The 112,652-nt window shown below is 52.9% G+C and carries 114 protein-coding genes (1 of these 114 running past the window's edge); 74 read left to right on the top strand and 40 right to left on the bottom strand.

All coding sequences use genetic code 11. The features are described from left to right. Positions 1 to 367: 367 nt before the first annotated feature. The 6 genes from ACUN8H_RS12535 to rho all read left to right on the top strand — a co-directional run bounded on the left by ACUN8H_RS12535 (position 368) and on the right by rho (position 3,994). On the top strand, positions 368 to 1,000 hold the full coding sequence (locus ACUN8H_RS12535; RefSeq protein WP_445532421.1) for a hypothetical protein: 633 nt from the start codon (positions 368 to 370) through the stop codon (positions 998 to 1,000). A 21-nt stretch (positions 1,001 to 1,021) separates the two neighbouring features. Beyond that, a complete protein-coding gene (locus tag ACUN8H_RS12540; RefSeq protein ID WP_445532422.1) occupies positions 1,022 to 1,582 on the top strand; it encodes a hypothetical protein in 561 nt (186 codons plus the stop codon). 96 nt (positions 1,583 to 1,678) lie between these two features. After that, entirely contained in the window at positions 1,679 to 2,077 is a 399-nt protein-coding gene (locus tag ACUN8H_RS12545) for a hypothetical protein (RefSeq protein ID WP_445532423.1), read from the top strand. A gap of 78 nt (positions 2,078 to 2,155) precedes the next feature. After that, positions 2,156 to 2,650 (top strand): hypothetical protein, encoded by a 495-nt coding sequence (locus tag ACUN8H_RS12550; protein WP_445532424.1) that lies wholly within the window; start codon positions 2,156 to 2,158, stop codon positions 2,648 to 2,650. Positions 2,651 to 2,809: 159 nt separating this feature from the next. Continuing rightward, positions 2,810 to 2,989, top strand: a complete 180-nt coding sequence (locus ACUN8H_RS12555; RefSeq protein WP_445532425.1) for a transposase — start codon at positions 2,810 to 2,812, stop codon at positions 2,987 to 2,989. A 48-nt stretch (positions 2,990 to 3,037) separates the two neighbouring features. Continuing rightward, entirely contained in the window at positions 3,038 to 3,994 is a 957-nt protein-coding gene (rho, locus tag ACUN8H_RS12560; RefSeq protein ID WP_445532426.1) for a transcription termination factor Rho, read from the top strand. A 55-nt stretch (positions 3,995 to 4,049) separates the two neighbouring features. Here the strand turns inward: rho and ACUN8H_RS12565 are convergent, their stop codons facing one another. Together ACUN8H_RS12565 and soxR are read right to left on the bottom strand one after the other, a co-directional pair. Next, complete coding sequence (locus ACUN8H_RS12565; protein WP_445532427.1) at positions 4,050 to 5,246, bottom strand: DEAD/DEAH box helicase; 1,197 nt, start codon at positions 5,244 to 5,246, stop codon at positions 4,050 to 4,052. Positions 5,247 to 5,369: 123 nt separating this feature from the next. Then, positions 5,370 to 5,834, bottom strand: coding sequence for a redox-sensitive transcriptional activator SoxR (gene soxR / locus ACUN8H_RS12570; protein ID WP_445532428.1), 465 nt, complete (start codon positions 5,832 to 5,834; stop codon positions 5,370 to 5,372). A gap of 100 nt (positions 5,835 to 5,934) precedes the next feature. On the opposite strand from soxR, the gene ACUN8H_RS12575 reads away from it, so the two are divergent. From ACUN8H_RS12575 to ACUN8H_RS12615, 9 genes are all read left to right on the top strand, one after another. Beyond that, positions 5,935 to 6,360 carry a VOC family protein gene (locus tag ACUN8H_RS12575; RefSeq protein ID WP_445532429.1) on the top strand — a complete coding sequence of 142 codons (426 nt, stop codon included), beginning with the start codon at positions 5,935 to 5,937 and terminating at the stop codon, positions 6,358 to 6,360. A 284-nt stretch (positions 6,361 to 6,644) separates the two neighbouring features. Next, entirely contained in the window at positions 6,645 to 7,070 is a 426-nt protein-coding gene (locus ACUN8H_RS12580) for an N-acetyltransferase (protein ID WP_445532430.1), read from the top strand. Between the two features lie 63 nt (positions 7,071 to 7,133). Then, positions 7,134 to 7,607 (top strand): GFA family protein, encoded by a 474-nt coding sequence (locus ACUN8H_RS12585; protein ID WP_445532431.1) that lies wholly within the window; start codon positions 7,134 to 7,136, stop codon positions 7,605 to 7,607. Positions 7,608 to 7,735: 128 nt separating this feature from the next. Beyond that, positions 7,736 to 8,158, top strand: a complete 423-nt coding sequence (locus ACUN8H_RS12590; RefSeq protein WP_445532432.1) for a tetratricopeptide repeat protein — start codon at positions 7,736 to 7,738, stop codon at positions 8,156 to 8,158. A gap of 94 nt (positions 8,159 to 8,252) precedes the next feature. Further along, positions 8,253 to 8,744, top strand: coding sequence for a YehS family protein (locus ACUN8H_RS12595; protein ID WP_445532433.1), 492 nt, complete (start codon positions 8,253 to 8,255; stop codon positions 8,742 to 8,744). 193 nt (positions 8,745 to 8,937) lie between these two features. Next, a complete protein-coding gene (locus tag ACUN8H_RS12600; RefSeq protein WP_445532616.1) occupies positions 8,938 to 9,312 on the top strand; it encodes a GFA family protein in 375 nt (124 codons plus the stop codon). A gap of 85 nt (positions 9,313 to 9,397) precedes the next feature. Further along, the gene (locus tag ACUN8H_RS12605) at positions 9,398 to 9,976 is read left to right on the top strand and encodes a nucleotidyltransferase family protein (protein ID WP_445532434.1); all 579 of its coding nucleotides are present in this window, start codon (positions 9,398 to 9,400) and stop codon (positions 9,974 to 9,976) included. 32 nt (positions 9,977 to 10,008) lie between these two features. Further along, on the top strand, positions 10,009 to 10,563 hold the full coding sequence (locus ACUN8H_RS12610; RefSeq protein WP_445532435.1) for a GNAT family N-acetyltransferase: 555 nt from the start codon (positions 10,009 to 10,011) through the stop codon (positions 10,561 to 10,563). 24 nt (positions 10,564 to 10,587) lie between these two features. Further along, on the top strand, positions 10,588 to 10,857 hold the full coding sequence (locus tag ACUN8H_RS12615; protein ID WP_445532436.1) for a putative quinol monooxygenase: 270 nt from the start codon (positions 10,588 to 10,590) through the stop codon (positions 10,855 to 10,857). A gap of 53 nt (positions 10,858 to 10,910) precedes the next feature. Here the strand turns inward: ACUN8H_RS12615 and ACUN8H_RS12620 are convergent, their stop codons facing one another. The 7 genes from ACUN8H_RS12620 to ACUN8H_RS12650 all read right to left on the bottom strand — a co-directional run bounded on the left by ACUN8H_RS12620 (position 10,911) and on the right by ACUN8H_RS12650 (position 15,155). Continuing rightward, positions 10,911 to 11,117 carry a YrhK family protein gene (locus ACUN8H_RS12620; protein WP_445532437.1) on the bottom strand — a complete coding sequence of 69 codons (207 nt, stop codon included), beginning with the start codon at positions 11,115 to 11,117 and terminating at the stop codon, positions 10,911 to 10,913. Positions 11,118 to 11,162: 45 nt separating this feature from the next. Then, positions 11,163 to 11,618, bottom strand: coding sequence for a carboxymuconolactone decarboxylase family protein (locus ACUN8H_RS12625; RefSeq protein WP_445532438.1), 456 nt, complete (start codon positions 11,616 to 11,618; stop codon positions 11,163 to 11,165). Between the two features lie 52 nt (positions 11,619 to 11,670). Continuing rightward, positions 11,671 to 12,474, bottom strand: a complete 804-nt coding sequence (locus ACUN8H_RS12630; RefSeq protein WP_445532439.1) for a helix-turn-helix domain-containing protein — start codon at positions 12,472 to 12,474, stop codon at positions 11,671 to 11,673. A gap of 45 nt (positions 12,475 to 12,519) precedes the next feature. Next, complete coding sequence (locus ACUN8H_RS12635; RefSeq protein ID WP_445532440.1) at positions 12,520 to 13,176, bottom strand: GlxA family transcriptional regulator; 657 nt, start codon at positions 13,174 to 13,176, stop codon at positions 12,520 to 12,522. Positions 13,177 to 13,240: 64 nt separating this feature from the next. Then, positions 13,241 to 13,534, bottom strand: a complete 294-nt coding sequence (locus ACUN8H_RS12640; RefSeq protein WP_445532441.1) for a hypothetical protein — start codon at positions 13,532 to 13,534, stop codon at positions 13,241 to 13,243. Next, positions 13,527 to 14,093 (bottom strand): isochorismatase family protein, encoded by a 567-nt coding sequence (locus ACUN8H_RS12645; protein WP_445532442.1) that lies wholly within the window; start codon positions 14,091 to 14,093, stop codon positions 13,527 to 13,529. The genes ACUN8H_RS12640 and ACUN8H_RS12645 overlap by 8 nt, the downstream gene beginning before the upstream one ends. Before the next feature lie 318 nt (positions 14,094 to 14,411). Then, the gene (locus ACUN8H_RS12650) at positions 14,412 to 15,155 is read right to left on the bottom strand and encodes a class I SAM-dependent DNA methyltransferase (protein ID WP_445532443.1); all 744 of its coding nucleotides are present in this window, start codon (positions 15,153 to 15,155) and stop codon (positions 14,412 to 14,414) included. A gap of 164 nt (positions 15,156 to 15,319) precedes the next feature. Here ACUN8H_RS12650 and ACUN8H_RS12655 point away from each other — a divergent pair, with 164 nt between their 5' ends. Together ACUN8H_RS12655 and ACUN8H_RS12660 are read left to right on the top strand one after the other, a co-directional pair. Beyond that, positions 15,320 to 15,727 (top strand): DUF4019 domain-containing protein, encoded by a 408-nt coding sequence (locus ACUN8H_RS12655; protein WP_445532444.1) that lies wholly within the window; start codon positions 15,320 to 15,322, stop codon positions 15,725 to 15,727. 214 nt (positions 15,728 to 15,941) lie between these two features. Next, positions 15,942 to 16,259, top strand: a complete 318-nt coding sequence (locus ACUN8H_RS12660; RefSeq protein WP_445532445.1) for an antibiotic biosynthesis monooxygenase family protein — start codon at positions 15,942 to 15,944, stop codon at positions 16,257 to 16,259. Between the two features lie 35 nt (positions 16,260 to 16,294). Here ACUN8H_RS12660 and ACUN8H_RS12665 read toward each other — a convergent pair whose 3' ends face one another. The 3 genes from ACUN8H_RS12665 to ACUN8H_RS12675 all read right to left on the bottom strand — a co-directional run bounded on the left by ACUN8H_RS12665 (position 16,295) and on the right by ACUN8H_RS12675 (position 18,789). After that, positions 16,295 to 16,897 carry a YqaA family protein gene (locus ACUN8H_RS12665; RefSeq protein ID WP_445532446.1) on the bottom strand — a complete coding sequence of 201 codons (603 nt, stop codon included), beginning with the start codon at positions 16,895 to 16,897 and terminating at the stop codon, positions 16,295 to 16,297. Between the two features lie 7 nt (positions 16,898 to 16,904). Beyond that, complete coding sequence (locus tag ACUN8H_RS12670; protein ID WP_445532447.1) at positions 16,905 to 17,723, bottom strand: DUF1206 domain-containing protein; 819 nt, start codon at positions 17,721 to 17,723, stop codon at positions 16,905 to 16,907. Positions 17,724 to 17,868: 145 nt separating this feature from the next. Next, complete coding sequence (locus tag ACUN8H_RS12675; RefSeq protein ID WP_445532448.1) at positions 17,869 to 18,789, bottom strand: glutaminase; 921 nt, start codon at positions 18,787 to 18,789, stop codon at positions 17,869 to 17,871. A 213-nt stretch (positions 18,790 to 19,002) separates the two neighbouring features. Between ACUN8H_RS12675 and ACUN8H_RS12680 the strand changes: the two genes are divergently transcribed. Together ACUN8H_RS12680 and ACUN8H_RS12685 are read left to right on the top strand one after the other, a co-directional pair. Further along, positions 19,003 to 19,878, top strand: a complete 876-nt coding sequence (locus ACUN8H_RS12680) for a bifunctional transcriptional activator/DNA repair enzyme AdaA (protein WP_445532449.1) — start codon at positions 19,003 to 19,005, stop codon at positions 19,876 to 19,878. 30 nt (positions 19,879 to 19,908) lie between these two features. Further along, entirely contained in the window at positions 19,909 to 20,421 is a 513-nt protein-coding gene (locus tag ACUN8H_RS12685) for an O-acetyl-ADP-ribose deacetylase (RefSeq protein WP_445532450.1), read from the top strand. Here the strand turns inward: ACUN8H_RS12685 and ACUN8H_RS12690 are convergent. Further along, positions 20,402 to 21,013: an ABC transporter substrate-binding protein gene (locus ACUN8H_RS12690; RefSeq protein ID WP_445532617.1), complete on the bottom strand. Its 612-nt coding sequence runs from the start codon at positions 21,011 to 21,013 to the stop codon at positions 20,402 to 20,404. The genes ACUN8H_RS12685 and ACUN8H_RS12690 overlap by 20 nt on opposite strands. Next, positions 20,998 to 21,492, bottom strand: coding sequence for a substrate-binding domain-containing protein (locus tag ACUN8H_RS12695; protein WP_445532451.1), 495 nt, complete (start codon positions 21,490 to 21,492; stop codon positions 20,998 to 21,000). The genes ACUN8H_RS12690 and ACUN8H_RS12695 overlap by 16 nt, the downstream gene beginning before the upstream one ends. Before the next feature lie 502 nt (positions 21,493 to 21,994). On the opposite strand from ACUN8H_RS12695, the gene ACUN8H_RS12700 reads away from it, so the two are divergent. Together ACUN8H_RS12700 and ACUN8H_RS12705 are read left to right on the top strand one after the other, a co-directional pair. Continuing rightward, the gene (locus tag ACUN8H_RS12700; protein WP_445532452.1) at positions 21,995 to 24,166 is read left to right on the top strand and encodes a S8 family peptidase; all 2,172 of its coding nucleotides are present in this window, start codon (positions 21,995 to 21,997) and stop codon (positions 24,164 to 24,166) included. A gap of 118 nt (positions 24,167 to 24,284) precedes the next feature. After that, positions 24,285 to 25,751 (top strand): cobyric acid synthase, encoded by a 1,467-nt coding sequence (locus ACUN8H_RS12705; protein ID WP_445532453.1) that lies wholly within the window; start codon positions 24,285 to 24,287, stop codon positions 25,749 to 25,751. Here the strand turns inward: ACUN8H_RS12705 and ACUN8H_RS12710 are convergent. Next, positions 25,711 to 26,109 (bottom strand): RidA family protein, encoded by a 399-nt coding sequence (locus tag ACUN8H_RS12710; RefSeq protein ID WP_445532454.1) that lies wholly within the window; start codon positions 26,107 to 26,109, stop codon positions 25,711 to 25,713. The genes ACUN8H_RS12705 and ACUN8H_RS12710 overlap by 41 nt on opposite strands. Before the next feature lie 171 nt (positions 26,110 to 26,280). Between ACUN8H_RS12710 and ACUN8H_RS12715 the strand changes: the two genes are divergently transcribed. Together ACUN8H_RS12715 and ACUN8H_RS12720 are read left to right on the top strand one after the other, a co-directional pair. Next, entirely contained in the window at positions 26,281 to 26,844 is a 564-nt protein-coding gene (locus ACUN8H_RS12715) for a hypothetical protein (protein WP_445532618.1), read from the top strand. Positions 26,845 to 26,963: 119 nt separating this feature from the next. Beyond that, the gene (locus tag ACUN8H_RS12720; protein ID WP_445532455.1) at positions 26,964 to 27,497 is read left to right on the top strand and encodes a cytochrome b; all 534 of its coding nucleotides are present in this window, start codon (positions 26,964 to 26,966) and stop codon (positions 27,495 to 27,497) included. Positions 27,498 to 27,502: 5 nt separating this feature from the next. Here the strand turns inward: ACUN8H_RS12720 and ACUN8H_RS12725 are convergent, their stop codons facing one another. Continuing rightward, positions 27,503 to 28,684, bottom strand: a complete 1,182-nt coding sequence (locus ACUN8H_RS12725) for a vWA domain-containing protein (RefSeq protein ID WP_445532456.1) — start codon at positions 28,682 to 28,684, stop codon at positions 27,503 to 27,505. Between the two features lie 3 nt (positions 28,685 to 28,687). Beyond that, complete coding sequence (locus tag ACUN8H_RS12730; RefSeq protein WP_445532457.1) at positions 28,688 to 29,542, bottom strand: AAA family ATPase; 855 nt, start codon at positions 29,540 to 29,542, stop codon at positions 28,688 to 28,690. A 418-nt stretch (positions 29,543 to 29,960) separates the two neighbouring features. Between ACUN8H_RS12730 and ACUN8H_RS12735 the strand changes: the two genes are divergently transcribed. Next, complete coding sequence (locus tag ACUN8H_RS12735; RefSeq protein WP_445532458.1) at positions 29,961 to 30,245, top strand: hypothetical protein; 285 nt, start codon at positions 29,961 to 29,963, stop codon at positions 30,243 to 30,245. 424 nt (positions 30,246 to 30,669) lie between these two features. Further along, a complete protein-coding gene (locus ACUN8H_RS12740; RefSeq protein ID WP_445532459.1) occupies positions 30,670 to 31,278 on the top strand; it encodes an OmpW/AlkL family protein in 609 nt (202 codons plus the stop codon). Positions 31,279 to 31,369: 91 nt separating this feature from the next. Here ACUN8H_RS12740 and pepQ read toward each other — a convergent pair whose 3' ends face one another. From pepQ to ACUN8H_RS12775, 7 genes are all read right to left on the bottom strand, one after another. Continuing rightward, a complete protein-coding gene (gene pepQ / locus ACUN8H_RS12745; protein ID WP_445532460.1) occupies positions 31,370 to 32,668 on the bottom strand; it encodes a Xaa-Pro dipeptidase in 1,299 nt (432 codons plus the stop codon). Positions 32,669 to 32,709: 41 nt separating this feature from the next. Beyond that, on the bottom strand, positions 32,710 to 33,621 hold the full coding sequence (locus ACUN8H_RS12750) for a LysR family transcriptional regulator (protein ID WP_445532461.1): 912 nt from the start codon (positions 33,619 to 33,621) through the stop codon (positions 32,710 to 32,712). 49 nt (positions 33,622 to 33,670) lie between these two features. Continuing rightward, positions 33,671 to 34,723, bottom strand: coding sequence for an ABC transporter ATP-binding protein (locus tag ACUN8H_RS12755; RefSeq protein WP_445532619.1), 1,053 nt, complete (start codon positions 34,721 to 34,723; stop codon positions 33,671 to 33,673). Between the two features lie 17 nt (positions 34,724 to 34,740). Further along, positions 34,741 to 35,757, bottom strand: a complete 1,017-nt coding sequence (locus ACUN8H_RS12760; protein WP_445532462.1) for an ABC transporter ATP-binding protein — start codon at positions 35,755 to 35,757, stop codon at positions 34,741 to 34,743. A 7-nt stretch (positions 35,758 to 35,764) separates the two neighbouring features. Beyond that, the gene (locus ACUN8H_RS12765) at positions 35,765 to 36,721 is read right to left on the bottom strand and encodes an ABC transporter permease (RefSeq protein ID WP_445532463.1); all 957 of its coding nucleotides are present in this window, start codon (positions 36,719 to 36,721) and stop codon (positions 35,765 to 35,767) included. Next, positions 36,718 to 37,767, bottom strand: a complete 1,050-nt coding sequence (locus ACUN8H_RS12770) for an ABC transporter permease (protein ID WP_445532464.1) — start codon at positions 37,765 to 37,767, stop codon at positions 36,718 to 36,720. The genes ACUN8H_RS12765 and ACUN8H_RS12770 overlap by 4 nt, the downstream gene beginning before the upstream one ends. A 186-nt stretch (positions 37,768 to 37,953) precedes the next feature. Next, positions 37,954 to 39,534 carry an ABC transporter substrate-binding protein gene (locus ACUN8H_RS12775; protein ID WP_445532465.1) on the bottom strand — a complete coding sequence of 527 codons (1,581 nt, stop codon included), beginning with the start codon at positions 39,532 to 39,534 and terminating at the stop codon, positions 37,954 to 37,956. A 272-nt stretch (positions 39,535 to 39,806) separates the two neighbouring features. Between ACUN8H_RS12775 and ACUN8H_RS12780 the strand changes: the two genes are divergently transcribed. Next, positions 39,807 to 40,367, top strand: a complete 561-nt coding sequence (locus ACUN8H_RS12780; RefSeq protein WP_445532466.1) for a hypothetical protein — start codon at positions 39,807 to 39,809, stop codon at positions 40,365 to 40,367. A 59-nt stretch (positions 40,368 to 40,426) separates the two neighbouring features. Here the strand turns inward: ACUN8H_RS12780 and ACUN8H_RS12785 are convergent, their stop codons facing one another. Then, positions 40,427 to 40,813 (bottom strand): glutaredoxin family protein, encoded by a 387-nt coding sequence (locus tag ACUN8H_RS12785; protein WP_445532467.1) that lies wholly within the window; start codon positions 40,811 to 40,813, stop codon positions 40,427 to 40,429. A gap of 114 nt (positions 40,814 to 40,927) precedes the next feature. On the opposite strand from ACUN8H_RS12785, the gene ACUN8H_RS12790 reads away from it, so the two are divergent. The 4 genes from ACUN8H_RS12790 to ACUN8H_RS12805 are packed head-to-tail and all read left to right on the top strand — an operon-like array spanning position 40,928 to position 43,774. After that, positions 40,928 to 41,059 carry a hypothetical protein gene (locus ACUN8H_RS12790; protein ID WP_445532468.1) on the top strand — a complete coding sequence of 44 codons (132 nt, stop codon included), beginning with the start codon at positions 40,928 to 40,930 and terminating at the stop codon, positions 41,057 to 41,059. 13 nt (positions 41,060 to 41,072) lie between these two features. Then, positions 41,073 to 42,488: a UDP-N-acetylmuramate:L-alanyl-gamma-D-glutamyl-meso-diaminopimelate ligase gene (gene mpl / locus ACUN8H_RS12795; RefSeq protein ID WP_445532469.1), complete on the top strand. Its 1,416-nt coding sequence runs from the start codon at positions 41,073 to 41,075 to the stop codon at positions 42,486 to 42,488. Continuing rightward, entirely contained in the window at positions 42,485 to 43,150 is a 666-nt protein-coding gene (locus ACUN8H_RS12800; RefSeq protein ID WP_445532470.1) for a flavin prenyltransferase UbiX, read from the top strand. The genes mpl and ACUN8H_RS12800 overlap by 4 nt, the downstream gene beginning before the upstream one ends. Positions 43,151 to 43,153: 3 nt before the next feature. Further along, complete coding sequence (locus ACUN8H_RS12805) at positions 43,154 to 43,774, top strand: LysE family translocator (protein ID WP_445532471.1); 621 nt, start codon at positions 43,154 to 43,156, stop codon at positions 43,772 to 43,774. A gap of 36 nt (positions 43,775 to 43,810) precedes the next feature. Here the strand turns inward: ACUN8H_RS12805 and ACUN8H_RS12810 are convergent, their stop codons facing one another. The 3 genes from ACUN8H_RS12810 to ACUN8H_RS12820 are packed head-to-tail and all read right to left on the bottom strand — an operon-like array spanning position 43,811 to position 47,033. Further along, the gene (locus tag ACUN8H_RS12810; protein WP_445532472.1) at positions 43,811 to 45,208 is read right to left on the bottom strand and encodes a bifunctional DedA family/phosphatase PAP2 family protein; all 1,398 of its coding nucleotides are present in this window, start codon (positions 45,206 to 45,208) and stop codon (positions 43,811 to 43,813) included. A 41-nt stretch (positions 45,209 to 45,249) separates the two neighbouring features. Next, a complete protein-coding gene (locus ACUN8H_RS12815) occupies positions 45,250 to 46,182 on the bottom strand; it encodes a diguanylate cyclase domain-containing protein (RefSeq protein WP_445532473.1) in 933 nt (310 codons plus the stop codon). Then, positions 46,179 to 47,033: a hypothetical protein gene (locus ACUN8H_RS12820; RefSeq protein ID WP_445532474.1), complete on the bottom strand. Its 855-nt coding sequence runs from the start codon at positions 47,031 to 47,033 to the stop codon at positions 46,179 to 46,181. Before ACUN8H_RS12820 ends, ACUN8H_RS12815 begins: the two co-directional genes overlap by 4 nt. A 267-nt stretch (positions 47,034 to 47,300) precedes the next feature. On the opposite strand from ACUN8H_RS12820, the gene ACUN8H_RS12825 reads away from it, so the two are divergent. The 11 genes from ACUN8H_RS12825 (at position 47,301) to lipB (ending at position 57,849) form a co-directional block, all read left to right on the top strand. After that, positions 47,301 to 48,608 carry a glutamate-5-semialdehyde dehydrogenase gene (locus tag ACUN8H_RS12825; protein ID WP_445532475.1) on the top strand — a complete coding sequence of 436 codons (1,308 nt, stop codon included), beginning with the start codon at positions 47,301 to 47,303 and terminating at the stop codon, positions 48,606 to 48,608. A 9-nt stretch (positions 48,609 to 48,617) separates the two neighbouring features. After that, a complete protein-coding gene (gene nadD, locus ACUN8H_RS12830) occupies positions 48,618 to 49,277 on the top strand; it encodes a nicotinate-nucleotide adenylyltransferase (RefSeq protein WP_445532476.1) in 660 nt (219 codons plus the stop codon). A gap of 78 nt (positions 49,278 to 49,355) precedes the next feature. Next, positions 49,356 to 49,742 carry a ribosome silencing factor gene (gene rsfS, locus ACUN8H_RS12835; protein WP_290697723.1) on the top strand — a complete coding sequence of 129 codons (387 nt, stop codon included), beginning with the start codon at positions 49,356 to 49,358 and terminating at the stop codon, positions 49,740 to 49,742. After that, a complete protein-coding gene (gene rlmH, locus ACUN8H_RS12840; protein WP_445532477.1) occupies positions 49,739 to 50,206 on the top strand; it encodes a 23S rRNA (pseudouridine(1915)-N(3))-methyltransferase RlmH in 468 nt (155 codons plus the stop codon). Before rsfS ends, rlmH begins: the two co-directional genes overlap by 4 nt. 70 nt (positions 50,207 to 50,276) lie before the next feature. Next, on the top strand, positions 50,277 to 52,184 hold the full coding sequence (gene mrdA / locus ACUN8H_RS12845) for a penicillin-binding protein 2 (protein WP_445532478.1): 1,908 nt from the start codon (positions 50,277 to 50,279) through the stop codon (positions 52,182 to 52,184). A 3-nt stretch (positions 52,185 to 52,187) separates the two neighbouring features. Continuing rightward, positions 52,188 to 53,348 (top strand): rod shape-determining protein RodA, encoded by a 1,161-nt coding sequence (gene rodA, locus ACUN8H_RS12850; RefSeq protein ID WP_445532479.1) that lies wholly within the window; start codon positions 52,188 to 52,190, stop codon positions 53,346 to 53,348. 108 nt (positions 53,349 to 53,456) lie between these two features. Further along, entirely contained in the window at positions 53,457 to 54,545 is a 1,089-nt protein-coding gene (gene mltB, locus ACUN8H_RS12855; protein WP_445532480.1) for a lytic murein transglycosylase B, read from the top strand. Further along, entirely contained in the window at positions 54,542 to 55,522 is a 981-nt protein-coding gene (locus ACUN8H_RS12860) for a septal ring lytic transglycosylase RlpA family protein (RefSeq protein WP_445532481.1), read from the top strand. The genes mltB and ACUN8H_RS12860 overlap by 4 nt, the downstream gene beginning before the upstream one ends. Positions 55,523 to 55,619: 97 nt before the next feature. Beyond that, positions 55,620 to 56,819 (top strand): D-alanyl-D-alanine carboxypeptidase family protein, encoded by a 1,200-nt coding sequence (locus ACUN8H_RS12865; protein WP_290697741.1) that lies wholly within the window; start codon positions 55,620 to 55,622, stop codon positions 56,817 to 56,819. Between the two features lie 52 nt (positions 56,820 to 56,871). Then, positions 56,872 to 57,183, top strand: a complete 312-nt coding sequence (locus tag ACUN8H_RS12870; protein ID WP_445532482.1) for an HP0495 family protein — start codon at positions 56,872 to 56,874, stop codon at positions 57,181 to 57,183. Positions 57,184 to 57,186: 3 nt separating this feature from the next. After that, the gene (gene lipB, locus ACUN8H_RS12875) at positions 57,187 to 57,849 is read left to right on the top strand and encodes a lipoyl(octanoyl) transferase LipB (RefSeq protein ID WP_445532483.1); all 663 of its coding nucleotides are present in this window, start codon (positions 57,187 to 57,189) and stop codon (positions 57,847 to 57,849) included. A 49-nt stretch (positions 57,850 to 57,898) separates the two neighbouring features. Here the strand turns inward: lipB and lipA are convergent, their stop codons facing one another. Beyond that, entirely contained in the window at positions 57,899 to 58,957 is a 1,059-nt protein-coding gene (gene lipA, locus ACUN8H_RS12880) for a lipoyl synthase (RefSeq protein WP_445532484.1), read from the bottom strand. A gap of 307 nt (positions 58,958 to 59,264) precedes the next feature. Here lipA and ACUN8H_RS12885 point away from each other — a divergent pair, with 307 nt between their 5' ends. From ACUN8H_RS12885 to ACUN8H_RS12910, 6 genes are all read left to right on the top strand, one after another. Continuing rightward, entirely contained in the window at positions 59,265 to 62,006 is a 2,742-nt protein-coding gene (locus ACUN8H_RS12885) for a DUF3141 domain-containing protein (RefSeq protein ID WP_445532485.1), read from the top strand. Between the two features lie 314 nt (positions 62,007 to 62,320). Continuing rightward, positions 62,321 to 64,948 (top strand): type I DNA topoisomerase, encoded by a 2,628-nt coding sequence (gene topA / locus ACUN8H_RS12890; RefSeq protein ID WP_445532486.1) that lies wholly within the window; start codon positions 62,321 to 62,323, stop codon positions 64,946 to 64,948. Further along, a complete protein-coding gene (locus ACUN8H_RS12895; protein WP_445532487.1) occupies positions 64,945 to 65,406 on the top strand; it encodes a DUF6586 family protein in 462 nt (153 codons plus the stop codon). The genes topA and ACUN8H_RS12895 overlap by 4 nt, the downstream gene beginning before the upstream one ends. 52 nt (positions 65,407 to 65,458) lie before the next feature. Then, positions 65,459 to 65,923, top strand: a complete 465-nt coding sequence (locus ACUN8H_RS12900) for a 2-hydroxyacyl-CoA dehydratase (RefSeq protein WP_445532488.1) — start codon at positions 65,459 to 65,461, stop codon at positions 65,921 to 65,923. Positions 65,924 to 66,070: 147 nt separating this feature from the next. After that, entirely contained in the window at positions 66,071 to 66,700 is a 630-nt protein-coding gene (locus tag ACUN8H_RS12905; protein ID WP_445532489.1) for a L,D-transpeptidase family protein, read from the top strand. 230 nt (positions 66,701 to 66,930) lie between these two features. Continuing rightward, positions 66,931 to 67,194, top strand: coding sequence for an Lpp/OprI family alanine-zipper lipoprotein (locus ACUN8H_RS12910; RefSeq protein ID WP_022523170.1), 264 nt, complete (start codon positions 66,931 to 66,933; stop codon positions 67,192 to 67,194). Positions 67,195 to 67,354: 160 nt separating this feature from the next. Here the strand turns inward: ACUN8H_RS12910 and ACUN8H_RS12915 are convergent, their stop codons facing one another. Together ACUN8H_RS12915 and mfd are read right to left on the bottom strand one after the other, a co-directional pair. Next, positions 67,355 to 68,497: a L,D-transpeptidase family protein gene (locus ACUN8H_RS12915; RefSeq protein ID WP_445532490.1), complete on the bottom strand. Its 1,143-nt coding sequence runs from the start codon at positions 68,495 to 68,497 to the stop codon at positions 67,355 to 67,357. A gap of 108 nt (positions 68,498 to 68,605) precedes the next feature. Beyond that, complete coding sequence (gene mfd, locus ACUN8H_RS12920) at positions 68,606 to 72,055, bottom strand: transcription-repair coupling factor (protein ID WP_445532491.1); 3,450 nt, start codon at positions 72,053 to 72,055, stop codon at positions 68,606 to 68,608. Between the two features lie 233 nt (positions 72,056 to 72,288). On the opposite strand from mfd, the gene ACUN8H_RS12925 reads away from it, so the two are divergent. The 9 genes from ACUN8H_RS12925 (at position 72,289) to sthA (ending at position 82,104) form a co-directional block, all read left to right on the top strand. Then, positions 72,289 to 73,743 (top strand): glyceraldehyde-3-phosphate dehydrogenase, encoded by a 1,455-nt coding sequence (locus tag ACUN8H_RS12925; RefSeq protein WP_445532492.1) that lies wholly within the window; start codon positions 72,289 to 72,291, stop codon positions 73,741 to 73,743. A 309-nt stretch (positions 73,744 to 74,052) separates the two neighbouring features. Beyond that, entirely contained in the window at positions 74,053 to 75,417 is a 1,365-nt protein-coding gene (locus tag ACUN8H_RS12930) for a Na(+)-translocating NADH-quinone reductase subunit A (RefSeq protein ID WP_445532493.1), read from the top strand. Continuing rightward, complete coding sequence (locus ACUN8H_RS12935; RefSeq protein ID WP_445532494.1) at positions 75,417 to 76,643, top strand: NADH:ubiquinone reductase (Na(+)-transporting) subunit B; 1,227 nt, start codon at positions 75,417 to 75,419, stop codon at positions 76,641 to 76,643. The genes ACUN8H_RS12930 and ACUN8H_RS12935 overlap by 1 nt, the downstream gene beginning before the upstream one ends. Continuing rightward, positions 76,643 to 77,464, top strand: a complete 822-nt coding sequence (locus tag ACUN8H_RS12940) for a Na(+)-translocating NADH-quinone reductase subunit C (protein WP_445532495.1) — start codon at positions 76,643 to 76,645, stop codon at positions 77,462 to 77,464. The genes ACUN8H_RS12935 and ACUN8H_RS12940 overlap by 1 nt, the downstream gene beginning before the upstream one ends. Before the next feature lie 2 nt (positions 77,465 to 77,466). Further along, positions 77,467 to 78,135, top strand: a complete 669-nt coding sequence (locus tag ACUN8H_RS12945) for an NADH:ubiquinone reductase (Na(+)-transporting) subunit D (RefSeq protein ID WP_445532496.1) — start codon at positions 77,467 to 77,469, stop codon at positions 78,133 to 78,135. A gap of 1 nt (position 78,136) precedes the next feature. Further along, the gene (gene nqrE / locus ACUN8H_RS12950; RefSeq protein ID WP_240719763.1) at positions 78,137 to 78,754 is read left to right on the top strand and encodes an NADH:ubiquinone reductase (Na(+)-transporting) subunit E; all 618 of its coding nucleotides are present in this window, start codon (positions 78,137 to 78,139) and stop codon (positions 78,752 to 78,754) included. Positions 78,755 to 78,826: 72 nt separating this feature from the next. Further along, positions 78,827 to 80,059: an NADH:ubiquinone reductase (Na(+)-transporting) subunit F gene (gene nqrF / locus ACUN8H_RS12955; RefSeq protein ID WP_445532497.1), complete on the top strand. Its 1,233-nt coding sequence runs from the start codon at positions 78,827 to 78,829 to the stop codon at positions 80,057 to 80,059. Between the two features lie 264 nt (positions 80,060 to 80,323). After that, entirely contained in the window at positions 80,324 to 80,578 is a 255-nt protein-coding gene (gene nqrM / locus ACUN8H_RS12960; protein ID WP_113269614.1) for a (Na+)-NQR maturation NqrM, read from the top strand. Positions 80,579 to 80,712: 134 nt separating this feature from the next. Beyond that, positions 80,713 to 82,104, top strand: coding sequence for a Si-specific NAD(P)(+) transhydrogenase (gene sthA, locus ACUN8H_RS12965; RefSeq protein ID WP_445532498.1), 1,392 nt, complete (start codon positions 80,713 to 80,715; stop codon positions 82,102 to 82,104). 8 nt (positions 82,105 to 82,112) lie between these two features. On the opposite strand, the gene ACUN8H_RS12970 is transcribed toward sthA, so the two are convergent. From ACUN8H_RS12970 to leuS, 6 genes are all read right to left on the bottom strand, one after another. Next, positions 82,113 to 83,366: a GGDEF domain-containing protein gene (locus ACUN8H_RS12970; protein ID WP_445532499.1), complete on the bottom strand. Its 1,254-nt coding sequence runs from the start codon at positions 83,364 to 83,366 to the stop codon at positions 82,113 to 82,115. Positions 83,367 to 83,596: 230 nt separating this feature from the next. Beyond that, on the bottom strand, positions 83,597 to 84,565 hold the full coding sequence (locus ACUN8H_RS12975) for a PA2778 family cysteine peptidase (protein ID WP_445532500.1): 969 nt from the start codon (positions 84,563 to 84,565) through the stop codon (positions 83,597 to 83,599). 12 nt (positions 84,566 to 84,577) lie between these two features. Then, complete coding sequence (locus ACUN8H_RS12980; protein ID WP_445532501.1) at positions 84,578 to 84,976, bottom strand: PA2779 family protein; 399 nt, start codon at positions 84,974 to 84,976, stop codon at positions 84,578 to 84,580. A gap of 131 nt (positions 84,977 to 85,107) precedes the next feature. Then, positions 85,108 to 86,175 (bottom strand): DNA polymerase III subunit delta, encoded by a 1,068-nt coding sequence (holA, locus tag ACUN8H_RS12985; protein ID WP_445532502.1) that lies wholly within the window; start codon positions 86,173 to 86,175, stop codon positions 85,108 to 85,110. Then, positions 86,172 to 86,666, bottom strand: coding sequence for an LPS-assembly lipoprotein LptE (locus tag ACUN8H_RS12990; protein ID WP_445532503.1), 495 nt, complete (start codon positions 86,664 to 86,666; stop codon positions 86,172 to 86,174). The genes holA and ACUN8H_RS12990 overlap by 4 nt, the downstream gene beginning before the upstream one ends. After that, the gene (gene leuS / locus ACUN8H_RS12995) at positions 86,663 to 89,248 is read right to left on the bottom strand and encodes a leucine--tRNA ligase (RefSeq protein ID WP_445532504.1); all 2,586 of its coding nucleotides are present in this window, start codon (positions 89,246 to 89,248) and stop codon (positions 86,663 to 86,665) included. Before leuS ends, ACUN8H_RS12990 begins: the two co-directional genes overlap by 4 nt. Before the next feature lie 161 nt (positions 89,249 to 89,409). Here leuS and ACUN8H_RS13000 point away from each other — a divergent pair, with 161 nt between their 5' ends. Further along, positions 89,410 to 89,931: a zinc ribbon-containing protein gene (locus ACUN8H_RS13000; protein WP_445532505.1), complete on the top strand. Its 522-nt coding sequence runs from the start codon at positions 89,410 to 89,412 to the stop codon at positions 89,929 to 89,931. A gap of 4 nt (positions 89,932 to 89,935) precedes the next feature. On the opposite strand, the gene ACUN8H_RS13005 is transcribed toward ACUN8H_RS13000, so the two are convergent. Beyond that, the gene (locus tag ACUN8H_RS13005) at positions 89,936 to 91,249 is read right to left on the bottom strand and encodes a hypothetical protein (protein WP_445532506.1); all 1,314 of its coding nucleotides are present in this window, start codon (positions 91,247 to 91,249) and stop codon (positions 89,936 to 89,938) included. Positions 91,250 to 91,662: 413 nt separating this feature from the next. On the opposite strand from ACUN8H_RS13005, the gene ACUN8H_RS13010 reads away from it, so the two are divergent. Continuing rightward, positions 91,663 to 92,433, top strand: coding sequence for a carbon-nitrogen hydrolase family protein (locus tag ACUN8H_RS13010; RefSeq protein ID WP_445532507.1), 771 nt, complete (start codon positions 91,663 to 91,665; stop codon positions 92,431 to 92,433). Positions 92,434 to 92,663: 230 nt separating this feature from the next. Continuing rightward, positions 92,664 to 93,083, top strand: coding sequence for a GFA family protein (locus ACUN8H_RS13015; protein WP_445532508.1), 420 nt, complete (start codon positions 92,664 to 92,666; stop codon positions 93,081 to 93,083). 184 nt (positions 93,084 to 93,267) lie between these two features. Here the strand turns inward: ACUN8H_RS13015 and ACUN8H_RS13020 are convergent, their stop codons facing one another. After that, the gene (locus ACUN8H_RS13020) at positions 93,268 to 94,182 is read right to left on the bottom strand and encodes a LysR family transcriptional regulator (protein ID WP_445532509.1); all 915 of its coding nucleotides are present in this window, start codon (positions 94,180 to 94,182) and stop codon (positions 93,268 to 93,270) included. A gap of 157 nt (positions 94,183 to 94,339) precedes the next feature. On the opposite strand from ACUN8H_RS13020, the gene leuC reads away from it, so the two are divergent. From leuC to ACUN8H_RS13095, 15 genes are all read left to right on the top strand, one after another. Next, positions 94,340 to 95,791 carry a 3-isopropylmalate dehydratase large subunit gene (leuC, locus tag ACUN8H_RS13025; RefSeq protein ID WP_445532510.1) on the top strand — a complete coding sequence of 484 codons (1,452 nt, stop codon included), beginning with the start codon at positions 94,340 to 94,342 and terminating at the stop codon, positions 95,789 to 95,791. Positions 95,792 to 95,794: 3 nt separating this feature from the next. Next, positions 95,795 to 96,442 (top strand): 3-isopropylmalate dehydratase small subunit, encoded by a 648-nt coding sequence (gene leuD / locus ACUN8H_RS13030; protein ID WP_445532511.1) that lies wholly within the window; start codon positions 95,795 to 95,797, stop codon positions 96,440 to 96,442. Between the two features lie 35 nt (positions 96,443 to 96,477). After that, a complete protein-coding gene (gene leuB, locus ACUN8H_RS13035) occupies positions 96,478 to 97,557 on the top strand; it encodes a 3-isopropylmalate dehydrogenase (RefSeq protein WP_445532512.1) in 1,080 nt (359 codons plus the stop codon). Positions 97,558 to 97,688: 131 nt separating this feature from the next. Beyond that, on the top strand, positions 97,689 to 98,801 hold the full coding sequence (gene asd / locus ACUN8H_RS13040; RefSeq protein ID WP_445532513.1) for an aspartate-semialdehyde dehydrogenase: 1,113 nt from the start codon (positions 97,689 to 97,691) through the stop codon (positions 98,799 to 98,801). Between the two features lie 197 nt (positions 98,802 to 98,998). Beyond that, the gene (locus tag ACUN8H_RS13045; protein ID WP_445532514.1) at positions 98,999 to 101,164 is read left to right on the top strand and encodes a type IV pilus assembly protein FimV; all 2,166 of its coding nucleotides are present in this window, start codon (positions 98,999 to 99,001) and stop codon (positions 101,162 to 101,164) included. Between the two features lie 9 nt (positions 101,165 to 101,173). Then, the gene (truA, locus tag ACUN8H_RS13050) at positions 101,174 to 102,112 is read left to right on the top strand and encodes a tRNA pseudouridine(38-40) synthase TruA (RefSeq protein WP_445532515.1); all 939 of its coding nucleotides are present in this window, start codon (positions 101,174 to 101,176) and stop codon (positions 102,110 to 102,112) included. Continuing rightward, entirely contained in the window at positions 102,109 to 102,747 is a 639-nt protein-coding gene (locus tag ACUN8H_RS13055; RefSeq protein WP_445532516.1) for a phosphoribosylanthranilate isomerase, read from the top strand. The genes truA and ACUN8H_RS13055 overlap by 4 nt, the downstream gene beginning before the upstream one ends. A gap of 147 nt (positions 102,748 to 102,894) precedes the next feature. Further along, complete coding sequence (gene trpB / locus ACUN8H_RS13060; RefSeq protein ID WP_445532620.1) at positions 102,895 to 104,082, top strand: tryptophan synthase subunit beta; 1,188 nt, start codon at positions 102,895 to 102,897, stop codon at positions 104,080 to 104,082. Positions 104,083 to 104,105: 23 nt separating this feature from the next. Further along, a complete protein-coding gene (gene trpA, locus ACUN8H_RS13065) occupies positions 104,106 to 104,909 on the top strand; it encodes a tryptophan synthase subunit alpha (protein WP_445532517.1) in 804 nt (267 codons plus the stop codon). Positions 104,910 to 105,001: 92 nt separating this feature from the next. Further along, on the top strand, positions 105,002 to 106,021 hold the full coding sequence (gene accD / locus ACUN8H_RS13070; RefSeq protein ID WP_445532518.1) for an acetyl-CoA carboxylase, carboxyltransferase subunit beta: 1,020 nt from the start codon (positions 105,002 to 105,004) through the stop codon (positions 106,019 to 106,021). After that, complete coding sequence (gene folC / locus ACUN8H_RS13075; protein WP_445532519.1) at positions 106,014 to 107,357, top strand: bifunctional tetrahydrofolate synthase/dihydrofolate synthase; 1,344 nt, start codon at positions 106,014 to 106,016, stop codon at positions 107,355 to 107,357. The genes accD and folC overlap by 8 nt, the downstream gene beginning before the upstream one ends. After that, a complete protein-coding gene (locus ACUN8H_RS13080) occupies positions 107,344 to 108,045 on the top strand; it encodes an SPOR domain-containing protein (protein ID WP_445532520.1) in 702 nt (233 codons plus the stop codon). Before folC ends, ACUN8H_RS13080 begins: the two co-directional genes overlap by 14 nt. A 3-nt stretch (positions 108,046 to 108,048) precedes the next feature. After that, positions 108,049 to 108,624 (top strand): CvpA family protein, encoded by a 576-nt coding sequence (locus ACUN8H_RS13085; protein ID WP_445532521.1) that lies wholly within the window; start codon positions 108,049 to 108,051, stop codon positions 108,622 to 108,624. Positions 108,625 to 108,706: 82 nt separating this feature from the next. Continuing rightward, the gene (gene purF / locus ACUN8H_RS13090) at positions 108,707 to 110,227 is read left to right on the top strand and encodes an amidophosphoribosyltransferase (protein WP_290697881.1); all 1,521 of its coding nucleotides are present in this window, start codon (positions 108,707 to 108,709) and stop codon (positions 110,225 to 110,227) included. A gap of 12 nt (positions 110,228 to 110,239) precedes the next feature. Further along, positions 110,240 to 111,439, top strand: a complete 1,200-nt coding sequence (locus ACUN8H_RS13095) for an O-succinylhomoserine sulfhydrylase (protein WP_445532522.1) — start codon at positions 110,240 to 110,242, stop codon at positions 111,437 to 111,439. Positions 111,440 to 111,582: 143 nt separating this feature from the next. On the opposite strand, the gene betA is transcribed toward ACUN8H_RS13095, so the two are convergent. Further along, positions 111,583 to 112,652, bottom strand: partial view of a choline dehydrogenase gene (gene betA, locus ACUN8H_RS13100; protein WP_445532523.1) — the 3' portion only. Its footprint extends 604 nt past the window's final position; 1,070 of the gene's 1,674 nt are visible here — the last part of the coding sequence; its start codon lies off the right edge, out of view; the stop codon is at positions 111,583 to 111,585.

A 112,652-nucleotide genomic window follows, 5' to 3' on the forward strand; every position in this document is an offset into this window, starting at 1 on the left:
GAAGAAAGACCGAAGAAAAGTCTTGGTGGGCTGACACCTTCAGCCTATGCCGAGCAACTGGTGATAAAACACGATAAAGTTACTTCTGACTCTAAACCTAGCTGCTACTGAAGATGGGGTGACGTCGAGAGTACCTTACCAAACTACTTGATTTTGTAATTTCAAAATCTGCAGAGGAAAGGAGTAATAAGATTGCAGCAGTTGGTCCTTGGGTGACAGCCATTGCATCATTAGTTGTAGCTGGGCTGGCAATTACATTCAAAAGCAGTTAACAAGCGGCAGCAGTCGGAGGCATTTAAATCCGGCTTCGCTTCGCTCCACCGAATTAAAATACGCTGCTGTGCCGAGCGTTAGCTGGGAGGTCCATGTGCTAGATGAGTTTCGAGTGTGGGTCCCGCTAGTTAAGGACTCCACGTTAGCGCTGGCAGCCGTCGCAACGGCATTCGTTGCCATCTCCGGTTTGCGCACCTGGAAGCGGGAGTTGGCTGGCAAAGAACACTTCACCGCTGCGAAGGAACTGGTCAGGTCTAGTCATCGTATTTGGCGAGAATGTGGCCGCCTTAGGTCGCCGCTATCCCCACGGGAGCAGAAAGTATTTTCGGCTGAAGATATACGGAACACCACGGCTGCCGAACGTTGGCGAATTGCGGATTGGGAAGCTTACTATAAGCGTCTTGATGACTTCGAGAAGGTATCCGACGAATACCTTGCAGCGCTCCTGTCGGCACGAGTTCTTCTCGGATCGAAAGTCTATAAGGCATTTCTGCCGTTCAACTACCTGACAATCGATCTGATCAACCTTGTTAACGAGTACCTTGATCTGCTTCAGCCCAAGGATGGAGCGCCGCTTCCTGACGACCCAGAGGTTATTGAAGCAAAAAAGCGTATTTCCTTGCCGCCGGGCAAAGATGACGAACTCTCCAGAAAAATCGCGGATGCAAGAGAGGATGGAGAGAAGGCCCTGCTTCCGTACCTTGCCCGCTCAAGCATTCGCGGCTGAGCTTTCACGTTAGGCAACACCATGATAAAACACCCTAAATTTGCTACCCACTACTATTTAACTGAGATTGGTCCGTTTCGGAGACTCTCCGAACTTCCGGCGGGCTCTGAAGATCCCGTCTTCCTAGATCTTCTGACGCGCCATCAGCGTGAATCTGGCTATCGACGGCGCTACGGCAGCAACTATATTGAAGTCCGAAGAGAGGTCGAAGCTAGGTTGCGTGAACTCTTCGTTGCACGAGGGGGTAAACCACCCCGGCGACACCCCTTTTATCTGGTGCTTGGGGAATCTCCTTGGTTTCGTGATCTGAATGCTAACCAAAGTGGGCTAAAAATACTCCTGTCGGAGCTTGACCTTGAAACAACGTCTTTAACCTACCCGGATAGCTTTATTGCGTTATCCCGAGACGACAAGCCTTACTTTAATCATGTGTTTTTGCTCAGTGAGATTAATGAGCTTGTTACGCGATTTGGAATTCCTGAGAATGATTATGTGGTTCCTTATGAGCGCTATTGGGAAACAGATTTTGAGCTCTATATTGAGGTGCAGCTTTGGGATATTCCACCTGGATTCAAAGCCTAACCAGGCCAGTCATGCGACGTCTACTACACTGCGGCTTCGCCTTTCATTTCGTAGCCGCGCATGCTGAGCGGCGTTAGATTTCTAAGGAGATACTGTATGGGATCCCAGGATGAGCATCATGTTGTAGATTGGATTCCTGGTAATAAATTACGAGATACTACTCCAGACCTCCTCATTATTTTTGTACTTTTCGTGACTATTGCCGCATCGATTTTTCTTCAGTTTGCTCACCCGGAAACCAACTGGTTCATGCGTTCAGGGGCGCTCATGGTCTTAACAGGAGCGATACTTGAGTATCGTAACAGCGCTCTTATGCGCAGGTTGGACATCACTTCAACGAAGTGGGCAAGTTGTATTGGTTCACCGGCAATATTCGAGCCGCGCCCGTTAAAAAAGAAGATCGTATTCGCTGCACATGCATTTGTCGTCTTTGGCACATTAATAGCTGCTTATGGCGATCTTATCTTCACCTTCGCCATGAAGTTAAGCATCTAAAAAATGTGCTGAAATTGCTGTCTTAATTCACTGGGACGGGCTAAAGCCCGCCCTTATCTTAATCGTTAGGGGGTCAGAGTGAACTATCAGTTCGCAAGGCTTGAATATCAGCATAGGAAGCTCAGGAAGATTAAAGAAGGTATTTACCCTGAGTTTGGTGGAAACGTCGAGTTTGAACTGTTTTCTTTTTTCGAGATTTGTTATCACTTAAAAGACTGGATTAAAGAAAGCGCAGAATATGAGCAGGCTTCTGATGTTGAGAAATATATAAAAAATAGTCAAGCCTTAAGAATTTCTGCGGATATATGTAACCGCCTGAAACATAAGGTGCTACGCGACAGCAAGAAGAAATATGAGGTCACTCACAAAAGGAGCAATGCCCCGCTTGGCCCGTTCGATCTCCATTTGATTGTTGACGTAGGACCAAATGATAGAGATGCGAAGGCCACTTTAGCCAAAGCCACTATTAAGACCGAGCGAGGAGAAGAATGCTGCTTTCAGCTTGCGCAGGAATGTATGGAAGAGTGGGACAGGTATTTTAATGGCGGGCGAAGCAATGACCAACACACTTAACATTGCAATTATGTGCGCTACGGCAAGCTGTGGACGATCATTAGTTACGGCACTGCGCGCCTTCACTCCGGCCGCATATTGCGGGCGTTGATTCTGCAGAAAAAAACCGCTTACGCCTAAGTTTTGGTAGATCGAGAAACCAGGCTAGGAGTGGCCAGGATGCCACGCTTCAAGCCTGATAATCACAATCAGATCCCCATGGTGGTGATCCACTACTATAATCTGCTCCAACCCAGTACCTTTGAGCACGCGGTGTGTTATCTGATTGAGCATAAGTCAAACTTATCCGTTTTCCATGCCAAGTGCCGCAACGATGCGCCCAGTCGGCTGGCCGTATGATGCAGTTATTCTTTTAATTCAGTTTATTCAAGGCGATCCATCAATATTATGACGAGAAAAACACTAGGTTTGAAGGTGAAAAGAGAGACAGATGCCAAGCCCGCCGACGAAGTTGAAGATCAGTTTTCAAATGATCCCGAAAAACGTTTTTTAAATGGCGTCGCTATTCATCCTTCCCCACGAATTTATTTAGAGCCTGGTTCTCAGCAGCGAACTGTGCGAGCGCTGGATTTAATTACGCCCATTGGGATGGGGCAGCGTGGGTTAATTGTGGCGCCGCCAGGCTCTGGCAAAACGACGATGTTGAAACATATCTGTCAGGCCGTGGCAGAAGCGCATCCTGAAATAAAGCTGTATGCCTTGCTGATTGATGAGCGCCCTGAAGAAGTCACCGATTTTAAGCGCAGTGTATCGGCAGAAGTCCATGCATCGTCTTCAGACGAAAGCTACACACACCATGTACGTATGGCCGATAAGCTGCTTGCGACGGCGCGTAAGCAAGCTGGCGAAGGTCATAATGTGATGATTGTGATCGATTCTTTGACGAGGCTCTCGCGCGTTCATAATGCCGAGCAGCGTGGCAATGGCCGTACGATGTCGGGCGGGCTGGACAGCCGCGCGATGGAAATCCCCCGAAAGCTGTTTGGCGCTGCGCGAAAGATCGAAAACGGCGGCTCGCTCACGATTCTGGCCACCGTACTGGTGGATACGGGAAGCCGTATGGATCAGGTGATTTTCGAGGAGTTCAAAGGCACGGGCAATATGGAACTCGTGTTATCCCGGGATGTGGCCAATCAACGGCTTTTCCCGGCAATCGATATTACCAAAAGCAGTACCCGTCGCGAAGAGCTGTTGATTGATGCCAAAGATATTGAAAAAGTTAGGACACTGCGTAGAGGTTTGACTACGCTTAAGCCAGTAGAGGGCGCGCAGAAGCTGCTTGCGTTATTGGATAAATATCCCACTAATGCCAAACTATTGGATGCGTTTTTACCGGATTCGTGAAATATCGTTAATAAAGAAGCCCACCTTTTTTAAGAGATGAGCTTCTTGGTACGTATTAACGATTGCTTTGTTTGCTGAAATTCAAGTTTGATTCAGGTACTGCTTTTCGAACTGGAAAACCTGCAACCTCTTTGCGCTCAATAATACTTCTTAAGCGTCTTTCAATGGCACAAAGGTTTTTAAAGTCGCTCATGTCGACCAAAGAGATGGCTTCGCCTGAGGCACCCGCTCGGCCGGTTCGGCCAATGCGGTGGATGTACTCTTCTGGCTTAAAGGGTAAATCGTAATTCACTACGCGGCTTAGTTCACCAATATCCAAACCCCGCGCGGCAACCCCCGTGGCAACCAAGTACTTTAGCTCACCAGATTTGAACTGAGCCAAAATCTTTTCGCGCATTGCTTGGCTTCTATCGCCATGAATGGAATCCGCTGTGATGCCGCGTTTTTCCAGTTGAGCAACGAGCTTGGCCGCATTGTGTTTTTTCTCGGTAAAAATAAGCGCCTGATCCCACTGTTGTTCGTTGATCAAGTGGCTCAACAAGGCGGATTTCGTGTCTTTATCGACGGTGATTAGCCATTGTTTGACATTAGCGGCGGCGCGGATGTTGGGAGTAATCGATATTTCAGCCGCGAGATCGGTCATCTTGCTATCGGAGAAATCGTAGGCCAGCGCCCGTACGTCGTCTGTGATGGTGGCCGAAAACAGTAGGTTCTGACGGTGTTCAGGCAGGCGATCGATGATTTTCTTGATATCGTCGACAAACCCCATGTCGACCATTCTGTCCGCTTCGTCCAATACCATGGCTTTCAGTTCATCAAAGTGCAGCGCACGCTGATGAGCCAAATCAAGCAATCTGCCCGGCGTGGCGACCAGAATATCCACCCCTTCGATTAGGCGCTCTTTTTGCGCTGCGGTATCCACCCCGCCATACATCGCCATTGAGGTTAACTGCGTGTGCTTAGCGTATTGCGCCACACTGGCTTCGACCTGAACCGCTAACTCACGGGTCGGCACGAGAATCAGCGCACGTATGCGTTTGCCGCGTAACGTGCCCGCGTTGCTGAACCGTTCTAACAGCGGCAGCACAAAAGCAGCGGTTTTGCCTGTGCCTGTTTGTGCGGTAGCGATTAAGTCGTTACCCGAAAGGATGGCAGGAATCGCTTGTTCCTGGATGGGCGTTGGCGTTTGGTAACCTAGTTCAGTAATCGCTTGAACAAGAGGAGGGGATAATCCTAGTTTTGCAAATGGCATAAGCCGCCCTGACAGAGTGTCGTAAGGTTTTTCGAAAATAAAAGATGAGGCAGTATAAAGTAAAAGCAGTCGGCCGCCGATGCGGAGGCTGATTAAGGCGATAGAATCCCATCCTTAAACAGTCTATCGATCCACCTTGGCCCGGTGCTCGGCCTGATCCAGCAAGACAGGGCCGCTGCCTAATGCCGCCAGCTTGTCATCCGGGTTATAGAGCGGGCAATTGGTCATGCTCAGGCAACCACAGCCGATACAGCCTGTCAGGTTATCGCGTAGCTTTTGCAGATAAGCAATCCGGCCATCAAGCATCTGTTGCCAATTTTTTGAAAGCTGTTGCCAGTCTTCCACCGTCGGCGTGCGGTTATCGGGCAACGATTCAAAAGCTCGTTTGATCTCTTCCAAGCTAACGCCCACTTTCTGCGCGGCCTTGATCACCGAAATACGCCTGAGCACTTCTGGCTTGTAGCGACGCTGGTTTCCCGCATTGCGCCAGCTTTGAATCAGACCTTGCTGCTCGTAAAAGTGCAGGGTGCTGACGTTGATGCCGCAGCGCTTGGCCACCTTGCCAACACTCCAAACTGCTTCTGCCATCACGCTCTCCTGAATCGTTGTGTTTTTTTTCCAAAATAGCTTTACCTCAAGTTAAGTTGAGGTTTTATCCTGCTATTTCACTTAATGCAAGGAGACACTGATGTACTTAGAACACGTGAATCTAGTCGTTGACGATATAGCTGCCATGTTAGATTTTTATCGCGCCGTATTCCCGCACTGGCGGGTGCGCGATGAAGGCCATGGCGAGTGGTATGGCAAACCTCGAAAATGGGTGCATTTTGGTGACGATGAGCATTACTTGGCGTTAAGCGATCACGGCGAAGGGGCCAACCGCGATCTGAAAGGTCACAGCGTTGGGCTGGCCCATTTTGCTTATGTGACCGATAACCTGGATGCCGTGGTTGCCCGGTTAAATAACGCGGGCTATGCCATCACCAAACCCGGCGCGACGGAGCCGTTTCGCAAAAATGTCTATTTTGTCGATCCAGCAGGTTTTGAAGTGGAGTTTGTCGAGTACCTGAGCGACATCCCGGCCGAGCGGAATTTAAATCAAGATAGCCAGTGAGACGCAGGTCAGCCCCCAGCGGGGGCTGGCCTGCCATACATTTAGATTTTCCGCACTTCAAAATATTTTTGAATAATCTGTTAATATCCCGTTTTTATTTCGGTAGGCGTTGAAAGCAGCCACTTCACCTGCTGGAAGCAACAGATTAACCCTACGGAAGGCAATGCATTACCGCCTTATTTGATGAAGCTGCCTAGCCCTGGTGCCAGTGCAAATCTATTCCAGGGCCAGACAGCTTTTCAGTAACGCCTTTGGCGCCGATGACCCTCATTAGGAACATCTAGATGATTCGAGAATATCGAGAGGCGGATATTGAACACATTTTGGATATCTGGCTTTCAGCATCGATTAAAGCTCACTTTTTTGTTGGATCAGATTATTGGCAGTCAAAAGTTAGCGAAATGCGCGAACTGTATATCCCCGCATCGGAGACCTTTGTTTATGAAGTTGATGAGCAAATAGCAGGGTTTTACTGCCTCTATGGCAGTACGTTGGCGGCCGTTTTTGTGTCGCCAAGCTTGCAGGGGAAAGGAATAGGGTCAGCGTTGATTGATGATGCCAAGAGCCGACGGACGTGTTTGCAGCTCAGCGTTTACAGTCAGAATACCCCCAGCATCAGTTTTTATAAGAAGCATGGCTTCATTTCATTAAATGAGCAGATTGACGAACAAACTGGCCAGCCTGAGTTCATCATGGAGCATTACTGTTAAGCATGCATAGCGGTAAAGTGTTTGTTTGTTGGACGCTTATATTACTGACCAAAGGAGCGTTCGATGAAAGGTGAATGTCTTTGCGGAGAAGTGGCGTTTGAAATTGAGGGTGAGCTACCAAACATCTATCAATGCCATTGTTCCCTGTGTCGCAAAGCGACTGGGTCTACTGCTAACGCTGCCACGTTTGTGGAGGTACAGACTTTTCGTTGGTTGTTTGGCCAGTCCAACATCCGCTCTTTTCAAAAGCCAACAGGCTATCGAAGTGACTTTTGCTTGGTATGCGGTAGCCCGGTGCCCAATAAACTGAGAGACACTGATTTGATATGGATTCCAGCAGGTTTACTTGATGAAGCGACGGCATCTCAAGTGACTGTTCATCTTCTTTTATCTTCATCGGCTTCATGGGCGCAAGAGTCTGATAGTTGTGTTCGGTTGGATGGTGGCCCTGATGATTTGGAATCATTTAACCAAGCACTGCAGCATTGCCGCTCCAATTTAATCTTATTAACGTCCTACTCAAAAACCGAAAAATGAACGCCCGTAGCACCATCCGCAAAGGGTATAATGCTCACGGCTACGATGGAGTGGCTGCTTTGCGAACGTTCATGGTTAGCAGGTTTTTTGCTTGTGACAGGTTTTACTAAAGAAAAGGGTAGTCGTTCATGATTAACACTAAAATATACAAAGCGGTTTACGAACTCGCTGAAAAACTCATGAAGGCTGCCGACAAAGAGGATAGAGAGGCTTTCGATGCGCTTTATGCGCAGTTGGAAGCGATCTGCACCGAAAACGAGAACAGCGATAAGGATCATCCAGAACAGTGGGAAACGCTGGCTGACTTTACGGAAGAGCTCGATGAGGCGCTGGCCGTTTACGAAAAAACCTTTGAAAAAGCCGTGGCAGTGAACTCGAAAGACCACATGTCATCCATCGCCTTTTCCATGGCGAAGCTGCAGATTGAGCTGGGCCAGACCGACGCGGCGATCAACAATCTTAAAAAGGCCCAAGTCACTGCCAATAAGATTGAAGACGGCGAGCTTAAAATGGAAATCGATGAACTGCTTGAGAAGCTGACGAACGGTTAGTGTTCAAACTACTGATCTTAATGATCAATTAAAACTACATACACGCACATAACGCCTGATTGTGCTGGGTTTGCCTAAGACTAGGGATACGATTTTGACGAATAACGATATTTTCCGCCGCATACGTTACGCCTTCGATTTGAAAGACAGCTCTATCGTGGATATTTTCGCCTTGGCAGAGGTGAGTGTGGCTCAAGAGCAAGTCACGGCATGGCTAAAAAAAGATGAAGACGACGCCTTTGTCACCATGAAAAACAAAGAGCTAGCGGCGTTTTTGAACGGCTTCATTAGTTACAAGCGTGGCAAGCGCGAAGGCCCGCCGCCTGCGCCAGAAGCGCAGCTGAACAACAATATGGTTTTCCAGAAGCTGCGCATCGCGCTCAATTTAAAAGCTGACGATATTTTGGCAGCGTTTGAGCTGGCTGGCTTCCGCATTAGCAATCATGAGTTAAGCGCCTTTTTCCGCAAGCCGAGCCATAAGAATTATCGCGAGTGCAAAGATCAGGTGCTGCGCAATTTTTTGCTCGGTATCCAGCTTCAATTGCGGCCAAATCAGGATGCTTCTAGCTCAAGCACTGAGTCCTGAGTTCATAACTTAGGCTTCAACGAGATCAAAAGAATTGGAGCCATCGTTGAATTTTCAGCTTCTTCGCCACACTTGATCTTTTCATTGAACTGCACCCACATCTGGTAGCTGCTTTTATAAAACGTTGAGGCCGATAAGGGCCCAGCGAGGATCGGCAAAGGAGAAAAGGCTTGTGAGCAGGCAAGTAGGCAGGGTGAAAATTCAACCTAAGCACAGGGCGGCGTGTCACTGCGGCATAGTGGAGCTCGAACTTGATTTGCCTGAAGGGCTTATCGACCCGAAACGGTGTAACTGCTCTATTTGCAGGCGCAAAGGCGCTGTTATGGCCTATGTGCCGTTGAGCGGCCTGCGCGTTCTCCGCGGCGCTGAGCATTTAAAGCTATACCAGTTCAATTCGGGCGTCGCAAAGCACTACTTCTGCTCGAACTGCGGTATCTACACCCATCATCAAACGCGCTCGAACCCTGATGTGTATGGATTCAATGTCGGGTGTTTGGAAGATGTTAACCCCTTTGACTTGGACGATTTGCCGGTTAGCGACGGTATCAACCATGAATCTGATCAATAGCAGTGGATAAGGAAGGCGTAATTATGGTTTGGTTGGTTCTCCGCAGCTTCATAGCTAAAGACAGCCATACGAGTAAGGCATTCAGATGGATCATGAAGCAGTGATCAAACTTTGGGTGAAGAACGATCCGGTGCGGATGGAGGCGCTTACTATAGCGGCTGCTCAGGAACTGCCGGATTGGTGTCTCGTCGCTGGATTCGTTAGGAATTTGGTGTGGGACAAGCTACATGACTTCTCATCGAGTACGCCGCTAAACGACATTGATTTAATTTACTTCGATCAACAAGATATGAACGATTCTCGTGATCGGGAAATTGAAGGCGAGTTAAGGGACGCTTCGAAGCTCCCGTGGTCGGTAAAGAACCAGGCAAGAATGCACGAGAGGAATATGGACTGTCCGTATACTTCAACTGAAGATGCCATGAGTTTCTGGGTTGAAGTAGAGACTGCCGTAGGCGCTTCGTTGGCTGATGATGGAGAAGTCATTATTGTGGCTCCCTTTGGTGTTAAGCCACTGTTTGACTATACCATCACATTAAATCCCAAAAGGCCAAAGCGAGCAGATTTTGAGGCCCGCATATATAGCAAACGGTGGCTGCAAACCTGGCCTAGATCGATTGTCAATAAGGTAATTCCCCCGACAATCGATTGTGTTCGGGGCTAGCGCTTACCGAGAGCATCATCAGCAAGGAGGAAATGGTGCAAATTTGCGAAACGGAAAGGCTATTTATACGGACATTATCCCTAGATGATGTGCCTGAGTTGACCACTATCCTCAGCGATCCTGAGGTGATGGAATACTCGATCCGAGGCGTTTGCGATGAAGCGGCGACGCGGCGGTTTATTGAATGGTGCTTGGAGAACTATGCAACTCACCGTATCGGGCCGTGGGCTTTAGTAGAGAAGGGTTCCGGCAAGCTTGTCGGCTTTTGTGGTGTTAGTCCCGAAGAGGTAAATGGTATTGAGGAGATTGGTCTAGGCTACCGGCTGGCCAAACGGTACTGGAACAAAGGACTTGCGTCTGAGGCAGTGCACGCGGTACTCCATGATGCATTTAATCAAAAACAGCTATCGTCGGTAGTGGTTATTATTGAGCCTGAGAATATTGGGTCACTGAAGGTCGCAGAGAAGGCAGGGGGTTCTACTTTCGACACCCTTGAATTTCATGGCCGCCCAGGGAGGCTGTACCGGTTAACGTCACAGCAGTGGAGTGCATCACAAAACGATACTGTGAACGCGAAAAGTGTTTAATAGTTATGCACCGAGGAAGGTTTAGTGCCAAAGGTCATACTGAAAGGGTTTATTATCGTCCCTGAACAGGATCTGGACGCCGTTAAAACGGAGCTCATTAACCATAAGCGCTTAACCCTGGCGGAGCTAGGCTGCCTCTTTTTTGAGGTTGTTCAATGCGCTACAAATCCTTATCGATTCGATGTGTATGAGGCGTTTGTTGACCGAGAATCTTTTGCGTTTCATCAGGCTAGAGTGAAAGCTTCCGCTTGGGGGAAGGTCTCAGCCAATGTTGAAAGACATTACAGCCAGTAAGCCGCTAGGTAGCTAAACCCCAGCGGCTATATCAACGTGCAGTGTTGAATCAATTAAGCCCTCTTCTCACCACTACTTTTCATGCTTATTACGTAAATAATAAACATGATCAGCGAGCCCATGACAAAGCACCATACGCCTACGGTTGCATAGCTTGCAAAAGCGGGAAGAAATAAAAGACTGCCAAAGAAGAAAAATAAGCTTGATAAGAGACCAAGTAGGTTGGGTAGTTGTTGACACTGCGTTGTCTCACTGTTCATTTTATTTCCTTATCTGCAATATTAATTTCAATTGCTTCACTGGGCTTAAATAGTGATGTCCGGTGAAAACTGAAAGCCTACCGATATCCGATTCCAGCTGTTGATTTGAACAATGATGGCAGTGAGATCAATTAGCCCCTGCTCGCCAAACGCATCTAGTGCGCTTTGATAGTCGCTGTCACTCACAGCTTGCTGGCTGATAAGGGTTAGTGCTTCTGCCCAGGCGAGCGCGGCGCGCTCTTGTGTGCTGAAGCAGGGAGCTTCACGCCAAGCAGGCAACACGTCCAGGCGCACCTGGTGCTCGCCGTCGTCTCTAGCCTCTTGCGAATGCATGTGCTGACAAAAGCAGCAGTGATTAATTTGCGAAACACGCAGGTTGACTAAGTGAATGATCGAGCGATTAACCGGTGAGCCTGAAGCTACATTGCCTAAGGCAGTCAGGTGTTTAGCTAGGCGTGGGACAAGGCGATACACTGACTGTTGCGAAATACGAGTAGACATGTGGGTGACCTCGATGAGTAAGTTGAGGGCTCAGCTTAACGTCGAGGTTTTTTTACGCCTTGTAAATTTGCGACAGTTTGCGTTTTCGATAGGCGGCGGGCGTTTCATAGGCAAGGGATTGGAAGGCGTGGGTGAAGTGAGCTTGGTCATAGTAGCCGCATTGTAGCGCTATTTCCGCTAGAGGCAGTGTGGTTGCAAGCAGCCCGTGGCGGGCACGGTTTAGCCGGGCATAGGCGACTAATTGCCCTGGGGTAACGCCCACCTCGCGTTTTAATTTGCGCTCCAGGGTACGTCTGGTAAACCCTAGCGTGGTACCTAACTGTTGAGGTGGAAGCTGTAGCTCTCCAATGGCTTGAACAATCGTCGTGATACGGCTGGTGGTAGGAAGCTGGCTCTTTAGTCGATCTAACAACCATGTTTCCAGCAGGCGTAACCCCTGTTGTGAGTCCAACTGGTAGAGGCGCTCTGCCACGGGCATTAATCCTTGCAATCCTAGTGGTTCAAGCTCGTTCTCCAAACGGTAGTGTGTATCTGTGAATGCTTCGGGTAGCAAACCCAGCAAGCAGTGGGCGCCGGCTGCCTTAAAACGAATGCCCAGACAGGGTGCGGTGGTGTCGAGTGTCTCTATCAACGTGGTTTTGTTGAAACAGAGCGTGATGACGGGGCGGGAGCTGGTGAGCTTGATGCTGAGGCTAGCACCCGCATCTGGGTAGAACTTTTCGGTTCGGGGATCGGTGAGATGCCCTGAGCCACCCATTGACCAAAGGCACTGAATCCATGGGGCTAAGCGTTTATCAGGCAGACGATGCCGAAAATTAAGATCGTTAGCGTTGCTTGGAAAGATGAATTCGGTCATGGCGTCAACCAATGGTATGTTTTTTTAATGATGGCTCACATTAACTCAATTTCGCAGCGTCTGGGAGCTGGACCGCCGCCATGCACTAGGCGGCGCTTTTTCCTGGCGAGCCCAGTTGCGCCTTAGCTGCCGCTCATCGCCGAATCCGGACGCTTCGGCGATGCGTGCTAGCATCCATGTCGTTTCGGTCATTAACGCTTTGGCTCGCTGCAGGCGTAACCCCATAATGTAGTCGCCCACCAGCATGCCTGTGAGATTTTTGAATTGGCGCCGAAAATGACGCTCGCTCATGGCTGCCTGAGTCGCCAATGTTTCGACACGCCAGGTTTGCGAAGGGGCGGCACATATTGCATCTTGAACGCGATGCAGCCGTTCATCCACATGATTGCGGCCCTCAAGCCAGGCTCCCAGTTGAGGCTCCTGACCACTGCGACGAAGATACAGCACCATCTCGCGCGCTACCGCCAAGGCCAGTGAATGGCCACAAGCACGGGTAAGCCAGTACAGCATGGTATCAATGCCGGTTGAAATCCCTGCGCTGGTTAAATAGCGCCCGTCCTCGGTAAAGATACAATCACTTTGTACTTTTGCTTGTGGGGCTTTGGCTTGTAACTGCTCGATTAGCGCGTAGTGGGTGGTACAGCGCCGCCCCTCTAACAGGCCAGCGTCCGCCAGTAATAACGTGCCCGAGCAAACAGTCATTAGCGTATCCGCACAGTGGGCATTCGCCTTGAGCCAAGCAACACACTCTTGCTGCGCTAATGGCTCAAGGTTCAAGGCTATTGCGGTATTGGCCAGGGATCAGCAGTAAATCTTGAGTAGGAAGCTGTTCAGGTAAGGGATCAATGCCGCTAAGGGTTAGCGGCCCTAGCCACTGCATGGCCATTTTGGGGCCGATATAGCGCACCTGAACATCTATCGAAAGCCTATCTGCACACTGCAAGACCTGTAGCGGGCCAATCAAATCAAGTGGCACCTGGCCGGGCATCATCAATACCGCCACCCGCAAAGTGGTGGCTCTTGTGGATGGCGGTTGGCTATTGTGTTGCTCTTCACTCACGTGGGTTTTGCCATTCGTTGATCATGTCTTGTGTGCTGATAATACGCGCAAAGCGGTCTTCAAGTACCAGTTCGGTGCGCGTCTTAATATCATCTGCTGACCAGGTGATGCCGTGGCGTGTCATGGGAAACGTTAGGGTAGCATCGCTGATAAAGTCGACGCTAAACCCTAAATCCGACGCCACGCGTGCGGTGGTTTCGCAGCATTGCTCGGTACGAATACCGCTAATCGCCAGCCGTTCAATGCCTCGTTCCTGTAACCAGCTTTCTAGTGAGGTATCGCTGAACGCGTTATGCGCACGTTTATGGAAGGTCTCCGCTACTTCATCGTTAAAGTCATCAAGCGGACGAATGAGGCCACCATCAGGGTCGAAAGCCCCTTGGCTGCCAGGTGCTTCATGCAGAATTCGCACAACCGGTATATCGTTGGACTGGGCTGCGTTTAGCACCGCACGCTGCTTGGGGCGCCACGCCTGAGCCAGTGACTCTACCCAGTAATCACGGGCTGGAAAGGAGGCTTGAACATCAATTAATAACAATGCGGTTTTAGGCTGGTTCATGGCTAATCTCATTGTGTTGAAGTGAGGTTACAGATTAGCTATTACGCATTCTGCCAACGACGCGTTGACCGGTCATAAAGGGGGCAATTTCGGCCATGTGTGGCCAATGTATTCTAGGCTTTGTCTGAAAAGTCGGAGAGCGAAGGCCAGACAAGGCAAAAATCGGCGAAAAGACGGAGTTTACGTGTTGTAAATGAGTACTTTGATCGGACTCGCGCACGAGCCGATTTTTAACGCCGTATGGTCGAGCGCAGCCAGTTTTCAGACAGAGCCTAACGGGCAGCACGGCGGAGGGTGATTTGCATGAGCAAGTAGGGTTTATTTCTTCACACAGACAAAAATAGCGTTTCCTGAGGTGTTATCCCATGGAATGATTGTCTCGTAGTTATGTTCAAACACATGAACCTCGAAGTAAGGCGTCAGTAGGGTGTTTAGTTTTGCAAAGCTCACCGCTACCATGGGGTGTTCGTCGCTCCATAGCTGTGTTCCTTCCGCGTTGGCTTTTTCAATGCTTAGCCTAAGCGACTGCTTTTCACCCTGCCCACTGTAGTGCCAGCCCGAGCGGAACGTGAATGTATCGTCTGCTTGTTTGGCGCTGTGTTTAACCGATAAGCCGTTATCGATTTTGTCTTTATCAACCGCGTTAAAACAGAAAATTCCGCCAGACTTGAGCGCGCGATGCGCGCTTGACATACACCCATCTAGCTTCTCAATCCCGTCGCTGTAATGAATCGAGTATAAAAAACAGGTGATTAAATCCAGCGGCTCGCTGACTTCAAAGCTGCTCATATCCTGCAACGAAAAGTGTGCCTCTGGGCAGCGCGTCGCGGCGATATCCAGCATCGGCTGGTTGATATCCAGCCCGGCACTGGCGTAGCCAAAATCAATAAAGTGGCGCACGTGGGGGCCGGTACCGCAGGCGAGATCCAAATGAGTGGTGCCGTCGTTACCGAAAAGCTGATGAAAACGACGAATGGCGTTGCTTTGCGCTTGATAGTCGATATCGACACACATCAAGTCGTAGTAGCCTGAAAGGTCGGTATAGAGTGCGTTGACGGACATAGTTGCCTAAAGGTGGGGCTGGAGAGATTGGGTGGCGCATAGTAAACGAGCGGCATAAGTTTGAGAAGCGTTGGCCATGGGCAGGATTAACGCTAAAGAAAAAGCGCGCGCGTCCGATAATTAATTAAGACGCACGAATGCCTTGAACTGCCTAAGAGTTAGCCATGCCAAAATTAATGCCGCTTATTGCTGCTATCCTGCTGTACTTTTTCTCTGCTAGCGCGCATTCACAGACCGATGAAGCTGAAGCAGCGGTGCTGGCGTGGCTGGAAGCCATCGATAGCGGCCAGTTTGAGCAAGCTTGGGAAACCTCTTCCAGCATACTGCAGGTGCCCCTTTCCTCCAGTATGCTGGCCCGTACGGTCAATGCTGCCCGGCGTGACTTTGGAGCGGTTGAGTCGCGGCGGCGAGTCCGCGTCATTCTTGAGACGTCCATGCCTGGGGCACCTATTGGTGACTATGCGGTGTTTACGTTCCAGACCCAGTTTGAAAACAAGCCACAAATTACTGAAACCATCACGCCGCATTTAGAAGAGGGCGCTTGGCGGGTAAGCGGCTACTACATCAATTAACGCACATCCTTCAAACGTCAGCCTAAAGCCTGATAAAGCATCATGCAGGCTTTAAAGTTTTAAGCGTTAGCCAACCATCGGATGACGCCATAATTCGGTGTTTAACCGCTGAAAGTAAGACGCTCAGCGATCTTTGGCAGTTTGTGCGCTGAATACATTTTTTATTTCATGGGATATGCTTTACAGCACACTGACCTAAGAATTCAGAGACGCCATGTCCCTTATCGCCGCTACCCCTGAGCCGCCTTACTACGCAGTTATTTTTACCTCATTACGCACCGATGTAGACGATGGCTACGACGCCATGGCTGCCAGGATGGTCGAACTTGCTGCCCAGCAACCTGGGTTTTTAGGCGTCGAGTCAGCCCGTAATGAGGTCGGCGTAACGGTGTCCTATTGGTCCGACCTTGCCGCCATCAAAGCATGGAAAGCCCACGCGGAACATCTGCACGCCCAGCGTTTAGGCCACAAGCAGTGGTACCAGCACTTCAAGACCCGCATTGCTAAGGTGGAGCGAGATTACGGTATCTAGGCTTGTGTTAGCTTACCTCATTGCTATTACGCTCATTAAACAATCAGCGTCGCCAAGGCCTGCATTCCCAGCGCTAACATTAATACAAACACCCCGGCTACCAAGCTGGTGACCAAGGCGTGTCGTTTCCAGAGCACCAATACCCGATGGCCAAAGCGGTGAACGAGCCAAGCAAGGCCAAAATAACGCACACCGCGTGCCATTAACGCTGCTAGCACGAAGAGCAAAATAGGGTAGCCTGAGAGCCCTGCGGTAATCATCGCGACTTGAAACGGGATAGGCAGTATCCCGATACAGAGGATGGCAATAAAACCATACTGCTCAAAAAAAGTCTGGAACGCTTGGTAGCTGTTTTGCATCCCCATAAACTCGATAAACCAAGTGCCAATCGACTGAAAAAGCAGCATGCCCACGCCGTAGCCGACCAGCGATGCAATAAGGCAGCCTGCTGTCGTCACTGTCGCCAGTAGCCAGATACGCTGTTTATTGGCAGCCATCAACGGGATCAACACCAATTCGATCGGAATGGGTAAAATGATGGTTTCAAGAAACGAGAGGGTGCCGAGTAACCACAGCATATTTTTAGAGCCATTGATACGCTCAAACCACACTCTGGTTCGCTTGGTTGTGATGGCCATTGGTTCGCTACATTTTAGGATTAATGCGGCGATAAACAGCCGCTAGCAGGCTGTAAAGGCCAAACGCGAATAGGCCGATAGCAACAATTGCCAGCAGCCACTGGCCATAAACTTGGTTTCGCAGTGTGCTAAAGACTTCACCCGTACCACCTGCTTGGTCCGGATTAAAATGGTAGGCCGCAATTAGAAAGAGGCACCCTAAAATGACAAAGACAACGCCACGAATCACTAACCCAAAACGGCAGACGGGGTAAGCCCATTTTTGCGTATGGGCTGGCATGGCGAAGTGTTTATGAAACTTGGCCTTATAACCTTTAACCGCATGAGCGATACCGGCGCCAATCATGGCTAAGCCGACACCGCCTACCAGCCAACGCCCGAAAGGCTGTTGCATCAACCAGCCGATCATGCTCTGTGAATCACCGCCGGAACCACCCGAAGAACCGCCAAACTGGAAAATAAGGCTAGCGGCAAAAAAGGCCAACAGAATATGCGTAATGGCGCTGACCAATAAACCTGCACGAATGGCGATACCTTTAACGTCCGTGCCATGGTGATCAGCATCTTTAACTGCCTGAATGGTTCGCCAAATCGAGTAACCGATCAAGCCAATAGCGATGATGCCTAAGAGTACTTTCCCAAAAGGTGCTACGAGGACTCTTTCTAATGCCCCTCGGCTGCCTTCGGTTTGACCGCCTTGCCCAAAGACTGCCAGTGCCGCAAGGCCGCCCACCAATACATACACAATGCCTCGGGAGGCGTATCCCATGCGGGCTAAAACGGTAATGGCATCGCGATGGTCGGGGTTTTTCATAGTGTTGGCCATGGTGTCCTCCTGACGAATGGTGGCGTTGCGAATCCCTATGCAAGTTAGCTGATGCAGAGCGCATCGGCGGCCCATACTGTGCGTGTGCTGTGCTATTGTCCAGTGTCATGGGCTTAAAAGGGCATTGAGTACAAAGTCGTATGCGTTAGTGCCCAAATACCGACCATCCGGTGCGCTGAACAAACATTTCAAGCGCCTGGGTACCCAGTAAACTGTTGCCGTAGGCATCCAGGCCCGGCGACCAAACCGCGATGGCACCGTGGCCTGGGGCGATGGCGAGTATGCCGCCGCCTACGCCGCTTTTGCCGGGTAGGCCTACGCGAAAGGCGAACTCGCCAGAGGCGTCGTAGTGCCCACACATCATCATCAATGAATTGATACGCCTGGCCCGCTGGGGAGCCACTACGCGAATGCCGCTGGGTTTGTTGACGCCATCCGAGGCCAAAAAAAGTCCCGCATGGGCGAGCTGTTCGCAGCTCATGGCAATGGCGCACTGATGGAAATAAGTGCCCAACACCTTATCGACATCGTGACGAAGATGGCCAAACGCTTTCATGAAATGCGCCAGTGACGCGTTGCGATCGCGATGCGCCATTTCGGAAGCGGCCACCGCATGGTCAAAGCAGATACTGTCGTCATCAGCGACATAGCGCACAAAGCGCAGAATTTCGCCCAGCGTCTCTTTGGGCTCGTGGCCCATCATGATCGCATCCACCACCGCAATGGCGCCTGCATTGATAAAGGGGTTTCGCGGTTTGCCACTTTCGTGTTCGAGCTGCACGATAGAGTTAAAAGGGTCGCCAGACGGTTCGCGCCCCACTTTTCGCCACAGGGAGTCGCCCATCTGGCCTAGCGCTATGGTCAACGTAAAGACTTTTGAAATACTCTGAATCGAGAAAGGGGTGGTGGCGCAACCCGCTGAGTACCTCTTGCCATCGACGGTGGCTAGCGAAATGGCAAACTGCTGGGGATCCACGTGACCGAGCTCTGGAATATAGTCGGCGACTTTGCCTCGCGCTTCGGCCTTTGCCATGGTGGTCGCAATGTCATTGATTAAATCTTGCATACGCTTGCCGTGTACCGTCGATGGTGGCGGGGCCTCACCCTAGCGGAAAATAGACGGCGTGTCTTTTTGCAGTAGCTATTAATCAGCTTAAAACAGCCAGCACCGGTTCACTAGGCATTGCGCAAGATTCGGGTCGGCAGTGATGCCTTAAGCGCTTAGGCTAATGAATAATCCCCTGAAATAGTCTCCAACTCGGCGCTAAGAGAGAGAAGAATGAGCGATTATGAGCGCATTGAAAAAGCCATGGCTTTTATGGTCGCCCAGGCGGCCGAGCAGCCTACGTTAGAAAAGGTAGCGGCACACGTTCATTTGAGTGCCTTTCACTTCCAGCGACTTTTTGCTCGTTATGTGGGCATTAGTCCCAAGCGGTTTTTGCAAGTGCTGACATTAGAGCGAGGCAAACAGTTGATGCACGCCTCTGTCTCGCTGCTGGATATTGCCCATACCTTAGGGCTCAGTGGTGGCTCGCGGCTTTATGATCACTTTGTTCAGTTAGAGGCTGTCACGCCCGGCGAGTATAAGCGCCATGGCGAAGGGGTAAACATTCAGTACGCTGTTCACGAAACGCCTTTGGGTCGTATGTTTGTGGCGGCCACACCTCGCGGAATCTGCCGCATGGGCTTTGTCGATACCACCAGTTCAGAAGCACTGCAGGAGCGGCTTGCCATTGAGTGGCCACGCAGCACGTTGCAGCATGCGCCAGAGGTCACCCGTTACGCGGTGGATGCGTTATTTGCAAAGGCTGAAGTGGGGGCGTCCGCTTTGTCTTTGCATGTGACCGGTACTAACTTTCAAATTGCAGTATGGCGGGCGCTGTTAACGATTCCGGAAGGTCAACTGGCCAGCTACGCTCATATCGCGAGGGCACTGGGCGCGCCAAAATCTTCCCGTGCGGTTGGTAATGCTGTCGGCGCTAACCCGATTGCACTGTGGATACCCTGCCACCGGGTGATACAGCAAAGCGGCGCATTGGGGGGGTATCGGTGGGGAGTTGAGAAAAAGCAGATGGTGCAAGCCTGGGAGCTGGCCCAATTGAGTGCTGTGATGTCAGAGGGTGCTACAGCGTCAAAGAAAGGGATCGCTCATTAACGCCATAACCTAGTGAACAAAGAGGTTTTTATGCACATTGAGGCAATTCAAGCGGATATTACTTGCCTAGAGGTCGATGCCATCGTTAATGCTGCCAACACTTCATTGCTCGGCGGTGGTGGTGTCGATGGCGCGATTCATCGTGCCGCAGGGCCTGAGCTGCTGGCGGCGTGCCGGCGATTGGGCGGCTGTGCAACAGGTAGTGCCAAGCTAACGGAAGGTTTTAAGTTGCCAGCCCGCTACGTGATTCATACGGTGGGCCCGGTTTGGCAGGGTGGGGGCCGAGATGAGGAGGCACTGCTGGCCTCCTGTTATCGGCAGTCGTTAGCGTTAGCCGCTAGCGTCAATGCTGGCACAGTGGCTTTCCCAAGCATTAGCACCGGTGTGTACCGTTTTCCCATTCATCAAGCCGCGGCGATAGCTGTCGCCACGGTTAAAGCGGAGCTGAGTAAGCACACCAGCGTTGAGTCGGTCACCTTCTGCTGTTTTTCGGCTGATGATTTGGCGGTGTATCAAGCGTGCCTTAGTCAATCAACCCATTAGCGTCGTAAAAGGGGAAAGAGCCGGGGTAGTGGTCGATAAGCCCTTGGTGAGTGATCATGCCATTCGCCTTCGACCACTGATGCAGCAAATAGCCGGGTGGCTCAAGTTGAAAGCGGGAGGGGCCATTCCGGGTCAAATCCAGGCTAACCTGATGGGAAACGCCAGGGCAGCTAATGGCTAATGTGTTAGCAAAGCGGGCTTGAACCGAACGGTGCAGGTGGCCACAGAGCACGCGCTCTACCTGGGCGTGTTTGCTTATTACCTCAGCAAAAGCGTTTGGATTTATCAGCGGCTGGCTATCCATATGGTCGATACCGCTAATAAACGGATGGTGGTGCACCATTACCAAGGTCGGTTTTGCGGGCTTTTCTGCAAGTATCGCTAAGTTAACGGCGACCGCACCCACGTAGCCGACAAAGGCGCTAGCGGGGTCAAGGTAGCCAACCATTCCCTGGTACTCAGGTTTCAGCAGGTCTTCCCAGGAGGTGGGCACCGGGGCGCAGTCCAACGCATCGACGTTAACCATAAAACCGAGAGTGCCGGAATGAATGGCGAACCAGTTGCCTTCGGGGTCTTTCAGCCCTTCAGGAATCTCATCCCTATGCGCGGCTGCTCAATAGTGCATAAAGACGGATAGAGGTGTTTGCCCAAGGCAATCCCATCAAAGCCCATGACGGAAAGATCTTCCGGCACCTTAAAACCGGTCCGCTGCAATTCGCCCATCAGGCTGATGGCGAGCAAATCGTTGGTACAGATCACGCCCGTGAGCGCATCAGTGCCTTGTAACTCTGGTGCTAAGCTGGTCAGGTCTGCCTGGGTATGACGCTCCATTTCAGTTACTGGGGGAGGCTTAAAACCCGCGTCACGCATGGCATGGCAATAACCCGCATAGCACTGTTTGGCACGGTCTGACTGCAATAAAGGGCCCGCCACCATGCCGATTCGCTGATGGCCTAAGGCAAGTAAGTGCCGGGTGGCGTCAGCGCCTGCGGTGTAATTATCGGCCCCGATTGAAGCGAAGCCGCTCTGGCCAGGTGGGTTGTAGACCAGCAGGCAGGGCGTGGTTTCCATTCTAGCACGGCCCTATTTCCCGCATCGGCGACGGTGAGAACAAGGCCATCGACACGTTGACGGAGCATCTCTTCGACAATCTCGCTTTCGCGATAGGCAGCATACTCACTGGTCGTTACCAGCAATGAATAGCCGTTAGCGCGTGCTGCGGTTGCCCTAGAAACACCTGCAAGCTTTGCCAGGCAGGGAGCGGGAAGCACTCTTGATTGAGTTAACCGAAAACCTTCTTAATTAGATTAAGCTAAATTAAAGTTTAATGTATTATAAATGTTTGAATAAAATACGTTTTTAGCACATTTTTTTAGTAATTCTATTTAAAGTTAATGGCTTAAATCTGTTCGCAAAAAGTGCTGGTGACTATTGGCAGAATTGGCTAATAAAACACTAGCTTTCTGGTTAATTGTTTTTCCTTTCTTAGTATTGAATGCATTTCTTTACCTGATGTTTTTAAGCGAGCTATTCTGCAATATGCACATTAATGAATGTATAAAGGGCGCCCACCATGCATGACAGTCGACCGTTATTTTTGGCGGTGACGTCAGTGTTGGCGAGTATCGCCTTGGCAGGGTGTAGTTCCGGTGGGGGCGGTGTAAGTAGCACTCCTTCGACCTTACCCCCTAAAGGCGCAACGTCGACTAGCGTAACGCCTGTGGGGCCCGTAGATGTGCGCGTCGCCGTCGCCGATAGCGGCTTTGATATTGCCGCGATTACAAATAGCGAGCGTGTGATAGATAGCCTGAATGTGCACACAGGTGGCAGCGATGTCAGCGGCGGCAATGAATGGCATGGTAACGTGGTCTCCTCAGTCATCACCGGTGATGAGCTGGGTAGGGCGCGCCTGGACTTGCTTAAGGTCGAGAAAGACGGTGTCACACTTAGTAGCGTGCTTGATTATGCTATTGGCGTAGCGGCCCAGCGTGGCGCTCGTGTGATTAATGCCAGTTTTTCTCAGCGTTTTTTAGCCAGTGATCCGCGTCTATCCTTTAACGGTGTAACCTCAGCAGAATCTTACCAAAGAGTTGTAAGCGCCAATGACGGTAAAGGCGCTGTTTATGTAATCAGTGCGGGGAACGATGGCGCTGCAATCGATACCCAAGGACGGCCGATTTATGCCAGCCATCCTGATCTCTACAGCATGATGTTGATAGCCGTAGGTACCGGCTCGGATGGCAATATTCACCCTTCCAGCAGCTACCCGGGTGATGACGTTAGGTTGCAGGAGCGTGCGATAGCGACCGACTATGTTAATCAAACGGTTGGCGCGCAAGGCACCTCTATTTCGGCCGCGCGCATTTCTGAATATGCGGCGGGCATTATCTCTCTTTGGCCACACTTGAGTGCCCAGCAGGCAAGCCAGCGTCTGTTGGACACGGCCAGCCAAACGAGTGCGCTTTTTCAGCAGAACAGCTGCGGCGCTGCTGCCAATGTGAACTGTGGTGCGTTTTATCTTGGTCAGGGAGAGGCGGATATTGACGCTGCACTTGCCCCAGAAGGTGATTTAGTCGTTCCGCAAGGTGAGCGCGTGGCAGCCGGTGGCGATTCGGCCGTAGGCTCTTTTATGCAGCTTTCGGGGGCTTATGGCAATGCATTGGCGGCGTCGGGGGTGTTAGACGCCGTGGCCGTTTTTGATAATCTGGGTCGTGACTATCGGATGGATTTCGGTCACCAAGCACAGCAGCGCGTGAAACGTGCAAACCAATTGCGTGATCAAATGGAGCGGATGTCAATAAGCTCGGCTCAAGCGATCCAAACAGATGCTATGGAGATGGATAATTACCGCTTCATGGTCCATTCAAACAATGGTGGAGAGGTGCTGAGCAGCCGCTTTGACGGATCGTTTGGTAATTCCACCCTGACGGCTTTTAACTATGCAGGTGATCAAATAGATCCAATGAGTGGTTATGCGGATTCAGGCATGATGCCAATGATCTCCTTCCAGTCTGGTGCAGTGATTACCCAGGCGTTCGATAACGTTAATGGCGTGCAATCACGTTACGACGTCACTGATAAATTCAGCCTCTCAGCGTCTCACTGGACGGGTGGCGTCGAGGACACCATGAGTTTTGCCAACGACTATAGCGCCAATCGATCTGATATTGGCATGACCTATCAACTGACGCCGGCTATTAGCGTGAGTACTCAGATAGGCCGATTAGAGGAGCAAAATGGTCTGTTAGGCGCTAACGGTTCTGGGGCGCTGGGCTTCGACGAACACAACCAAATGACGTTTGTTGGCGCTGGGTTGCAGGCAAACGTGGGCGATGGTTTTACTGCTTTTGCCGAGTTTGAACATGGGCGCGGTAATGCTGATGGCAGCGGTCTTGTAACACGAATTAAAGATATCAATGCTCAGGAAATGGCGTTGGGTTTGCAGTGGCAAAAGAGCGACGAGCGTGCGGCGTTAACGCTCCGTCAGCCTTTGCGCATTGATAGTGCGACAGCTGAATTGAATGTGCCCATTGCCCGCACGCTAAGTGGTGAGGTGTTGCGTGAATCCCGTGAGGTGTCACTCTCACCCTCTGGGCGACAAATGGATATTGAGCTGGGTTATGCGTTCAAACCGAGTGAACGTAGCCAGTTGCAGTTTAACTTGCTACACACATTAGAGCCTGATCACGACGCTGACGCCAGCTCAGACAGTGCGGCGATGGTGAACTATCTGGTGGCTTGGTAAAAGCCCACTAACGATCAGCCTAGTTGGCCATAACCTAAGCACGTCCACTTTTGTACATTGCGTCGCTTAAAGCCTAACGCTACAGTCTCGCTCTTGTTATCCAGGGCGAGACTTTTTTATGGCCACACTGATGATTCAAGGTACCACCTCGGATGCGGGTAAAAGTACCGTGGTGGCTGCTTTATGCCGCGTGCTGGCAAGGCGCGGTGTCTCAGTGGCGCCCTTTAAGCCGCAGAACATGGCACTCAATAGCGCCGTCACCGTAGACGGTGGTGAAATCGGCCGTTCCACCGCGCTGCAAGCCCAGGCGTGTTATTTAGAGGCCCACAGCGACATGAATCCCGTGTTGCTAAAACCGGAAACGGATCGCGGTGCTCAGGTGATTCTGCGGGGTAAGGTATACGGCCATATGGATGCGCTGGATTACCATGCTTTTAAACGCACTGCCCAAGAGAGCGTAATGGCCGCATGGCGGGCTTTGGAAAGCCGCTTTGATGTGGTGATTGCCGAAGGCGCAGGTAGCCCTGCTGAAATCAATCTTCGTGAAGGCGATATCGCCAATATGGGGTTTGCCGAAGCTGCAAACTGCCCAGTCTTGTTAGTCGGTGATATCGATCGCGGCGGTGTATTTGCCCAATTGGTCGGTACGCTGGCGCTACTGAGTGAGAGCGAGCAGGCCCGTACGAAGGGCTTTATCATTAATCGTTTTCGAGGCGATATTACGCTGCTAGAGCCGGGGCTTGAGTGGTTACAAGCGCACACCGGTAAACCGGTGCTGGGCACACTGCCTTATCTGCAAGGACTAGTCCTCGATTCTGAAGATAGTATTGGCACTATTCAGGCTGAAAAAAAAAGCCAGGTGATTAACATCATCGTCCCCGCGCTGCCGCGTATCAGTAATCACACTGACTTTGATCCGCTGCGTTTGCACCCCCAGGTAGCGCTGACCTTCGTGGGGCCCGAGCAGACTATACCCCCCGCCGATGTGATCATCCTTCCGGGCAGTAAAAGCACCGCCAGTGACTTAGCCTGGCTAAAACGCCAAGGCTGGGATAACGCCATTCAGCGCCACCTGCGTTATGGGGGGAAGGTGTTGGGTATTTGCGGTGGTTTTCAGATGCTGGGCGAGTGGGTTGATGACCCCGATGGGCTAGAAGGGCAGCCAGGGAAAGTAGCCGGATTGGGTCTTTTACCGCTCACCACCCGCATGGTGCCGGGTAAGCAGCTACGTAACGTTAGCGGTGTGCTCGTCGGGGAAACGACAACGACCACGGGCTATGAAATTCATAACGGCATTAGCGAAGGCCCCGCCCTAGACAGACCGCTATTTGATATTAATGGTCGACCAGAAGGCTCGGTCAGTGAAGATGGCCAAATCATCGGTACTTATCTGCATGGCCTATTTGACCATCCTGAGGCCTGCCATGCGCTGTTAAAGCAACTGGGCCTCTCTGACGGCGAGCAAAGCGATTACCAAGCTCACCGAGAGCGTGAACTAGATCGCTTGGCGGATATGCTGGAAGCCTATGTAGATATTGAGGCGGTTATTCGGCTGATTGAAGCTGGCGCTTCGCCATTACGGTAATTTCAATACTGCTGCCGCCGCAAATGTGAGGGGCTTCAGTGCAGGTACGGGCGGGGTAGCGGCCGGGTTCAAAGTACTCGGCGTACACACTGTCCATGTCTTGGATGGCATGTAAGTCGGTGAGGTGAATATCCACTCGCACAGCATCGGCAAGGCTACCGCCTTCCATTTCCAGCATGCGCGATAGCGCCCGCATTACCAGACGAGTTTCTTCCTTGATATTCCCCATGGCTGCTTCGCCGTTCGATAGATCGGCCACGGTCACCCCTGAGATAAACACATAATGGTCATCGATGACCATGTGGCTGCCGGGAAAGCTCGGCGAGGGCATAGTGGGGTCGTTGGTAAAGGTGGTCATAGTTACTCCTTCTTAAGTCACCGTTCACGATTACTGATGCTTCGACAGGTGCATGTCTGTGACGTTCAATATCAGTAAACGTGAATGGAGGTCTCGTAGGTCACAATGCCCTGTCAAAACGGTGGTGATTGCTCTAGGCTTGCGGGTTTTCAGTTGGTGAGGGTAATGTCGATGAAGGTTGTACACGTTAACGCCGAAGCTCAGCGTAACGCTTGTTTGGCGCGGCTATGCGCTGAGGTGTATGGGCAAGCAGCAGGTTTAACGCCGTTAGTTGTCTTTACCGGCACTTGCAGCGTGTTATTTCCTCAAGAGGCCGCACGCTTATTTGCCGCCGTCGATGGCCAGGGTAAACCCCAGGCGCTCGCACTGCTAGTACTGGATGAAGAGGGCGTAGGGATGACCGTGACGCACGCCTGCACGTTTGACCAGCTAGGTGCCCAGCAACGCTTGGTTAGCGAGCTTACCCTGAAAGCGCCTTTGCGGGTCGAGGTGGAAAGCGCAGAGCAGGAAGCGTTTTATCAAACAAGTGGCATCAAGCGATGGTTTGGCGGGGCGGGGGGCAATCGCATTGGTTTGGGCGCACGTCACCCAGCGAAAAGCGTCAACGAATTGGCACCTACATTGAGCTTGGATGAAGCGCTGATTCTGCGTCGTTTCAAACACGATCCAAAAGCGTTTGAAAATGCAAAACAGGCCTTCTTGAAGGGCTTAAATGATTTCCCAACCGTACTTTAATATGCTCCCGCAACCCAGCGTTCCACTTTTAGCAACCACGTTGCACGTTGTTGTCATAATGTTGCTCGTTTGACTGGGTAAAATAGCCATAACTTTTGTTAAGCGTAAGAGGTAAGGGCATGGCGTTAACGGTGTTGGATACCCCCATTCGTTATGGATTGGTAAGTCGGTTACTGCATTGGGGGATGGCGCTGCTGTTTGCGTGGCAATTTACCAGTGCAACGGCGCACTGGTTATTTCCTGATACCCCTTTTGAAACGTTCTTTTGGGGCACCCATTATCCCGTGGGGGTACTGCTGCTAACCCTGGTCGTTCTCAGAGCGCTCTGGGCATTGGTCAACTCGTCCTGCCGGCCGCCATCGGTGAGCGTTATGGCAACCCTGGGACATCTTGCGCTTTACGGCTTGATGATCGCCGTGCCTACAATTGCCCTGGTCTGTCAGTTTGGTTCGGGGCGTTCACTGGAAGTCTTTGGCGTTTCGCTGATGTCTGGTTTTGAGGGCGAAGAAATCACCTGGATGACGGATCTTGGCGGTTTGCTTCACGGTGAGCTGGGTTGGGTTTTACTAGCACTGGTCGTTGGCCACATCGTGATGGCGGTGTTGCATCGCAAACTAACGCACCACGATGTGCTCGCGCGCATGGCACGATAGTCTGCTTATTTCTTAGCCAGTTCGCGCATGGCAGTTTCCAATCCTTCCAGGGTCATGGGGTACATCCGGTCGTCGATCAGCTCACGAATAAGCGTCGTCGAGTAGGTGTACTCCCAGGCACGTGGCGGCAAAGGGTTGAGCCACGCTAAGCGGGGAAACTTATCGGCTAAACGCTTGAGCCAAACGCCGCCGGCTTCGTCATTGAAGTGCTCAACGCTGCCACCTGGATGCGAAACTTCGTAAGGCGACATGGCGGCATCACCGACAATAACCACTTGATAATCCGCGCCGTAGGTGTGCAGCATATCCATGGTCGGAATGCGCTCATTGCCACGGCGCAGGTTGTTTTTCCAAACGCCTTCATACAGGCAGTTATGAAAGTAGAAATGCTCCAAGTGTTTAAACTCGGAGCGGGCCGCTGAAAAGAGCTCTTCACATACGCGGATATGGTCATCCATCGAACCACCCACGTCTAAAAACAGCAGCACTTTTACCGCATTGTGGCGCTCCGGGCGCATCCGAACATTGAGTAGCCCGGCATCTTTGGCGGTTTCACGGATGGTGCTATCCACATCGAACTCTTCTAACGCGCCTTGGCGGGCGAATTTGCGCAGCCGCCGCAAGGCCATTTTGATATTGCGCGTGCCCAACTCCAGTGAATCATCGTAATCCCGAAAGCGCCGCTCGTCCCACACCTTGGTAGCGCGGCGGTGGCGGGAGCCATCCTGGCCAATACGGATACCTTCTGGGTTGTAGCCGTAAGCCCCAAAAGGGCTGGTGCCGCCGGTGCCAATCCATTTATTACCGCCTGCGTGGCGCTCTTTCTGCTCCTCCAGGCGTTTTTTAAACGTCTCAATGAGCTCTTCTAAGCCACCCAAGGACTCAATCTTGGCCTTCTCTTCACCGGTGAGCTGTTTTTCAAACTCCCGGCGCAGCCACTCATCGGGGATCAGCGCCTCAATGGCAGCGTCCATGTCCTCTAGACCTTTAAACCAGGCGGCAAAGGCACGATCGAAGCGGTCGAAGTGGCGCTCATCTTTCACCATCACCGTGCGCGCGACCTGGTAAAACGCTTCCATATCGGCAAATACTACACCTCGCTCGACCACGGCATGAAGGTCTAGAAGCTCACGCAGCGAAACGGGCACGCCCGCGCGTTTGAGGGTTTCGAATAAGCCAATAAACATGGCTTAGCGTCCACTGTTCTTCTGACGACGCATCATAAACGCCAAGCGTTCGAGCAGGTGCGTGTCTTGCTCGTTTTTGACCAATGCACCGGCCATGGGCGGCAGCGCTTTGGCCGGGTCTTGATGGTAGAGCGCCTCCTGGGCCAGCTCGTCTGCCATTAGCAGTTTGAGCCAATCCACCAGTTCCGAGGTGGAAGGCTTTTTCTTGAGGCCCGGCGCCTTGCGAAGTTCAAAGAAAACTTCCAGCGCTTCGCTGACCAGTTTCGGGGCAATGTTCGGGAAGTGAACATCAACAATCGCCTGCATGGTCTCACGGTCAGGGAATTCGATGTAGTGGAAAAAGCAGCGGCGCAGGAAGGCGTCCGGCAGCTCTTTTTCATTGTTGGAGGTGATGACGATGATGGGGCGCTTTTCGGCGCGGATGGTTTCGCCGGTTTCGTAAACGTGGAACTCCATACGGTCCAGCTCTTGGAGCAGGTCGTTAGGGAATTCGATATCCGCCTTGTCGATCTCATCGATCAGCAGTACCACCCGCTCATCAGCGGTAAAGGCTTCCCACAGTTTGCCGGGCTTTATGTAGTTGGCGACGTTCTCGACGCCTTCCACGCCTAGTTGGGAATCCCGCAGGCGGCTCACCGCGTCGTACTCGTATAGTCCCTGGGCCGCCTTGGTGCTGGATTTGATATGCCAGGTGATCAGCCGAGTGCCTAGTGATTCTGCCAGTTCCTCCGCTAGTAGGGTTTTACCGGTGCCCGGCTCGCCTTTGATGAGCAGTGGGCGCTCGAGCATGACGGCGGCATTAACTGCCTGCTTGAGTGCATCGGTTGCGATATACGAAGAGGTGGAGTCAAACGCCATAGTGGGCCTCGGCTTTTTGAAAGCAGGTAAATAACAGATTCAAACAAGTGTACGTGAGGCTGGCCGCTCAGGCCAAGCGGAAGGAAGCGTCAAGCCATCAAGCCTTGTTTGGTGGCACGATGCCCTGGCGCTGTATTTGCCGATACAGCGTTGGTCATGAAATGCCCAGCTCGCTTTACGCCACCGTTTATGGCTCTTGAATGGTAGATCGGCGCAGCTTATCACGCAGGCAAACTGCATCAGTCTCGGCACTATTCGCACTATTCGCACTATTCGCACTACTTGTTGGCGCTGCAGTTAAAAGCTCGTAGAGAGGGCTGAAAACGCCCGTCTATGGGCTGTAGTTGGTTCACCATGTGTCGTACTGGAAGGGCTACTTATGAGCCAGTCGACTAAATATCAAGAGGTGTAGGCCGCGTTGTGGTATGCCGCCCAAAATCTTCGTGTTGAACACGTGTCGGTGCTGGCTATCAACGACCCGCATGCGGTGATGGCGCTGATGCAGCGGGGCTACTTTCGTGCTGAGGATATGGTCACCCAGCGCATTCCAGTGGAAGATATCGTGGAGGAGGGCTTTGAGGCGCTGCTAAACGATAAAGCCCAAGTGAAATCATCGTGGCACCCAGCCACTAAGCCGAGGATTGCAAAGCATCAACAAACGCAATTGATACGTTGTGATGCAAAAAGACCTCAATATGCTTAACACTGGTGCATTTTATTTGCTGCAGTGCGTCGAAGGTTGATGCTAATCGAGTTGTTTTTTTATTAAGTGATTGATTTTTAGTTATATTTAAAAAAGTGGCATGCAGATCGCAATATATATGGCAAAGGATGAGTGAATAGAGAGGCGCAATTAACCATCGGGCTTCTCTCCCTTCTCCATCTACACCGCTAGAACTGTTAGCGGTAAACCGAGTGAGCTGGCGTGCTCCACCTGGGTCCCCTTCGGGGGACTTTTTTTATGCTTGAAATAAAACTATCAGAGTTGGTATTTCTTATAACAATATTTGACAGGAAATTTGAAAACAGTGTTCGTATACTATATGCTGTATAGGTAAGCCGAATGGTCGGCACTGTAGTCCGAAGCACAAGGACATGCGCGTAAGTTGAAAGAGAGGATGACCCTGATGAGTAAAATGAAACTGATCTCTGCTGCTACAATCACTGCTGGTTTCGCACTGGCAAGTTCAGCAGCACTTGCTTACAACGCTGGCGATGTATTTGTTCGTGGTGGCGTTGCCCAAACGGATACGGGTTCAGATAACGGTAATATCGCGGGCAGTTCATTAAGTGTGGATGAAGCACGTGGATATACTTATGGGTTAGGCTACCTGTTTACCGATAAGGTTGGCGTCGAGCTTAACAGCTCTGAAGAATTCGAGCATGACCTGAGTGTAGCGGGTGCAGACGCGGGTAGCATTGATCGTTTGCCGGTGAATCTATTGGTTAACTACTACCCAATGGGCGGCTTAGATTCACGCGTTCAGCCTTATGTGGGTGTAGGCTTGAACTATACGCACTTCTCAAGTGAGCCAAGCGGCTTTAACGTTGATGAAAGCTACGGCGCCATCGGCCAAGTGGGCGTTGATCTGGCAGTAACTGACAATGTCATGCTCAACGGTTTTGCTAGCTACGCTGACGTTAATTCAGACATTAACGCCAATGGCGTTGGCAAAGTTGGCGAAGTCGATATGGAGCCCGTCACCATCGGTGGTGGTGTGACTTATCGCTTCTAAGTCCCAGCCAATACTGAGTCATAGCTAATTAGTTTTGGTACCTAACGCCCGGCCAAGTGCCGGGCGTTGTTCGTTTCGGTAGCAAAAAATCTCAAGACGTTAGGTTATCAAAGCCACTCTCTGTCACCGCGACGTTATCTTCAATGCGGATACCCCCGCACGGCGATAGTCGATCGACAAGACGCCAGTTAATGGGTAGCGATGTTTGACGCAGTGGGGCAAGCAGCATCTCGATAAAGTAGAGCCCAGGTTCAATGGTCACCACCATGCCAGGGGCAAGAGTCCGTGTTAACCGTAGGGCTGGGTGATTATCTGGCGCAGGCGCTGGTGAGCCATCTGAATGACGTAGCCCAGCGACATCATGTACTTGTAATCCCAACGAGTGACCTAAGCCGTGAGGGCAGAAAGCGCGGGTTACGCCTTCAGCAACGGCTTGCTCTGCAGTGCCTTGAAATAGGTCGTGGGCAACCAAAATGTCAGCGAGATGGCGATGCATCTGTTCATGAAGCGAAACAAAGCTGACGCCCGGCGAGACACACCTGACTAGCTCATCCTTCAAGCCATGCATCGCCGTTACCAGCTCACCAAATAATGAGGGAGCATCCGGGCCCGCGTAGGTACGAGTGATATCAGCACAGTAACCACGAAACCGGCGGCCTGCATCCACTAACAAGCTATAACGCTGTTTAGGCGCGCTAAGGTCGTAATGTTGGTAATGCAGAACGCCTGCGTATGAATTCATCCCAATAATATTTTGGTAAGGGACGTTGGATTCGCGCTGACGGCTGGCGGCTAAGTAAGCCAAATGAATGTCCAGTTCACTGGAGGCGCCAATAAAAGCCGCCTGGGACGCCTGGTGCCCCGCTATCGCCAAGCGGTTGGCTTCACGAACACAGGCAATCTCATAGGGCGTTTTGAAAAGCCGGATTTCATCAAGCGCCTTTACCAATGGTTCAGGCTGTTTTTCTGCTGCTAGTGCCTGCTGAGCGTTTGAGGTAAGACGCTCGATATCACCAATAACTGCTGCGTTCCCGACCAGCGGCGGAGAGATCTTATCGCTGCAGAAGTGAACATCGAATTCAGCAACCCAGGGCTCTTCAGGAAGATGCTTTGGTAGATGCCAAAAATCCGCGGGCGCATAGAGATATAGCTGAGGGCGCTGGTGTGGCTGAATTATTAGCCAGCTGTGCTGCACATCGGCTAAGCCCACCCAGTGCATGAAATGGCCGTATGTTTGAAAGGGCGGCATATGATCGTCTGCAAAGTGTACGCTAGCGTGGCCACTATAGATTGCTAAGCTATCAAACCCTTGGTCGGTCAATATCGCCGTATAGGCGCGCTGAAGTTGTGCAATATGATCTTGTTGCAGGTTGAATAGGGTGGTTGACATGCAAACCGTGTCCTTTCTCAAGTAAGCTTTTAAAGACGGCCTCAAGTCCGTGGAGTGACCAGTTCACTCCAAAAACCGTCGAGTTCAGCATGGTGATGGCTTTGGTGACGGTATAGCCGTAGCTCCATAGGAACATCCCAGCGGCTATCGCCCGCTCTTACTAATGTTCCCTCGGCAAGTTCCGCAGCGACGTTGCGCTCAGGCAGCCAGCTCATGCCGTATCCAAGCAGCACCAGCTCTTTAATACCCGCCGCGTAGAGGTTTTCACTCTGTGCGGTTAAATAAGTGCTTTGTGGCAGCCTGGCTAAGTGCGCTTTGACGGCAGACCCAAGCAGCCCACGCTTCGGGTAGGCAAGCCACGGCGCCGGTTGATGACGGGTGCCTGGCAGTAGCGCGCAAGGAACCCCCTCTGCCGTTAATCCAGTCACCGGGACCAGCCTTTCATAGCCAATGACCCGATAAGTGCATGCGCTAGTGTCGATCTCTAAATCGCAGCGCCCAATCGGCCAATAGCAAATGGCAAGGTCGCACTCTGCGCGCGCCAGGGCTTGAAAATAGTCGCTAGCTACCCAGCCCGTGGCCCGTAAATAGGGCTGAACGCGATCTTGCCAGCCTGTGGATGCCAGCCATTCCGGTAAAAAGTGGGGCAACAGGCTTTGCGGTGCAGCGACCATAATGCGCCGTTGCTGGCCAGCATTGATTTCCCGTACGCGGTCACGCGTGAGCCGCACACGTTCGGTCACTTGTTCGCACAAGGTCAAAAACTCTTCGCCAGCGGGAGTGAGCGAGAGAGGTAGCGTTTGACGATTAATCAGCGTTACCCCCATCTCCTCCTCGAGCAATTTAATCCGCCGGGAGAAGGTGGGCTGGGTAACATGTTGATCATCTGCTGCGCGAGAGAAGTGCCGTGTTCTGGCCAGGGCGATAAAATCTTCTAGCCAGCGAATTTCCATGCTTTACCTCTCAGCGCCTTGGCTCGCTGTAGGGTGGTTAGCGCCTTGTTCATAGGCGCCCCTCCTCAACAGCGTGACATGCCACACGCGTTCCGTCATCTTGTGTTTGCAACAGCGGTATTTCCTGCTTACAGCGCGCGTTGGCATGCGGACAGCGGCCGTGAAATACACAGCCACTTGGCAAATTAACCGGGGTGGGCACTTCACCAGTGAGGCGAATATGCTGTGGGCGGTCATCCTTTAAGCGTGGAATTGCTGAGAGTAGCGCCTGGGTGTAAGGGTGGCGCGGTTTTTCAAACAGCGTCGCCGTCGTGGCAATTTCACATACCGTCCCCAAATACATGACCGCCACGCGAGTACCAAAGTGCTCAACCACTGCTAAATCGTGGGTGATGAACAAGTAGGTGAGGTTGCGCTCTTGCTGGGCTTCCATCAGGAGGTTGAGCACCTGAGCTTGAATCGAGACGTCGAGCGCAGAAATAGGCTCGTCGGCGACGATAAACTCAGGGTCCACGGCCAGTGCGCGCGCAATGGCGATACGCTGGCGCTGACCACCAGAAAACTCGTGACCAAAGCGCTTACCCCAGTCGGGGTCGATGCCTACCGAGCGCATGACCTCTTCAACCTTGTCGAGAACCTGCGGCCGTTTCCAGTCAGGATGGTGCAGCCTCAGCGGCTCTTCCAGCGTTTGCTGAATCGTCATCCGAGGATTGAGCGACGCATAAGGGTTTTGAAAAATCATCTGCATGCGTTTGCGATATGGCAGCAACTGACGTGAGGTTAAGTTATCGATACGTTGACCGTCGTAGCGAATCTCTCCCTCAGAGGGTGTCAAAAGCCCCATTACCGTGCGTGCCACTGTCGACTTACCGCAACCCGATTCGCCAACGACGCATAATGCTTCGCCGCGCTTGATATCCAGGTTAACGCCGTTAATTGCGTGAACATGCTCTTGGTGGCGAACCAGCTTGCCACCTTTAAAACGCAGTTGCTCAAGGAAATCACCCGAGAGCGAAAAGCGTTTTTTTAGCGCGCGAATCTGCAGCAACGAATCCGCGCTCTCTTCGTTTTCACGGTGGGTAGGCATCGGGTTATCCGTCATCACCTCAGCGTTCGCACTCATGAGGTTTCCTCCTTCAAACGGCGATCTTCGAGCATTTCAGCCACCATATGACACGCCACGCGGCAGTTGCCGGAGTCGACGAATTCCGGCACTTGTTGGGTGCAGGCGGGGCGGGGCTGGCCATCGGCACGATTGATAAAATCGCAGCGTGGATGAAACGCGCAGCCGCTGGGTAGGTTAGAAAGCGAGGGCATGCTGCCGCGAATCTGATTGAGCTTTTCCCCTGGCGTTGCCATCTGCGGAAGAGCGTTGATCAATCCCTGGGTATAAGGGTGCTGCGGGTCATTAATGATTTCCCGCGTGGGCCCTTGCTCAATCACTCGGCCAGCATACATGACCAGCATCCGCTGGGTGACCTGGCTGACCACGCCCAGGTCATGGGTGATCAATATCAAACCCACATTGTGCTGTTCGCACAGTTCGAGCAGCAGCGCCATAATCTCGGCTTGGATCGTGACGTCAAGCGCTGTGGTCGGCTCATCGGCAATGATGATATCCGGGTCAAGCAGCAGGGCGATAGCGATGATGATGCGCTGACGCATCCCGCCTGAAAGCTCATGAGGATATTGATCCAAGCGTGTCTCAGGGGAAGGGATTTGTACCTGGCGCAGTTTGTCCAGCGCAATGCTCCGAGCTTCCTTGGAAGAAATGCGCCGATGTGCCTTCAAACACTCAACCATTTGCTCGCCGATAGAGAGCACCGGGTTGAGCGTCATCATTGGGTCTTGAAAGATCATCGAAATGCGGTTGCCGCGGACTTTGCGCAGGCCGCGCTCCGACATGCGATTGAGCACTTGGCCATCAAAGTTGACGCTGCCGCCTGCGATAAAACCCGGTTTGGCGATTAAATTGAGCAGCGAGAAAGCCGCTACGGACTTCCCGGCGCCAGATTCACCGACGATACCCAAACGCTCACCGCGCTCAAGGGTAAAATTAATGTCCCGCAGAGCGTGGACTTCACCCTGACGCAGCGCAAAGCGGACATCAAGGTTATTGACTTCAAGTAGTGCCATGGTGTCCTCAGCCTTTGTAGAGTCGTGGGTTCATGACATCGCGCAGCCAATCACCGAGTAGATTGATCGACAGCACCAGCACCACCAGTACCGCACCTGGAATTAACGTAATCCACCAGGAGCCTGACTGGATGTAGTCAAAGCCAGATTTAATCAATGAGCCTAATGAAGGATGCGTTTCCGGCATACCCAGGCCCAAAAACGACAGCGCTGCTTCAGAAATAATGGCGTTGGCAATCTGTACGGTCGAGATAACGAAGATCGGCGACATCGTATTGGGCAGCACGTGGCGGAACATAATCCGCTTGCTGCGCAGCCCCATTACGCGGGCGGCGTCTACGTACTCTTTATTCTTTTCAGCCAGTACTGAGGCGCGCACCGTACGCGCGTACTGCGGCCATTCGGCAAGACCGATAATCAGGATCAGCATCATGACCGCGTATTGGCTATAAAAGGCGCTGCCCATGGTTGCCTTGACCAAGGCGCCTACCACGATAGCGACCATGAGGGTCGAGAAAGAGAGCTGGATATCCGCCAAGCGCATTAAAATAGTATCGATGCGACCGCCGAGATAGCCCGCCATCAGGCCAAAAGTGACCCCTAGCAGCGCCTGCAAAATAACCGCGCCAAAGCCGATCAGCAGGGAAACGCGCGTGCCATATAACACGATTGACCACAGATCCCGCCCTTGGGCGTCAGTACCTAATGAGTAACGCTCATCGGCGCCATCAATCCAGAAAGGCGGCAGCTCTGACGCCATAATATCGATCTGGGCCAGGTCGTATGGGTTGGTTGGCGCCAGCAGTGGCGAGGCGAACGCGGCAATGACCATACAGATAAACACGGCCAAGCAGAGCTGGGCGGTGCGGTCTCGCTTGAAGCTGTACCACATGTAGGAGTCGCGCAGGCGCTCCCAGCGGCTGGGTGAAGCGCTCGCTGGGGAGGAGTTAGTTGAGGTGCTCATGCGGGCTTCCCAGTCAGTTTAACGGTGGGGTTCACCATGCCGTAGATCAAATCCACAATCGTATTGGTGACCACAAAAATAACGCCGACAATCATTAAGTAAGTCACGATTAGCGGAATGTCAGCACGATTGATCGCATCCAAGAACATCAAGCCCATGCCCGGCCATTGGAATACGGTCTCGGTTAAAATGGTGTAGGCCACCATGGTGCCGATCTGCACACCACCCACGGTAATCACCGGTAGCATGGTGTTTTTAAGCGCATGAACAAAATAGACACGGCGCATTGAGATGCCTTTGGCACGTGCATATTTCACATACTCAGACTGCAGGACTTCCATCATTTCGGCGCGAATCAAACGAATAAACAGCGGTAGCATGATGGAGGCCAGGGAAACTGCCGGCAGCACCAGATGCTGTAAACCATTCCAAGTCGCCAGATTGGTATCCCAATTACCGGCTACATTGACCAATTCATACCCGCGTCCAAACGATGGCATATTGCCTTCGGTCGAGAAGAAATCATTTAGCCACGCGCCCCAGCCGGTACTTTCAGGGAATAGCGTGACGGTAACGCCAATCGCAAAAATTTGAATAAGCACGATGGCGGTCAAGAAAACCGGAATCGAAATACCAATAATGGAGACGCCCATAAACAATCGCGAAATCGGTGAGCGTGGTTTAATCGCGCTGTATACGCCGATCGGCACTGAAAACAGCACAATAATCAGCGTGGCGGCAAAAACCAATTCCAGCGTGGCAGGTAAGTGGCGAGCAATGACTTCTAAGGCCGGCTCACGGTAAAAATAAGAGTAGCCAAAATCGCCCTGAACGGCATTTTTAGCAAAGCGCGCGTATTGCACCAGGAAGGGGTCATTCAGGCCTAGGCGTTCACGAATTTCTTCACGCTCACTTTCCGGCACTGACTGGCCGACCATCTGCTGCACGGGGTCACCCAGGTTATCCTGGATGGCGAAGGCCAGCACGCTGATGACAAACATCACCAAAATCGCGTGCATCAGCCGCTTGATTAAAAAGGCAATCATGGCGTACGCCACCTGTGTGAAGGGTTCATCAAAGGGAGTTGGGCTTGTTCTCTAGCATTCAATTAGCCATTTACCGCCAAACAAAAGGCTTCGCCCCCTAATAAGTGCTTAGGGAGCGAAGCATCCATGCAGTGAGTGCTGCAATGACTCGTTTAACGGTTTGCCATCGACATGCGATGGAGAGGATTACTCGTCGCTGGCGTCAATGACCAAGTCGCCCAGGTAGGGGAAATCGATAGCATTGACCACCGGCTCAACGTCAACGCCATCCGCGGCAGCATAGGCAAGGTTCTGCCAGTGCAGCATGATGAAACCGACATCTTCGTACAGCATGGCTTCGGCTTCACGCAGCATTTCGTTGCGTTTTTCCAGATCCGTTTCGCTGTCTGCTTCGGTAACCAGGGCATCAATCTCTTCGTTGCAGTAGCTGCCATAATTGTACTGACCAGCGCCAGTTTCTTCATCGATGCAGAAGGAGAGGTACTGGAAGAAGTTGGCGCTATCTTCGGTATCGGCGTGCCAACCGATCATCGCCATATCGGATGCGCGAGTATCGTATTCAGGCCAGTACTGAGCCAGCGGCATGGTGCGCAGTTCAACGTCGATATTAATTTGTGCCAGCATGTTGGCAACCGCTTGAGCGATTTGCGCATCGTTAACGTAGCGGTTATTGGGCGCGATCATTTCAACGGTGAAGCCATCTTCATAACCGGCTTCTGCCATTAGCTCTTTAGCGCGTTCAATATCATAGCGTGGCGTTAAGTCAGAGTTGTGGCCAGAATAGCCTTCGGGAGAGAACTGACCCGCCGGGTTAGCGAAGCCACGCATCAAACGGTCGGCAATGCCTTCCTGGTTAATGGCTAAATCGACTGCTTGACGAACGCGAGCGTCCTGGAAGGCTTCGACACGCTCTTCGTTCATCTGGAAACCAATAATACGCGTACCGTCAATCTCAATCAGATTGACACCATCTGCTTCACGGACACGGTCTAAATCGTTAGGCGGCACGGCATCAATGAAGTCAACGCCACCAGAGAGCAGTGCAGCAACGCGAGAAGCGTTTTCGGCAATCGGCGTTAATACGATATTGGAAACATTGCCTTCGCTTTCGGTATCCCAGTAATCTTCAAAGCGTTCGAAGTCGACGCGCACGCCCTGGCGACGGTCGGTGACAATGAACGGCCCTGTGCCGGAAACATTGCGTGAAGCGAAGGAGTTACCCGCTTTGACGATTTCAGCTTTATCGCTGCCGTCTTCGGTTTCACCGGTATAGAACTCGCTATCCAGCGGGAAGATATAAGTAGCGAGGTTGAGCAGCAGTGGATAGGGCTCAGTCGTGACGATCTCAACAGTGTAGTCGTCAACGGCTTCGGCGCTGGCAACCGGCTCGAAGATGGCGCGGTAGTCAGGGCTCTCTTTTAGACGCTCAATCGTCCATACCACATCTTTCGCGGTGAACTCATTACCCGAATGAAAGGTAACGCCTTCACGCAATGTCATGCGCATGGTGGTTTCGTCGACCTGCTCCCACTCGGTAGCAAGGCGCGGCTCAAACTGAAAATCCTTGGTCCAACGTACGAGAGGGTCAAACGCCAAGTGAGAAAAACGCAGCACGCCGCCAGACAGCTGTTCATGTAAATCAAGCGTTTCGGGGTCGGCAGAGTAACCAATGCGAAGCGTTTCCGCACTTGCAGTCATCGGCAATAACGTTGTACCTGCCACCACGGCACCAATAACAGAAGCCAGTAGGGTTTTCTTGAGCGTCATAATTGTTCCCTTGGGTCATTGTTTATTGTTCGTTTTACGGTTTTTTTCGCTCGCTTAAGCGCAAGAATCCCCGTAAAACAGACACGGTCAGCTTGAAAGCCGTTTAAATAACACGGACTAACAACATAGAGAGTGGCATGTGCGTCACACAATCGAAATAATGACAGGCATCATTCGTCTGCTACATGACGCGGCTAGTGGCGGCCTATTAGTGGGCTGTCATTAGACAAAAGTAGCAGTCAGGGTGAAGCCTAAAGAGGTGGAGAAGCCGTATGTGGGAAAAAATAGCAGTCGCCGCCATCGCTTGGTACCTCCCCGCGTTTGCCGTTGAACCAGTGTTTGGATCTTCTGCTGACCAAGGCACCGACACTACTTCTTCACAGAACATGGAAAGGGTAGCTCAAATAAAAGGAGCACTTGATGATGAGCAGCGCGAATGGTTTATTTTAAGTCACGGCCGTGACTCAAGCGCGTCGTTCGTCGAGTCAGGTGATCATATCACCGTTGATATCACTGGTTTTGTTGACGACGAGAAGTGGGAGACGCAAGAGTCGTTATCGCTTAGCCTGACTGTCAGTGAAGAGCAGCTCACTAGCGCTACGGTGCTACACCCCTTGGGAGAAACGCCATCACCGCCGCTATACACCTCCGAGGGAGGCGATGTTGAAGTAACCCTAACGCACTATGAACGGGTTAATCATCGTGTGTACGTGGCTGGCAGCATCAAGGGGGCCCTAGCGCTGCAAGTTCAATTAGGAGAGCCCCCACACCAGGAAGAAACTATTGCTGTTGATGTGACGTTCGATGTGGAAGCGCAAAAAGTTGAGTTTTAATGTATGCGGCCGATGGGTATCGGCCGCCAGTAACAACCATTAATTGATGGCGTAGCGGGCTAGCCAAACTGCTTATGTAGCCAGGCATTAATAGTGTCGGATTCGTACATCCACTCTTCTCGGCCATCATCATGAACAATTTTTAAGCAGGGCACTTTGACCTTTCCTCCCCCTTCAAGAAGAGCCTGCTTATGCTCAGGGTCAAGCTGAGCATCGCGCAGCTCAATATTTAATCCCAACCGCGCTATCTCTTTGCGCACCTTCATGCAAAATGGGCAGGTACGAAATTGATACAGAGCCAACCGCTGGCATGTTTCATCAATCTTCGCTTGCTCTTCAGGTGAGCGCTCAACCGACTTAGGCGTGGAGAGCTTTTCTGAAATCAGCATAAATGGGGCAAGCACTAAGCGAACGCCACGGAAAAAATAGCGAATTAACATACGCATCGAAAGGCTCCTTTCGCTGATGTTCGAGCTACTATCAGCGTGCCGAATGAAATGGAAGTAGCTAACGTTGATAAACGGTGGTCGCATCCTGCAACAACTGAAAGGTTTTGTCACTTGAAGGTCGATTTGTTCCCGTTAATCGCCGTTATTAGCGATGAGTGGATGAGCAAAGTGGGCCAGCATGCTAGGCTATTTGGCTATTTTTACGCCATGTTTTGGCTTTCTATTAAATTTACTGGCGATTAACGGGGCGAGAGCCATGCATCTGCATATTATTGGTATCTGCGGCACCTTTATGGGGAGCCTGGCGCTGCTGGCGCGTGAGCTGGGCCATCAGGTAAGTGGCTCTGATCAGCATGTCTATCCCCCCATGAGCACCCAATTGGTGGATGCGGGTATTACTTTGATGGAGGGGTATCACGCGGAGCATCTCTCGCCCGCGCCCGACCTGGTGGTAGTAGGTAACGCGTTATCGCGAGGCAATGAAGAAGTAGAAGCATTGCTGAATAGCGGCCTACCCTATACATCAGGTGCTCAGTGGCTGGCAGAGCATGTATTGCCGGGACGGCGTGTTATCGCAGTAGCGGGCACCCACGGAAAGACGACCACGGCGAGCATAGTGGCATGGCTATTGGAAAGCGGCGGATTAGCGCCGGGGTTTTTGATCGGCGGCGTGCCGCGTAACTTCGGTGTCTCGGCGCGTTTGGGGGATCCTCGGGCGCCGTTTGTGGTGGAGGCGGATGAGTATGATACGGCCTTCTTCGATAAACGTTCCAAGTTCGTTCACTACCGTCCACACATTGCGATACTCAATAACCTTGAGTTCGATCATGCGGATATATTTCCCGACCTGGCCGCTATTGAGCGTCAGTTCCATCACTTGGTGCGAACTGTGCCCAGTCAAGGGCAGCTGTTAGTAGCAGATGAACAGCCCGCGCTCGAGCGTGTATTGGCTCAAGGTGTTTGGACGCCTGTCGCCCACTTTGGTAACCAAGCAACGAGTCAGTGGCAGCTAACGCTAGAGCGCGCCGACGCAAGCCGCTTCCAGGTGCTTTATAGCGGCAGTCAGGCTGAAGATGGCCCGGAAGAAGATGGTGTGGTGGAGTGGGCACTCACCGGGGAGTACAACGCTCGCAATGCGTTGGCGGCATTGGCAGCAGCCAGCCTGTGTGGGATTGATTTGGTCCGAGGCTGTGCAGCGTTGGCACGCTTTGAGACCCCAAGAAGGCGACAGGAAGTGCGTGGCGAAATCAATGGCATTCAGGTGATTGATGATTTCGCCCACCACCCCACGGCAATTGCCGCTACGCTCAAAGGTCTTCGTGCGGCGACCACCAAAGGTCGACTGCTGGCTGTTATTGAGCCGCGTTCTAATACTATGCGCTTAGGTGCACTGCGCGAACGCTTGGTCGAGAGCGTGGCTGATGCAGACAGCGTTTTTTGGTTTCAGCCCACAGGCCTTGATTGGTCGATGGAAGAATTAGTGGCTTCACAGGGTGGGCATGCGCAGTTGCATAGTGACATAGACAAATTGGTCGCAGCCGTCGTCACTCAAACGTCACCCTTAGATCGCATAGTGGTGATGTCCAATGGGGGGTTTGAGAGTGTCCATGAGCGCTTGCTAGCCGCTTTGTCGAGTGCTCAAACAGCCAATGCGGACGAGGGCCACAAGTGAGCAATTCAGTAGACGCCGTTTTTAAGAAACCCATTACCGTCGCGCTGACCGGTGCCTCCGGTGCCCAGTATGGGCTGCGCTTGATTGATGTATTGGTCGCCGCGGGCCATGAAGTGTGGGTGATGATTTCCAAGGCTGCGCAGATGGTGATTGCCACTGAAACGGATATTGAATTGCCCGCACAGCCTACGCGTCTAGCCCAGGCATTAAGTGAGCGTAGTGGTGCTCTGCCCGGTCAGATTCGCTGCTTTGGGCGTGAAGACTGGATGGCGCCGGTGGCGTCTGGCTCTGGTGCGCCATCGGCAATGGTGGTGTGTCCCTGTTCAACAGGAACGCTGTCGGCCGTGGCGACAGGTGCCAGTAATAATCTCATTGAGAGAGCGGCGGATGTCGCGATAAAAGAGCGACGTACGTTAGTGCTGGTGCCCCGTGAAAGCCCCTTTTCGCCTATTCATCTAGAGCATATGCTGACATTAAGCCGCTTAGGCGTGGTTATCCTGCCTGCTGCTCCCGGGTTTTATCATCGTCCACAAAGTATCGATGATCTAATCGACTTCATCGTAGCGCGCATTCTTAATCAGTTGGCAATTGAGCACGCTCTTGTGCCTCGCTGGGGCGAGGTAGAGCGACCTTCTAATCCTTCATCAGAGAAGGACGGCTGATTTATGTCTTGGGCGACACTCTCCGTTTTTGTCCCAACGTTTTTGTTTGTATCGCTGACCCCTGGGATGTGTATGACCCTCGCCATGGTGCTGGGTATGACCCAAGGCGTTAAACGTACCCTATGGATGATGATGGGCGAATTACTCGGCGTCGGCTTGGTCGCGGCGGCTGCAGGTGCCGGCGTGGCGGCGTTGATGCTGCGGCAGCCCGAGCTGTTTGTATTGTTCAAGTGGGTAGGCGGTGCCTATTTGGGCTATTTAGGCGTGATGATGTGGCGCTCGCGCGGGCGGATGGCGATCCCGAACGAGTTAGATGCAGGCCCACCGGCTAGCCGGCTGCAACTCGCTATGCAGGGCTTTGTGACCGCCGTCGCCAATCCAAAAGGGTGGGCATTCTTCATGGTGCTATTGCCGCCTTTTTTGGACAGCAACCGCCCCTTACCAGGCCAGCTCAGCCTACTCATCGCGGTTATTTTAACCATCGAGTTTGCCAGCATGCTGGTTTACGCCACCGGTGGTAAGACGCTCCGCAATGCGCTGGGTAAAAGCGGCAATGTGCGCTTGCTTAACCGCATCGCAGGCACGTTAATGATTGGGGTTGGACTTTGGCTTGCACTAGGTTAGTTTTTGATAGCGCTCGGATGCGTTTTTGATAGCTCTTTAAACTGGCGGTAAAAAACCAACACGGGCGCTAATCATCACCAGCGAGGCTACGCTGAGTAAGGCCCAGGGGCAGGGGCGCAGGCTTTGCCTAGGCTGCTGCTGCCAGTGCAATAGAGTAAGCGCACACACCACCAGCCCTAGAAGCGCGCCCCCCACCAAATCACTCAACCAATGCACGCCCACCACCAGTCTCGACAATGCCATGGGCAGCGCAAGCGCAAGCGCACCCCAATAGGCCCAAAAGCGCTTTTGGCGGGGTAGTTCGGCTGCGACAAAGGCAGCTGACAACCCAAATAGCACCACTGCCGTGGAAGTATGCGCGCTCGGGTAGGAGAACGAGCCTAGCAGGTAGTCAGGGGTGTCGGGACGAGTGCGCTCAAATAATCCCTTGCCAATAATATTAAGCAGTGCAACGCCTGCAAATGCGCCTCCCCAGTGCAGCAGCACGTCCCACCGTTTGCCTATTAAAAACCAAACCACCCAAGGCAGCGTCAGCGCAATGATGCCAAAGGTATCGCCGATTTCTGCAAATAGAGTGCCTACAAAGTAAGTCACCCCACTTTGAAGCCCTGAAAACAGCCGGTGGATGAAGAGATCCATAGGCAGAGGGTCAGTTTGTGCAGTGACCATCAATGTCCAACCAGACAAGCTGCCCAGTGCTATTACCAACAGCAGCAGCGAGGCCAGTGGAACATCACCGGATTGACTCAATGCCAGCCAAGGGCGCCTTAACAGGGGGAGTCGACGAACGGTACCTGCAATGGCCCGATAGAGTCGCCCATGCCGCGTGGCTTGATGGCGCCCCCAGGAAAAAATAAATGCGAGGGCGACAATAACCGCGGCCAGTATCAGTAAAGCCGCTTCAAGGCCTGGGGGCAGATTTAAATGATGCTGCCAAGTGCGCCCCAGCAAATAGCCGGGCAAAATATACGCGGGTGCCCACAGGGCCGCCGAGGTTATGTTCGCCCAGATAAAGGTACGCGGCGGCATATGCATCATGCCTGCGACCAGGGGAATGATAGGTCTGACAGGCCCTACAAAGCGGCCAATAAAAACAGACCACACACCGTAGCGCTCGAAAAAGCGTGCCCCACGGCCCAGCCATTCAGGATGTTGAGAGAGCGGCCAGCGCTGGGTGACGTATTCCCGATGCCGATAGCCGAGCGAGAAACTAACGCCATCACCTATTAAAGCGCCGATAAATGCCGCACCGATCAGCCAAGCCAATGCGATATCCTGATGTCCCGCCATTGATGCAGCCGAGGTGATTAGCACCACTCCAGGGACTAGCAACCCCACCAACGCAAGCGATTCCACTAATGAAATGGCCAGCACCAAGGAGAGTAGCACGGGTGGTGATGGCGTTAATGAGTGGAGTATATCGACTAGCGACACGGACTTCTCCGGTGATCAATGAGCGGGGGTAGGGCTGGAAATTAAACGTTGGCCAATGATGAACCGCGTGATTCTAAACGTTTTATATAGCGCTCAAAGCTTTCTGCTCGACTGGGCAGGCAGGCCGCAATGCGCGCTTCCAGCTGGCCTGTTTCCACCAAGACGCGTTGAGAAAGTGCGCGCTGCAAGCGCTCCCGCACCAGTAGTGCGCCGCTTTCACTCGTATCAGGTAAAACAAGCCAAAAGGTGGCGTTGTCCGCGCGGCCGAGTACGTCATGATCACGACAACGACTATTGACTTCGCTACATAGTGCCCCGAGTAGTGCTTTCAATGCGCGATGACCAAACTGTTCTTCAGCCATGTCCAATTGCGGCAAGTGCAAAACCAGTACCGCCAACTGTTGATTGAGCATAGCCGCGCGCTGGAACTCGCTGTTTAAGCGCTCCTTTAACGTGTCAATGTGAAAAGCGTTGCAGTCGCTATCGTTGGGATCGGTAGCACGCAGCAGGGCGCGGCGGCGAGCGTGTTCCCAGCGCGGTAGGGCCAGTAACAACGTTAAGGCAGCATAGCCAACGATAATCGCGGTTGGCGCAGCTGCGACGGAGGGAAGTAGCCACCATAATGGGCCGACGGTGACATTGGTCAGTACCGCAGCCCATAGCGGCAATAGTAAAAATGCGGCGGTGATTGGTAAGCCGAGCCAAATTGCTGACACATCAGGATGGTGGTAGTACGCACTCAGTACCACTAAGTAAGTACAGCACAGCAATACAATGCGCGGCAGATAGCTCTTAAGCCCTTGCCCAATATGCATAAGCAGGGCTGACAGCAGCAGCAGCGTCATAAAAGTCGGAATGAGTAGGTCGCGGTAATCGCCCATGGCATAGAGCCACAGTGCGTAACCTATCATTAACGCAATGCTTGATGCGTAAGCAAGTGTCATTAAACGCTTGGGAATGCGGTGTTCGGTCATATCGTCTCCCGTACTCGCTCCGCCGGTAATTTACTTATTTCAAACACCGAGAGCGTCGCCGGTTCGATATCAACTAGATTGAGGTACTCGCTGGAAATGTTGTCAGGTAGCTCCGTCAGTAAAAGCTGGCGACGTTGAGCGGCCTCGTTGGGTGAGCGGGAGAGAATCAGCGTGGCTAACGTGGTACTACCTAAACGGTAAACGTTTTCAAAATCATGGGTTAGCTCACAAAGCTTTTGTGCGGTTGGCCAAAGCTGATGCCGTTTCACATGGAGGATAAACAGCTCTGCGTAAACGCCTTCACGCTCACAGCGCGTTTGTTCACGGGTAATATCGCGCAGTAACTGCTCGCCGGCCCATAAGTTCAGCCCCGGGATCAAGCGTAAGCGCTGACGAATGGAGCCATTCATGTCGATAAGCTGTTGTGCTCTGGATGAGGCGAGTAAACCAAGTGTCAATAAAGCGCACAGCAGTAAAATGAATTCTGGTTTGTTCAGTTGGGGCGCGACCATGACAGCACTGAGCAAAGCAGCGCTAAGATTAAAAGCGGCCACCCAATGATTCTGTGGCAGCATCAACATGGCTGCCCAAGCCCAAATAAGAATGCCGTGCCGCTCAGGAGCTGCTGCAATCAAGCTAACCAGTAGCGCACCGGGTATAAGCTGCCATGGTAACCCCCTCGAGCGGCGGTGGCTGAAATCGAGCATAAGAGCAGTGATGAATAGCCAGCCAACAGAAAGCCACAGCACCAAGGCTGCCGCTGGTGGCGTAGAAGGCGTCCAGAGTGCTAACGCAACGGCCGCCGCTAAGAGGTTGGCGCGTAGTAGACGTATTTTGTACTTGCTTTGCATGGTGACTTACTATTCGTCCTGAATAACCTGAAGTATCTGAGCAAGTGAGTGAGCGTGTAATGAAAAAAATGCACCACACACATTAGCGCCTTAATCACCCTCAGTATAACGTCGAAATAGCGTAACATGAGTACAAACATGAAAACGGCTACAGATCATGCCATTCAACGACATTAGACGTAGCATTTCCTAACTGCAGAGCAATGAATCCTGGCGCTTTGTCGGGCTTCATTCATTTTAGTAATCGCGACGCCGCACGGAGACATTATGAGCGTTTCAACACCGTCCCACGAAGAGGCCCATTTGCACTTATCTTCCGGTGATGTGCCCGCCTATATGCAGGCGTTAGGGCAAGCGGCACGCCGCTCAGCCAGCCAGTTACGCCGAGCGGATACGGGATTGAAAAACAGCGCCCTGATGGCAATGGCTCAACGTGTGGAAGCAGCACGAGGTCGTATTCTAGACGCCAACGCTGAGGATTTACAGCAAGGCCGTCAGAGTGGTCTAGAGAGTGCTCTGTTAGATCGTTTAGCATTAAACGATGCGCGTATCGACGCCATGATTGAAGGGCTTCACCAAGTGGCGAGCTTGCCCGACCCAGTAGGCGAGCTGAGTGAAATGCGCTACCGTCCCAGCGGGATTCAGGTGGGTAAAATGCGTGTACCACTGGGCGTGATTGGCATTATTTACGAGTCACGTCCTAACGTAACGTTAGAAGCCGCCAGCTTGTGTCTAAAATCTGGCAATGCCTGCATATTGCGAGGTGGTTCAGAGGCCAGAGCCTCTAATGCCGCTATTGGCGCTTGTATTCAAGCAGCGCTTACTGATGTGGGATTGCCGTTGGGGTGTGTACAGGTCGTGGGGACGACTGATCGGGCAGCGGTGGGGGAAATGATTAGTATGCCGGAGTATGTGGATGTGATTATTCCGCGTGGCGGGAAATCGCTGATTGCGCGCATTACGCGCGATGCGCGTGTGCCGGTGATTAAACACCTTGATGGGGTGTGCCATGTTTATATTGATACCACCGCGGATCCTGCCAAAGCCTTGGCGATAGCCGTCAATGCGAAAACCCACCGTTACGGTACCTGCAACACAATGGAAACGCTGTTGGTCGATGCGCCAATTGCTGACTTACTGTTGCCAGAGCTGGCGCGTGCCTACGCGGAACATGAGGTAGAGCTGCGTGGTTGTGAGCGCACGCAGGCTCTGCTGCCTCAGGCGATTGCCGCGCAGGAAGCTGATTGGTATGCCGAATATTTAGCCCCGGTGTTGGCCATTAAAGTAGTGGATGGTATTGATGACGCTATTAGCCATATTGAGCAGTATGGCTCTCACCATACCGATGCAATTGTGACTCAAGACTACTCCCTGGCGCGGCGTTTTATGGCGGAAGTGGATTCGAGCTCCGTCATCGTAAATGCATCGACGCGCTTTGCCGATGGTTTTGAATATGGACTAGGGGCAGAGATTGGTATTTCAACCGACAAGCTACACGCCCGAGGGCCTGTGGGGTTAGAGGGCCTCACTACCCAAAAATACGTCGTGTTTGGTGATGGCCAAGTGCGCCAGTAAGGGGGGGAGATGAATCAAACGGTACAGCGTATAGGGATGCTGGGCGGCACATTCGACCCCATTCATATAGGGCATTTACGTAGTGCGGTTGAATTGCACGAAGCGCTATCGCTGGATCAACTGCACATGATTCCTGCCCAACAGCCACCCTTACGGGGGCAGCCTCAGGTATCTCCCGAACAGCGGCTAGCGCTCTTGAAAGCGGGCATTGGTGACACCCCAGGGCTAGTGGCTGACGATCGTGAGCTACGACGTGACGGGCCTTCATACAGCATTGATACGCTTGCCGAGTTGCGTACGGAGTACGGTGTACAAACGCGCCTGGTCATGGTGATTGGCTATGATGCTTTTTTGCGCCTAACACACTGGCATCAACCCGAGCGTCTATTTGCGTTTGCCCACTTAGTGGTGATTGCGCGTCCTGGTTACAACGATTCACTACCAGCATCTTTAACGGAACTGGTGGCGCATAGGGAAGTCGATAACGTAGTGACATTGATGCAGCAGCCAAGTGGCGGTTTTCTGTCGCTTGAATTGCCATCGCTACTGGCCATTTCAGCGACCTACATTCGCGACCGATTAGAGAAGGGCAAGAACGTGCGTTATTTGGTACCGCCGCCCGTGGAACAGACTATTACAGACCTTGGTCTCTACCAGAAGCGTGAATAGCGCTGGCAGTCATCAAATAAGCCGTTACAATGGCCGGCTTTATTGACCGATTACCCCATGAGGTTGTCTTTAGGAGTCATGCACATCGATACATTGAAAAATCTAGCGGTTGACGCGCTGGAAGAATTGAAAGCACGCGACATAACGCAGTTAGATGTCGCTAAATTAACCGAGGTCACCGACCTCATGTTGATAGCCAGCGGCACTTCGACTCGTCATGTGGCTGCACTGGCGCAAAACGTGGTGGAAAAAGCCAAAGCTGCAGGCCACGGCCCGATGGGCGTGGAAGGCGGCGATAATGCCGACTGGGTACTGGTCGACCTGGGGGATGTCGTAGTTCATGTCATGATGCCTGAGGCGCGTACCCTATATGACCTAGAGCGGCTATGGGCCGATCTGCCCAGTGACTCGGGCGCGATTGGTGAGTCGCTTGAGCGCTTTCATGAGCGAGCTGGCATGTCATGAGGATCCGGCTGTTAGCGGTGGGAAGCAAAATGCCTGCGTGGGTAGAAGAAGGCGTCGAAACTTACCGCAAACGGCTGCCGAGAGACTTTTCGCTTGAGATTGAGGAAATCCCGCTCGGCCAGCGTGGCAAAAATGCCGATATCGCGAAGGCGCGTGCCCAAGAGGCTCAGCGTATTCGCGATAAGCTACGCGGCGACGAATACGTCGTTGCATTAGAGGTCAAAGGCAAGCCATGGACCACCGAACAAGTGGCTCAAGAAGCTGATGGCTGGCGTATGTCAGGACGTGACATCGCCCTGCTTGTCGGTGGGCCAGATGGGCTGGAGCCTACGCTCTCAGCCGCTGCGGATAGAACCTGGTCAATCTCTCCTTTGACGTTGCCTCATCCGCTGGTGCGAATAATGCTGGCAGAGCAGCTCTACCGTGCCTGGACATTACTAGTGAATCACCCTTATCACCGCTAACACTGACTGGTGAGCCATCACCGTTTGTGTTTTATTGCGTCTTTTGTTTGTTTTGAGAGTCACCGTTGCCATGCTCAAGCGCCCCAACACGCTAAAAAACTCCGGGCAAGAACTGCGTATTTTTCGTGTTAGAGCGCTACTCGCCATCGTGGTGGTGTTAACGCTTGCCGGGTTGCTAACGGGGCGCCTTATTTATCTACAAATCGTCCAGCACGACATGTATAGCACCCGCTCTGAAAATAACCGTGTGCGTGTCGAACCGCTTCCCCCTAACCGCGGATTGATTTATGACCGCAACGGGGTGCTATTAGCAGAAAATCGTCCAACCTATAATCTGACGCTTGTGCGTGAACGGGTCGATAATCTGGACGAAACGCTGGCGCTGTTGGTCGAGCTGCTTGAGTTGCCTGAAGAAGAGATCGAAGCGTTTAACGTGCGCTCCCGCCAACGCCAGCGCCCTTTTCAGCCTGCGCTGCTTACCAGTGATTTAAGCGAAGATCAGATCGCCCGCCTGGCAGTTAACCGCCACCGCCTGCCTGGGGTAGAAATAGAGGCCCAGCCGCTGCGGTTTTACCCGGACGCGGAGATTATGGCCCACGCGTTAGGGTATGTGGGTCGTATTAATGCCGAAGAGATGGAGTCGCTGGAAGCGGGAAGCTACGCGGGTACTCACTTTATCGGTAAAACCGGTATCGAGCGCTTCTACGAAGAAGAGCTACATGGACAGGCGGGGCTACGCAAAGTAGAAACGAATGCCCGTGGCCGCGTGTTAAGAGAGTTGGGGCGTACTGATCCGGTGCCAGGGCAAAACGTAACGCTAACGCTGGATAAATCCCTCCAAATGCTGGCGTATGAGCTCCTAGATGGACGCCGTGGCTCGATCGTCGCCATTGCACCTGCCACCGGTGAAATTCTGGCCATGGTGTCGACACCGGGGTTTGACAGCAACCAGTTTGTCACCGGTATTGATGTCGCCTCTTATCGTGGTTTGCAGGAAGACCTTGATCTCCCGCTGTTTAACCGGGCTATCCGTGGCCATTATCCTCCGGGTTCGACCATTAAGCCATTTCTGGCGCTCGCCGGGTTAGTGGAGGGTGTTATTACGCCGGATAGCACCATTAATGACCCCGGTTACTACCAATTGCCCAATGATTCCCGCCGTTATCGTAACTGGTTACGCTGGGGGCATGGTCGAGTAGACATGGAGCGCTCTCTGGCGGTTTCTAATAATACTTACTACTACACACTGGCGCATGATTTGGGTATCGATAACCTGCATGAGCAGATGAGTAATTTTGGCTTTGGCCAGCGTGTCGCCCATGACGTCCAGGGCGAAAGCGGCGCTTTAATGCCTTCGCGTGATTGGAAGCGGGGACGTTTCAATCAGCCCTGGTACCCTGGTGAAACACTCTCGGTGGGTATCGGGCAAGGTTATTGGCAGGTGACGCCGCTGCAACTCGCCAGTGCCACTGCAACGCTGGCTAACCGGGGTCATTGGGTGAAACCACGCCTCGCTCGCCAAATTGGCGATACGCCTGTGCCCCGCGACTTGCCCGAGACATTAGATGACATTCAGTTAGCCAATGATAACTGGTGGGATAGGGTGTTCAGCGGGATGGAGAAAGTCATTAGTGGTAGTGAAGGGACTGCCCGCCGAACGGGGGTGGGGCTTGAATATCGCATGGGCGGCAAGTCAGGTACTGCCCAGGTGTTTTCGCTAGGACAGGATCAACGCTATAACGCGGATGAGCTAGCGGAGCGGCTGCGAGATCACGCGCTGTTTATGGCTTTTGCGCCCTTGGAAAATCCTCAGATTGCGGTCTCCGTTATTGTTGAAAATGCTGGCGGCGGTAGTACCCACGCAGCGCATTTGGCCCGTGCCATGACCGATGCTTGGTTGCTTGAAGATGAAGCGCCCGATGTAGAAGAAGTGCGTGAAGTCTTGGAAGAAGATGATGCCAATGTGGAGGGTAACTAACGCATGCCTTGGCATTATTTAGCACGTTCGATGCGTGGTCATCCTGTGCGCCCCCCGGAAAGCGGCATCGCCCGGCGCAAAAGTGTCTGGGAGCGGATCCATATAGACCCCTGGTTGCTGGGCTTGCTGCTACTATTGATGGGCGGCGGTTTAATCGTTCTTTACAGCGCGTCTGGTCAATCCATCGATGCTGTGATTGCCCAGGGTATACGTTTTAGTATTGCTCTGGTGGGCATGGTGATTATTGCCCAATTTTCACCCTCTACTTTCTTACGTTTTGCCCCATTAGCTTATGGCATCGGTGTCGCCATGCTGGTAGCCGTTGATGTGGTGGGCGATGTCGGCATGGGCGCTAAGCGTTGGTTAGTCATTCCTGGCGTGATTCGATTTCAACCCTCGGAAATGATGAAACTGGCGGCCCCGCTGATGGTCGCGGCTTATCTAAACCGATGTGAACTGCCGCCGCGCCTGCGCGATATACTCGTATGCGGCGTTATCATCGGCTTACCTGTTGTGCTGACGGCTATCCAGCCTGACTTGGGCACTTCATTGCTGGTCGCCAGTGCTGCCCTCATTGTGGTTCTGCTAGCAGGCTTGTCGTGGCGTTTAATCGGCTTTATTGCCGCGCTTGGCGCTTCCGGCGTGCCGTTGTTATGGATGAATATGCATAACTACCAGCGTCAGCGCGTACTGACGTTTCTGAACCCTGAAAGCGATCCGCTAGGTTCTGGCTGGAATATCATCCAATCGACGACTGCCATCGGTAGCGGTGGACTTTGGGGTAAAGGCTGGCTGCAGGGTACTCAGTCCCAGTTGGAGTTCTTACCTGAACGGCATACCGACTTCATCATTGCCGTGCTGGGGGAGGAGTTTGGTTTGGTAGGCATGCTGGTGCTGCTGAGCTTGTATCTATTAATCGTAAGCCGTGGGCTATGGATGGCGAGCGCCGCTCAGGATACCTTTGGCCGTTTAGTCGCTGGCAGTATTATTCTCACGTTTTTCATTTATGTGTTTGTCAATATGGGCATGGTGAGCGGTATTTTGCCCGTTGTTGGCGTACCGTTACCGTTGGTTAGCTTTGGCGGCACCTCAAGCGTGACCTTGTTAGCCGGTTTCGGTATTCTCATGTCCATACATGCGCATCGCCGGTTGCTCTCGCGCTAGCGAAGTTATCTCGTTTAGGGGTTTGTAATGCACTTCAATGGAAGGCGCGGCCATGATTAACGTTGGCATCAATCGTTTCAGAATAAAGCGCTCAGGAGTGGAGAGTTAATGAACAAGGTTCAAGGAAAAGCGAGCCGCTATTTATTGGCAGCGATGATGTGCTGGTTGGCATCCCCAGCACTTGCCGATGAGCCTTCAGAAAAAGGGCTGCATTTTGCTCCCCAGCATAATGCTGACAGCCAACTATTGATGGAAGCGTTAATGGAGCAGGGATTGCCACAAGCCTGGCTAGAAGAGGCGCTTGGGCAGGCAAACTACACGCAAAGCGTTCTTGATGCGATGGAAGGGGCAGCCGAACGCCGTCTAAAGTGGCACGAGTATCGGGCTATTTTCATAACCCAGCAGCGTATTGATGAAGGTGTGGCATTCATCAATGAGCACGCGGAAGCCTTGGCACGTGCTGAAAATACTTATGGTGTGCCCGCCGACATCATTGCGGCTATTATTGGCGTTGAAACCTATTACGGTCGGCATAAAGGCCAACATCGCGTGCTAGATTCATTAGCCACCTTGGCGTTTCACCATCCCCAAAGAGGCGACTTTTTTCGTGGTGAGCTTGCCGCTTTTTTACGTATCGCGTATGAGCAGCAGGTCGACCCGACAACGCTGCGCGGCTCTTATGCGGGCGCCATGGGCTATCCGCAGTTCATACCCACCAGTTACCAAGCATATGCAGTAGACTTCGATAACGATGGTCGACGTGATTTATGGGAGAACCCCGTTGATGCGATTGGCAGCGTCGCAAACTACTTTGCTGAGCATCACTGGAAGCCTGGCGCAGATATATACCATACGGCCACTGGCCCAGAGGGATTGCCAGATGACTTACTGCAGTCGCTTTCGTTTAATCAAGCGTCGCCCCCTGCGGTAACTGTCGCTCAGCTTGCCACGCATGGGCTGACGCCTAATGACTCACTTGATGATGACTTAATGGTAGTCCCCTTGGCGCTAGAATTCGCCGACGGAGCGACTCGTTACCGGCTGGGCGAGCACAATTTTTATGTCATCACGCGCTATAACCACAGTCATCTTTATGCGATGGCCGTTGCTGAGTTGGCGGAAGCGATCGCCGCAAAGCACGACAGGCCGAATGAGGACAAGCTGGTTGAGCACAAGCTAGTTGAGGACAACGTATGAAGGGCAAACTGACGACCACCAGCCGTGTCGGTGGGCTCATCGCCTTGCTGGCGCTAATCAGCGGCTGCGCGAGTAACGATACTCAGCGTATAGACACGCCTAGCTCGGCTAACCAAACGGCAGCCCCGGTTTCATCGTCGGCTACCAGTGACGGTCGTTATGCAATGAGTGGCGATGCCTACCCGTTAGAGCCACCCGATGTCACCAAAGTGCCCGATGCAGAACCCCGCGTTGAACAGCCTTCTTCGGGCGGTAACCGTTCAACTTATGAAGTGTGGGGAAAAACCTATCACGTTTTGCCCGATGCCACAGGTTATGAGAAGCGCGGCACTGCATCCTGGTACGGTGAAAAGTTTCACGGTTATGCGACGTCAAACGGCGAAATTTACGACATGTATAAAATGTCGGCAGCTCATCGCTCGCTCCCTTTGCCAACTTTCGCCCGAGTCACCAGCTTGGATAATGGGCAATCAGTGATTGTCAGGGTCAATGACCGCGGGCCTTTCCATAGTGATCGTGAAATAGATCTTTCCTACGCGGCGGCTGCGCGGCTGGGCTTTCTTGATAATGGTACTGGCCCGGTTAAAGTCGAAGCCATCAATCCTGAGCAGTGGTTGGCCGAGCGTGGCCGTTCTGGAAGTGCACTTTCTCCAGCTCGCGCGTCAGCGCCTGCACGCGTTGCTGACAATACAGCGCCTGCCGTTGCCCGGCCCTCACAAGGGCAGGCTTCACCCCCTGCACCAAGCCAAAGCGGTTCCAATGGTGAGGTGTACCTTCAGATTGCCGCACTAGGTAACCAAGAAGGGGCGCAGCAATTACAGCGGCGTTTGCAAGGAGAGCAGCCCCATGATGTACGTATTTTGAGCAGTGCCGATATCTATCGTGTCCAAGTGGGGCCTATTAGGCCCGGGCAGGAAACGCAGGCGCGCGAAACACTTCGTCAGGCGGGGTTCCCCCAGGTCTTCGTTGTGCGATAATTAGCTCCCTATTTATTTCTTGTGGCGCGTTTTACGCGCCGCCTTGTTTTAAAAATAAGCTTTACAAGTAAGCTTTCAAGTAAGTGAGACTGACGTTATGAACGTGTTTACATCCATTGGTCGCTCAGCACGCCTGTGCCTTTTTGCTGCAATGACGACGGTTGCGGTACCTGCAGCGGCGCAGGTGATACCACAGCCGCAAACTATTATCCCTTCAGCTCCACAGTTAGCGGCAAGTTCATGGATACTAATGGATGCCAACAGTGGCCGAATTTTAGCGGAGCATAATTCAGATGAGCGCTTACCGCCTGCCAGCCTGACCAAGCTAATGACGGCTTACTTGGTTGAGCGAGAGCTTGACCGTGGCACGATCAATCTCACTGATATGATCAATGTCAGTGAGAATGCTTGGCGTACCGGTGGTTCCAAAATGTTCATTGAGGTGGGCGATCAGGTTTCGGTAGACAACTTGCTTCATGGGATCATCATTGTTTCTGGTAACGATGCCAGTGTGGCGATGGCGGAACATTTGGCAGGAGGGGAAGCACCTTTTGCGGACCTGATGAATCAACATGCCACGCGATTGGGCATGAATAATACAAATTTCCAAAACGCCACGGGCTTGCCGGGTGATAATCACTACTCCACCGCGCATGATATGGCACGTTTATCCCAGCATATTATTAATGATTATCCCGACCACTATGAGATTTACTCCCAGCGTACTTTCTCTTATGGCGGCATCGACCAGCCCAACCGCAACCGTCTGCTATGGCGCGACCCTTCCGTGGATGGTCTAAAAACAGGCTGGACGACAGAGGCAGGGTTTTGCCTGGTCTCCTCAGCCAAGCGGGATGACATGCGTTTGATCTCGGTGGTGATGGGCACCAATTCCGATGAAGCGCGTGCTCAGGAAACGCAAAAGCTGCTGAGCTATGGCTTTCGCTTTTTCGAAACCATGAAGCTTTACGAGCGTGGTGCCGTCCTGGCCACGCCGCGCGTGTGGGGTGGTGATATTAATGAATTGCGAGTGGGCGTCGATGAAGAGGTCTTTATGACCCTGCCGCGTAACCGTAATGAAGAGCTGCGCGCACGCCTTAATCTGAATCCCGACCTTCAGGCGCCGATTGCGATTGGTGACGAAGTGGGCACGCTTGAAGTTCATTTGGGGGAGGAGGTGGTTGGTGAACGCCGTCTCGTAGCGTTGGAAAATATTGAAGAGGGTGGCCTCTTCAAGCGTTTATTTGATCAGGTTCAGCGCTTCTTTAGTGGCTTAATCAGTCAGTTTACCGATTAATGTTTGCCTTATATTTGTTCATCGGTTTTGATTCTGCAATAAGAGAGTTGCTATGAAAAAAAGTACGCCACGGGGGCTGCGTGATTTGCGTCAACCGGCGGTACAAGAGCCGCCTAAAATCACTTTTCCCTGTGATTACTCGTTGAAAGTCGTCGGTGATGCTGCCGAGGATTTTCCCGCTTGCGTATGTCAGGTCATTGTGCGCCATGTGCCCGATTTTGACGCCACTACGATGCAGGTAGTGGATAGTCGCAATGGTCGCTTTCAATCGGTTCGAGTGGTGATTCGCGCGACGGGGGAGCAGCATATTAAAGACGTGTTTGAAGCGCTAAAAGCCACCGGACGTGTCCACATGGTGGTGTAAGCCGTGAGTGATGATGTGCCCATCAGACTGCATCGTTTAGGACGCCAGCCCTATTTGCCGGTGTGGGAGGCCATGCGTGCGTTGACCGATACACGAGATGCCAGTACGCCGGATCAGTTCTGGCTCGTTGAGCACGACCCCGTATTCACGCAGGGGCAGGCGGGCAAACCCGAACATCTGCTTCTTCCCGGCGACATTCCTGTGGTGCACACGGACAGGGGCGGGCAGGTGACTTACCACGGGCCGGGCCAGGTGGTGCTCTATCCATTGCTGGATGTGCGGCGGGGTAAAATAGGCGTACGTGATTTAGTCACGGCGTTGGAAAACGCGGTCATTGATGTTTTGAGCGATTATGGCGTGACCGCGCGTGCACGTCCTGATGCGCCCGGCGTGTACGTAATGACCCTAACAGGAGAGGCCAAAATCGCTTCTTTGGGCCTACGCATTCGGCGTGGCGCAAGTTTTCACGGCGTCGCGTTGAACGTGGATGGCGACTTAGCGCCTTTTTTGCGTATCAATCCCTGCGGCTATGCGGGCATGTCCATGATTAGGTTGGCCGATCTAGTAACATTGCCTAGCAATCATCGGGTCGGGGAGCAGTTGGCAAAAGCGCTGGCCGCAAGCTTAAATCGAGATTTGGTCAGTGTGGATACCTCGCCGCTGTAAAAAAGGGAGCCATTGGCTCCCTCAGATATCATTACGCTAGTTTTAAAGCCTACCCGACGTTGAGTGCTGGAATAATATTGGGGTTCACTTCTACTTCCTGGCCCGGAATAGCGGCGGGAGAAGCAAGGCCCAGATTATTTTTTTCAAACACGCGGTCCGCACGATAGCTCGAGCGTACTAGCGGACCGGAAGGCACTTCCATAAAGCCTTTTTCCAAGCCGATAACCCGATAGCGGTCAAACTCTTCTGGCGTTACCCAGCGCTCTACCGCTAAGTGATTTTTCGTAGGACGCAGGTATTGACCAAGCGTCACGATATCCACGCCGATTTCACGTAGATCATCAAAGGTTTGTAAAATTTCTTCGTCCGTTTCGCCAAGCCCCAGCATCAAGCTGGTTTTGGTAATAATGTCAGGACGATAGCGCTTGGCGTGGGCTAGTACATCTAACGTTTTACGATAGCCTGCGCGCCGGTCACGCACACGGCCCGTCAATCGTTCAACGGTCTCGACGTTTTGGGCAAATACCTGCAATCCCGAATCAACGACGCGCTCAATTGCACTCAGCTCACCATCAAAATCAGGTGTCAACGCCTCAACCACTACCTCTGGCGTGCGCGCTTTAATAGCACTGATGCAGTTGGCGTAGTGTGATGCACCACCATCGTCTAGGTCGTCACGGTCTACGGAAGTGAGCACAATGTAACGAAGGCCCATCAACTCGACAGACTTGGCAGTATTTTCAGGCTCTTCAAGATCTAACCAGCCTTGCGGGTTGCCGGTATCCACCGCGCAAAATCGACAGGCGCGGGTGCATACTGACCCCATTAACATGATGGTGGCGGTGCCATTGCTCCAACATTCGCCCATGTTAGGGCAGTGGGATTCAGCGCAGACGGTACTTAGCCGATGGGTTGCTACGTTTTTCTTGACCGCCTCAAAACGCTCCCCTCCAGGGATCTGTGCACGTAGCCACTTGGGCTTGCGTTCAAGTGATGGCACTTCCGCCTGCGCTTTGCGCTGCTTCATGCCATCCTTGATCACCGTCATGCCATGTTCATTGCGGTATTTTTCACCGCTGGACACGCGTTGCGGAGGGTTATTGCTCATAGGGACAGAGCCTCTCTTTTGTGCGGTAGGCCTGGAGGTAAGATGCTGACAAGGCCCGCCAATTGATACGTGGTACGTTCAATGTCTAATCGTGCTAAAAACGACTACCAATAATTACTAAGATAACATATCTCACTGTCAACAGGACACCGTCGGCATTGATTGAGGCCAGGCCATAAGCTGGCAGTAAGCAGTAATAATGAGGAGTAAAGATCGACGTCACGCGCGTTGTAGCCTAAACTATATTGCATTGCAGCATCATCGCTATCGGGTGTGGTGCCGTCGCATCAACCCAATGGGAGAACCTATGACCTTTCTCGCCAATCCTTTGTTTCCTGCCAGCGCTTTTACTGGTGCATGGCTAAAGCAACCATGGCTTAACCAATCATGGCTTAACAAGCAGAGTGCTTCCACAACGATGCCGGGCAGTGAAGCGGTCGCTTCACTTTTCGACCCTTATGGTTTTGGACGTGCAGCGTTTAGTTACTGGCGCGATAGCATGGAGCGAAGCGTTCTGTATTTAGATGTCATGCGCGAGCGCGGCAACCAATACCTCGAGCACATGGAGCAAACCAAGCCCAATGTGCTCGGCTTCGATACCGAAGTGCTGATGGATGGTCGGACGTTGCCTCGGCCAACTAACTATGAACTGTTGCGTGTGTTACCCCACGAAGGGACTGAAATCGATCTTCAGAAGCGCCCCTTTGTGGTGGTCGACCCGCGCGCAGGACATGGGCCAGGGATTGGTGGCTTCAAGCCCGACAGTGAGCTGGGTGTAGCCCTTAAAGCGGGCCATCCTTGCTACTTTATTGGCTTTTTGCCATTTCCTGAGCCAGGTCAAACCGTTGAGGATGTGGTTGAGTCAGAGATTGCCTTTCTGCGTCATGTCATTGAACTGCACCCTGAAACCACTGAAAAACCGATGGTGGTAGGCAATTGCCAAGCGGGTTGGCAGATTATGATGGCAGCGGCTCTGGAGCCAGAGGTGTTTGGCCCTATCCTTATTGCTGGGGCGCCGCTCTCTTACTGGGCGGGCGAACATGGCAAGGCACCGATGCGCTATACCGGTGGAATGTCCGGGGGCAGCTGGATGACTGCGCTGGCGAGCGACATTGGCGATGGCCTGTTTGATGGGGCAATGCTGGTGCAAAACTTTGAGCGCCTCAATCCGGCCAATACCTACTGGAAAAAGCAGTATCACCTTTACGACAACATCGATACCGAAGCGGGCCGCTATCTAGAATTTGAACGCTGGTGGGGTGGTCATGTCGTGCTGGGCGGCGAAGAGATCCAGTATATTGTCGATAATCTTTTTGTCGGTAACCGCCTCTCAACCGCACAGTTGGTAACCCGTGATGGTCGTCGCATCGATCTGCGTAATGTGCGCTCGCCGATCGTTGTGTTCTGTTCTCGAGGTGATGATATAACTCCGCCGCCTCAAGCGCTGGGGTGGATTCGTGATTTATATGAAAACACGGATGATATCATTGCCAACGAGCAAACCATCGTCTATTGCCAGCACGATACAACAGGCCATTTGGGCATATTCGTTTCGGGCAGCGTGTCGCGCAAGGAGCATACCGAATTCACGGCCAATATGGATTATATCGATGTCCTGCCGCCGGGGTTGTATGAAACGACCATATCATCGGCCGAAAAGGGCGAAGATGCAGAGCTCTATGAGCGTGACTATCTGCTTGAATTCATGCCACGGGACTTTGAAGAGTTAGACCAGTCGGTCATGCATAAGCCTGAAGATGATCGTCGCTTTGCCACAGTGGCACGTATTTCAGAAATAAATTTGGGCATGTACCGATTATTCCTGCAGCCATGGTTAAAAGCGACAATAACGCCTGAAGCCGCACGCTGGATTCGCCGGACGCATCCCATTCGCTTGGGCTATAAGCTGCTTTCTGACCGCAATCCTCTCTCTGTGCCGCTACCGGTAATGGCAGATTTCGTACGTAAAAACCGCCACCGGGTTGAACAGGATAATCTGTTCAAGGCGCTTGAGACCATGGGATCTGATCAGTTGGTTGCTAGCCTCAATGCGATGCGCGATTTACGTGATAGCAGCACCGAAAAAATGTTCATGGAGATCTACGGCCAGCCGCTTTTGCAGGCTGCCGTTGGCCTTTATGGTGATGCTCATGTGCATCGTCGCCGTCCGGGCGCCGAACCTGAGCGTCGTCGTTTCGTTGAGCATCGTCAGGAAGCGCTACGTGAGAAAATTGCTCAAGGCAGTGCCCATGAAGCCGTTATGCGCTCACTTATTTATGTCATGGGTGGCGCGCCAGCCACTGATGAGCGCAACTTTAAGCGTCTACGCGCCTCTCGTGCTGAGTTAGAGCCGGGCATTAAGTTAAGTGACTTTAAAAACTTGGTGCGCGAGCAGTTCTTCATCTTAAAGCTGGACCGTGATCAGGCGTTGAACTCGCTGCCTACTTTGTTAAAAGGTAGCAGTGGCGACGAAATCGATGGTTATATTAGCCACCTTGAGCACGTGTTTGCCGCTAGTGGCGAGCTTTCAGAGCATGCTGCCGAGCGGTTTACCCAAGTTAAGGCACTGTTTGATCAAGCTCGGCCCACTAAAAAGGCGCCGCCTTCTAAGCCCAAAACGCCGTCAATCCAGAAAGCCGACAAGCCGAAAACCGGCGCTAAGGCGAGCATAGCTAAGCCGAACGTTGCTAAGGCGAAAGCATCAACGCCAGCAACTGTTAAGGCTGACACAGCTGCCAAGCTACAAGGTGGCATCGAAAAAGCCAAAGAGTCTGTCGATTCCGCAGCCGCTGAGGCAGTAAATGTTGAGCCGAAGGTAGGGGGCTCTGTCAGCTCGGCTCAAGAAACTACGAAGCAGGGGGCTGCTCAAGCTGAGGCAGTGAAGCCAGGTGTGGCACAGCCTAAAGACGCGCAGCTTTCATCACAAAAGCCCCCAGTGAGAAAAGAAGAAAAAGCGACTAAAGCCACTGCTACCGGTGAAAAAGACGCTAAACCAACGGCGAAGTCCAATAGCGCTAGCGAGGGTAATGAGCCAACCGGTAAGCGCTAAAACAGTAGGTTAGATCATCGCGCCCCCGCCTATTTGGTGGGGGCGTTTTGTTTGTCTTACTGCCTTTTGGGTTGCTGTAATGTCAGTGGCAGTCTAGTGTCTAGCTACTATTTATCAGAAATATAAGCACGGTTGGCTGGACTCTACGAATTCTCCTTACGATTTGGTTGCCACTGGCGCTTCGCTAAGGGCTGGGGTAGGGTAGGCGCATTTTTTCATCTGTATCTTTTTTATTGGGCTGTTTCAGCCCGACGATACGGCACCGAATTCAGAGCACGCGCTAGCCAGCCCGTGCATTAGGAAAGTGGAGCACTATGGGCAAGTCACTGGTCATCGTCGAGTCGCCAGCGAAAGCGAAGACGATTAACAAATATCTCGGCAACGATTTCATCGTGAAGTCGAGCGTGGGCCACATTCGTGACCTGCCGACCAGCGGCTCAGGTAAGGCAGCCTCCGACCCTAAGGAGCGCGCACGCCAAGCCGCAGCGACACGCAAGATGTCGGCGGAAGAGAAAGCAGAGTATAAAAAGCGTAAAAGTCAGGATCAGTTAATCCGGCGGATGGGTATCGACCCTAACAACGGCTGGGAAGCGAACTACGAAGTGCTGCCTGGCAAAGAGAAGGTCGTGGCAGAGCTCAAAAAGCTGGCTGAGAAAGCTGATGCCGTCTATCTCGCAACGGATTTGGATCGCGAAGGGGAGGCCATTGCTTGGCACCTGCGCGAAACCATCGGTGGAGACGATAGCCGCTATAAGCGTGTGGTGTTTAACGAAATCACCAAAAACGCTATCCAGGATGCGTTCAAGGCACCGGGTGCACTTAATATTCCGCGGGTAGAGGCGCAGCAGGCGCGCCGTTTTCTTGATCGTGTCGTAGGCTTTATGCTCTCACCCTTGTTGTGGGCAAAAGTGGCGCGTGGCCTGTCGGCGGGACGCGTGCAATCCGTCGCTGTTCGTTTGATTGTTGAGCGCGAGCGTGAAATACGCGCCTTCATACCGGAAGAGTTTTGGGATGTTCACGCCGATTTAGCCTCACCTGAAGGTGAGCTGGTGCGCTTTGCGCTCGTTCGTCAGGACGGGAAGGCCTTTAGGCCTACCTCCGAAAAAGATACTTTGGCGCGTATTGAGCAGCTTAGAAAAGCCAAGTTGGCGATTACCTCCCGGGAAGATAAGCCCACCAGTTCTAAGCCGACGGCTCCCTTTATTACCTCTACGCTACAGCAGGCAGCGAGCGGCCGGTTAGGGTTCTCCGTCAAGAAAACTATGACCATGGCCCAACGCCTTTATGAAGCGGGCTACATCACTTATATGCGTACCGACTCCACCAATCTTTCAAAAGATGCGGTGGAAGGTGTGCGCAATTATATCGGTGAAGAGTTTGGTGAGCGCTACCTGCCTGAAGCGCCTAATCGTTATAGCAGCAAAGAGAGTGCCCAGGAGGCTCACGAAGCGATTCGACCCTCCAGCGTTGAGCGTAAAGCATCGGACCTGGCCGGCATGGAGCGCGATGCAGAGCGTCTTTACGAGCTGATTTGGCGCCAGTTTGTGGCTTGCCAAATGACGCCTGCTGAGTACTTGTCAAGCACGCTGAGCGTTGAGGTCGATGGCTACGAACTGCGCGCCAAGGGGCGGGTACTTAAATTTGATGGCTACACGCGGGTGATGAAGCCGAGCGGGAAAAATGAAGACCAGAGCTTGCCTGATTTGCCGCAGGGCACGGCAATGGCAATGGAAGCGCTTGATCCTCAGCAGCACTTTACCAAGCCAACGCCGCGTTACACTGAAGCTAGCCTGGTGAAGGAGTTGGAGAAGCAGGGAATTGGTCGTCCCTCTACTTATGCGTCGATCATCTCGACGATTCAGGATCGCGGCTATGTGAAGCTGGAAAACCGCCGCTTCTACGCCGAAAAGCTGGGCGATATCGTCACCGAGCGTTTGAAAGAGTCTTTTCCTGATCTGATGGATTTCTCCTTCACCGCGCGTATGGAAGATAGCCTCGATGAAGTGGCCGATGGCGAACGCAATTGGCAGGCGCTTTTAGATGTATTCTATGGCGAGTTTCGCGAAGAGTTGGCCAAGGCTGAAAGCGACGATGGTATGCGGCCCAATCAGCCGGTACCTACCGATATCGACTGCCCAAGCTGCGGCCGGCACATGCAGATCCGAACCGCGTCTACTGGGGTGTTTCTGGGGTGTAGTGGCTACAACTTGCCGCCCAAAGAGCGCTGCAAAACCACCATCGATCTGATCCCCGGTGAGGAAGCCGTTGCCGAGGACGCGGGGGAAGAGGCTGAAACCAATGCACTGCGTGCCAAGCGCCGTTGCCCCAAGTGCGGCACAGCGATGGATAATTATCTGATTGACGAAACGCGTAAGTTGCATATTTGCGGTAACAGCCCTGACTGTGACGGCTACGAAGTCGAGAGCGGTAAATTTAAGATCAAAGGGTACGATGGCCCGGTTATCGAATGCGACAAATGTGGCTCTGAAATGCAGTTGAAATCAGGCCGCTTTGGCAAGTATTTTGGCTGTACCAATAGTGAGTGTAAAAACACTCGCAAGTTGTTGAAGAGTGGCGAGGTAGCGCCGCCCAAAATGGATCCGATTCCGATGCCGGAGCTGGCGTGTCAGAAAGTGGAAGATCATTACGTGCTACGCGATGGGGCGAGTGGGTTGTTTTTGGCGGCAAGTAAGTTTCCTAAAAATCGAGAAACGCGGCCGCCACTGGTGAAAGAGCTGAAAGCACACGCCGATGAATTGCCTGAAAAGTACCATTTTATTCTCAAGGCCCCCAGCGAAGACCCTGATGGTCGACCTGCGCAAATCCGTTATTCGCGTAAGACCAAAGAGCAGTACGTTATGACAGACGAAGAAGGCAAAGCCACCGGCTGGAAAGCCATGTTCGATGCTGGCAAATGGCATGTGGAGGACAAGCGCAAGTGAATGCAAGGTCGCGTACCAATCAGCTGCTCTATCAGGCGGAGCTCCTAGCCACTCTGGAGGCGGGAGAGGATGAGCATGCACCTTCACGTCAGATGGCGTTGGAGGAGAGCGCCTTGGCGCTCTTTGAGCTAGCATTAGAGTCGCTTTTACGTGAAGTCACCGAGCATGCTCGCTTGTCTGAGCATCGTTGGAGAGTGCTGTTGTCTCAGCAAGGTCCCGCGCTAGCCGAATTACAGCGCTTGCGTGACTTACAGGCGCAGCCGGAAAGCTGGTTGAATTGGCTCACAGGGCAGTTGGAGCGTCTGCATAGTGATGACGGGGCTGCGCGGCGAACGGTTCAAAATCCCGCTATGATTGCAGTGGGTAATCAAGCTGGCTTGCGCCAGCAAATGTTAGATAACCTTCAGGCAGCGAAGCGAGAGATCGGTGCGCTGCGCGAAACCAGCCTGGAGTGGTAAGCGACTCGATTTTATTTGCTGGCCAGGTAAGCACCACGAAAAGGAGATCATGATGCGTTATAACCAAGTCAAAGATTTAGTCGAATGGGCGGCAGGTTTTCATGCCCGCATGGCGCGCCAATACAGTGAAGCCGCTGAACAAGCTGACAGCGAACGTTTAAAAATGGGGTTGGATTACCTTGCCAGCCGAGAGCTGCAAATGAAAACAGGGCTTGAAGGCCTGTTCAACGACGGTATGGATCACTCTGAGGTGCTCGAAACATGGTTTGACGAATCGAGTGAGTTTCCTGAGCCGCCGGAGTTGGATCAGTTAGCAGAGCAAACCATCACAGGTTCCATCGAAGATGCGATGAAAACCGCCACTATCGCGCACGAGCGATTGCAAGCCATGTATGAGCACCGTGCTTTGCGGTCGAGGATTGCGCCTGAAGCAGAATTCTTCGATTCGTTAGCAGAAGGTCAAAATTCCGAAATACGCCATATGATGGCCAGTATGGAAGAGCTGCAGGGCGTTTAATGTTTCGCGCCTTTGTCAGCGCATTATCGTTAGAGGGCAATTCACATCTATGACGAAATTACTAACGGCGTATGTAGGAATAAGGTATAACAGCCACCAAAGGCACAAAGTCGTGCAACCCCAGGCTAACTTGTTTCGAGAGTTGTCATGTTTGTAGTCAATCGCCGTCGTTTTTTAGCCATGGCACTAAGTTTGCCAGCCGTTGCTAGTGCGGCAGTCACAGCACCTAACCCGTCGGCACCTGCTGACCTCATCGAAACAATGCTCACGCGTGCTCCTGTGCCGCGCCACAGTAACGAGCTATGGGTGTTGATTGATGACCAGGAGGCAACGCTTAGCGTGTATCGTGGCAATGCGTTGTTAGAGCGCTTTGCCCCTATCTCACTGGGGCGGGCAGGGGCAAAAACTCAGCGGGTACGTGGTGATAACGTTACTCCAATGGGTGAGTTTCGCATCAACCGTTTTAATTACGAGAGCCAGTGGCGTACTTTCATGGGGATTGATTTCCCAACCCCCGCTCACGCACGCATGGCACTTGAAAAAGGGATTTATTCCCAAACAGATTATGAAGATTACTTCGACTACTACCGTCGTAACGGTCACCCGCCACAAAATACCGCCCTGGGTGGGGCAATTGGGATTCATGGCTTAGGGAGCGCGGATCCTGATATTCATGGTCGCTATCATTGGACTCAAGGCTGCGTGGCCGTTACCAACGCACAAATTGATCGCTTGGCAGAGTTAGTGGGTGTTGGCACCCGTGTAGTGATCCGTTAAGCTAGTGACGTTGAAGGAAGTTCGAGGTTTTAAACAAGTGGCTATAGACAACCGCTGTAGTCTATTATAAAACAGCGTTTGACTTGCGTGCTTCGCAGCACAAGTCACTGTAAAGAACCTGCACCGCAGGTAGACAAATTTAAGCTAGGAATTTATTTTGATCTAAGTGACTAGCCTTATCTTTGTCATACCCTTAACGTAGTACCCAAGGACGACTCAAGGAGAACATTATGACTCTGAAGACTACTTTGAAAATGACTGCTGCTGCCGCTTCTCTGGCAATTCTTGCTGGTTGTGCTTCTACCAGTGCTTTGGAAGAAGTTCGCATGACTGCAGAATCTGCACAAGCTGACGCTGCAGAAGCACGCAGCATGGCTTCACAGGCTATGAACACTGCAAACCAAGCCCAGCGCGATGCGCAGGCTGCTCTGCAGATGTCTGAGCAGAACCGTGAAGAAATGAACCGCATGTTCCAGCGTTCCATGCAGAAGTAATTCTGCTTGGAGCTGCTGGGGAGCTTTAGGCTCTCTCAGCGGTTGCTGTATGCAAGTCGTGGTTAGTAAAGAAGTTAGGCAAGTATTCGTTGCCGCTAGCTACGCAAAAAACCCCGCTTCGGCGGGGTTTTTTGTTGCTTCATTTTCGCTCTAAGCTAGTTCATGCGTCTTCGTTAGCGTTAGCCGATGCGCTCATCTCAATCTCTTCGATCAACTCGATGGGCTCGGGCTCTAATTCTGGCGCTTGAGGTCCGTAAAGTGCAATGAACTGACCATCGGGTGCTTCAACCGCGCGTTCTATTTGCTCGGGGTCGATCTCAATATTGTCTTCGGTAAGCTCAGTCACACGCTCTAATGCATTGAGTAGGGGTTCAAAGTCGCCGACATTCTCTTCTAGTTGAGGGAAAGATTGCACAAACAGCGTGCCATCCGATCCCCAGCCAGCTTTAAATGGCGCATCCATCAGATTAACCTGAGTGCCGCTAGGTAAGCGCTCATAAAGCGATTCAATATCTTCTGGGTACATGCGAATACAGCCACGGCTAACACGCATACCAACGCCGTCTGGACGATTGGTGCCGTGAATCAGATAGCTCGGCATCGCCAAAAGAATGGCGTGCTCTCCCAGCGGATTGTCGGGGCCGGGCGGTACGATGGCGGGAGCAGGGTCGCCTCGCTCAGCAGCTTCGCGACGCATGGAAGAGGGCGGCGCCCAGGCGGGATCCTTCACTTTTACCGTAGTGCGCGTAATGCCGACAGGCGTGGCGAACTCTTCACGCCCAACGCTGACCGGGTAAGTTTCAACGATGCCGGGTTTGTCTGCAGGGTAATAGTAGAGACGCAGCTCAGACAGATTGACCACAACGCCTTCGCGTGGGGCGGGTGGCAGGATGTACTGAGCAGGGATAACAACCTCAGTACCGACCCCCGGCACCCAAAGGCTGACATTAGGATTGGCCATGCGGATTTCTTCATAGCCGATGTTGTGACGGCGGGCGATATCGATCAGCGTCTGCTTGGGGTCTTCGACTACTACGGTATAGCGTTCCCCTATCACGTCGCCGCTTTCAGGGAGACGGAAGTGGCCGCGTGGCAGTTCATCCTGGTCGGCAACCTGAACGGCGCTGTCGATAGCGTCGATACTGACTTCCTGCGCCTTCGTCTGCTCTTGGGCTGACGCTTGTGACTGGCTTTCAACCTGGTCGTCAGCAGGTTGCGCAAAAGCGGGGCTCATCAGGCTGGCAGCTAATAGCACAGCCAAGCTAGTCGGGCCCCAGAAAGTAAAGGTATTACGCATGTTCATGGTCGTTCCTAATAGGTTAATTCACTGCTGTTGCGCATCGTTGGACCACTCGTGCTAGCCCGGTTGAGGCTAACTAAGGCATGGCTATTGGCAAGTTTGCCCCAAGCGTTACGCCGCCGCTACTTTTTGATTAAGGGTGCTAAGTAAGTTTTCAAGTTGCTGGAAGCGCTTGTCGACACTTTCCATAGGTAATTCAAATCTTAAGGTGTCCGAACCGTCTAAGCGGTAGTGTTTTGGTGAGGTCTGAATAAGTGTGACGAGCGTTAAAGGGTCTACTTGCGTACTGCCATCAAACAGCACACGCCCGCGGTTTTCGCCCGCTTCGATCTTGCTGATGCCCAATTGCTCTGCACGATGGCGAAGCTTGGTCTGGCGGATAAGGTTCTTAAGCGGTGCGGGCAATAAGCCAAAACGGTCAATAAGCTCAACCTGCAGCTCCTTAAGCTCGCTGTCGCTCTGCGTGTTGGCAATTCGCTTATATATCACCAGTCGTTGCTGTACATCATGAATATAGTCATTCGGAATCAAGGCGGGTAGATTAAGGCTGATTTCTACGCCGGTATTGAAAGGGGCGTCGATGTTGGGGGTTTTGCCCGCGCGAATGGCCTTTACTGCACGATCCAACATCTCCATGTAAAGGGTATAGCCGATGGTTTCCATTTGGCCACTCTGTTCATCGCCGAGTAGCTCACCTGCCCCGCGTATTTCCATGTCGTGGCTGGCCAAGGTAAAGCCCGCGCCCAGGTCGTCGGAAGCGCTGATAGCCTCCAGGCGTTTAATAGCATCGCGTGTCATTGCTTTGGGCGGCGGTGTCAGCAAGTAGGCATAGGCCTGGTGATGACTGCGGCCGACCCTGCCGCGCAGTTGGTGAAGCTGTGCCAGACCAAATTTATCGGCGCGCTCGATAATAATGGTATTGGCGCTGGGCACATCGATGCCTGTCTCAATAATCGTCGAGCAAACCAGCACGTTAAAACGGCGGTGGTAGAAATCCGACATGATACGTTCAAGGCTGCGCTCCGGAAGCTGACCGTGAGCGACGGCCACCCGCGCTTCGGGAATCAGTTCACGGATTTTTTCCGCGCTGTTCTCGATGGTTTTGACTTCGTTATGCAGTACATACACCTGCCCGCCACGCAGTATCTCACGCAACAGGGCTTCTTTAACAATACTGGGATCATGTTGCTGGACGAACGTTTTGACCGATAGGCGGCGGGCAGGCGGGGTGGCGATAATCGATAGATCGCGGATGCCGCTCATGGCCATGTTCAGCGTGCGTGGAATAGGGGTGGCGGTCAGGGTCAGAATATCGACTTCAGCGCGCAGTGTTTTCAACTTCTCTTTTTGGGCCACGCCAAAACGGTGCTCTTCATCAATGATCAACAGGCCCATTTTGGGCAGTTCAACGCTTTTGGAGAGCAACTTATGGGTGCCAATCACGATATCCGTTTGGCCGCTTTTAATGCTTTCGAGCGTTTGGGTGACTTCTTTGCCGCTAGTGAAACGAGAGATCAAACCAATATTGACGGCGGTGTCGGCAAAGCGGTCGCGGAAGTTTTCAAAGTGTTGGCGCGCAAGCAGTGTGGTGGGCACCAAGACCACTACCTGTCGGCCAGACTGTACGGCTAAAAACGCCGCGCGCATGGCCACTTCCGTTTTACCAAAGCCGACGTCACCACAAACCACTCGATCCATAGGCTGAGGCGATGTCATATCGCTGATCACCGCTTCAATCGCCGCATGTTGATCCGCGGTCTCCTCAAACGGGAAGTTACTCGCAAAACGCACATACTCATCGCCTGGCGCCTCGTAGACAACGCCTTGCTGGGCTTCCCGGCGAGCGTAGACATCGAGCAGTTCAGCCGCCGTATCGCGAATCTTCTCAGCAGCTTTACGCCGGGCCTTTTCCCACTGGTCTGAACCCAGTTTATGCAGCGGTGCCAGTTCGTCACCGGCACCGCTATAGCGGGAGATCATATGCAGGCTATCGACGGGCACATAAAGCTTAGCGCCATCGGCGTAGGAGAGGGCAAGAAACTCGTTTGCCTGGCCGCCAGCTTCCAGTGTTTCAAGCCCCAGATAGCGACCTACGCCATGGGCCTGGTGAACGACCGGGGCACCTTCGCGCAGTTCTGACAGGTGGCGCACGGCCAGTTCGTTATCATCGGTGGCTTTTTCGCGTCGTCGGCTCTGGCGCACTACGTCGCCAAATAGCTCTGTTTCACTGATGACGGCGATACTTGGGTTATCCAGCCACAGGCCGCTATCGACTAAACCCTCGGTAATCGCATAACGGTATTCGCTGGCGAGGAAATCCTGGAAGCTATCGGTATGAGGCAAGGCGAGGCCAAGAGGCGCCAATATCTCTTCCATTGCCTCGCGGCGACCCCGCGATTCCGCGACAAAAAGTACGCGGGTATGGGGGTTTGAATTCAAAAAACCGGTCAGTTCGCCAAGCGGTTGTTTAGCACGGGCATTGATCGACAGCGTGGGTAGGGCGATGGCTTCTGGCTGTTGCGCATGGCGCTGTTCGCTATCTTCCGTTAACTCTATGCGTGGGCGGGATTTAATCGCTGAAAAGACATCACTGACCGGGAAGAATGCGCGATGAGGTGGTAGCAGTGGCCGTGTCGGGTCCACGCCCAGGTTGACGTAGCGGGCATCGATCGATTGCCAGTGCTGCTCGGCAGCATGGAAAACCCTGGGCAGCAGGGCAATTCGCGTATCGTCCGTTAAGTGATCGAACAGCGAGGCAGTCTGCTCAAAAAATAGCGGTAGATAGTGTTCGAGCCCCGGGGAGGGAATGCCCTTTAACGCATCGTTATAAAGGGGGCATTGACGTGGGTCGACGTCGAAAAGTGTCTCAAATTGCTCACGAAAACAAGCAATGGCACTACGGCTTAACGAATACTCGTGTGCGGGCAGGAGCTCTAGTGACTCGCGCTTTTCCGTTGAGCGCTGGCTGCCGGGATCAAAGTGGCGCAGCGTATCGATCTCATCGTCGAACAGATCGATGCGGATCGGCTCGTCCATGCCCATCGCAAATAGGTCGATCAATGCACCTCGCATGGCGTATTCGCCGGGTTCATACACCGTTTCCACGGCGCGATACCCCGCCCGCGAAAGTGATTCCCGGAACGTCTCACGATTTAATCGCTCACCGGTTTTGAGCGTCATTACCCGACCGGCAATATATTCAACCGGCGGTAAGCGTTGCATGAGTGTGTTGATGGGCACCAATACGATGCCGCGTACGCCATCTTGCAACTGGCGCAGCGTGCGCAGGCGTGCCGAAACAATATCCTGATGGGGCGAAAAGCTATCGTAAGGCAGCGTTTCCCAGTCAGGGAAAGGCAGCACTGGCACGTCGCTGTAGAAGTAGAGGTCTTGTTCGAGGCGCTGCGCGCTAGCCGTATTGGGGGTGATCACCAATAACGGTGCGTGTTTGGCCGCTCGGGAGAGCGCTAAAGCAGTCGCACTGCCCGGTGGCGATGTCCAGTACAGCGTATCGCGTGTCCCTTGAGGCTGGGGCGGTTCGAGCAGAGAGAAAGTCGGCATAAGCAAGATATCGTTTTGCGCTGAAACGGAAAACAGATCATACACGATCACCCGTTTCAGTTAGAGTGCCACGGGCCAAGGAGTGGATGAATTGGTTGGGAAATGGTTTTTGTAGTGAGATTGGCGTTTCTGTAATACCCCTACATGTTGTGCGACTATCATTTCATTGCGATGACTGCGCTCGCCCCGGATAATATGCATAAATTATTGTCCATTACCTGATGAGGCCGCACGTGAGTCAGCAAGCGCTCGAAAACGTTTTTCAAGAATGGCAAGGCAACGAAGCCTTGGCGGAGCAGATGATCCCATTGGTAGGGCAGCTCTATCGTCAGAACAATGTCGTTGCCACCATGTTCGGACGTTCGCTCATTAAACGGTCAGTCATCCGTATTCTCAAAGACCACCGCTTTGTGCGCAAACTTGAGGGCACCGAACTCGCCGTTGAAGATACTTACCCCATTCTTAAAAGCATGGTGGAGCTAAACCTTGGCCCAGCTCATGTTGATGTGGGTAAGTTGGGGGTAATGTTCAAGCGTCAGGGCGGTGGCGATGTCGAAGCCTTCCTTCGCAAAGAGCTCCACGAAATCATTGATGGTTATCAGCCAGGCGCCAGTACCGGCGAGCCCCAAGATGTAGTGCTGTATGGTTTTGGCCGTATCGGTCGCTTGCTTGCTCGCGTCATGGTGGAAAAAGCTGGCGGCGGTAACCTGTTGCGTTTGCGCGCTATTGTCGTGCGTGGCCGTGGTGATGTGGCAAAAGACCTTGAAAAGCGCGCCAGCCTGCTGCGCCGCGATTCCGTTCATGGGCCGTTCGATGGCACCATTATGGTCGATGCCGAGGCGCGTACTCTGACAGTGAACGGTAACGTTATTCAGGTTATTTATGCCGACTCTCCCAGCGAGATCGACTATACCGAATACGATATTCATAATGCCGTAATTGTCGATAACACCGGTATCTGGCGCGATGAAGCGGGCTTGGGGCAGCATCTGGAGTGCAAAGGGGCTGCTAAAGCGCTGCTAACGGCACCAGGTAAAGGAGATATTAAAAATATCGTTTATGGCATCAACCATGAATCTATCGGCGACAACGACCTTATTGTGTCCGCCGCATCGTGCACCACCAATGCAATCGTGCCGGTTCTGAAGGTGTTGAATGATGAATATGGCGTGGTAAACGGTCATGTTGAAACCGTCCATGCCTATACCAATGACCAGAACTTAATTGATAATTATCATAAAGGTGATCGCCGTGGCCGCAGTGCGGCGTTGAACATGGTATTGACCGAGACCGGTGCAGCGAAAGCTGCCGCCAAGGCGTTGCCAGAGCTTGAAGGTAAACTAACCGGTAACGCGATTCGCGTGCCCATCCCGAATGTTTCCATGGCCATTCTTAACCTAACCCTGGACAAAACTACCGATGCCACTGCGCTAAACGACTACCTGCGCCGGATGTCGATAAATTCCGCCTACCAGAAGCAGATCGATTTCGTGGATTCCGCCGAGGTGGTCTCGTCGGACTTTGTGGGTAACCGACATGCCGGTATTGTCGATGCCAAAGCGACGATCGCGAACGGTCATCATGCGGTCGTGTATATGTGGTATGACAATGAATTCGGCTATAGCTGCCAGGTGGTGAGAATTTTACAGCAGATGTCTAACGTGCGGTTCTTAAAGCTGCCACGCTAATCCATCAGGCTACATGCGCCTCACAGCGGGGCTGACAGGCGAAATGCTGACGCAGCGCCACCTTCGGGTGGCGTTTTTTTTTGCCTTTATGTGCTTTTTTGCCAATGTATATAGCACTTTTGGAGATCATCAGGGATGTGGTCATTGGACGCGCTTGTCTTTATAATACGATGGATTTTTCGGGGTGGTTCAAGTGCTGCTTGGGCCGGACTGGTAACAATCTGAGCAGAAAACAACAATTCGCTGAGCAGAAAATAAGCATTCGAACCCCATACCTTCGTATATCCGATCCAACAACTGGGCGAGACTATGATCGAAGTCAAAAAAGGCCTGGATCTCCCCATCGCGGGAGCGCCCGAGCAGCGTATTGAAGATGCGCGGCCTGTGCGCCACGTGGCAATCCTGGGTACCGACTATGTTGGCATGAAGCCAACGATGGAAGTCCAGGAAGGGGATAAGGTCAAACTAGGCCAATTGCTCTTCACTGACAAGAAGATTGATGGCGTGCGCTATACAGCGCCTGCCGCTGGTGAAGTGCTTGCAATAAACCGTGGCGAAAAACGTCGTTTACTATCTGTTGTGATCAAAGTCGACGAGACTGAGGAAGCGGTTGAATTCGCTGCTCATGATCGTAATGCCTTAGCGCAGCTTGAACGCCAAGTCGTCGTGGACCTACTAGTGGAGTCGGGACTCTGGACAGCGCTACGCACGCGTCCTTTCTCACGTACGCCCGCACTGGACAGCGTGCCGAGCGATATTTTTGTAACCGCCGTGGATACCCATCCACTGAGCCCTGACCCTGCACTGATCATCAATGAGCAGCCGCAGGCATTTGAAGATGGCCTCAAGGTGTTAGCGCGCCTGACCGAGGGCAACGTCTTCCTATGTACAGGTGAAAACGGCAAGGGTGAAAATGCCTCGATTCCAGGCGGTGATATCGAGGGCGTCAAAACCGAAAGCTTTGCTGGGCCACACCCGGCTGGCCTTGTCGGTACGCATATTCATTTTCTTTCTCCCGTCGCACTGCACAAGCAGGTGTGGCACATTGGCTACCAGGACGTTATTGCGTTCGGTAAGTTCTTTGTAGAAGGGAAGCTGGATATGAGCCGCGTGGTGGCCATTGGAGGGCCGCGTGCTGAAAAACCCCGCTTGGTGCGTACTCGCATCGGCGCCTGCACGGATGAACTCCTGGCAGAAGAAGTCATCAAACCCGATGACACCCGCGTTATTTCCGGTTCTGTGTTTTCTGGCTTTACGGCGGAAGGGAAGCTGACCTACCTAGGGCGCTTTAACAATCAAATTAGTCTGATTGAAGAAGGTAACAAGCGCATCTTGATGGGTTGGTTGTCTCTGGGCGCAGATCGACACTCTGTCCTGGGGATTTATCTTTCCAGAATCAAAGGTCTACGTAACTACGCACCGACCACCTCAACCAATGGGTCTGAGCGCGCGATGGTACCCGTTGGTTCTTATGAGACGGTCATGCCGCTGGATATCATGCCAACTCAGCTACTGCGTTCGCTGATCGTGGGCGACATTGAGGTTGCCATGCAGCTTGGGTGTTTGGAGCTGGACGAAGAGGATCTGGCGCTGTGCACGTATGTTTGCCCAGGCAAATACGAGTATGGTCCCATCCTGCGGGACAATCTCTCCATGATTGAGAAAGAGGCCTGATGATGGGTATTCAACAGACACTCCAAAATATCGAGCCGCATTTCCACAAAGGCGGTAAGTACGAAAAGTTCTACCCGCTTTTTGAAGCGGTAGATACCATTTTTTACTCGCCGCCCAGCGTTGCTAAAACCACCGCCCACGTGCGTGACGGTATCGATCTCAAGCGCATCATGATTACCGTATGGTTGTGTACCTTCCCCGCCATGTTCTTCGGCATGTGGAACGCAGGCTGGCAGGCGAACACGGCGATCGACGCAGGCTACGCCTCTATGGGTGGCTGGCGCGAAGCGATCTTGATGACGCTGGCCTCAGGACATGATGCCAGCAGCTTATGGGCCAACTTTGTCCTGGGTGCTACCTACTTCCTACCTATTTACCTGGTCACTTTTGTGGTCGGTGGCTTCTGGGAGGTACTGTTTGCCATTAAGCGTGGCCATGAAGTTAACGAAGGTTTCTTCGTTACTTCCGTGCTATTCGCACTGATCCTGCCCGCGACGATTCCGCTATGGCAAGTCGCACTGGGTATCACCTTTGGTGTGGTCATTGGTAAAGAGATATTTGGTGGTACGGGTAAGAATTTCTTGAACCCTGCTCTTACCGGCCGTGCTTTCCTATATTTTGCCTACCCCGCGCAAATTTCGGGCGATGCGGTATGGGTAGCCGCGGATGGTTACACCGGGGCGACAGCGCTTTCGCTAGCGTTCCAAGATGGCATGTCGGCGTTGACTGACACCTTCAGCTGGTGGGATGCCTTCCTAGGCTTTATCCCCGGCTCTGTCGGTGAAGTGTCGACATTAGCGATCTTCATTGGTGCCGCAGTGCTATTGTGGACACGCATTGCCTCGTGGCGAATCATGCTGGGTGTATTGTTAGGCATGGTGGTTACCAGCACGCTGTTTAACCTAATTGGCTCAGACACCAACGAAATGTTTGCCATGCCGTGGTACTGGCATCTGGTGATCGGTGGTTTTGCATTCGGTATGGTGTTTATGGCCACTGACCCTGTGTCAGCATCAATGACCAATCAAGGCCGCCTGATATTTGGCGCGTTGATTGGTGTGATGACCGTTTTGATTCGCGTTGTGAACCCGGCATTCCCAGAAGGCATCATGTTGGCGATCCTATTTGCTAACCTGTTTGCACCGCTGATTGACCATTTCTTCGTCCAGGCCAATATCAAGCGTCGCGTTAAGCGAACCGGCGTACCGGCCGAGGAGACTGACTAATGGCACAAGGTAACAACTCCATCAAGAAAGTCCTGATTGTGGCGTTTGCACTTTGTATAGTGTGCTCCGTCATCGTCTCGACCGCGGCGGTAGCTCTGCGACCCGCTCAGCAGCTCAACCAGGAGCTTGATCGTAAAACCAATATCTTGAACGTTGCCAAGCTGTATGAGCCTGGCATGGACGTTGAAGAGGTGTTTAGCGAGGAAATCACCGCGCGCGTGGTAAATCTTGATACCGGCGAGTACTCAGAAGAGCACGATCCGGACACCTACAACAGTTTTGAGGCTGCTCGTGACCCAGCGTCAGGCCGAACGCTGTCAGGTGATCAGGATATTGCAGGCCTTTCGCGGGTCGAAAACTTTGCTACGGTTTATTTAATTGGCGGTGAAGAAGATCCGGAACAGATCGTACTGCCTATTCGTGGCCAGGGCCTGTGGGGCTTGATGCGCGGCTTTCTGGCGGTAGAAGGTGATGGTAATACGATTGTCAGTATCACTTACTACGAGCACAGTGAGACACCAGGCCTGGGCGCTGAAGTAAACAATCCGCGCTGGCAAGCTCAGTGGGAAGGGAAGAAAATTTACGATGAAGGGGGCGACCTCTCCCCGGAAATTCACCTGACCAAAGGCGGCGCTAGTGACGAATACGAAGTAGATGCGCTATCTGGCGCTACGCTTACCAGTAATGGCGTGACTAACATGCTGCAGTTCTGGTTAAGCGAAGAAGCTTTCGGTCCCTATTTGGCTAAATTCCGCAGCGGTACTGAGCCGGAAGACGCCGAAGAGACCGATACCAACTTCGAAGACGTTGAGGGGGCCTGATCATGGCGGACGTAAATGCAAAAGGCGTTTTAACGGCGCCTGTTTTCCAGAACAACCCCATTGCGTTGCAAATCCTGGGGATTTGTTCGGCACTGGCGGTGACTACCAGCATGAGCGTGTCGCTCGTTATGGCGCTGGCGGTTATTTTCGTAACGGCATTCTCTAATCTATTCGTATCGCTGATCCGGAATCATATTCCTTCTTCGATTCGTATCATCGTGCAGATGACCATCATTGCCTCGTTGGTAATCGTGGTAGATCAGATTCTGAAAGCGTATGCCTATGAGATGTCCAAGCAGCTTTCCGTCTTCGTTGGCTTGATCATTACTAACTGTATCGTCATGGGGCGTGCAGAAGGTTTTGCGATGTCCAACACGCCGGGCATGTCGTTTTTAGACGGCGTGGGCAACGGCCTGGGATATGGCTTCGTGCTTATGGTGGTTGGCTTCTTCCGTGAGCTACTCGGTGCAGGCAGTGTCTTTGGTATTACTATCCTGCAAACCGTTCAAAACGGTGGGTGGTACGTTCCCAACGGCTTACTGTTACTGCCGCCTTCTGCGTTCTTTATTATCGGCTTACTGATCTGGGTGATGCGTTCCGTTAACCCCGAGCAGGTCGAAGATAATGAGTTCAAAATGAAGGAAAACACCAAGCCCAAGGAGGCCGTGTAACATGGAACATTATCTGAGTCTTTTTGTTGCCTCGGTATTTGTTGAAAACATGGCGCTGGCCTTCTTCCTGGGGATGTGTACTTTCCTGGCCGTCTCCAAGAAAGTGTCCTCGGCGATTGGCTTGGGTATCGCGGTTATCGTTGTATTAACCGTGACAGTGCCGGTCAACAATTTGGTTTTCACTTACTTGCTTCAGGAAGGCGCGCTAACCTGGACCGGTATTAGTGGTGCTGAAAATATTGATCTCTCTTTCCTTGGGTTGCTTTCCTACATCGGCGTTATTGCTGCGCTAGTACAAATCATGGAAATGTTCCTCGATAAGTACGTGCCGTCGCTTTACAACGCGCTAGGGGTGTTCCTGCCGCTGATTACCGTTAACTGCGCCATTCTTGGTGGTGTACTGTTCATGGTAGAGCGTAGCTATAACTTTGGCGAAGCCGTGGTCTATGGCTTTGGTGCCGGTACCGGCTGGGCGCTAGCGATTGCGGCGCTGGCGGGTATCCGCGAAAAGCTAAAGTACAGCGATGTGCCGGGCGGCCTCCAAGGGCTGGGCATTACTTTCATCACCGTGGGGCTAATGTCGTTGGGCTTTATGTCCTTCTCGGGCATTCAGCTTTAATCGGAGCCGGTTTTTCCCAGCAGTGCTGTGCGCTGCTGGGTAATAGAAAACCTCCAGCAATAGGAAACCGACATGGTTGATACAACAGTCATCTTGCTCGGTGTTGTCATGTTCACGGTCATCGTTATTAGCTTAACGGCGATCATTTTGGCAGCGCGGAGCAAGCTAGTGAGTAGCGGGGACGTGACTATCGAGGTCAACGGCGACCCCGAGCATACGTTACAGACCCAGGCAGGTGGTAAGTTGCTAAATACGCTTGCTGCTAACGGTATTTTCCTCTCTTCCGCCTGCGGTGGCGGTGGTTCTTGTGCCCAGTGTAAGTGCCGCGTAGAAGAGGGCGGTGGCTCTATTCTGCCGACGGAAGAGTCGCATTTCACCATGCGCGAGAAAAAAGAGGGCTGGCGTCTTTCTTGTCAGGTACCTGTCAAGCAGGACATGAAAGTTGAAGTACCTGAAGAAGTGTTCGGTGTTAAAAAGTGGGAAACGGAGGTTGTCGCTAATCCCAACGTTGCCACCTTTATCAAGGAGCTGAACCTGAAACTGCCTGAAGGCGAAGAAGTAGCCTTCCGTGCCGGTGGCTATGTGCAGCTGGTGGCGCCGCCTTATGACGTCAAGTTCTCTGACTTTGATATTGAAGAAGAGTACCGTGGCGATTGGGAAAAATTTGATATGTTCAAAATTTCCCACAAGAACAACGAGGAAATCATTCGCGCTTACTCTATGGCGAACTACCCGGACGAAAAGGGTATCCTCAAGTTCAACATCCGTATTGCAACACCGCCTCCGGGCACTAACCACCCGCCCGGCTTGATGTCTACCTACGTCTTCAGCTTGAAAGAAGGCGATAAAGTGACTGTTATGGGGCCATTCGGTGAGTTCTTTGCTCGCGATACTGACGCCGAGATGATCTTTATCGGTGGTGGTGCAGGCATGGCACCGATGCGTAGCCACATCTTCGATCAGCTGAAGCGCTTGAAGTCTGATCGTAAGATTACCTTCTGGTACGGTGCGCGCTCTTGGCGTGAAACCTTCTATAACGAAGAGTATGACCAGTTAGCCGAAGAGTTCCCCAACTTTGAGTGGCACTTGGCGCTTTCTGATCCACAGCCAGAAGATAATTGGGAAGGGCCGACAGGCTTTATCCATAACGTGCTGTACGAGAACTATCTCAAGGACCATCCGGCCCCTGAAGATTGCGAGTACTACATGTGTGGGCCGCCCATGATGAACGCCTCGGTTATCAAGCTATTGCTGGATATGGGCGTCGAGCCGGAAAACATCCTATTGGATGACTTCGGCGGATAAAAAATCGATGTAATATCGATTGTCTAGCAGCGGGGCTGGCCTTATGGCTGGCCCCGTTTGTTTATAAGCTAGTATAAGCAGGTGAACGACGATAGTCAGCATCAATGGCATGACGCTTACGCTGATAACAAGGGTGTCACTGGGTTACAATGAATTAGAAATAAGACCGCGAGGTCCTTACCGGCCTGAATGTTGTAGAGAAAAAGTTGTCGGAAGGTAAGCCTAATAATGTAACGCTATGCTGTGCATGGCTGGGAGGTTGAGATGGCAATTTGGCTACTGGTATTCGGCTTTATGGCGCTCATCATGGGTGTCATGGCCGTCGGTGTCATCATGGGGCGGAAACCTATTGCCGGTTCATGTGGTGGTTTAAACCAAATAGGCATGAAAGACGGCTGTGATATTTGCGGCGGTAAAGATGAGGTCTGTGAAGAAGAGAACCGCAAGCGTGGCAGCGTACGCCGGCGTAGTGATGAAAGCCGTGGCGCCGACCTAGGCTACGATGCAACCCGTCGCTAAACATTGGTTTGATAAAAGGGCGCAGATTCATAATGGACTGCGCCTTTTTAGCGTATAAGCAACAAGCGCCTGTTTGTCGGGAATGGGATTAGACGGAAATGAATTACTTCGAATAGGAAGGAGACGCAGCGAGTATGGCGGTTCACAATTATGATGTCGTGGTAATCGGTACGGGGCCTGCGGGTGAAAGTGCGGCCATTAATGCTGCCAAGCATGGGAAACGCGTAGCGATTATTGAAAAGCAGACGCAGGTCGGTGGTAACTGCACCCACTGGGGCACCATCCCCTCCAAAGCACTCCGCCATCAGGTCAAGCAGATCATGGCGTTCAATACCAACCGTATGTTCCGCGATATCGGTGAGCCGCGCTGGTTCTCATTTCCTAAAGTGATGGAGCGTTCACGGGGTACCATCGATAAGCAGGTCGAAATGCGTACCACGTTTTACGCCCGAAACCGTATCGATCTGTTTCATGGTGTCGCCCGATTTAAAGATGAGCACACCCTGGTAGTGCGTGACCGCCAAGAGGGCATGGAAGAGCTGGTCGCCAAAAAAATCGTCATTGCTACCGGTTCACGCCCCTATCGACCGGCAGATATTAACTTTCGACACCCTCGTATTTACTGCTCGGATACTATTTTGAGTCTTTCTCACACACCGCGCACGCTGGTTATTTTTGGTGCCGGGGTGATTGGCTGTGAATACGCATCGATATTTTCGGGGTTAGGCGTCAAGGTCGATTTGATCAACAATCGTGACAGTCTGCTGTCATTTTTGGATGATGAAATCAGCGATGCACTCTCTTATCACCTGCGCAAGCACGGTGTGCTGGTTCGTCATAACGAAGAGTATGAAAGTGTCGAGGGCGATGAATCAGGCGTTGTCGTGCGTCTAAAATCAGGCAAGAAAATTCGCGCTGACGCCTTTTTGTGGGCCAACGGCCGCACGGGCAACACTGACAGCCTGGGGCTCGAAAACATTGGCTTGAAGGCCAATGGGCGTGGCCAGCTAAGCGTGGATGAGCATTACCGTACCGAAGTGCCCCATGTTTATGCGGCGGGTGATGTCATCGGTTGGCCCAGCTTAGCGAGCGCTGCCTACGATCAAGGCCTAAATTCTTGCAACGAGCTGCTTGAAAAAGAGTATCGCTTTGTGAGCGAAGTACCCACGGGCATTTATACCATTCCCGAAATCAGTTCGTTTGGCCCCAACGAGCGTGAGCTGACAGAAGCAAAAGTACCCTATGAAGTAGGCAAAGCGTTTTTCAAAGATACTGCCAGGGCACAAATTACTGGCGATACGGTAGGAATGCTCAAGATCCTTTTCCACCAAGACACGCTGGAAATTTTAGGTATTCACTGCTTTGGTGATCAAGCGTCAGAGATATTGCATATCGGCCAAGCGATTATGCAGCAAAATGGCGAAGCTAATACGCTTAAGTATTTTGTAAACACAACCTTCAACTACCCAACGATGGCAGAAGCGTATCGTGTGGCAGCACAAAATGGCTTAAATCGTGTTTTTTAAGCTAGCGTTTAATGATGCGCAATGAAAGTAGATGAATGGTTAGCGAATGGAGGGGCACAAACGTTTTCGTTGTTATCTGGCGAGGGGGTTGCCGAGGGCAATATACTTTCGACTCGGTTACGCCCTAGCGATTTAGCTTGATAGAGCGCTTGGTCCGCAAGGTAGTAAAGTTGCTCAAATGTGTGTTCACCACCCTTGCTGGTAGTGACTCCAATACTAACGGTAAGCTCTGAACTAAGCGCTAGTCCTTCAATTTCTATGCTTTCAATTTCTCGGCGAAGACGTTCAGCTACTTGCAGAGCATCATGTGTCAGCGTAGCTGGCATTAATAAGCAAAACTCTTCTCCGCCAATTCTAGCTAATGTGTCAGAAGGGCGACTGAATTGGCGCAATCGTTCGCTAACCTGTCTCAATACTTCATCGCCTACGGGGTGTCCGTAGGTATCATTTATACGTTTGAAAAAATCGAGATCTAATAATAATAGGCTTAGAGGCGTATGGTCACGCCGAGATTGCGTTAGTGCTGCAAACGCAACTTTTACTATGTGACGTCTGTTATATAATCCAGTCAGCTCATCTATCAATATGAGCTTTTGCAGTTGGTAACGTTGTTTCTGAAGATGAAAAACGGCTAAGGAAAGCACCGCTGTGGTGCTGAAAAATAATATTAATAATATAATAACCGCTGAGATAATGCGTTGAACCATTAATTGTTGATGGTTTGAAAAATGGTGAACTTCGTCTATTAATCTGTTATAAAGCCAATTTAAATTTATTTCAATAGAGCTTGCATTGTTTTGCAGTGAAGTTATAAGCAAGGTGGAGTTTTGAGTTGCCTCTACTTGCTTTTTTAAATGAGATAAACGCTCATTTAAATTGGTAAAATGCTCGAAGATGTAGTTTATATCTGAGCTTAATCTTTGATGTTGTGAAATTAGATATTGAATTCTACTTAAATTCTGAAGCGCAAGAGTGGTAGCGTTGTGTAAATGTTCGATATCTTCTTTTCTAAGCTCGTTATTACCCTCATCAAGAGGGATATGCAAGCTGGGAACAGCAAGTTGTGCACGTAAAATTTCATCAGCTAACGAGGTATAGTTGGTATTGATTCGTTGATAATAATTATTTGCAGATAAGCCGGTCAGTAAAGAGCTTGCAAAAAAAATACCTAAGAAACACGATACTAATTTCCATCGTGTAATGTGAAAAAGGCACTTGGCCGTTACTAAAGGGCTTGTGCGATGATGTAAGCTGCGATCCATGCAAATACACCTCTTATTAAAAATATTGCGTGACTTGTTTGGTTGATGGTTTGCTTGGTATAACCATAATGTTTCATGGGTTGCAAAGTTTTGAAGTTTAAACAACCCCTACTGTAAGCTGATTATTCACTGGGATGATTTTTTTCGACCAACATAAACTACTTAAGCACTGGAGGAATGTTTCTTCCATCCCCCGACTTTACTATTTAAGGGATTAGAATTGTGCTTCATTAGTTTGTGGTGTTTCCCGGTGTTGGTGTAATTGAGCCTTTCAATTTAGTTAAATATGATTGTGCTATTTCCTGCCAGTTTCCTTCGATTGAGACAGCTCGTTTTAAGGCTTCATAAGCTTGGTCAGAAGCATCTTGTTGAAGCAACAGAAGACCTAGATTGAGCCAAGCAGCCCCCATGTATTCATCAAGCACTGTTGCACGTTCGAAAGCGTCAAGTGCTTTCTCAGGTTGTTGATTTGCATACAGCGCATTGCCTAGCGCAAATTGCCCAATAGCAGTGGTAGGGTAATGCTTAACAAACGCTTCCCAGCTTGTTAACGCAGCACGGGGGCCATGGGACTCTTCGTAAGCACTGATCGCTTCCAGCGCGTTGCGAGCACTAACGCCGGCCGGTAGCTTGCCTGGTTCTGCCACCACAAATCCCCAGCGTTCAGTACGCGCCCAGGTGGCGTCGAAGCGGCTAAACGACATGGTATGGCGTTCAATTTCACCACTGCGCAGAATCAGCGTTTCATTGGGCAGGTCGTAGCCAATGGCCACCGCGTAGTGCCACATCGGATAAATGGGGAGCGATAAATTCTGCATCACCACCACCGGGTCGCCTGCGGCCAAATGACCTAACAGCGCATCCATGGTGCCGCGAATGGGATAGGCGAGTTGGTCATAGCGTCGTACGGTAGCCAGCATTTCTGGCTGTACGCTGCCATCGCGCTCAGGCAAGAACACCTGGGGGATCAACTGTTCAACGTCTGTTTCGACATCCTGATGGTTAAGTACCATCGCTAGCGTAGCAGGCCCGCACTGAAACTTCGTCTGGGCGTAAAATGGTACGCTGGTAATTTCAGCATGGGGCGGTAGCGCTTGGTAGGTACTTTGCAGCAGTACCGGGTTACGTGCACAGCCGCTAAGCAGTAGTAGTATAATAAAAACGCCCGCAAAGCGGGCGTTAGCAAACAGGTAGGTCATGAGTGGCCTATATTAACGAGTAAACGGATAAACGTCGGTCAGGCCGAGAATATCGGTTACCAGCAAAATAATGAAAACGGCGAACAATGCACCTACAACGCCAGCACCGGCAGGCAGTTGTTCAAGTTGTTCGGCCATTTGCTGTGCTTCTGCATCGCTCAACGCCGCAACGCGTGCATCTACTTCGTCCAGATCAACACCCTGTTTTAGCAGTTGATCTTGCACGTCTGCACGGGCCAGTATCTCGTTGATACGTTCACGGTCAGCGCCGGCACGATCAGCTGACAAAACAGATTGAGTGGAGACTAAATCCATCGGCTGAGGCGCAGAGGGAGCGGCTGCAACGGGCAAGCTGGTAATAACGAGCGCCGCAATCAGCAGGGTAGAGAGGTAGGCACGCAATGTTTTCATCGTCTTCTTCCTTATAGACTAGTCGGGGAGGGTCACGCTTTTATTGTGACCTATTTTTACATGCACTCTGCAGGCATGAGCCTGAAGTATAGAAACAAATGGTTTGATTTTTAAGCTTAATGTGCAAAGTGCTAATTATTTGCACTAATGCGATAAGTCCACGCGGATTCGGAAAGTAACCCACGCCCACCGGCCATGGTCATGGCAAGGTCATGTAAGCCTGGCCACAGGGGGACGGTGGCCGCGCCTTTTACCGCTAAATCGAGCCGCTGCGCCATTAATAGCAATTTATGCAGGCGTTTCATGGGCAGGCGGCCAATTGCTTTTTGGTAAGCCGGGCGACGCTTATCAAAGATCATTGGCTTTTGGCTTTTGCAGGCATGCTCAAAGCTTTGCCCTTGATCGAGGTGTTGATGAAGCGAAAGTAGCGTGCGTAGTTCGCGGGTTAGCGACCACAGCACAATCGGGGCCTCGACCCCTTCACTGCGCAGGCCATTAACAATGCGCGAAGCACGGCTAGGTTCACCTTTTAGGCAGGCATCGGCCAAGTTGAAAACATCGAAGCGAGTGCTGTCTTCTACCCCCTGGGCGATGCTCTCGACGTTTAAGCGCTTGCCCTGAGGATGGATCAGCGCTAGTTTTTGTAGCTCTTGGTCAGCGGCTAACAGATTGCCTTCAGTGCGCTCACCTAACAGCCGGGCTGCTTCCAGATCGATTTGCAAGCCGTGCAGTGACGCACGGTCCCGCAGCCAGTAACCCAATCGGGAAACATCCACTGGCCAAACCGGGACGAACAACCCTTGTTTATCCAGTGCTTTGAACCAGGCGCTCTTTTGCTGTTTGGCCTCTAGCTTACCCATGCTAATAAGCAAAATGTCATCGCTGTTATCCAGTGTTTCGGCGTACTGCGCGAGCGCTTTACTGCCTTCCTGGCCTAGTTTGTGGTTCCCTAAACGCAATTCCATAAGCTTGCTGGTTGCAAACAAAGAGAGATTGCTGGACATTTCCATCAAGCGACCCCAGGCAAAGTTGGGCTCTACGTCGAGCACTTCGCGCTCTTCAACACCTGCCTGCCGTGCTGCCGCCCTTACAGCATCGCAGGCGTCGCGATGCTGTAAGGGCTCATCCCCTGAGACGATCACGACGCGGGGAAGCTTTTTAGCCAACGCAGCGGGCAGCTGATCAGCAAATACCTTCACTGCATTCCCTCAACGTACGCAAGGCGTTCGATGATTTGCTGAGATAGTTGCCGGGCAAGCGTCTGCTCGGCTTCCATCATTAGCGTTTCACGGTTGAGAAGATCATCATCACTAACGCGAATACTTGTGCTCGTGGACAGAGTGGCATTATTGATGTGATAGGCATTGTTCGCTCGCTCTTGTACCGAGAGTGAAGTACTTAGCGTTAATTCATGTTCGCGACTTGCGCGGCCATCGCCTCCCAGCCGTCGTTCCATTAACGCAGGCGTGCCCAGCGTGACTCGCCATGGGGCATCAGCAGTCACCTGAGTGCCTAATTGCTGAAGGCGGGCTGCAACCTGCTGAGCAACCGCGCTATTGGTATCGCCTTCCAAGGAAAGGGTAGGCAACGTCGGCAGCGAGTCTGTCCCACGTAGCTGAAACCCGCAGGCGCTAAGCAGCACCGCCGCTGAGGCGGCGATGCTAGCGGTTAAAAATGTACGTCTCTTCATCCGCTCACCACGATGTTGACCAGTTTACCGGGCACCACGATCACTTTACGCACGATGTTACCTTCAAGGTAGCGCTGCACGTTTTCGTGCTCCATGGCGAGTTTTTCGATCGATGCCTTATCGGCGCTTGCGGGCACTTCAAGGCGTGCGCGCAGTTTACCGTTGACTTGCACCACCAGTTCGATGCTATCGCGGGTAAGCGCTGTTTCATCCAGGGTAGGCCATGTTGCTTCAATGGCCGGGCCTGTATGGCCGAGTGCTTCCCACAAGCTATGGCACATATGCGGAGTAATCGGCGAGAGCAGCAATACACCGGCTTCCAACGCTTCACGGCTAACGGCTAAGCCGAGTTCTGAAGTGTCCTCGAACTTGCCGATTGCGTTGGAAAGCTCCATAACCGCTGCGATCGCCGTGTTGAAAGTGGTGCGGCGGCCAATGTCGTCGCTGGCTTTCTTAATGGTCTCGTGGGTTTTACGCCGCAGGGCCTTCTGGTCATCATTGAGCGCGTCGATATCTAGCGTTCCTGGCGTGCCGGCTGCCAAGTGCTCATTAACCTGACGCCACAAGCGTTTCAAGAAGCGGTGGGCGCCTTCAACGCCCGAATCCGACCACTCCAACGACTGCTCAGGCGGTGCCGCAAACATCATAAACAGGCGCACGGTATCAGCGCCAAACTTGTCGATCATCGACTGCGGATCAACGCCGTTGTTTTTCGACTTGGACATCTTCTCGATGCCGCCCATCTCCACCGGCTCGCCGTCACTCATCAAAATAGCGCTGAGCGGGCGACCTTTCTCGTCGCGTTTCACTTCCACATCGGCGGGGTTAAACCACTGCTTGCCGCCGTTATCAGTAGGGCGGTAGAAGGTTTCGGCAATGACCATGCCTTGAGTCAGCAACTGCTGGAACGGCTCATCGGAATCGACCAAGCCGAAATCACGCATCAGCTTGTGGAAGAAGCGGGCATACAGCAGGTGGAGAATGGCGTGCTCGATACCACCAATATAGAGATCGACCGGCAGCCAGTAGTTGGCGCGCTCGTCCAGCATCGATTCGGTGTTATCGGCACAGCAGAAACGCGCGTAGTACCAGGACGACTCCATGAAGGTGTCGAAGGTGTCGGTTTCACGGGTCCAACCATCGCCCAGGTCAGAGAAGGATTGCATCTTTTTCAGTGGCGAACCAGAGGCGTCGACGGTGACTTCCATCGGTAGTGAGACCGGCAGTTCATCATCGGTGAGCGGAACGGTTTGACCTTCCGGACCATATTTGACCGGTATCGGCGCACCCCAGTAGCGCTGACGGGCAACGCCCCAATCGCGCAGACGGTAATTGGTTTTGACTTCACCACGGCCAAGCTCGGCCAATTTGGCAGCAATGGCATCAAAGGCCTGTTCAAAGCCCAGCCCATCGAACTCCACGGAATTGACCACGGTGCCGTACTCGGCGTAGGCGGCTTCGGAAATGTCCGCAGGCTTGCCACTCTCATCGGCAATCACTGCTTTAATGGGGACGCCGTACTTGGTGGCAAACTCCCAGTCGCGCTGGTCGTGACCGGGCACTGCCATTACTGCGCCAGTACCAAATTCCATCAACACGAAATTCGCCACGTAAACGGGCACTTCATCGCCCGTCAGCGGGTGAACCGCGCTATGGCCGGTGAGCATGCCTCTTTTCTCTTTGGTGGCCATTTCGGCTTCTGAGGTTCCGCCTTTGGCGCACTCATCGCAGAAGTCTGCCAGCTCAGCGTTTTGTTCAGCAGCCTGCTTGGCCAGCGGGTGGCCAGCGGCAACCGCGACATAGGTCACGCCTAGCAGCGTATCCGGGCGCGTGGTGTACACCGCCAGCGGGTCGCAGGCACTGCCATCTTTTGCCTTGATATCAAAAGAGAGTTCAACGCCACGGGATTTGCCAATCCAATTGCGCTGCATGGTTTTGACCTGCTCCGGCCACTCAACCTTATCCAGATCCGCCAGCAGTTCATCGGCGTAATCGGTAATTTTCAAGAACCACAGTGGGATCTCTTTGCGCTCAACCAATGCGCCAGAACGCCAACCGCGACCTTCGATAACCTGCTCATTGGCGAGAACGGTTTGATCCACCGGGTCCCAGTTGACCGTCGACATCTTCTTATACACCAGGCCTTTTTCGACCAGCTTAGTGAAGAACCACTGCTCCCAGCGGTAGTAGCTGGTATCGCAGGTGGCGAACTCGCGGCTCCAGTCATAGGCAAAGCCCAGTGCCTTCAACTGATTGCGCATGTAGTCGATGTTTTGGTAGGTCCACTTGGCGGGCGGTACCTGGTTCTGGATGGCCGCGTTTTCCGCGGGCATACCGAAGGCATCCCAGCCCATGGGTTGCATGACATTTTTGCCCTGCATGCGCTGGTAACGCGACACCACGTCGCCGATAGTATAATTACGCACATGGCCCATATGCAGCTTGCCGCTGGGGTAGGGGAACATGGAGAGGCAGTAGTACTTCTCGCGGTTCGCGTCCTCTACGGCTTTGAAGCACTGATGTTTGTCCCAGTACTGCTGGGCGTCACGTTCGATATCACGAGGGCTGTAGTGTGCGTCCATCGGTTTATTAATGCCTTGGCGTATTCGCCCAAAAGGGGCGCAAAGTGAATGTGAGATGACATCTGTCAGATAAGTGAGGTCGATTGTATCCTATGCGGGTGTATCCTTGAACGGTAAGCCGATGATAGGAAACCGCATGCGTCGACAAAAGGAGAGGCACCATGAGTGAACAACAGAATGACAATCGCCTACGCGAAGGGTACGAACGTTTGCTGGAGCGTATGCAAGGGGGCGCCAATGAGCTTACCTGGGAGAATTTACAGAAGGATCTGGACGATGCGGTTGAGTTTGAATCGGAGCTTGAAGAGTACACCAAAGACGAGCTAGCGCTGCTGCGCGCCTGGGTAGAGCGCGACCTAAAAGATATGCGCTACTTCATGGCGGATACCGGCAAACAGGTGGCCAGCTGGCTAGGCATTGATATCGACGGGCTTTCTCGCCGCGTGGCGGAATCGCTGCTTTCGATTGCCGACCGTAGCGTGGTAGAGCGCGAACGCTTTGAGGAAGATCTGGAAGCCGCCCGCGCCGACTACTGCGAAGGCGAAATGGCCGCACCCGGTTTAATGGCCTGCACCCACTGTGATGCTCAGGTAATGCTACCCACCGTTGCGCGCCTGGAACCTTGCCATCATTGTGGCCATCGCTACTTCTACCGCTTTCCCAGTAAAATCATTGAGACCTGATTCACTAGGTCACCAGTAAACTGACGCCTGCAATCGCCCCCAGCGAAAGCAGGCTCATTACCGCAGCATACAGCAGGTTATTCTTCATCATGCGATAACCACTTACCCCGTAACGCCCCTGTAGTGAAAGATTGATGCCGGAAAGCGGCCCCACGCTGGTGCCCACCGCCCAAGAGGTTAACGCTACAAACGCAAACACGGTCTGTTCGCCGCCCTGCAAATTGAGGATCGACGCCAGCACCGATACCCCAATAATGGGATGTAAGCCTGCTAGTGCGCTCAAGGTAATCGCCGCAAAGCTAACCATCGCTTGAGGCGCACCAAAGCGGGTGAACAGTGTCCAGTCGCTGCCAGCCGCGGCGGTTACCAGTGTCGAAAGGCCAATGGTTAATAACCCCGCCGCCAAAAACAGCGAAATCTCCCCGCGCATAGCGGGTAACCGCGTGGTGGTGTGCTGACGAATCCGCCGTAGGGTAAATTTGGGCCCATGGGGCAGGTTGCTTAGCAGCGCTACGCTAGGCAGCAAAAAAGTGATAATGCTGACAATGGTAAGGGTAGGGGTGAGCACAAAGTGAAACAGCATCACCAGCGCGGCCATGCCCACCGGCATCAACAGGCTACGCGGCGCCAGTGAATAGCCATCCACCTCGCTAAGATCAAACCGACGACGCAACTCTAGCGTGGTCAACAGCCCGGATAGTATCGCGATGGGAAAGCCGACCACGGCAATTTGCGCATACTCAACCTCAGGCACCAGTGCGATCACCACGCCCATGGAAGCAAAAAAAGGCGACCACAGCGCCGCGCTAGAAAGTCCACGGTTAAGCGCCAACAGCTGTGGTGTGGTCAACGGCCCCCGCCTGGCCAGCTTATCGCCCACCATAAACACGGTAGAAAGATTCAAAATCGTGCCCAGAAAGTGAACTCCTAACCAGGTACTCATCACGCCACAGGGACCGGTAACACGCTTACCTGAAGCCCCCTTATTACCTTGCTTACCAATCAGCGATATAAAGCTAACGCCCACCAGCATCGCCGCCACAAACGAATTGCCCTGTAACATGCTAGGCCAATCCACCTCGGCGCCATACACAAAATGCGCTACCAGCAGCATGCCCGCACCCAGCGCAATCAGAATGGCCGCCTGAATCCGCGAACGTTTAGGAATATCTCGCCACAGCAACACAACCGCCGCCCACAGCAAATAGCTCACCGCATGAGCAGTGCCCAACCAGCCAGTAAAGCCAATAATTTGCGCGATCAAACCAAGCAAAATCAGCACGCCCGCCAAGCGCTGCCGAGGAGTCGTCTCTTGCATGCCAAACCCTTAATAGTGAATTAGCAGGCTAATCGGATTTGCAAAGGAAGGCCAGCAGTAAGCTGAGTAGCTGTTTTTTTGTAGCGCGTGGTAACGAGCAAATAAGGCACCCGCAAAAGCATCGCGCAGCGATGCCAGACCAATGCAACCAACCTTCAGCCTTGTTCAACTAAAATACGACTCATCTTTTTGCATCGCACGTGACTGAATTAAAATTTACGAATAAGGTATGTTTAATGAGTTAGTTATTGTCGCAATTGAAGCGTTTTGACGTAGCCCAAGTGTGCCATAGCGGTAGCGTGGTTTTGCTTCGAGATGTGTAAAACGATGCTTCATTCACATGAATGAAGTCACGTATTCAGCAGCAGTACGTTTTTTTCAGTACGGGGTTACATTCGGGCAGGAGCTTGATTATGAAGGTGTGTGCTGCTCAATTTCGACCAATAGCAGGCGATTTCGACACTAACCTTGCTAAGCATCATGAGCTTATTGAGCTGGCCGTTACCCAGCGAGCAAATGTGTTGTTCTTCCCTGAACTTTCGCTCACAGGGTTCGAACCACGACTCGCTGACTCTCTTGCTATCGAAGTAGACGATCACCGACTTGATCTTTTTCAAGATTGCAGCGATAACCACAACCTAATTATAGGTGTCGGTATGCCGATTGTTGTTGGTTCTGATGTGTATATTGGAATGGTTTGGTTTGCGCCTGGTGAGGCTAGACGCCTATATGCAAAACAACAACTACACTCTGATGAGCGCCCCTACTTCGTTTCGGGGCGTGAGCAGCTTCTGCTAGAGAGTCAGGGCTTCAAATTAACGCCTGCCATCTGTTATGAATCACTTCAAATGGATCATGCTAACGATGCAGCCGCCTTATTTTCTGATATTTATCTCGCTAGTGTTGCAAAACCTATTGGAGGAGTAGCCAAAGCAATGAAGCACTATCCCATTGTGGCGCGAAGTCACAATATGTTTGTAATCATGGCTAACTGTGTCGGGCCGAGTGACGACTTTCTTAGCGTCGGTCAGTCGGCAGCCTGGAACATTCAAGGGGAGCTGCTTGGACAGTTAGATACAGAGTCGGAGGGGGTGATTGTTCTAGATATGTATAGCGGAAGTGCTAGCGTGAAGAAACTTACTAAACAAGCAATGCTCGGGATAGGCGCGCAATTGAAGCGTTGAATGCCCGTAATTGGCATATAATGGGCTTCATATAAATATCCAGGCCAATATTCTTGTCATCTTATTCTCTGATTCATTTCTATTTCCCGTATATCAACAGCACCGCGCTTACGAATCAGCTCCTTGGCAGGCCTTACATGTCGGCTTTTGAAACCAGTCTGCTTTTTTGGCTATTCTGGCTTTTGATGTTTAAACACGATGTAACTGAGATACTGTGAAAGGAGATAAACATGGCATCCATCACACAGCTTCAAGGGGCCTGCCTTTGTGGGATTGTCAGCGTTACTATAGCCAATAAAAGCAACCATATTGGCGTTTGTCACTGCTCAATGTGTAGGAAGTGGGGCGGTGGACCGATGTTTGCGGTTGAGTTTGCCGGTGATGTGGTTTTTAAAGGCTCCGAGCATATATCCATCTTCAGTTCCTCCGATTGGGCCGAGCGTGGTTTCTGCAAGCAGTGCGGCACCCATCTTTTCTATCGCTTAAAGCAGGGTGGGCATTACGCGCTTCCCGTTGGGCTTCTTGATGGCGCGGATGATTGGAAGATAACCGAGCAAATCTTTATCGACCAAAAGCCGCGCTACTATTCACTAGCAGAAAAAACCAAGCAGTTGACCGGTGAAGAAGTGTTCGCCCAGTTTGGTGAATAGGGGGCGGTTCAGAAGGCGTCGAAACAACCCATAGTAGCTCTTCACCAACCCCGGCACCGCTGCGCTGCTTCCGCGGGTGCGCTTCGCTTACCACGCGCTACGAGAACCCATCTATCCAGCTTCGTGCACATACCGTAGCGTGTGGCAACGAGAAAGCGAGTTCTATGAGCGCTACACATAGGGCTTATTTTATAGGGCTCTCACCTCGCGTATTTTCCAGCTCTTCAATCATCATTCGCGCCGCATTGGACAGCGTTCGGTTGGTATGCACCAAGTACCCCAGCGGGCGGTAAATAGGTGGGATGTCTACTTTTAGCTCTACCAGTTCACTGTCGATCATCTTTTCCGGCAGCAGGCTCCAGCCCAAACCAACGCTGCACATCATCTTGAGTGTTTCTAGATAGTTGGTTGCCATGCTAACCGGGAGCTGTAAGCCTGCTTCCGCAAAGCGTTGGGCAATCAGCGAACCGGTAAAGGTTTTGGCGCCGGGCATGACGCAATTAAAGTCACATAGGGCGGCAAGCGATAGCATGTTTTGGCCCCTCTGTGATTGGGTTTTGGCATGCGAGGCAAGTGGATGGTCAGTCGCGCAGGTAAAACAGAGCCGATCACGCCATAACTCGACGACTTGCAGTTGTTCGTGAGGCTGCGGTGCTAGTGTTACCACGGCCATTTCCAACGTGCCATCCAGCACCCCCTGGTAAGCTTGCTCAGAATCCAGAAAGTGCAGGTCGAGCTCGACCTCTGGGTGGCGCTGGGTGTACTGCTTTAATAGCGGTGGTAAACGGTGCAGGCCAATGTGGTGGCTGGTAGCCAGGGTTAATTTACCGCCGACTTGGCCCGAAAGATTAGCTAATGCGCGGCGGCTATCTTCCACGGTCAGTAGAATGCGCCGCGCTTGGGGCAGCAGCACATTACCGGCTTCAGTCAGTGCGATGCGTCGACCTATGCGGTCAAACAGCCGGGTGCCCACCTGGCATTCCAGGGTGGCGATGCGTTTGCTGATGGCCGGCTGGGTAAGGTGAAGCTGCTCCGCTGCGCGTGAGAAGCTTTGGGTATCGGCCACGGCCATAAAAGCTTGGAGGCTTTGAGTATCCACTGAGACTCTCTGATTAGGTATTCCAATATGGAATCTAAACTATGAATAACATGAATTGCTTTTATGCGCGAGTAGCGTGACACTCTTGCTATCGCCATATAAGCAGCACACAGAGGCTGCCATACCGAACTAGCAGGGCACTGCCCGGGAGAGCCACATGTCAGGTCAAACTCTTTACGACAAGCTGTGGAATCAGCACTTGGTCAAGCAGCGTGATGACGGCACCGCGCTGATCTACATCGACCGCCAACTGCTTCACGAAGTGACTTCGCCTCAAGCGTTTGAAGGCCTGCGTTTAGCTAACCGCAAGCCGTGGCGCTTGGATGCCAACTTGGCCACGCCCGATCATAACGTGCCGACGACCATCAAAGAGCGCGCCGAGGGCAACAGCGGTATTAAAGATCCGGTATCGCTGATTCAGGTACAGACCCTGGACGATAACTGCCTTGAGTACGGCATTGAAGAGTTCAAAATCAACGACCCGCGCCAGGGTATCGTGCACGTGGTGGGCCCCGAGCAGGGCGCCACGCTACCGGGCATGACCGTGGTGTGCGGCGACTCCCATACCGCGACTCACGGTGCCTTTGGCGCTTTGGCTCACGGTATCGGTACGTCAGAAGTCGAGCACGTCATGGCGACCCAGTGCCTGCTGGCGCAAAAAATGAAAAACATGCAGGTGCGTGTGGAAGGCGAGCTGGGCCTGGGCGTGACGGCTAAAGACGTAGTGTTGGCGATTATCGGCAAGATCGGAACCGCTGGTGGTACCGGCTACGCCATTGAGTTTGCTGGCAGTGCAATTGCTTCGCTTTCCATGGAAGGGCGCATGACCGTTTGCAACATGGCCATCGAAGCGGGCGCTCGGGTCGGATTGATCGCCGTTGACGACACCACCATTGATTACCTTGGCAAGCGCCCCTTCGCGCCGACCGCGGAGCAGTGGGAAGCCGCCGTGGCAGATTGGCGCAATCTGGTCTCTGACGCCGACGCCGAGTTCGATAAAGTCGTTACCCTCAAAGCCGAAGAGATCGAACCGCAGGTGAGCTGGGGTACCAGCCCGGAAATGGTCACCGGTATATCCGGCCAAGTGCCTGACCCGTTCGCCGCGCTGGATGAAACCGTGCAGCGCAGCCATACCCGCGCGCTGGAGTACATGGGGCTTCACGCCAACCAGAAAATTACCGATATCAAGCTGGATAAAATCTTTATCGGCTCTTGCACCAATTCGCGGATTGAAGATTTGCGCGAAGCCGCCAAAGTTGCCAAAGGTAAAAAAGTGGCAGATTCCATCAAGCTGGCCATGGTGGTGCCGGGGTCTGGTTTGGTGAAGCGTCAAGCGGAAGCGGAAGGCTTGGATAAAATCTTTATTGAAGCAGGCTTCGAATGGCGCGAGCCGGGTTGCTCCATGTGCTTGGCCATGAACGCGGATAAGCTGGGCGCGGGTGAACACTGCGCCTCTACCTCTAACCGCAACTTTGAAGGGCGCCAAGGTTACGGCGGCCGCACGCATTTGGTCAGCCCAGCGATGGCCGCTGCTGCTGCTATCGCCGGTCACTTTGTCGATGTTCGCACCCTACCCGCTAACGATGCCACGCACGCGCAGGAGGCCTAAGTCATGAAAAAATTTACCCGTTTTGAAGGCGTGGTAGCGCCCCTTGACCGCGCCAACGTCGACACCGATTTGATTATTCCCAAGCAGTTTTTGAAGTCGATCAAGCGTACCGGCTTTGGCGTTAACCTGTTTGACGAACTGCGCTACTTGGATGAAGGCCAGCCGGGGCAAGACTGCTCACAGCGTCCGCTGAATCCTGATTTCGTCTTGAATCAACCACGCTATAACGGCGCTGAAGTGTTACTGGCTCGGCGCAACTTTGGCTGCGGCAGCTCGCGTGAGCACGCGCCTTGGGCGCTGGAAGATTTCGGTTTAAAGGTGGTGATTGCGCCTAGCTTTGCCGATATCTTCTACAACAACTCGTTCAAGAACGGCATTTTGCTGATTACCTTCCCAGAAGAGGTGATCGATCGCCTGTTTGCCGAAGTGAACGCCAATGAAGGCTACCAGTTGGATGTGGACTTGGAGCATCAGCGGGTCATTTCCCCCAGCGGCGAAATTTTAGAGTTTGAAGTAGATGAGTTTCGCAAACACTGCTTGCTGGAAGGGCTCGACGATATTGGCCTGACGCTAAAAGACGAAGACGCCATTCGCACTTTTGAGCAGAAGCATAAAGCCGCACGCCCCTGGTTGTTCCGGCAGTCTGCGTAAGCCAGTCTTCAACTATTAAATGCTAAGGATTAAGCATGACGCATAAGGTTTTATTGTTGCCGGGTGACGGTATTGGCCCTGAGATTGCTGCTCAAGCGGCACGCTTGTTGAAAGCGTGCCAAGAAGCAGGCTTGGATATTGAAGTAGAAGAGGCCTTGGTGGGCGGCTCTGCCTATGATGTCCATGGCGAGCCGCTGCCCGCAGAAACGCTGGAAAAAGCCAAAGCGGCCAGCGCTATTTTGCTGGGCGCGGTGGGCGGTCCCAAGTGGGACAAAATCGAAGACCTCTCCAAGCGTCCTGAAAAGGGCTTGCTCGGCCTGCGTAAAAACCTGGGTTTGTTCGGTAATTTGCGCCCGGCGATGCTTTATCCGCAGTTGGCTAGCGCCTCTAGCCTAAAGCCTGAACTGGTTGCCGGGCTGGATATTATGATCGTTCGCGAACTCACCGGCGGGATCTACTTCGGCCAGCCCCGTGGCATCGAAGAGCGCAACGGCGAGCGGGTGGGATTTAACACCTATATCTACTCGGAAAGCGAAATTGAGCGCATTGGTCGCGTGGCGTTTGAAATGGCCCAAAAGCGCGGTAAAAAGCTCTGCTCGGTCGATAAAGCCAACGTGCTAGAAGTCACTATTCTGTGGCGTGAAGTGATGGAGCGTTTGGCGCCAGAATACCCTGACGTCGAGCTTTCCCACATGTACGTCGATAACGCCGCGATGCAGTTAGTGCGCGCACCCAAGCAATTTGACGTGGTGGTGACGGGCAACATGTTTGGCGACATTCTATCTGACGCCGCCGCGATGCTGACCGGCTCCATCGGTATGTTGCCTTCCGCGTCGCTAAACGAAAGCGGGCAGGGCATGTACGAGCCTTGCCATGGCAGCGCGCCGGATATTGCTGGTCAGAATGTAGCGAATCCTTTAGCCATGATGCTCTCGGTGGCCATGATGCTGCGCTATTCGCTGAATGAGAATGCTCTGTCGGAGCGTATTGAAGCAGCCGTTGGCAGCGTGCTGGATAATGGGCTGCGTACCGCTGATATCGCCTCCGAAGGCATGCAGACTATCGGCACCGACGCCATGGGCGATGCGGTATTGGCGGCGTTTGCTAAGCAATGAGTGACATCTACGGGCTACTCCGGCGCCCTTATTTACTCAGCCATTATCATTGGACAGTTCAGTGTGGCTTCAAATTCACCGTAAAGAAGTGTGTATAATAGGGTGACTCATTCTTTGCAGGAGGACTTCATATGTTGAAAGTCGGTTTCGTGGGATGGCGCGGCATGGTGGGCTCTGTACTCATGCAGCGCATGCTGGAAGATGGTGATTTTAACGGTATTGAACCGGTCTTCTTCACTACTTCTCAGGTTGGCCAGCCCGGCCCCGATATCGGTGTCGACGTACCTCCGCTGAAAGATGCCTTTGATATCGAAGCGCTCAAAGCGTTGGATGTCATCGTGACCTGCCAGGGCGGTGACTACACAAAGCCGGTCTATAAAGATCTACGTAACGCAGGCTGGAAAGGCTACTGGATTGACGCCGCCAGCACCCTGCGTATGGAAGATGAAGCGACAATCGTGCTGGATCCGGTCAACCGCAAGGTGATCGATGATCAGCTAGCCAAGGGCGCTAAAACGTTTGTTGGCGGCAACTGCACCGTGAGCTTGATGCTCATGGGCCTTGGCGGCCTGTTTGAAGCCGATATGATCGAGTGGATGACCTCCATGACCTATCAGGCGGCTTCTGGCTCTGGCGCAAAACATATGCGTGAGCTGCTCAATCAAATGGGCCAGTTAAACGACAGCGTTGGCGAAGAGCTGAAAGATACTTCCAGCGCAATTCTGGATATCGACCGCAAGGTAACGGCTGCCATGCACGGTGGTGAATTCCCCATTGATAACTTCGCCGCACCGCTGGCAGGCAGTTTGCTCCCTTGGATCGATACCAAACTGGAGAATGGCCAAAGCCGTGAAGAGTGGAAGGGTAGTGTCGAGACCAACAAGATTCTCGGTCTCGGCAACAATCCGATCCCCATTGACGGCCTATGTGTCCGTATCGGCGCCATGCGCTCACACAGCCAGGCGTTCACCATTAAGCTCAAGCACGATGTTCCGCTGGATGAGATCGAAGATCGCATCGCCAAGCATAACGAGTGGGTCAAGCTGGTGCCGAACGATAAGGATGCCACCATTGCGGGCCTGACTCCTGCGGTGGCGACCGGCACGCTGCAAGTGCCGATCGGTCGTCTGCGTAAAATGCAAATGGGGGGTGAATACCTCTCTGCGTTTAGCGTAGGTGACCAGTTGTTGTGGGGTGCTGCTGAACCGTTGAAGCGGATGCTGAAAATCCTCCGCGAACAGTAATGGTTCATGGTAGTGCGCTAGTCGAAAGCGGGAAGCTGTTAGCAGCTTCCCGTTTTTTTTCGCAGTTATTATTCATCAAGGTGGGAAAAGCGGCTTTATTTCGTTAAGTTATAATAAAAAAGACGTAATACAATAAGCTTGCGACCATAGTACTTGCGACCATAGTAAAAAAGTAAGTAAGCGATCAGGGAACATTCATGAAAAAGACACTGACATGGATTACATGGCTCTCGTTGAGTGCAGTGAGTCCTTTTGCGCTAGCCGTTGGGCTGGGGCAGGCGAGTGTCGGCTCGTATCTGAATGCGCCTTTAAACGCCTCGATACCGCTGCTAAATAGCGGCGGCTATGCCATTGACGAACTCCGCGTTAGCGTTGCCGAACCGGCAGATTTCGCCGCAGCAGGCCTTGAGTGGACGCCACTCGCCGCAAGTGTTCGTGCTCAGGTGGTTGAACAACAGGGGCAACGTCAGGTGCGCTTAAGTTCTGGCCAAACGATGCAAGAGCCTTGGCTGGATCTGCTGCTTGCGGTTGAGTTTCCAGATGGGCAGCAGCTTCGCGATGTAACTTTGTTGTTTGATCCCCCCGGCTATTCCCAGCAGAGCCAAGCGCAAACGGCTGCTCCAGTTGCGAGCTATGCTGCTTCGACTGCACCTTCTGAAGCGAGCACTGTGCCGCCAGCATCTTCAAACGCTCGTGAGCAGGGCCGTGAGAACAGCAGTGCCAACAGTCTTAATAACAATCGTAACAACAGCCGCAACAGTAACAGCGGCGCTTATGTGGGCAGTGGCGATACGTTATGGAGCGTTGCCGAGCGCACTAAGCCTGATGAAGTGAGCGTGCAGCAGATGATGGTTGCGCTGCTGGAGGCGAATCCTGACGTCTTTCCATCCGGTAATATCAATGACATGCGTGCAGGGCAAACGTTGCGCGTGCCCGATCGTGAACGTGTGATGGCGCGCTCGCACAGCGATGCCGATGCGGCTATTCAAGCGATGAATGAAGCTTGGCGCGCCCGCCGTAATGGCACGCCTCAGGCAGTGCCATTACCTGGCATTGAAGCTGATATCATTTCAGACTCCGCTATCGCCGCTAGCACGGCCCTTGAAGAGCCTGCCCTCGAGGAAAGCGACGCGCCAGAGCCCGACAACGCGCTTGCGGCGGGCGGCGCTGAGCTAAGTGAGCCAGCAGCGGACGAGGCAGCAACAGGCGATCAGGTCGCGCTGGCGGCGGCTGCCGACGAACCCGAGGCGCTAACCCAGGCAGAATTAACCGAACAGTTGCGCCTAAGCCAAGCGATGCTTCAGCAAGTGCTGGATGAGCGCGAATTAATGCGCGCTGAGCTTAACGCGCTGCGTGTGGAAGTTGCTTCGCTGAATCAAGCGTTAAGTGAGGCGTTGGCTGCACAAGCGCAGTCGCCAGAAACTGACCCACAGCCACTGGCTGCCAGCATGGAGGAAAACCAAAGTGTAGCGGCGTTCGTTGAACGCTATCAATGGCCGCTGGCGCTAGCAGGCATTGCTCTACTTCTGGCGCTATTGGTGTGGTTGCGTAAGCGGCGCGAGAATAACTGGGAAGATGTCCCCCCGCTTGCAGAACCCGTCGTAAACCCAACGGTTTCCCCGCGTGCCGCCACCACTGCCGCTCCTACGTCAACGCCTGTTCCTGAGGCTATGCCGTTTACCGCTACGTACCCCATTCATGCCAATGAAGAGAATATCAGCGCCCCGGTTAGCAAAAGCGAGCCGCCAACATCGAATGACGCATCGCCCGATATTGCTTACCCCAACACGGTATCAGCATCGGATACTGATCAGTGGCTTCTCGATGAGCATGAACAAACGATTGAGCGAGATGGCACGCCTAGCTATGAAACTAGCTATGAAAAAAGCCAAGCCGCCGGGTTGGCTGAACAAGGGCGTCAGCGCCGTTTAGGTCTGCATGTGGCGCCGACTAACGGCGCCGAACAGATATCGCTAGCGCCGCCCCCAAGCCCTGAGCCCATGCGTGATATGTTGGCTGCTCTCGCTGGCAGTTCTGATGTTCCGCTGGGTGAGCCGACGGCGCTGAATAACGCTACACAGCATAACGCTATACAACCGTCAGCGCCCGACCATCTATCGCCCACTGAGGCCGAACATCGCTTCATCGATTACCACCCGCCCACCTTAACCAAACCAGTGAGCAGCCATGCTGGCCTGCGCCATGAAACGCCACAGCAGCCTACCGTTGATTTCGCCACTGAAAGCCCTTCCGCCCCTGCCAAAAAAAAACGTCGACTACCGGAAGATGAGTGGGAAATTGAAGAGGTAGCATTCAAGCCGCGAGGCCTGGATAATAGCGAACCTTCAAAATCTTCAAAATGATGTGGCTTGATGACGCTGTTTTATCACTTCGATGAGAAAATTCCGCTAACGGGTCGTTTGGCAATGGGCGTCGAATACGACGGTACCCATTACTGCGGCTTCCAGCGCCTTAAGCACGCCGCATCGGTTCAGGCATCGTTAGAGGCCGCCTTGGCTAAGGTGGCCAATGAGCCCATTCGCGTGCATGCCAGTGGCCGCACCGATTCTGGCGTGCACGCAACCCGGCAAATCGTCCATTTTGATCCGCCCGTCGGGCGTTCTGAAAAAGCGTGGATATTTGGCGCCAATACCCATTTGCCCCGGGATGTGGCTGTGCGCTGGGTCAAGCCAGTAGGCGATGACTTCCACTCTCGCCTGTGTGCCCTTGGCCGTCGCTATCGCTACGTGCTGCTGAACCAGATTAGCCGCCCGGTGCTAGAGCGCGCCAATGTGACCTGGTGTCGTGACCCATTAGATGCCGATGCCATGCATCGAGCGGCCCAAGCGCTGGTAGGGGAACATGACTTTTCAAGCTTTCGTGCCGCTGGCTGCCAGTCAAAAACGCCCTGGCGGCATTTGCATTTTATCGATGTGAAGCGCTACGGCCAGCTAGTCATGATCGACATTCAAGGCAACGCTTTTTTACACCACATGATCCGAAATATTGCCGGTGCACTGGTGAGTGTTGGGCGCGGCAGTCAAAGTGAAGCGTATATGGGTGAACTTTTAGCGCTTAAGAACCGTCGCAAAGGGGATGTGACGGCACCGGCTTGCGGTCTTCACTTCGTTGATTCGGTTTATGATGAGCGCTTTGAACTGCCCAAAGAGCCATTAGGGCCGCAATTGCTCGCTTTTACCGGCGAGTGGACAGGTGAGCGCGAGATTCCCGATACGCCACGGGTTGCCTATCGTCGAAACCGGTCATTAATCAATGCGGCCAATAGCCCTGAACAGGAGGCGTCTTCATGAATGATATGCCCCGAACCCGAACACGCGTTAAGTTCTGCGGTTTTACCTGCGTTGAAGATATTGACCGCGCCGTGGCGCTGGGGGTGGATGCCTTAGGCTTTGTGATGTGGCCAAACAGTTCGCGTGGTCTGGATGTCGAGCAATTGGCGATGCTTTCGGCGCGCGTGCCAGCATTTGTGACCCGTGTGGGGCTGTTTGTGGATCAACCGGCGGAACTGATCGAGCGCTGCCTTCCCTATCTGGATATGCTCCAGTTTCATGGCAGCGAGTCTCCTGAGGAGTGCCAGCGTTACTCGCTTCCCTGGATGAAAGCTCTGCGTATGCGCGATGAAATCGACCTAACGCACGAAGCTGAGCGCTATCAAGGTGCTCAGGCGCTCCTGTTAGATGCCTATCGGCCGGGGATGCCGGGCGGCACCGGAGAAACCTTTGATTGGTCTAGAATCCCCGCAAATCTCGCAAAACCTGTTATTCTCGCCGGTGGGTTAAGCGCTGATAACATTGTCACCGCGGTGCGACAAGTAGCGCCTTATGCGGTGGATGTCTCCGGTGGCATCGAAGCCACCCCCGGTTGTAAAGATGCCGCCAAGATGGCCTCTTTTGTGCGCCATGTGGCGTTAGCTGACGCCGGTTAGAATTCGTACGCAGCTTTTGGTCACTTTATCGAGCTGCGTTTTACACTGATCATTTATTGTTTGCCTGTTCTGGCGATCTTGTGAGGTATCACTGTGACTGTTTCTGCGACGCCTGCTCCAAAGACGAAGTTCAGCGACCTGACCCGAATGCCGGATGCCCGCGGCCATTTTGGCCCCTATGGCGGTCGGTTTGTGTCAGAAACCCTCAGCTTCGCCTTAGAAGAGCTGGAAAAAACCTACGCCAGCCTGCGTGATGACCCCGATTTCCAAGCGGAGTTTGACTACGATCTTGCCCACTATGTGGGGCGCCCATCACCGCTTTACCACGCCAAGCGCTGGTCGGAGAGCCTGGGGGGCGCTCAGATTTGGTTAAAGCGTGAAGACCTGAACCACACTGGTGCTCACAAGGTAAACAACACCATTGGCCAGGCACTACTGGCCAAGAAAGCCGGTAAGCCGCGCATTATTGCTGAAACCGGCGCGGGCCAGCATGGCGTTGCCTCGGCCACAGTGGCTGCTCGCCTCGGACTTGAGTGCGATGTTTACATGGGGGCGGCAGATGTACAGCGTCAGAAACTGAACGTTTATCGTATGCACCTGCTGGGGGCCCGCGTCATTCCCGTTGAGTCGGGTACTCGCACCCTCAAAGACGCCATGAACGAAGCACTGCGCGACTGGGTCACCAATGTGGATACCACGTTCTACATTATTGGTACCGTGGCAGGCCCACACCCGTACCCATTGCTGGTGCGTGACTTTAACGCGGTGGTGGGGCGTGAAGCGCGCCGCCAGTCGCTGGAGCAGATCGGCCGTTTGCCAGACGCACTGATTGCTTGTGTTGGGGGCGGTTCGAACGCTCTGGGTCTGTTTTATCCGTTTGTGGAAGATGATGATGTTGCCATGTATGGCGTCGAAGCCGGTGGCGATGGCGTGGCTACTGGGCGCCATGCGGCACCGCTGGCCTCCAATGCCCCACGGGGGGTATTGCACGGCAACCGTACTTATTTAATGTCCGATGAAGCTGGCCAAGTATCCGATACCCACTCCATTTCGGCAGGCCTCGATTATCCAGGCGTAGGTCCCGAGCATGCGCTCTGGAAGGACGTTGGCCGAGTGAGCTATGTGACGGCCAATGATAAGGAAGTGCTGGAAGCGTTTCGCGAGTTGACACACATGGAAGGCATCATGCCTGCCTTGGAGTCCGCCCATGCGTTGGCCCATGCCAAGGTGTTGGCACCGACGATGCGCCCTGACCAACATATTGTGGTCAACCTTTCCGGGCGCGGCGATAAAGACATCATGACAGTGGCCAAGATTGATGGCATTGAATTTTAAGGGCAGCTTTTTTAAGGGTAAGCATGAACCGTATTGATCAGCGTTTCAGTGAACTTAAACAGCAGGGCCGCAAGGCCCTGATCCCTTACATCACCGCAGGGGACCCGGCTCCGCACTATACCGTGGGCTTTATGCACGCATTGGTCGATGCGGGGGCTGATGTGATTGAGCTCGGCGTGCCTTTTTCTGATCCAATGGCCGATGGCCCAGTGATTCAGAAAGCCTGCGAACGGGCGTTGAAGCAAGGCACGCGGCTGGTTGATCTGCTGCAAATGGTCAAAGAGTTTCGCCAAACCGATACGACTACGCCCGTGGTGCTGATGGGGTACTTGAATCCTATCGAACGGATTGGCTATGAAAGTTTTGCCGATCAAGCTGCCAGTGTCGGGGTTGACGGCGTATTGATTGTTGATATGCCGCCCGAAGAAGCCGAAGAAATCGGTCCACTTCTAAAATCACGCGATTTAGCAGCAATTTTTCTTGTTGCGCCTACCACTTCCCACCAGCGTGCCGCTACAATATGCGGCCACGGCGAAGGCTATCTATACTATGTCTCGCTGAAAGGCGTAACAGGCGCTGCCACTTTGAATGCCGCTGATGTTGCCGAGCATTTGGCTCCACTGCGTGAAATGACCGATTTGCCGCTGTGTGTTGGTTTCGGTATCCGCGATGGCGTGACTGCTGCGGAAGTGGCTAAAGTCGCTGACGGTGTCATTGTCGGTAGCGCTTTGGTTAACCGAATAGCTGAAAGCCTAGATGCGCCGGAAACCATTGCGGGCCAGTTGAAAAGTGTATTAGCAGAAATGCGCACCGCGATGGATGCTTAGAACGCGTCGCTTAGCGCCTTTATTAGTAGATTGACGACACTCATCAAGCCTGGTTATGCCGGGCGTTGACGTATAACGGAAGCCTTTTTGATATGAGCTGGTTAGATAAGATCGTACCCTCCATGGGTCGTATCCAGCGTAAAGACCGTCGCGCTAGCGTGCCCGACGGCCTCTGGCGTAAATGTCCCAAGTGCGAAGCGGTTCTCTATCTCCCTGAGTTAGAGAAACACAACAGCGTCTGCCCCAAGTGCGATCACCACTTGCGTTTGACGGCGCGTAAACGCTTGGACTGGTTCTTGGATAAAGCAGGGCGCGAAGAGATCGCAGCGGATATCGAACCCAATGATCGATTGAAGTTTCGCGACTCTAAAAAATACAAAGACCGTCTGACGGCCGCGCAGAAAGACACTGGCGAGAAAGACGCGCTGGTCGCTATGCGCGGTGAGTTGGACGGTCTGCCGGTAGTGGCGGTTGCCTTTGAATTCACCTTTATGGGCGGCTCGATGGGGGCAGTGGTCGGCGAGAAGTTCGTGCGTGCCGCGACACTCGCGCTGGAAGAGAATATCCCGCTGGTATGTTTTGCTGCCTCCGGTGGCGCACGCATGCAGGAGGCGCTTTTCTCGCTGATGCAGATGGCCAAGACCTCCGCTGCACTTGAAAAGCTCAAGCAAAATGGCGTGCCGTATATTTCGGTATTGACCGATCCTGTTTTTGGCGGTGTTTCGGCCTCGCTAGCCATGCTGGGTGATTTGAATATTGCCGAGCCCAATGCCTTGATTGGTTTTGCTGGCCCACGCGTCATCGAGCAAACGGTACGTGAAACCCTGCCCGAAGGTTTCCAGCGCAGCGAATTTCTACTTGAGCACGGCACGGTGGATATGATTGTTCATCGCCACGAAATGCGCGCCCGCATAGGTAGCGTGCTGCGCAAGCTGACCCATCACGATGCGACCCCGGTTAGCCCGCTTAGTAGCGATGAAATAGACGTTTCTGAACCCATCGTAGAAGAAGCTGTGCTCGCTGATACGGCGGAGGACTCCTTGGATAAAGAAGCGTCGGTCAAGCAAGAGACTGCAGCCCCTAAGAGTGACGACCATACACGTAATGCCTGATTCTTTGCAGCCTGACGCCTTGTCGCCATTATCGTTAAATCAATGGCTACAACATTTGGAAACGCTGCACCCGATCGGGATTGATATGGGCCTGGAGCGGGTGTCGCAAGTGGCAAGGCGTATGGGGCTGCTATCAAGCCTGATTGCCCCCCGCGTCATTACCGTCGCGGGCACCAATGGTAAGGGCTCGACCCTTGCCTTGATTGATAGCGTCGCCCGCGCCCACGGTTTACGCGTGGGTACCTATACGTCCCCGCATTTGTTGCGCTATAACGAGCGCGTCAGGATTGCTGGCCAAGAAGCCGACGATCAGTTGCTTGTGCATGGTTTTGAACAGGTTGAGCGTGCGCGCTTGCAAGCGCCAGAAATCAGTTTGACCTATTTTGAAGCAGGCACATTATGCGGGCTTTGGTGCTTGGCCAATGCAGAGCTCGATCTTGCGGTGCTTGAAGTGGGCCTTGGCGGTAGGCTCGATGCGGTCAATATCATCGATGCGGACGTGGCTATCGTCACCACCATTGCACAAGATCATGCCAACTTTCTGGGCAACGATTTAGCCCAAATTGGGCGCGAAAAGGCCGGTATCTTCCGCGCTGGAAAGCCTGCCGTGCTGGGCAGTCAAACCCTGCCGTCCAGTGTGGCAGAGTGTGCACAGTCGCTGGGAGCGCCTAGTTTTACCTTAGGGCAGCAGTTTGATCATCAAACGTTGGGTGAAGAGCACGCCATCTGGCGCTGGCACGGCCAGCGTAGTGATGGGGAGCACTTCAGTATTGATGAGCTTCCTGACCCTGGTCTGCCTATCGATAACGCGGCCACGGCCTTACAAGCGCTTGTACTGGCCAACATTAAGCTGATTCCCGCTCATGTGCGTAAGGGGCTTGCAACGGTGCAGTTGGCAGGCCGCTTACAGTGGATAGGGCAATGGTGCCTGGATGTGGGCCATAACCCACATGCGGCCGGGTACGTTGCGCATCATTTGCCTTCTCCGCCTAAAGAGGGGCGGCAGTGGGGCCTTATTGGTATGCTGAATGATAAGGATGTCGATGGTGTCATACAGGCTTTGTCGACCCATATCAGCGACTGGGTATGTGTCACGCTGACCGGCGAGCGAGGCTGCCAGGCAAGTGAATTATCGCAACGTATTATCGCGCAGGGAGGGCGGGTGCACTTTAGCGCAGAGTCGCCGAGTGCTGGCGTCGATTGGCTCGCGACGGTGCTAACGCCCAATGATCGTGTCTTGGCGACTGGGTCGTTTTTTACTGTGGCGGCACTGCTCGCTCGACCACTGCCAACAGGCGCCACGTCGCTTGATGGAGATGTAAATGAAATACGGTAAAACAGAACGCATTAGCGGTATTGTGATTTTGCTCGCGCTGCTGGCGATCTTTGTACCCTGGCTAATGAGTGACCCGGCACCGAGAGAAGAGCGCCCTCAGCCGAGTTTCGTCATTGAACAGCCAGTCGAAGCAGAGCGGCGTAACGTTCCCGCCCCGCAAAGGCCCTCGACGATTGACGAGCCTTCGACATCATCTACGCCGCGTAGCGAGAGTGATGATGACTTAATTCCCATTGATGCCAATCCACGCGCGCCAGAAACCGATCAAATCGCTGCTTCAAACCAGTCGCCTACCAGTGCAGAAGCCACGGGCACAAGTGAACCCGCCGAGGCCCCCGCAGCACCAGAGAGCGATCCTATCGCTGACTTGATTGCTACTAACAGCAGTACGCAAAGCAGCGCTGAAAGCACGCCGCAGCGAGAGCCTCAAAACACTTCAAGCCCTGCACCTACTGCTCAAGGTGAGTGGGCGGTTCAAGTGGGCAGTTTTGGCGAGCCGGGCAATGCACAACGTTTAAGCGAGCAGCTCTCGAGTGCGGGGTTTAGCGTTTATCAGCGTGAGCGTGACAATAATATGACCACTGTGTTTGTTGGCCCCTATGCGACGTCTGAAGACGGTGAGACCGCCATGTCGTCGATTAAAGAGCGTGCCAATGTTCAAGGTCTGCTTGTTCGAGTAAGAGACTAAACCATGGCGTTAACATGGATTGATGCCGTGTTCTTGGCCGTGCTAGCGCTATCGATGTTAGCTGGTTTTGTAAGAGGGTTTGTTCGCGAAGCGTTGGGGTTGGCTGCTTGGGTGGTCGCGTTAATGGTTGCCCGTGTGCTCGCCGAGCCAGTGGCTGACCTAATGAGCGGGTTCATCGAAAGTTTTGATGCGCGCCTAGTGCTCGCTTTCGTGTTGGTGATTTTTGCCGTCATTTTACTGTGTGGCATTGTGATTCGCTTGGTACACGCTGCCGTAGAGTGGGTCGGCATGGGCTTGCTGAATCGAGTAGTAGGGGCCGCTTTCGGTGTGGCACGTGGTGCGGTCATTTTGCTAGTCGCGACGGTGCTGATTACGTTTACGCCGTTGGCGGAGCTTCAGGCGTGGCAGCAAGCTGAGCTACGCCCCACGTTTATCCAACTGCGTGATTGGGCAGTGAGCCAGTTAAACCAGTGGGACCGCCAACTTCCAGAGGCGCCGTCGTCACTGCGTGACATTTCTTTGCCTGAGCTGCGTCTGCCCGGTGCGGCGGAGCGTGAAGTTATCCCGACAGGTGATTGACCTGTTACTGAAGTCGATTCTACGAACGTTTGAGCTTGCTTTAAGAGTTAGGTGAGCCATGGCATTAAGCGAGGTAACGTGAATGTGCGGTATAGTGGGCCTTCTGGGCAAACAAGCGGTAAATCAGGGAATCTACGATGCCCTGACCGTACTTCAGCATCGTGGCCAGGACGCTGCCGGCATGATGACATGGAGCGAGGGACGCTTCTTACTGCGCAAGAGTAACGGATTGGTGCGTGACGTTTTCCACACTCGTCATATGGCCCGCCTGAAAGGCAACCTAGGCATTGGACATGTACGTTACCCCACGGCAGGTTCTTCAAGTGAAGCTGAATCGCAGCCGTTCTATGTCAACTCACCTTACGGTATCGCGCTAGCGCATAACGGTAATTTGACCAACTCTGAGCAGTTGAAGCAGGAGCTGTTCTCTACCGATTTACGCCACATCAATACCAGTTCCGATTCAGAAGTGCTGCTTAACGTGTTTGCCCATGAGCTGGGTAAGCAAGGCCTTCATCTGGAAGCGGAAGACATTTTTGACGCTGTTCGTCGTGTTCACCGTCGCTGCAAAGGCGGTTATGCGGCTGTCGCCATCATCAACGGCTTCGGGATGGTGGCATTTCGTGATCCCTTCGGTATTCGCCCGGTGGTATTCGGTACTCGTGAAGAGGAAAACGGCCAGGCGGTCATGATCGCCTCTGAGTCCGTGGCATTGGATGTGGGTGGTTTTGAACTTGAACGCGACCTATCCCCCGGCGAAGCTATTTTTGTCGATATCGAAGGCAATATTCACACCCAGGTGTGTGCTGATCGCCCACAGCTTCGTTCGTGCATTTTTGAGCATGTCTATTTAGCGCGCCCTGATTCACTGCTGGACGGCGCCTATGTTTACGGTACCCGTATGCAGATGGGGCGGAAGCTTGGCGATCGCATCCTCAACGAATGGCCGGATCACGATATCGATGTGGTCATTCCTATTCCCGACACCTCGCGCACCTCGGCGCTTGAAATGGCGCAGCACCTTGGGGTGACCTATCGCGAAGGGTTCATGAAGAACCGCTATATCGGCCGTACCTTTATCATGCCGGGGCAAACCCAGCGGAAAAAATCGGTACGTCAAAAGCTTAACGCTATTGATGTTGAGTTCAAGGGTAAGAACGTGCTTCTGGTAGATGACTCCATCGTGCGCGGCACGACCTGTAAGCAGATCATTCAGATGGCGCGTGATGCCGGTGCCCGTAAGGTCTACTTTGCCTCGGCAGCGCCGCCAGTGCGTTTTCCGAACGTATATGGGATCGATATGCCCGCAGCCTCTGAGCTGATTGCGCACGGGCGAAGCGAAGCCGAAGTGGGGGATCTCATTGGCGCTGATCGTATCTTCTATCAAAACCTAGAAGATCTTAAAGCGGCCTGCCGTGAAGTGAATCCTGAAATGGAAGAGTTTGATTGTTCGGTGTTTGATGGCCAATACGTGACCGGCGATATCGACGACGCTTACTTGGCCGCCCTAGAAGCCAGCCGTAACGATTCTGCCAAGGATCAAAGCGCGGGTGACCATGCCCTGGTCGATATGCACAATCAGGACGATGACCTGGACGATTAGGAGAGAAGCCCGATGCAAGATGACAACCCTCAAGATGAGTGGTCATTAGAGACACTGGCAATCCGTGCAGGGCATCAACGCACGTTTGAGCAAGAGCACGCTGAACCTATCTTCCCGACCTCAAGCTTTGTCTATGAAAGCGCTGCAGAAGCGGCGCGCAAGTTCGGTGGGCAGGAGCCAGGCAATGTTTATTCACGCTTTACCAACCCGACGGTTCACACCTTTGAGCGTCGTTTAGCGGCGCTGGAGGGCGGTGAGCGCTGCGTCGCGACTAGCTCGGGCATGTCGGCTATCCTGTCCACTGCGCTGGCGCTGCTATCGGCGGGAGATGAAATTGTAGCCTCCCGCTCGCTGTTTGGGTCTACGGTCAGTCTGTTTGATAAGTACTTGGGTAAATTTGGCATTACCACGCGCTATGTAGAGCTTTCCAACATCTCCGCATGGGAAGCCGCCATTACCCCTAAGACTCGCCTGCTGTTTGCCGAAACGCCCTCGAATCCGCTTTCAGAAATTGCCGATATTCCGGCGCTAGCAGCACTGGCCAAACGCCACGAGGCACTGCTAGCGATTGATAATTGCTTTCTTACGCCTGCGCTACAGCAGCCGTTGGCATTAGGCGCCGATCTAGTGATTCATTCGGCCACCAAGTATCTAGATGGGCAGGGTCGTGCCATTGGCGGAGCCGTCGTGGGAAGCCACACGCTGCTTGAAGAAGTATTCGGCGTAGTGCGCACCTGTGGGCCTTGCTTAAGCCCTTTCAACGCTTGGATCTTCACCAAAGGCCTGGAAACCTTATCGCTGCGCATGAAAGCGCATTGCGACAATGCCTTGCTGCTTGCCCGCTGGTTGGATGCACACCCCGCGGTGAGCCGCGTGTTCTACAGCGGCTTGGAAGAGCACCCCCAGCATACGCTGGCCAAACAGCAGCAAAAGGGGTTTGGTGCGGTATTGGGCTTTGAAGTGAAGGAGGGGCAAGAGGGCGCCTGGCAGGTGATAGATGCCACCCGTATGCTGTCTATTACGGGAAATTTAGGCGATGTGAAAACGACCATTACCCACCCGGCGACGACCACTCACGGCCGCCTTTCGGAAGAGCAAAAAGCCGCCGCCGGCATTGCGCCGGGGCTCATTCGCGTGGCAGTAGGGTTAGAGAGCCAAGAAGACATTCAGCGTGACTTAGCGCGTGGGCTGGATGCATTGGCAGCGCGATAAAGCGCTACCTGCTGATCTAAATCAATCGTTAACGCTTTTCGTCGGCGTGCCTTCATAAAAATACCCCGCCCATTGAGTGCTGTTTTCAATTGGCGGGGTAGCTCCCCCATCATGACCTCTGCAATGAGGTGCCAATGGGACGGTTAGACACGTTTGGCCGGTGCGCCGTTGGCGGCATAGTAGTCCACACTTGCCCGCGGTAGCGGTGTTTGACCTTTAATGCGATCCGCGATCTTTTCCGCCAGCATAATGGTAGGTGCATTCAGGTTGCCGGTAGGAATCACCGGGAACAGCGAGGCGTCGACCACGCGCAACCCTTCGATACCATGCACGCGTCCCTCGCCGTCAGTAACGGCCATTTCACCTTCGCCCATGCGGCAGCTACCGCAAGGATGGTAAGCGGTTTCGGCATGATGTTTGACGAAGGTATCAAGTTCGGCATCGGACTGCACGTCAGGGCCGGGAGCTACCTCACGACCACGGTATTGATCAAACGCGGGCTGGGCGATGATGTCACGGGTGAGGCGGATGGCATCGCGGAACTCTTGCCAATCTTTCTCTTTGGCCATGTAATTGAACAAAATGCTGGGCGCAGCGTAAGGATCCTTTGATGTCAGGCGTATGCGACCACGGCTTTCCGAGCGCATAGAGCCCACATGGGCCTGGAAGCCGTGGGCTTCCACCGCGCTTTTGCCGTTATAGCTAATGGCGATGGGCAGGAAGTGGTACTGCAGATTGGGCCACTCCTCTTCATCGCGGCTGCGTATAAAGCCACAGGATTCAAATTGGTTGCTGGCGCCAACGCCGGTACCATTGAGCAGCCATTCGGCACCGATCTTGGGCTGGTTGTACCACTTCAAGGCCGGGTAGAGCGAGATGGGTTCTTTGCACTCGTATTGAATGTACATCTCCAGGTGATCCTGAAGGTTTTCACCGACGCCGGGCAGGGCGTGAATCGGCTCAATATCGAGTTCTTTCAGCAGTTCGGGGTTGCCAATGCCCGAGCGCTGAAGAATCTGCGGAGAGGCAATGGCGCCGCCGCACAACAGCACTTCGCGGCGAGCGTAGGCCTGCTGTTTTTCGCCTTTCTGCTCATAGCGAACGCCCACCGCACGCTTGCCTTCAAACTCGATCACGTCGGTAACGGCATGGGTTTCAATGGTCAGATTGTGGCGCTTTTTGGCGGTGTCCAAGTAGCCCCGGGCCGTGGATG

This window comes from Vreelandella sp. V005, assembly GCF_052645115.1.

Excerpts from the sequence above, each read along its gene's own strand:
- ACUN8H_RS12645 (WP_445532442.1), bottom strand. The coding sequence starts at position 14,093 with ATGAACCAGCCTAAAACCGCATTGTTATTAATTGATGTTCAAGCCTCC.
- ACUN8H_RS12720 (WP_445532455.1), top strand. The coding sequence starts at position 26,964 with ATGGCGTTAACGGTGTTGGATACCCCCATTCGTTATGGATTGGTAAGT.
- mpl (WP_445532469.1), top strand. The coding sequence starts at position 41,073 with ATGCATCTGCATATTATTGGTATCTGCGGCACCTTTATGGGGAGCCTG.
- ACUN8H_RS12740 (WP_445532459.1), top strand. The coding sequence starts at position 30,670 with ATGAGTAAAATGAAACTGATCTCTGCTGCTACAATCACTGCTGGTTTC.
- ACUN8H_RS13015 (WP_445532508.1), top strand. The coding sequence starts at position 92,664 with ATGGCATCCATCACACAGCTTCAAGGGGCCTGCCTTTGTGGGATTGTC.
- ACUN8H_RS12660 (WP_445532445.1), top strand. The coding sequence starts at position 15,942 with ATGTCCCTTATCGCCGCTACCCCTGAGCCGCCTTACTACGCAGTTATT.
- soxR (WP_445532428.1), bottom strand. The coding sequence starts at position 5,834 with ATGGCAGAAGCAGTTTGGAGTGTTGGCAAGGTGGCCAAGCGCTGCGGC.
- ACUN8H_RS12945 (WP_445532496.1), top strand. The coding sequence starts at position 77,467 with ATGGCGGACGTAAATGCAAAAGGCGTTTTAACGGCGCCTGTTTTCCAG.
- ACUN8H_RS12565 (WP_445532427.1), bottom strand. The coding sequence starts at position 5,246 with ATGCCATTTGCAAAACTAGGATTATCCCCTCCTCTTGTTCAAGCGATT.
- ACUN8H_RS12865 (WP_290697741.1), top strand. The coding sequence starts at position 55,620 with ATGAACGTGTTTACATCCATTGGTCGCTCAGCACGCCTGTGCCTTTTT.
- ACUN8H_RS12755 (WP_445532619.1), bottom strand. The coding sequence starts at position 34,723 with ATGACGGATAACCCGATGCCTACCCACCGTGAAAACGAAGAGAGCGCG.
- mltB (WP_445532480.1), top strand. The coding sequence starts at position 53,457 with ATGAACAAGGTTCAAGGAAAAGCGAGCCGCTATTTATTGGCAGCGATG.
- rho (WP_445532426.1), top strand. The coding sequence starts at position 3,038 with ATGACGAGAAAAACACTAGGTTTGAAGGTGAAAAGAGAGACAGATGCC.
- ACUN8H_RS12650 (WP_445532443.1), bottom strand. The coding sequence starts at position 15,155 with ATGTCCGTCAACGCACTCTATACCGACCTTTCAGGCTACTACGACTTG.
- ACUN8H_RS12675 (WP_445532448.1), bottom strand. The coding sequence starts at position 18,789 with ATGCAAGATTTAATCAATGACATTGCGACCACCATGGCAAAGGCCGAA.
- ACUN8H_RS12935 (WP_445532494.1), top strand. The coding sequence starts at position 75,417 with ATGATGGGTATTCAACAGACACTCCAAAATATCGAGCCGCATTTCCAC.
- trpA (WP_445532517.1), top strand. The coding sequence starts at position 104,106 with ATGAACCGTATTGATCAGCGTTTCAGTGAACTTAAACAGCAGGGCCGC.
- ACUN8H_RS12975 (WP_445532500.1), bottom strand. The coding sequence starts at position 84,565 with ATGACCTACCTGTTTGCTAACGCCCGCTTTGCGGGCGTTTTTATTATA.
- ACUN8H_RS12555 (WP_445532425.1), top strand. The coding sequence starts at position 2,810 with ATGCCACGCTTCAAGCCTGATAATCACAATCAGATCCCCATGGTGGTG.
- ACUN8H_RS12715 (WP_445532618.1), top strand. The coding sequence starts at position 26,281 with ATGAAGGTTGTACACGTTAACGCCGAAGCTCAGCGTAACGCTTGTTTG.
- ACUN8H_RS13045 (WP_445532514.1), top strand. The coding sequence starts at position 98,999 with ATGAAAAAGACACTGACATGGATTACATGGCTCTCGTTGAGTGCAGTG.
- pepQ (WP_445532460.1), bottom strand. The coding sequence starts at position 32,668 with ATGTCAACCACCCTATTCAACCTGCAACAAGATCATATTGCACAACTT.
- ACUN8H_RS12905 (WP_445532489.1), top strand. The coding sequence starts at position 66,071 with ATGTTTGTAGTCAATCGCCGTCGTTTTTTAGCCATGGCACTAAGTTTG.
- ACUN8H_RS12730 (WP_445532457.1), bottom strand. The coding sequence starts at position 29,542 with ATGGCGTTTGACTCCACCTCTTCGTATATCGCAACCGATGCACTCAAG.
- ACUN8H_RS12625 (WP_445532438.1), bottom strand. The coding sequence starts at position 11,618 with ATGTCTACTCGTATTTCGCAACAGTCAGTGTATCGCCTTGTCCCACGC.
- leuC (WP_445532510.1), top strand. The coding sequence starts at position 94,340 with ATGTCAGGTCAAACTCTTTACGACAAGCTGTGGAATCAGCACTTGGTC.
- rlmH (WP_445532477.1), top strand. The coding sequence starts at position 49,739 with ATGAGGATCCGGCTGTTAGCGGTGGGAAGCAAAATGCCTGCGTGGGTA.
- ACUN8H_RS12760 (WP_445532462.1), bottom strand. The coding sequence starts at position 35,757 with ATGGCACTACTTGAAGTCAATAACCTTGATGTCCGCTTTGCGCTGCGT.
- topA (WP_445532486.1), top strand. The coding sequence starts at position 62,321 with ATGGGCAAGTCACTGGTCATCGTCGAGTCGCCAGCGAAAGCGAAGACG.
- accD (WP_445532518.1), top strand. The coding sequence starts at position 105,002 with ATGAGCTGGTTAGATAAGATCGTACCCTCCATGGGTCGTATCCAGCGT.
- ACUN8H_RS12970 (WP_445532499.1), bottom strand. The coding sequence starts at position 83,366 with ATGGATCGCAGCTTACATCATCGCACAAGCCCTTTAGTAACGGCCAAG.
- ACUN8H_RS12605 (WP_445532434.1), top strand. The coding sequence starts at position 9,398 with ATGGATCATGAAGCAGTGATCAAACTTTGGGTGAAGAACGATCCGGTG.
- ACUN8H_RS12635 (WP_445532440.1), bottom strand. The coding sequence starts at position 13,176 with ATGACTGTTTGCTCGGGCACGTTATTACTGGCGGACGCTGGCCTGTTA.
- ACUN8H_RS12710 (WP_445532454.1), bottom strand. The coding sequence starts at position 26,109 with ATGACCACCTTTACCAACGACCCCACTATGCCCTCGCCGAGCTTTCCC.
- leuS (WP_445532504.1), bottom strand. The coding sequence starts at position 89,248 with ATGGACGCACACTACAGCCCTCGTGATATCGAACGTGACGCCCAGCAG.
- nadD (WP_445532476.1), top strand. The coding sequence starts at position 48,618 with ATGAATCAAACGGTACAGCGTATAGGGATGCTGGGCGGCACATTCGAC.
- ACUN8H_RS12585 (WP_445532431.1), top strand. The coding sequence starts at position 7,134 with ATGAAAGGTGAATGTCTTTGCGGAGAAGTGGCGTTTGAAATTGAGGGT.
- nqrE (WP_240719763.1), top strand. The coding sequence starts at position 78,137 with ATGGAACATTATCTGAGTCTTTTTGTTGCCTCGGTATTTGTTGAAAAC.
- ACUN8H_RS12825 (WP_445532475.1), top strand. The coding sequence starts at position 47,301 with ATGAGCGTTTCAACACCGTCCCACGAAGAGGCCCATTTGCACTTATCT.
- ACUN8H_RS12685 (WP_445532450.1), top strand. The coding sequence starts at position 19,909 with ATGCACATTGAGGCAATTCAAGCGGATATTACTTGCCTAGAGGTCGAT.
- ACUN8H_RS12910 (WP_022523170.1), top strand. The coding sequence starts at position 66,931 with ATGACTCTGAAGACTACTTTGAAAATGACTGCTGCTGCCGCTTCTCTG.
- nqrM (WP_113269614.1), top strand. The coding sequence starts at position 80,324 with ATGGCAATTTGGCTACTGGTATTCGGCTTTATGGCGCTCATCATGGGT.
- asd (WP_445532513.1), top strand. The coding sequence starts at position 97,689 with ATGTTGAAAGTCGGTTTCGTGGGATGGCGCGGCATGGTGGGCTCTGTA.
- ACUN8H_RS12785 (WP_445532467.1), bottom strand. The coding sequence starts at position 40,813 with ATGCGTATGTTAATTCGCTATTTTTTCCGTGGCGTTCGCTTAGTGCTT.
- folC (WP_445532519.1), top strand. The coding sequence starts at position 106,014 with ATGCCTGATTCTTTGCAGCCTGACGCCTTGTCGCCATTATCGTTAAAT.
- rsfS (WP_290697723.1), top strand. The coding sequence starts at position 49,356 with ATGCACATCGATACATTGAAAAATCTAGCGGTTGACGCGCTGGAAGAA.
- ACUN8H_RS12980 (WP_445532501.1), bottom strand. The coding sequence starts at position 84,976 with ATGAAAACATTGCGTGCCTACCTCTCTACCCTGCTGATTGCGGCGCTC.
- ACUN8H_RS12915 (WP_445532490.1), bottom strand. The coding sequence starts at position 68,497 with ATGAACATGCGTAATACCTTTACTTTCTGGGGCCCGACTAGCTTGGCT.
- ACUN8H_RS12575 (WP_445532429.1), top strand. The coding sequence starts at position 5,935 with ATGTACTTAGAACACGTGAATCTAGTCGTTGACGATATAGCTGCCATG.
- purF (WP_290697881.1), top strand. The coding sequence starts at position 108,707 with ATGTGCGGTATAGTGGGCCTTCTGGGCAAACAAGCGGTAAATCAGGGA.
- ACUN8H_RS12940 (WP_445532495.1), top strand. The coding sequence starts at position 76,643 with ATGGCACAAGGTAACAACTCCATCAAGAAAGTCCTGATTGTGGCGTTT.
- ACUN8H_RS13095 (WP_445532522.1), top strand. The coding sequence starts at position 110,240 with ATGCAAGATGACAACCCTCAAGATGAGTGGTCATTAGAGACACTGGCA.
- ACUN8H_RS12665 (WP_445532446.1), bottom strand. The coding sequence starts at position 16,897 with ATGGCCATCACAACCAAGCGAACCAGAGTGTGGTTTGAGCGTATCAAT.
- ACUN8H_RS12620 (WP_445532437.1), bottom strand. The coding sequence starts at position 11,117 with ATGAACAGTGAGACAACGCAGTGTCAACAACTACCCAACCTACTTGGT.
- ACUN8H_RS12590 (WP_445532432.1), top strand. The coding sequence starts at position 7,736 with ATGATTAACACTAAAATATACAAAGCGGTTTACGAACTCGCTGAAAAA.
- ACUN8H_RS12860 (WP_445532481.1), top strand. The coding sequence starts at position 54,542 with ATGAAGGGCAAACTGACGACCACCAGCCGTGTCGGTGGGCTCATCGCC.
- ACUN8H_RS12700 (WP_445532452.1), top strand. The coding sequence starts at position 21,995 with ATGCATGACAGTCGACCGTTATTTTTGGCGGTGACGTCAGTGTTGGCG.
- ACUN8H_RS12870 (WP_445532482.1), top strand. The coding sequence starts at position 56,872 with ATGAAAAAAAGTACGCCACGGGGGCTGCGTGATTTGCGTCAACCGGCG.
- truA (WP_445532515.1), top strand. The coding sequence starts at position 101,174 with ATGACGCTGTTTTATCACTTCGATGAGAAAATTCCGCTAACGGGTCGT.
- ACUN8H_RS13010 (WP_445532507.1), top strand. The coding sequence starts at position 91,663 with ATGAAGGTGTGTGCTGCTCAATTTCGACCAATAGCAGGCGATTTCGAC.
- ACUN8H_RS12885 (WP_445532485.1), top strand. The coding sequence starts at position 59,265 with ATGACCTTTCTCGCCAATCCTTTGTTTCCTGCCAGCGCTTTTACTGGT.
- ACUN8H_RS13000 (WP_445532505.1), top strand. The coding sequence starts at position 89,410 with ATGAGTGAACAACAGAATGACAATCGCCTACGCGAAGGGTACGAACGT.
- ACUN8H_RS13080 (WP_445532520.1), top strand. The coding sequence starts at position 107,344 with ATGAAATACGGTAAAACAGAACGCATTAGCGGTATTGTGATTTTGCTC.
- ACUN8H_RS12655 (WP_445532444.1), top strand. The coding sequence starts at position 15,320 with ATGCCAAAATTAATGCCGCTTATTGCTGCTATCCTGCTGTACTTTTTC.
- mfd (WP_445532491.1), bottom strand. The coding sequence starts at position 72,055 with ATGCCGACTTTCTCTCTGCTCGAACCGCCCCAGCCTCAAGGGACACGC.
- ACUN8H_RS12900 (WP_445532488.1), top strand. The coding sequence starts at position 65,459 with ATGCGTTATAACCAAGTCAAAGATTTAGTCGAATGGGCGGCAGGTTTT.
- ACUN8H_RS13055 (WP_445532516.1), top strand. The coding sequence starts at position 102,109 with ATGAATGATATGCCCCGAACCCGAACACGCGTTAAGTTCTGCGGTTTT.
- ACUN8H_RS12695 (WP_445532451.1), bottom strand. The coding sequence starts at position 21,492 with ATGGAAACCACGCCCTGCCTGCTGGTCTACAACCCACCTGGCCAGAGC.
- ACUN8H_RS12705 (WP_445532453.1), top strand. The coding sequence starts at position 24,285 with ATGGCCACACTGATGATTCAAGGTACCACCTCGGATGCGGGTAAAAGT.
- sthA (WP_445532498.1), top strand. The coding sequence starts at position 80,713 with ATGGCGGTTCACAATTATGATGTCGTGGTAATCGGTACGGGGCCTGCG.
- ACUN8H_RS12580 (WP_445532430.1), top strand. The coding sequence starts at position 6,645 with ATGATTCGAGAATATCGAGAGGCGGATATTGAACACATTTTGGATATC.
- rodA (WP_445532479.1), top strand. The coding sequence starts at position 52,188 with ATGCCTTGGCATTATTTAGCACGTTCGATGCGTGGTCATCCTGTGCGC.
- ACUN8H_RS12610 (WP_445532435.1), top strand. The coding sequence starts at position 10,009 with ATGGTGCAAATTTGCGAAACGGAAAGGCTATTTATACGGACATTATCC.
- ACUN8H_RS13005 (WP_445532506.1), bottom strand. The coding sequence starts at position 91,249 with ATGCAAGAGACGACTCCTCGGCAGCGCTTGGCGGGCGTGCTGATTTTG.
- ACUN8H_RS12780 (WP_445532466.1), top strand. The coding sequence starts at position 39,807 with ATGTGGGAAAAAATAGCAGTCGCCGCCATCGCTTGGTACCTCCCCGCG.
- ACUN8H_RS12775 (WP_445532465.1), bottom strand. The coding sequence starts at position 39,534 with ATGACGCTCAAGAAAACCCTACTGGCTTCTGTTATTGGTGCCGTGGTG.
- ACUN8H_RS12815 (WP_445532473.1), bottom strand. The coding sequence starts at position 46,182 with ATGACCGAACACCGCATTCCCAAGCGTTTAATGACACTTGCTTACGCA.
- ACUN8H_RS12770 (WP_445532464.1), bottom strand. The coding sequence starts at position 37,767 with ATGATTGCCTTTTTAATCAAGCGGCTGATGCACGCGATTTTGGTGATG.
- ACUN8H_RS12930 (WP_445532493.1), top strand. The coding sequence starts at position 74,053 with ATGATCGAAGTCAAAAAAGGCCTGGATCTCCCCATCGCGGGAGCGCCC.
- lipA (WP_445532484.1), bottom strand. The coding sequence starts at position 58,957 with ATGAGCAATAACCCTCCGCAACGCGTGTCCAGCGGTGAAAAATACCGC.
- ACUN8H_RS12725 (WP_445532456.1), bottom strand. The coding sequence starts at position 28,684 with ATGTTTATTGGCTTATTCGAAACCCTCAAACGCGCGGGCGTGCCCGTT.
- leuD (WP_445532511.1), top strand. The coding sequence starts at position 95,795 with ATGAAAAAATTTACCCGTTTTGAAGGCGTGGTAGCGCCCCTTGACCGC.
- ACUN8H_RS12990 (WP_445532503.1), bottom strand. The coding sequence starts at position 86,666 with ATGAAGAGACGTACATTTTTAACCGCTAGCATCGCCGCCTCAGCGGCG.
- ACUN8H_RS12805 (WP_445532471.1), top strand. The coding sequence starts at position 43,154 with ATGTCTTGGGCGACACTCTCCGTTTTTGTCCCAACGTTTTTGTTTGTA.
- ACUN8H_RS12750 (WP_445532461.1), bottom strand. The coding sequence starts at position 33,621 with ATGGAAATTCGCTGGCTAGAAGATTTTATCGCCCTGGCCAGAACACGG.
- ACUN8H_RS12630 (WP_445532439.1), bottom strand. The coding sequence starts at position 12,474 with ATGACCGAATTCATCTTTCCAAGCAACGCTAACGATCTTAATTTTCGG.
- ACUN8H_RS13085 (WP_445532521.1), top strand. The coding sequence starts at position 108,049 with ATGGCGTTAACATGGATTGATGCCGTGTTCTTGGCCGTGCTAGCGCTA.
- ACUN8H_RS12680 (WP_445532449.1), top strand. The coding sequence starts at position 19,003 with ATGAGCGATTATGAGCGCATTGAAAAAGCCATGGCTTTTATGGTCGCC.
- ACUN8H_RS12545 (WP_445532423.1), top strand. The coding sequence starts at position 1,679 with ATGGGATCCCAGGATGAGCATCATGTTGTAGATTGGATTCCTGGTAAT.
- nqrF (WP_445532497.1), top strand. The coding sequence starts at position 78,827 with ATGGTTGATACAACAGTCATCTTGCTCGGTGTTGTCATGTTCACGGTC.
- ACUN8H_RS12670 (WP_445532447.1), bottom strand. The coding sequence starts at position 17,723 with ATGGCCAACACTATGAAAAACCCCGACCATCGCGATGCCATTACCGTT.
- mrdA (WP_445532478.1), top strand. The coding sequence starts at position 50,277 with ATGCTCAAGCGCCCCAACACGCTAAAAAACTCCGGGCAAGAACTGCGT.
- trpB (WP_445532620.1), top strand. The coding sequence starts at position 102,895 with ATGCCGGATGCCCGCGGCCATTTTGGCCCCTATGGCGGTCGGTTTGTG.
- ACUN8H_RS12765 (WP_445532463.1), bottom strand. The coding sequence starts at position 36,721 with ATGAGCACCTCAACTAACTCCTCCCCAGCGAGCGCTTCACCCAGCCGC.
- ACUN8H_RS12820 (WP_445532474.1), bottom strand. The coding sequence starts at position 47,033 with ATGCAAAGCAAGTACAAAATACGTCTACTACGCGCCAACCTCTTAGCG.
- ACUN8H_RS12540 (WP_445532422.1), top strand. The coding sequence starts at position 1,022 with ATGATAAAACACCCTAAATTTGCTACCCACTACTATTTAACTGAGATT.
- leuB (WP_445532512.1), top strand. The coding sequence starts at position 96,478 with ATGACGCATAAGGTTTTATTGTTGCCGGGTGACGGTATTGGCCCTGAG.